This is a genomic window from Pradoshia sp. Z5_111 (assembly GCF_058267535.1).
The window spans coordinates 173015-288357 of sequence record NZ_JBZCPQ010000002.1; the positions used below are offsets into that span (position 1 = coordinate 173015).

At 37.5% G+C, this 115343-nt stretch carries 93 protein-coding genes, 2 pseudogenes and 2 riboswitches (1 of these 97 cut by a window edge); of the genes and pseudogenes, 19 read left to right on the forward strand and 76 right to left on the reverse strand.

Going from position 1 to position 115343, the window contains the following annotated elements; translation table 11 throughout:
• The 3 genes from uvrA to AC4D4A_RS05195 form a co-directional block, all read right to left on the reverse strand.
• Nucleotides 1–2060, reverse strand: partial view of an excinuclease ABC subunit UvrA gene (uvrA, locus tag AC4D4A_RS05185; RefSeq protein WP_490994908.1) — the 5' portion only. The gene continues 811 nt to the left of window position 1, outside the view; the window shows 2060 of its 2871 coding nt (coding positions 1–2060); it begins with the start codon at nt 2058–2060; the stop codon falls past the left edge of the window.
• A gap of 7 nt (nt 2061–2067) precedes the next feature.
• Nucleotides 2068–4047 (reverse strand): excinuclease ABC subunit UvrB, encoded by a 1980-nt coding sequence (gene uvrB, locus AC4D4A_RS05190; protein WP_490994909.1) that lies wholly within the window; start codon nt 4045–4047, stop codon nt 2068–2070.
• Between the two features lie 195 nt (nt 4048–4242).
• Nucleotides 4243–4470 (reverse strand): CsbA family protein, encoded by a 228-nt coding sequence (locus tag AC4D4A_RS05195; RefSeq protein WP_066106119.1) that lies wholly within the window; start codon nt 4468–4470, stop codon nt 4243–4245.
• Nucleotides 4471–4735: 265 nt separating this feature from the next.
• Here AC4D4A_RS05195 and AC4D4A_RS05200 point away from each other — a divergent pair, with 265 nt between their 5' ends.
• From AC4D4A_RS05200 to AC4D4A_RS05225, 6 genes are all read left to right on the forward strand, one after another.
• Nucleotides 4736–6022: an ABC transporter substrate-binding protein gene (locus AC4D4A_RS05200; RefSeq protein WP_490994910.1), complete on the forward strand. Its 1287-nt coding sequence runs from the start codon at nt 4736–4738 to the stop codon at nt 6020–6022.
• A 100-nt stretch (nt 6023–6122) separates the two neighbouring features.
• Nucleotides 6123–7418, forward strand: a complete 1296-nt coding sequence (locus AC4D4A_RS05205; protein WP_490994911.1) for a carbohydrate ABC transporter permease — start codon at nt 6123–6125, stop codon at nt 7416–7418.
• Nucleotides 7419–8243: a carbohydrate ABC transporter permease gene (locus AC4D4A_RS05210; RefSeq protein ID WP_066106115.1), complete on the forward strand. Its 825-nt coding sequence runs from the start codon at nt 7419–7421 to the stop codon at nt 8241–8243.
• 36 nt (nt 8244–8279) lie between these two features.
• A complete protein-coding gene (locus AC4D4A_RS05215) occupies nt 8280–10220 on the forward strand; it encodes a glycoside hydrolase family 15 protein (RefSeq protein ID WP_490994912.1) in 1941 nt (646 codons plus the stop codon).
• Nucleotides 10221–11007: 787 nt separating this feature from the next.
• Nucleotides 11008–11955, forward strand: coding sequence for a cation diffusion facilitator family transporter (locus AC4D4A_RS05220; protein WP_490994913.1), 948 nt, complete (start codon nt 11008–11010; stop codon nt 11953–11955).
• A gap of 167 nt (nt 11956–12122) precedes the next feature.
• Nucleotides 12123–12449, forward strand: coding sequence for a helix-turn-helix domain-containing protein (locus AC4D4A_RS05225; RefSeq protein ID WP_490994914.1), 327 nt, complete (start codon nt 12123–12125; stop codon nt 12447–12449).
• A 127-nt stretch (nt 12450–12576) separates the two neighbouring features.
• Here AC4D4A_RS05225 and AC4D4A_RS05230 read toward each other — a convergent pair whose 3' ends face one another.
• The 3 genes from AC4D4A_RS05230 to AC4D4A_RS05240 all read right to left on the reverse strand — a co-directional run bounded on the left by AC4D4A_RS05230 (nt 12577) and on the right by AC4D4A_RS05240 (nt 14607).
• Nucleotides 12577–12702 carry an anti-repressor SinI family protein gene (locus AC4D4A_RS05230; RefSeq protein WP_490995201.1) on the reverse strand — a complete coding sequence of 42 codons (126 nt, stop codon included), beginning with the start codon at nt 12700–12702 and terminating at the stop codon, nt 12577–12579.
• A gap of 36 nt (nt 12703–12738) precedes the next feature.
• Nucleotides 12739–12826: riboswitch (cyclic di-GMP riboswitch) on the reverse strand.
• 139 nt (nt 12827–12965) lie between these two features.
• Nucleotides 12966–13163 carry a hypothetical protein gene (locus tag AC4D4A_RS05235; protein ID WP_490994915.1) on the reverse strand — a complete coding sequence of 66 codons (198 nt, stop codon included), beginning with the start codon at nt 13161–13163 and terminating at the stop codon, nt 12966–12968.
• A gap of 289 nt (nt 13164–13452) precedes the next feature.
• Nucleotides 13453–14607 carry an FtsW/RodA/SpoVE family cell cycle protein gene (locus AC4D4A_RS05240; RefSeq protein WP_490994916.1) on the reverse strand — a complete coding sequence of 385 codons (1155 nt, stop codon included), beginning with the start codon at nt 14605–14607 and terminating at the stop codon, nt 13453–13455.
• A gap of 267 nt (nt 14608–14874) precedes the next feature.
• Between AC4D4A_RS05240 and AC4D4A_RS05245 the strand changes: the two genes are divergently transcribed.
• Nucleotides 14875–15486 carry a PH domain-containing protein gene (locus AC4D4A_RS05245; protein ID WP_490994917.1) on the forward strand — a complete coding sequence of 204 codons (612 nt, stop codon included), beginning with the start codon at nt 14875–14877 and terminating at the stop codon, nt 15484–15486.
• A 91-nt stretch (nt 15487–15577) separates the two neighbouring features.
• On the opposite strand, the gene AC4D4A_RS05250 is transcribed toward AC4D4A_RS05245, so the two are convergent.
• The 20 genes from AC4D4A_RS05250 to AC4D4A_RS05345 form a co-directional block, all read right to left on the reverse strand.
• The gene (locus AC4D4A_RS05250; protein ID WP_490994918.1) at nt 15578–16753 is read right to left on the reverse strand and encodes a PDZ domain-containing protein; all 1176 of its coding nucleotides are present in this window, start codon (nt 16751–16753) and stop codon (nt 15578–15580) included.
• Nucleotides 16754–17129: 376 nt separating this feature from the next.
• The gene (locus AC4D4A_RS05255) at nt 17130–18566 is read right to left on the reverse strand and encodes a S41 family peptidase (RefSeq protein ID WP_490994919.1); all 1437 of its coding nucleotides are present in this window, start codon (nt 18564–18566) and stop codon (nt 17130–17132) included.
• 106 nt (nt 18567–18672) lie between these two features.
• Nucleotides 18673–18798 (reverse strand): hypothetical protein, encoded by a 126-nt coding sequence (locus AC4D4A_RS05260; protein WP_257469103.1) that lies wholly within the window; start codon nt 18796–18798, stop codon nt 18673–18675.
• Between the two features lie 4 nt (nt 18799–18802).
• Nucleotides 18803–19909, reverse strand: coding sequence for an AimR family lysis-lysogeny pheromone receptor (locus tag AC4D4A_RS05265; protein ID WP_490994920.1), 1107 nt, complete (start codon nt 19907–19909; stop codon nt 18803–18805).
• 213 nt (nt 19910–20122) lie between these two features.
• Complete coding sequence (locus tag AC4D4A_RS05270; RefSeq protein ID WP_490994921.1) at nt 20123–21379, reverse strand: murein hydrolase activator EnvC family protein; 1257 nt, start codon at nt 21377–21379, stop codon at nt 20123–20125.
• Between the two features lie 99 nt (nt 21380–21478).
• Nucleotides 21479–22372, reverse strand: coding sequence for a permease-like cell division protein FtsX (gene ftsX, locus AC4D4A_RS05275; protein ID WP_490994922.1), 894 nt, complete (start codon nt 22370–22372; stop codon nt 21479–21481).
• Complete coding sequence (ftsE, locus tag AC4D4A_RS05280; protein ID WP_066106856.1) at nt 22362–23048, reverse strand: cell division ATP-binding protein FtsE; 687 nt, start codon at nt 23046–23048, stop codon at nt 22362–22364. Before ftsE ends, ftsX begins: the two co-directional genes overlap by 11 nt.
• 337 nt (nt 23049–23385) lie before the next feature.
• Entirely contained in the window at nt 23386–23727 is a 342-nt protein-coding gene (locus AC4D4A_RS05285) for a c-type cytochrome (RefSeq protein ID WP_490994923.1), read from the reverse strand.
• Between the two features lie 55 nt (nt 23728–23782).
• Nucleotides 23783–24652 (reverse strand): YitT family protein, encoded by an 870-nt coding sequence (locus AC4D4A_RS05290; RefSeq protein ID WP_490994924.1) that lies wholly within the window; start codon nt 24650–24652, stop codon nt 23783–23785.
• Between the two features lie 161 nt (nt 24653–24813).
• On the reverse strand, nt 24814–25764 hold the full coding sequence (locus AC4D4A_RS05295; RefSeq protein WP_490994925.1) for an ABC transporter permease: 951 nt from the start codon (nt 25762–25764) through the stop codon (nt 24814–24816).
• Nucleotides 25761–26690, reverse strand: a complete 930-nt coding sequence (locus AC4D4A_RS05300; protein ID WP_490994926.1) for an ABC transporter ATP-binding protein — start codon at nt 26688–26690, stop codon at nt 25761–25763. The genes AC4D4A_RS05295 and AC4D4A_RS05300 overlap by 4 nt, the downstream gene beginning before the upstream one ends.
• Before the next feature lie 148 nt (nt 26691–26838).
• A protein-coding gene (prfB, locus tag AC4D4A_RS05305) for a peptide chain release factor 2 (protein ID WP_455660673.1) occupies nt 26839–27940 on the reverse strand; the annotation gives its coding sequence in 2 pieces (ribosomal slippage) (nt 26839–27867 and nt 27869–27940; 1101 coding nt in all).
• 157 nt (nt 27941–28097) lie between these two features.
• The gene (secA, locus tag AC4D4A_RS05310; protein WP_490994927.1) at nt 28098–30602 is read right to left on the reverse strand and encodes a preprotein translocase subunit SecA; all 2505 of its coding nucleotides are present in this window, start codon (nt 30600–30602) and stop codon (nt 28098–28100) included.
• Between the two features lie 680 nt (nt 30603–31282).
• Nucleotides 31283–31831 (reverse strand): ribosome hibernation-promoting factor, HPF/YfiA family, encoded by a 549-nt coding sequence (gene hpf, locus AC4D4A_RS05315; protein ID WP_066106072.1) that lies wholly within the window; start codon nt 31829–31831, stop codon nt 31283–31285.
• Nucleotides 31832–32010: 179 nt separating this feature from the next.
• Nucleotides 32011–32364 (reverse strand): flagellar protein FliT, encoded by a 354-nt coding sequence (gene fliT / locus AC4D4A_RS05320; protein ID WP_490994928.1) that lies wholly within the window; start codon nt 32362–32364, stop codon nt 32011–32013.
• 68 nt (nt 32365–32432) lie between these two features.
• Entirely contained in the window at nt 32433–32870 is a 438-nt protein-coding gene (locus AC4D4A_RS05325) for a YaaR family protein (protein ID WP_490994929.1), read from the reverse strand.
• An 18-nt stretch (nt 32871–32888) separates the two neighbouring features.
• On the reverse strand, nt 32889–33713 hold the full coding sequence (locus tag AC4D4A_RS05330) for a flagellin N-terminal helical domain-containing protein (protein ID WP_490994930.1): 825 nt from the start codon (nt 33711–33713) through the stop codon (nt 32889–32891).
• A 20-nt stretch (nt 33714–33733) separates the two neighbouring features.
• Entirely contained in the window at nt 33734–34159 is a 426-nt protein-coding gene (gene fliS, locus AC4D4A_RS05335) for a flagellar export chaperone FliS (protein WP_490994931.1), read from the reverse strand.
• Nucleotides 34160–34201: 42 nt separating this feature from the next.
• Nucleotides 34202–34501 (reverse strand): EscU/YscU/HrcU family type III secretion system export apparatus switch protein, encoded by a 300-nt coding sequence (locus tag AC4D4A_RS05340; RefSeq protein ID WP_139892178.1) that lies wholly within the window; start codon nt 34499–34501, stop codon nt 34202–34204.
• Entirely contained in the window at nt 34498–36714 is a 2217-nt protein-coding gene (locus AC4D4A_RS05345; RefSeq protein WP_490994932.1) for a hypothetical protein, read from the reverse strand. Before AC4D4A_RS05345 ends, AC4D4A_RS05340 begins: the two co-directional genes overlap by 4 nt.
• 236 nt (nt 36715–36950) lie before the next feature.
• Between AC4D4A_RS05345 and AC4D4A_RS05350 the strand changes: the two genes are divergently transcribed.
• Nucleotides 36951–37154, forward strand: a complete 204-nt coding sequence (locus AC4D4A_RS05350) for a hypothetical protein (protein WP_139892176.1) — start codon at nt 36951–36953, stop codon at nt 37152–37154.
• 68 nt (nt 37155–37222) lie between these two features.
• Here AC4D4A_RS05350 and fliS (AC4D4A_RS05355) read toward each other — a convergent pair whose 3' ends face one another.
• The 21 genes from fliS (AC4D4A_RS05355) to AC4D4A_RS05455 all read right to left on the reverse strand — a co-directional run bounded on the left by fliS (AC4D4A_RS05355) (nt 37223) and on the right by AC4D4A_RS05455 (nt 55430).
• Entirely contained in the window at nt 37223–37624 is a 402-nt protein-coding gene (gene fliS, locus AC4D4A_RS05355; RefSeq protein WP_490994933.1) for a flagellar export chaperone FliS, read from the reverse strand.
• A 22-nt stretch (nt 37625–37646) separates the two neighbouring features.
• Nucleotides 37647–39611, reverse strand: a complete 1965-nt coding sequence (gene fliD, locus AC4D4A_RS05360; RefSeq protein WP_490994934.1) for a flagellar filament capping protein FliD — start codon at nt 39609–39611, stop codon at nt 37647–37649.
• A gap of 12 nt (nt 39612–39623) precedes the next feature.
• Nucleotides 39624–39983: a flagellar protein FlaG gene (flaG, locus tag AC4D4A_RS05365; protein ID WP_490994935.1), complete on the reverse strand. Its 360-nt coding sequence runs from the start codon at nt 39981–39983 to the stop codon at nt 39624–39626.
• A 135-nt stretch (nt 39984–40118) separates the two neighbouring features.
• Nucleotides 40119–41012 (reverse strand): flagellin Hag, encoded by an 894-nt coding sequence (gene hag, locus AC4D4A_RS05370; protein WP_490994936.1) that lies wholly within the window; start codon nt 41010–41012, stop codon nt 40119–40121.
• A gap of 201 nt (nt 41013–41213) precedes the next feature.
• Nucleotides 41214–41378 carry a carbon storage regulator gene (locus AC4D4A_RS05375; protein WP_490994937.1) on the reverse strand — a complete coding sequence of 55 codons (165 nt, stop codon included), beginning with the start codon at nt 41376–41378 and terminating at the stop codon, nt 41214–41216.
• A gap of 306 nt (nt 41379–41684) precedes the next feature.
• Entirely contained in the window at nt 41685–42458 is a 774-nt protein-coding gene (locus AC4D4A_RS05380) for a flagellin N-terminal helical domain-containing protein (protein ID WP_490994938.1), read from the reverse strand.
• Nucleotides 42459–42582: 124 nt separating this feature from the next.
• Nucleotides 42583–42822: a carbon storage regulator CsrA gene (gene csrA / locus AC4D4A_RS05385; protein WP_139892170.1), complete on the reverse strand. Its 240-nt coding sequence runs from the start codon at nt 42820–42822 to the stop codon at nt 42583–42585.
• Nucleotides 42823–42825: 3 nt separating this feature from the next.
• A complete protein-coding gene (gene fliW, locus AC4D4A_RS05390) occupies nt 42826–43266 on the reverse strand; it encodes a flagellar assembly protein FliW (protein ID WP_490994939.1) in 441 nt (146 codons plus the stop codon).
• 13 nt (nt 43267–43279) lie between these two features.
• Nucleotides 43280–43858 (reverse strand): DUF6470 family protein, encoded by a 579-nt coding sequence (locus tag AC4D4A_RS05395; RefSeq protein ID WP_490994940.1) that lies wholly within the window; start codon nt 43856–43858, stop codon nt 43280–43282.
• Nucleotides 43859–43938: 80 nt separating this feature from the next.
• Nucleotides 43939–44814, reverse strand: a complete 876-nt coding sequence (gene flgL / locus AC4D4A_RS05400; RefSeq protein WP_490994941.1) for a flagellar hook-associated protein FlgL — start codon at nt 44812–44814, stop codon at nt 43939–43941.
• A gap of 10 nt (nt 44815–44824) precedes the next feature.
• Nucleotides 44825–46429: a flagellar hook-associated protein FlgK gene (flgK, locus tag AC4D4A_RS05405; protein ID WP_490994942.1), complete on the reverse strand. Its 1605-nt coding sequence runs from the start codon at nt 46427–46429 to the stop codon at nt 44825–44827.
• Between the two features lie 21 nt (nt 46430–46450).
• Nucleotides 46451–46945, reverse strand: coding sequence for a flagellar protein FlgN (locus AC4D4A_RS05410; RefSeq protein WP_490994943.1), 495 nt, complete (start codon nt 46943–46945; stop codon nt 46451–46453).
• Between the two features lie 60 nt (nt 46946–47005).
• Entirely contained in the window at nt 47006–47269 is a 264-nt protein-coding gene (flgM, locus tag AC4D4A_RS05415) for a flagellar biosynthesis anti-sigma factor FlgM (RefSeq protein WP_490994944.1), read from the reverse strand.
• Nucleotides 47270–47495: 226 nt separating this feature from the next.
• Nucleotides 47496–47909 (reverse strand): TIGR03826 family flagellar region protein, encoded by a 414-nt coding sequence (locus AC4D4A_RS05420; protein WP_490994945.1) that lies wholly within the window; start codon nt 47907–47909, stop codon nt 47496–47498.
• A 64-nt stretch (nt 47910–47973) separates the two neighbouring features.
• The gene (locus AC4D4A_RS05425) at nt 47974–48666 is read right to left on the reverse strand and encodes a ComFC family protein (RefSeq protein WP_490994946.1); all 693 of its coding nucleotides are present in this window, start codon (nt 48664–48666) and stop codon (nt 47974–47976) included.
• Between the two features lie 720 nt (nt 48667–49386).
• Nucleotides 49387–50175: a DUF6270 domain-containing protein gene (locus AC4D4A_RS05430; RefSeq protein WP_490994947.1), complete on the reverse strand. Its 789-nt coding sequence runs from the start codon at nt 50173–50175 to the stop codon at nt 49387–49389.
• Nucleotides 50176–50398: 223 nt separating this feature from the next.
• The gene (locus tag AC4D4A_RS05435; protein ID WP_490995202.1) at nt 50399–51781 is read right to left on the reverse strand and encodes an ATP-dependent helicase ComFA; all 1383 of its coding nucleotides are present in this window, start codon (nt 51779–51781) and stop codon (nt 50399–50401) included.
• A 66-nt stretch (nt 51782–51847) separates the two neighbouring features.
• On the reverse strand, nt 51848–52696 hold the full coding sequence (locus AC4D4A_RS05440) for a DegV family protein (RefSeq protein ID WP_490994948.1): 849 nt from the start codon (nt 52694–52696) through the stop codon (nt 51848–51850).
• 113 nt (nt 52697–52809) lie between these two features.
• The gene (locus AC4D4A_RS05445; RefSeq protein ID WP_490994949.1) at nt 52810–53310 is read right to left on the reverse strand and encodes a GNAT family N-acetyltransferase; all 501 of its coding nucleotides are present in this window, start codon (nt 53308–53310) and stop codon (nt 52810–52812) included.
• Nucleotides 53311–53469: 159 nt separating this feature from the next.
• Complete coding sequence (locus tag AC4D4A_RS05450; protein ID WP_490994950.1) at nt 53470–54156, reverse strand: response regulator; 687 nt, start codon at nt 54154–54156, stop codon at nt 53470–53472.
• Nucleotides 54157–54275: 119 nt separating this feature from the next.
• A complete protein-coding gene (locus AC4D4A_RS05455) occupies nt 54276–55430 on the reverse strand; it encodes a sensor histidine kinase (RefSeq protein WP_490994951.1) in 1155 nt (384 codons plus the stop codon).
• Nucleotides 55431–55730: 300 nt separating this feature from the next.
• On the opposite strand from AC4D4A_RS05455, the gene AC4D4A_RS05460 reads away from it, so the two are divergent.
• From AC4D4A_RS05460 to AC4D4A_RS05470, 3 genes are all read left to right on the forward strand, one after another.
• On the forward strand, nt 55731–56363 hold the full coding sequence (locus AC4D4A_RS05460; RefSeq protein ID WP_490994952.1) for a YigZ family protein: 633 nt from the start codon (nt 55731–55733) through the stop codon (nt 56361–56363).
• Nucleotides 56364–56504: 141 nt separating this feature from the next.
• The gene (locus tag AC4D4A_RS05465; protein WP_490994953.1) at nt 56505–56645 is read left to right on the forward strand and encodes a hypothetical protein; all 141 of its coding nucleotides are present in this window, start codon (nt 56505–56507) and stop codon (nt 56643–56645) included.
• 340 nt (nt 56646–56985) lie between these two features.
• The gene (locus AC4D4A_RS05470; protein ID WP_490994954.1) at nt 56986–60060 is read left to right on the forward strand and encodes a S8 family serine peptidase; all 3075 of its coding nucleotides are present in this window, start codon (nt 56986–56988) and stop codon (nt 60058–60060) included.
• Nucleotides 60061–60325: 265 nt separating this feature from the next.
• Here AC4D4A_RS05470 and tagH read toward each other — a convergent pair.
• The 13 genes and pseudogenes from tagH to rfbA form a co-directional block, all read right to left on the reverse strand.
• Nucleotides 60326–61108 (reverse strand): annotated as a pseudogene (tagH, locus tag AC4D4A_RS05475) (teichoic acids export ABC transporter ATP-binding subunit TagH); the annotation flags it as partial.
• A 15-nt stretch (nt 61109–61123) separates the two neighbouring features.
• On the reverse strand, nt 61124–61930 hold the full coding sequence (locus AC4D4A_RS05480) for an ABC transporter permease (protein ID WP_490994955.1): 807 nt from the start codon (nt 61928–61930) through the stop codon (nt 61124–61126).
• Between the two features lie 72 nt (nt 61931–62002).
• Complete coding sequence (locus AC4D4A_RS05485; RefSeq protein ID WP_490994956.1) at nt 62003–63202, reverse strand: CDP-glycerol glycerophosphotransferase family protein; 1200 nt, start codon at nt 63200–63202, stop codon at nt 62003–62005.
• Between the two features lie 813 nt (nt 63203–64015).
• Nucleotides 64016–66664, reverse strand: coding sequence for an SH3 domain-containing protein (locus tag AC4D4A_RS05490; protein WP_490994957.1), 2649 nt, complete (start codon nt 66662–66664; stop codon nt 64016–64018).
• A gap of 306 nt (nt 66665–66970) precedes the next feature.
• Nucleotides 66971–69649: an SH3 domain-containing protein gene (locus AC4D4A_RS05495; protein ID WP_490994958.1), complete on the reverse strand. Its 2679-nt coding sequence runs from the start codon at nt 69647–69649 to the stop codon at nt 66971–66973.
• Nucleotides 69650–69919: 270 nt separating this feature from the next.
• Nucleotides 69920–73246 carry an SH3 domain-containing protein gene (locus tag AC4D4A_RS05500; RefSeq protein WP_490994959.1) on the reverse strand — a complete coding sequence of 1109 codons (3327 nt, stop codon included), beginning with the start codon at nt 73244–73246 and terminating at the stop codon, nt 69920–69922.
• A gap of 220 nt (nt 73247–73466) precedes the next feature.
• Nucleotides 73467–75809: an SH3 domain-containing protein gene (locus AC4D4A_RS05505; RefSeq protein ID WP_490994960.1), complete on the reverse strand. Its 2343-nt coding sequence runs from the start codon at nt 75807–75809 to the stop codon at nt 73467–73469.
• A 361-nt stretch (nt 75810–76170) separates the two neighbouring features.
• A complete protein-coding gene (locus tag AC4D4A_RS05510) occupies nt 76171–78018 on the reverse strand; it encodes a glycosyltransferase family 2 protein (protein ID WP_490994961.1) in 1848 nt (615 codons plus the stop codon).
• Nucleotides 78018–79139, reverse strand: coding sequence for a DegT/DnrJ/EryC1/StrS family aminotransferase (locus AC4D4A_RS05515; protein ID WP_490994962.1), 1122 nt, complete (start codon nt 79137–79139; stop codon nt 78018–78020). The genes AC4D4A_RS05510 and AC4D4A_RS05515 overlap by 1 nt, the downstream gene beginning before the upstream one ends.
• Nucleotides 79140–80426 carry an ATP-grasp domain-containing protein gene (locus tag AC4D4A_RS05520; RefSeq protein WP_490994963.1) on the reverse strand — a complete coding sequence of 429 codons (1287 nt, stop codon included), beginning with the start codon at nt 80424–80426 and terminating at the stop codon, nt 79140–79142.
• Between the two features lie 29 nt (nt 80427–80455).
• Nucleotides 80456–82459 (reverse strand): CDP-glycerol glycerophosphotransferase family protein, encoded by a 2004-nt coding sequence (locus AC4D4A_RS05525; RefSeq protein WP_490994964.1) that lies wholly within the window; start codon nt 82457–82459, stop codon nt 80456–80458.
• A gap of 52 nt (nt 82460–82511) precedes the next feature.
• A complete protein-coding gene (gene rfbB / locus AC4D4A_RS05530; protein ID WP_490994965.1) occupies nt 82512–83564 on the reverse strand; it encodes a dTDP-glucose 4,6-dehydratase in 1053 nt (350 codons plus the stop codon).
• Between the two features lie 19 nt (nt 83565–83583).
• Complete coding sequence (gene rfbA / locus AC4D4A_RS05535) at nt 83584–84483, reverse strand: glucose-1-phosphate thymidylyltransferase RfbA (protein WP_490994966.1); 900 nt, start codon at nt 84481–84483, stop codon at nt 83584–83586.
• Between the two features lie 1009 nt (nt 84484–85492).
• On the opposite strand from rfbA, the gene AC4D4A_RS05540 reads away from it, so the two are divergent.
• Complete coding sequence (locus AC4D4A_RS05540; protein WP_490995203.1) at nt 85493–86548, forward strand: MraY family glycosyltransferase; 1056 nt, start codon at nt 85493–85495, stop codon at nt 86546–86548.
• Nucleotides 86549–86842: 294 nt separating this feature from the next.
• Here AC4D4A_RS05540 and AC4D4A_RS05545 read toward each other — a convergent pair whose 3' ends face one another.
• The 4 genes from AC4D4A_RS05545 to AC4D4A_RS05560 all read right to left on the reverse strand — a co-directional run bounded on the left by AC4D4A_RS05545 (nt 86843) and on the right by AC4D4A_RS05560 (nt 91786).
• Nucleotides 86843–87880 carry an LCP family protein gene (locus AC4D4A_RS05545; protein WP_490994967.1) on the reverse strand — a complete coding sequence of 346 codons (1038 nt, stop codon included), beginning with the start codon at nt 87878–87880 and terminating at the stop codon, nt 86843–86845.
• Between the two features lie 177 nt (nt 87881–88057).
• Nucleotides 88058–88660, reverse strand: coding sequence for a class D sortase (locus AC4D4A_RS05550; RefSeq protein ID WP_490994968.1), 603 nt, complete (start codon nt 88658–88660; stop codon nt 88058–88060).
• Nucleotides 88660–89835, reverse strand: a complete 1176-nt coding sequence (locus AC4D4A_RS05555) for a processed acidic surface protein (RefSeq protein WP_490994969.1) — start codon at nt 89833–89835, stop codon at nt 88660–88662. The genes AC4D4A_RS05550 and AC4D4A_RS05555 overlap by 1 nt, the downstream gene beginning before the upstream one ends.
• Nucleotides 89836–89890: 55 nt before the next feature.
• Nucleotides 89891–91786, reverse strand: coding sequence for a S8 family peptidase (locus AC4D4A_RS05560; RefSeq protein ID WP_490994970.1), 1896 nt, complete (start codon nt 91784–91786; stop codon nt 89891–89893).
• Nucleotides 91787–91945: 159 nt separating this feature from the next.
• Between AC4D4A_RS05560 and AC4D4A_RS05565 the strand changes: the two genes are divergently transcribed.
• Entirely contained in the window at nt 91946–93019 is a 1074-nt protein-coding gene (locus AC4D4A_RS05565; RefSeq protein ID WP_490994971.1) for a C40 family peptidase, read from the forward strand.
• Nucleotides 93020–93264: 245 nt separating this feature from the next.
• On the forward strand, nt 93265–93660 hold the full coding sequence (tagD, locus tag AC4D4A_RS05570) for a glycerol-3-phosphate cytidylyltransferase (protein WP_490994972.1): 396 nt from the start codon (nt 93265–93267) through the stop codon (nt 93658–93660).
• Nucleotides 93661–93967: 307 nt separating this feature from the next.
• Here the strand turns inward: tagD and AC4D4A_RS05575 are convergent, their stop codons facing one another.
• Nucleotides 93968–95173, reverse strand: a complete 1206-nt coding sequence (locus tag AC4D4A_RS05575; protein ID WP_490994973.1) for a right-handed parallel beta-helix repeat-containing protein — start codon at nt 95171–95173, stop codon at nt 93968–93970.
• A gap of 249 nt (nt 95174–95422) precedes the next feature.
• Between AC4D4A_RS05575 and tagU the strand changes: the two genes are divergently transcribed.
• Nucleotides 95423–96361 carry a polyisoprenyl-teichoic acid--peptidoglycan teichoic acid transferase TagU gene (tagU, locus tag AC4D4A_RS05580; RefSeq protein ID WP_490994974.1) on the forward strand — a complete coding sequence of 313 codons (939 nt, stop codon included), beginning with the start codon at nt 95423–95425 and terminating at the stop codon, nt 96359–96361.
• A gap of 59 nt (nt 96362–96420) precedes the next feature.
• On the opposite strand, the gene AC4D4A_RS05585 is transcribed toward tagU, so the two are convergent.
• The 6 genes and pseudogenes from AC4D4A_RS05585 to AC4D4A_RS05610 all read right to left on the reverse strand — a co-directional run bounded on the left by AC4D4A_RS05585 (nt 96421) and on the right by AC4D4A_RS05610 (nt 105868).
• Nucleotides 96421–96894, reverse strand: coding sequence for a DUF6270 domain-containing protein (locus AC4D4A_RS05585; protein WP_490994975.1), 474 nt, complete (start codon nt 96892–96894; stop codon nt 96421–96423).
• The gene (locus tag AC4D4A_RS05590; protein WP_490994976.1) at nt 96878–100243 is read right to left on the reverse strand and encodes a CDP-glycerol glycerophosphotransferase family protein; all 3366 of its coding nucleotides are present in this window, start codon (nt 100241–100243) and stop codon (nt 96878–96880) included. The genes AC4D4A_RS05585 and AC4D4A_RS05590 overlap by 17 nt, the downstream gene beginning before the upstream one ends.
• A 96-nt stretch (nt 100244–100339) precedes the next feature.
• Nucleotides 100340–102781: a CDP-glycerol glycerophosphotransferase family protein gene (locus AC4D4A_RS05595; RefSeq protein WP_490994977.1), complete on the reverse strand. Its 2442-nt coding sequence runs from the start codon at nt 102779–102781 to the stop codon at nt 100340–100342.
• A gap of 139 nt (nt 102782–102920) precedes the next feature.
• The gene (gene galU, locus AC4D4A_RS05600; RefSeq protein ID WP_490994978.1) at nt 102921–103805 is read right to left on the reverse strand and encodes a UTP--glucose-1-phosphate uridylyltransferase GalU; all 885 of its coding nucleotides are present in this window, start codon (nt 103803–103805) and stop codon (nt 102921–102923) included.
• 184 nt (nt 103806–103989) lie between these two features.
• Nucleotides 103990–104956, reverse strand: a pseudogene (galE, locus tag AC4D4A_RS05605) (UDP-glucose 4-epimerase GalE).
• Nucleotides 104957–105703: 747 nt separating this feature from the next.
• Nucleotides 105704–105868 (reverse strand): YwzD family small protein, encoded by a 165-nt coding sequence (locus tag AC4D4A_RS05610; protein WP_490994979.1) that lies wholly within the window; start codon nt 105866–105868, stop codon nt 105704–105706.
• Nucleotides 105869–106455: 587 nt separating this feature from the next.
• Here AC4D4A_RS05610 and AC4D4A_RS05615 point away from each other — a divergent pair.
• Nucleotides 106456–106776 (forward strand): hypothetical protein, encoded by a 321-nt coding sequence (locus tag AC4D4A_RS05615; RefSeq protein ID WP_490994980.1) that lies wholly within the window; start codon nt 106456–106458, stop codon nt 106774–106776.
• A gap of 139 nt (nt 106777–106915) precedes the next feature.
• On the forward strand, nt 106916–107095 hold the full coding sequence (locus AC4D4A_RS05620; protein ID WP_490994981.1) for a hypothetical protein: 180 nt from the start codon (nt 106916–106918) through the stop codon (nt 107093–107095).
• 63 nt (nt 107096–107158) lie between these two features.
• On the opposite strand, the gene galU (AC4D4A_RS05625) is transcribed toward AC4D4A_RS05620, so the two are convergent.
• The gene (gene galU / locus AC4D4A_RS05625) at nt 107159–108037 is read right to left on the reverse strand and encodes a UTP--glucose-1-phosphate uridylyltransferase GalU (protein ID WP_490994982.1); all 879 of its coding nucleotides are present in this window, start codon (nt 108035–108037) and stop codon (nt 107159–107161) included.
• A gap of 511 nt (nt 108038–108548) precedes the next feature.
• Nucleotides 108549–108636: riboswitch (cyclic di-GMP riboswitch) on the forward strand.
• Between the two features lie 16 nt (nt 108637–108652).
• Here galU (AC4D4A_RS05625) and AC4D4A_RS05630 point away from each other — a divergent pair.
• On the forward strand, nt 108653–108784 hold the full coding sequence (locus AC4D4A_RS05630) for a hypothetical protein (RefSeq protein WP_258188215.1): 132 nt from the start codon (nt 108653–108655) through the stop codon (nt 108782–108784).
• Nucleotides 108785–108943: 159 nt separating this feature from the next.
• Here the strand turns inward: AC4D4A_RS05630 and AC4D4A_RS05635 are convergent, their stop codons facing one another.
• The 3 genes from AC4D4A_RS05635 to galE (AC4D4A_RS05645) form a co-directional block, all read right to left on the reverse strand.
• Entirely contained in the window at nt 108944–110260 is a 1317-nt protein-coding gene (locus tag AC4D4A_RS05635; protein WP_490994983.1) for an Ig-like domain-containing protein, read from the reverse strand.
• Between the two features lie 162 nt (nt 110261–110422).
• A complete protein-coding gene (locus AC4D4A_RS05640; protein WP_490994984.1) occupies nt 110423–111475 on the reverse strand; it encodes a hypothetical protein in 1053 nt (350 codons plus the stop codon).
• A 132-nt stretch (nt 111476–111607) separates the two neighbouring features.
• Entirely contained in the window at nt 111608–112642 is a 1035-nt protein-coding gene (gene galE, locus AC4D4A_RS05645; RefSeq protein WP_490994985.1) for a UDP-glucose 4-epimerase GalE, read from the reverse strand.
• Between the two features lie 972 nt (nt 112643–113614).
• Between galE (AC4D4A_RS05645) and AC4D4A_RS05650 the strand changes: the two genes are divergently transcribed.
• A complete protein-coding gene (locus AC4D4A_RS05650) occupies nt 113615–113791 on the forward strand; it encodes a competence protein ComK (RefSeq protein WP_490994986.1) in 177 nt (58 codons plus the stop codon).
• 245 nt (nt 113792–114036) lie between these two features.
• On the opposite strand, the gene AC4D4A_RS05655 is transcribed toward AC4D4A_RS05650, so the two are convergent.
• Nucleotides 114037–115032, reverse strand: coding sequence for a glycosyltransferase (locus tag AC4D4A_RS05655; protein ID WP_490994987.1), 996 nt, complete (start codon nt 115030–115032; stop codon nt 114037–114039).
• Between the last annotated feature and the right edge of the window lie 311 nt (nt 115033–115343).

The window sequence follows — 115343 nt, forward strand, 5'->3', positions numbered from 1 at the left end:
TCAATATCAATCACTTTCTCCAGTTCCTCCACACCTTTTATCTCGCGGTGGTTTCCCGGTCTCGCTTTCGCCCTGTGCAGCTTTTGAGCTAAAGATTTATGGAGAATTTCATTCACTAATGTACTTTTACCTGATCCGGATACTCCTGTAACGGCTACAAATGTTCCAAGCGGAAAAGATACATTTACATTTTTGAGATTATTCTCTTTAGCACCTTTAATCTGGATTAATCGTCCATCGCCCTTTCTGCGTTCCTGTGGCAAAGGAATAAATTTTTTCCCCGATAAATATTGGCCCGTTAAAGAATTAGAATCTGCCATCACTTCCTCAGGCGTACCTGCTGAGACAATCTCACCGCCGTGCGCTCCTGCTCCAGGACCGACATCAATTAAATAATCTGCAGCCAGCATCGTATCCTCATCGTGCTCTACCACAATAAGCGTATTCCCGATGTCACGCATACTTTTCAGCGTCGCAATCAATCGATCATTATCACGTTGATGAAGACCAATTGAAGGTTCATCCAAAATGTATAAAACACCTGTTAAGCGCGAGCCGATTTGAGTAGCCAATCTGATTCGCTGTGCTTCTCCTCCTGAAAGTGTTCCGGCTGCTCGGTTTAATGTCAGATACTCCAAGCCAACATTATTCAAAAAGCCCAGTCTTTCTTTGATTTCCCTAAATATCAGACGGCCGATACTCATATCTTTCTCGGATAGATTCAAATTTTCAAAGAAATCGTTAGCATCTTTAATAGAGAGGGCCGTAATCTCGCCAATATGCTGTCCTGCTATTAATACCGCCATCGTTTCCTTCTTCAGGCGATAGCCTTTACAGGTTGGACATGCCTGCTCGGCCATATATTTTTCCATTTGATCACGTGTATAATCTGAACTTGTTTCTTTAAACCGGCGTTCTACATTAGCCAATACGCCTTCAAATTCCACTCTGTTTTCCCGTATTTGCCCGAAATCATTCTCGTAACGGAAATAGATTTTCTCCCCATCCGAGCCATAAAGAATTTTATCAAGCTGGCTTTCCGGTAGTTGAGAGACTGGAACATCCATATCTATACCATAATGATTGCACACACACTCAAGCAATTTAGGATAATACTGAGAACTGGTAGGTTCCCATGGAGCGATTGCATGCTCCCTTAATGTTAATTCCGGGTCAGGAATGACGGCAGCCCGGTCAACTTTTACTTTAAAGCCCAGTCCATCACATGTTGGGCAGGCTCCAAACGGACTGTTGAACGAGAACATCCGAGGTTCCAATTCCCCAATTGAAAATCCACAATACGGACAGGCATGATGCTCACTGAAAAGCAACTCTTCCTCGCCTATTACATCAATGATAACTTTACCATCACCCAGACGAAGTGCAGACTCAAGGGAATCAGCTAGACGAGCGTTAATTCCTTCTTTCACGACAACCCGGTCGATGACCACTTCAATCGTATGCTTTTTATTTTTATCCAGATTAATATCATCATCCAAATCATACATTTCTCCGTTTACACGGACACGGACATACCCTTGCTTTTTAATATCTTCAAGCATTTTGACGTGGGTACCTTTTCTGCCTGTTACGACAGGAGACAGAATCTGCATTTTTGTGCGTTCTGGATAGGACATGATTCTGTCTACCATTTGCTCAATCGTTTGAGATGTAATTTCAATCCCATGCACAGGACAGACCGGTTTACCGACTCTGGCATACAATAAACGCATATAATCATAAATCTCTGTCACTGTCGCAACGGTTGAACGAGGATTGCGGCTTGTCGTCTTTTGGTCAATTGATATCGCTGGAGACAGCCCTTCAATCAAATCAACATCCGGTTTATCCATTTGGCCGAGGAACTGCCGGGCATATGCGGAAAGAGATTCCACATAGCGGCGCTGTCCCTCCGCATATATTGTGTCAAAAGCCAGGGAGGACTTTCCGGAACCGGATAAACCCGTTAGTACAACCAGCTTATCCCGGGGGATTGTCACATCAATATCCTTAAGATTATTGGTCCTGGCCCCTTTAATTACAATTTTATCAAGTGCCATCCTATGTTCATCCTTCCACTTTTAACTCTAAAATTAAATCTCTAAGTTCGGCAGCACGTTCAAAATCAAGCGCTTTGGCTGCTTCCTTCATTTCTTTTTCCATATTTGCAATTACTTTTTGACGCTCTTTCTTGGAAAGCTTCTCGTATTTATTTGCTGCTTTTTCTTCTTCATTATCTTCCGTTATATGAGTGGCTCGAATAATATCACGGATATCCTTCTGGATCGTCTTAGGAACGATTCCGTGTTTCCTGTTATATTCTTCCTGGATCGCACGGCGCCGTTTAGTCTCAGAAATCGCTATTTCCATTGAATTCGTTATTTTATCTGCATACATAATAACGTGACCGTTCGAATTACGGGCAGCACGGCCGACCGTTTGAATAAGAGACCGTTCTGAACGAAGGAATCCTTCTTTATCCGCATCAAGAATGGCTACGAGTGAGACCTCCGGAATATCAATTCCTTCACGCAGTAAATTTATTCCAATCAACACATCATATTTTCCAAGACGCAGATCTCTGATAATTTCGATTCGTTCAAGTGTTTTAATCTCAGAGTGCAAATACTGAACCTTGATGCCCAGTTCTTTTAGATAATCCGTTAAATCCTCAGACATTTTCTTGGTCAGTGTAGTGATCAGGACACGCTCATCCCTTGAGATTCTCTCGTTGATTTCCCCTAACAAGTCATCAATTTGACCTTCAATCGGACGAACATCAATAGTTGGGTCCAGCAGTCCCGTTGGACGGATAATCTGTTCAACCATTTCCGGTGAATGCTCCTGTTCATAAGGCCCCGGTGTAGCAGACACATAAACAATCTGGTTGACATGTTCTTCAAACTCCTGAAATTGCAAAGGCCTATTATCCATTGCAGACGGCAAACGGAAACCATGATTGACAAGTACCTCTTTCCGGGCGCGGTCTCCATTATACATACCGCGAACCTGCGGGACTGTAACATGGGATTCATCTATCACCATTAAAAAGTCTTTAGGGAAATAATCGATAAGGGTATAGGGGGTAGAGCCCGGCGGTCTTAAGGTCAGGTGTCGGGAATAGTTCTCGATCCCTGAACAAAAGCCCATTTCTCTCATCATTTCAAGATCGTAACGGGTTCTTTGCTCCAACCGCTGTGCTTCGAGAAGCTTTCCTTCACCTCTTAAAAAGGTGAGCTGCTCTTCCAATTCCGTTTCAATATTTTGAATGGCAATCTTCATCTTTTCTTCTCTTGTAACGAAGTGGGATGCAGGGAAGATAGCTACATGATCTCTTTCGCCGATAATTTCCCCAGTCAGCGCATCCACCTCTCTGATCCGTTCCACTTCATCGCCGAAAAATTCAACACGTACACAGTGTTCATCCTTTGAGACTGGAAAAATCTCAACTACATCTCCTCGAACTCGAAATGCTCCGCGTTGAAAGTTAATATCATTTCGTTCATATTGAATGTCGACCAATTTACGTAATAGCTGGTTCCGCTCCATTTCCATGCCAACTCGAATGGATAAAACCATTTCCCCGTATTCTTCTGGAGAACCCAAGCCATAAATACAGGATACACTGGCAATAATAATGACATCCTTCCGCTCAAATAATGCAGATGTCGCAGAGTGGCGCAGTTTATCTATCTCATCATTAATACTGGCGTCCTTCTCTATAAAGGTATCAGTCTGAGGTACATATGCTTCAGGCTGATAGTAGTCATAGTAACTGACAAAATACTCGACTGCATTATTCGGGAAGAACTCTTTAAATTCACTGTACAGCTGTCCAGCAAGCGTTTTATTATGAGCAATGATAAGGGTGGGCTTATTAATCTCTTTTATCACGTTTGAAATCGTGAATGTTTTTCCGGTTCCAGTAGCGCCAAGAAGCGTTTGATGCTTAACGCCATTATTAATTCCATTCACTAGCTCTTTAATTGCAGTTGGCTGGTCTCCTTGAGGAGTATACTTGGAAACCAATTCAAATTGTTTACTCACACAAAAGCCCCTTTCATCATTTTCATCTCAAATCTCGTTTTATTTGATAACAATATTTTACCACAATCATCTATAAACAAACCAATAAAAAGCGAACAAACATTCCCTTTTTTAACTTTAATAATATCATTTATGCCCATCCTGCCAAAAAATAAAAGAGTCTTCCTCAATAATATGGAAGACTCAGTCTGTTGTTTATGCACTTTTAGGTGTTCTTTTGATCATCCGCTGAGAATACCAATACCCGGCCGTTAATGAAAATGCGTCAATTATAATCAGAGGCCAGGATGATGTATAGCCTTTATACGCTGATGCGGCGATTAGGGCAACTGTTAAACATAAACCGACTATGCAGCTATATGTCACTCTTGAAAAGAGCACAACTAATAAACCTGGAGCTAAAAGAGCTATTAAAATCTTCATCTGAGGTCTCACCTGCTTCCTCTGGAATCACGCAGCTATTTTCCAGCAATTCTATTCAGCTACAAATATATTACATTTCATGTGATTAATCCAGCAGGATACTAAGTTAATCGCTGACTGGCCTTCCATTTGACACCCCTCTGACTCAAATGTGTCCATAGGCCTTTAGGATCATGTATGAAATTTTATCCAAAATTAGGTTTCGTTAACCAAATCTAAAGGAATTTATAAAGAAGCAAGTATTCATTAATATAGGAGGGAAAATATGAAACTTAAAAAATGGTTATCCATCTCTTCTGCTGCTTTCTTAGGGATTGCCTTAACAGCATGTTCGGATGCCGAAGAAACCTCTAATGATGAGAACGATTCAAAAGAAAAAACAGTTGAAATTACATATGCCAGAGGAGTCGATACGACAGGCAGTACAGAAAAACTGATAGAAGCATTCGAGAAAAAACATCCGAATATTAAGGTAAACTATCAGGAAATGCCGAATAGTTCTACTCAACAGCACGATCAATATGTAACCGCATTCAGTAGTAAAAGTGCTGAAATCGATGTATTTGATGCAGATGTTGTTTGGCCGGCAGAGTTCGCCCAAGCTAACTACGCGATGGAATTAGACCGCTTCATCGATCAGGATAAAATAAATCTCGAAGACTACTTCCCCGGTCCAGTTGAAGCCGGGAAATTTGAAGGCAAGCAATGGGCTCTGCCAAAATACTCAGATGCCGGTATTCTTTATTATCGAACAGATTTGGTTAGCGAACCCCCAAAAACATGGGATGAGTTGATAGAAATGGCTAAAGAAGGAAACGGGAAAGAAGGCACAAGCTCAGGCTTTGTCTTCCAAGCAAAGCAATATGAAGGTATTGTTGTGAACGCCATGGAATTCATTGCCTCCTACGGCGGCAAAATCATCGATGAAAACAATGAAGTCGTCATTAACAGTCCAGAAGCCAAAAAAGGACTTAGTAAAATGGTTGAAATTGCAAACGCAGATTTCATGCCAAATAACATTTTAACTTTTACCGAAACGGAAACTGAATCTGCCTTTAAGGAAGGCCAAACTGTATTCGCACGCAACTGGCCCTATATGGAAAAAACAGCTGCTGATAAAAGTACCTCAAAGGTAGCTGGCAACTTTGCCTTTACCTCCTTACCTGCTGGTGATTCAGGCTCAGCTTCGACACTCGGAGGCTATATGGCCATGATTAACCGCTATACTGATCATCCAAAAGAATCATGGGAATTTGTGAAATTCATGACTGGGGAAGAAGGACAAAAAATCTCTGCAACCGAAGGCGGACGTGCTCCAACCATAAAAGCTTTATATGAGGATAAGGAAGTACAGGATGCGGCTCCTGTTTTCAAAGAACAGTCTTTTGTTGAAACACTAGAAAACGCTGTACCTAGGCCGGTTACTCCAAATTACCAGGAAATATCGGATATTTTGCAAATCGAAATTTCTAAAGCATTAACAAAGGATATTACAGTTGATGAAGCCATTGAAAATATGGAATCGAAAATGAAGGCTGCATTGAAGGAATAGATAACTTAGCCTAATAGGAACGGCTATGGGAGGGAGATGGGCACAAAAGCTTGTCTCCTATTTTTTAGCTTTTGAAGTCCATCCTGAAAGGAGTAATGATATGAAAAAGAAATTTTCGCTATCCGAACGACAATTAGGATATGCCATGATTATCCCTTCTCTTATACTAATTGGAATTGTTGTTCTCTATCCAATTGCCATGTCTTTTTGGAACAGTATGTTTGATTATCGATTGAATACTCCAGAGAAATCCATACGAATGCTATCTTCTCAAGTTGACCTTGAACGGTATGCCACTGATTATTATTACCTACAAAAAAATCTAGAAGAATTGAATAGCGATAAATCCAGCCAATGGGCAGAACTCATTGAAAAAAATCATCAAAAACTTTTAAATGAATCCGATATCGAAAAGCAATATGAATATGTAGAGAAAAAGGTTGCCAACTTTGAACCTATTAAGGAGAAAGATGAAAAATATGCCTCCATTAATGAGGATACAGCAGAAGCCTATAAAGCTGATTTAAAATCCATCAGTGGTGAATTGAAAGCGATCGAGGGAGAGCAGTCAGAACTTGCAAAGGATACAGCTGCTTTATCTGCTTCTGTCTCTGATTCTATTTTGAAGGAAAACTTTGTTGGGTTAGGTAACTACAGTAAATACCTATCTGATGCACGCATGTGGAAATCGTTATCCAATACGATGATTTTCACAGTTATTACAGTCTTTTTTGAATTGGTGATTGGATTAGCCATTGCCTTATTAATTAATCGAGCGTTCTTTGGCAGAGGTGCGGTTAGAGCAGTTGTATTAATTCCCTGGGCGATCCCTACCGCTGTATCAGCGATGATGTGGATGTTCCTCTATGATGGGCAATCAGGCATTATCGCCCACTTGTTCGAAGAGCTTCATATTATTTCAAACGCCGGGGATTTATTAAGCACAGGTGCCGGAGCGATGGCGTCTGTTATTCTAACGGATATATGGAAAACAACACCCTATATGGCTTTGTTATTGTTAGCGGGCTTGCAGACCATCCCCAAGGATGTTTATGAAGCTGCTTCAGTCGATGGAGCAAGCAAGTGGTACCAATTCCGCAGAATAACACTACCTTTATTAAAATCCAGCATTCTTGTTGCCCTGCTCTTCCGTACACTTGATGCGTTCAGAGTATTTGACCTCATTTTCGTCTTAACAGGCGGCGGACCTGCAAATTCAACAGAAGTGATTACCATATATGCATATAAAACCTTATTCGCTCAACAAAATTTCGGCGAAGGCTCCGTCCTCTCGATGATTGTGTTTGTTTCAGTGGCGATTATCAGCCTGATTTACATTAAATTCATAGGTTCTGACCTATTTGGAGACCGCATAAACGGAAAGGGGGAAAATTAAATGAAGAAGCCTGTAAAAACCATACTTTTCTATGTGTCGATTGCTCTTTTTATCTTTGTTATCATGTTCCCATTTCTCTGGGTCTTTCTTACATCCTTAAAAGAACCGGGTGAAATTTTTGCCTCGTATAAATGGTGGTCCAAGAATCCATCTCTAGATTCATATAAATCTGCTTTAACTTCAAGGCCCCTGCTCAGTTACATGAAAAATAGTTTAATCGTTTCTACCGTTACGACCGTAATCGCCATCACGTTTGCATCATTTGCAGCTTATGCGTTAACACGTTTACCGATTAAAGGAAAGGGTATTATATTTGCTGTAATACTCGCATCATCTATGTTTCCGCATATCGCTATTATTTCACCAATCTATAACTTTGTAACCGACTTCAATTTACGTAATACGTATACAGGGTTGGTGATTCCCTATATTACATTCAGCTTACCTTTGGCTATTTGGCTATTATCCACGTTCTTTCAGAAAATACCAAAGGATCTTGAGGAATCAGCGAAGATGGATGGTGCTACACCATTTCAAACCTTTAGAAGAATCATTTTCCCATTGGCTGCACCCGGCGTATTTACGACGGCCATCCTTGTATTTATCGCAGCTTGGAATGAATATTTATTTGCTTTAACCATTAATTCAAAAGAAGCAGCACGAACTGTACCAGTAGGTATATCCCTTTACCAAAGTGATTACACCATTCCTTGGGGTGATATAACGGCAGCAACTGTCATCGTCACCATTCCAATTGTTATATTGGTGTTGATTTTCCAAAGAAAAATAGTATCCGGTTTGACATCAGGATCAGTGAAGGGATAAAACAAATGTACTGTTTCAACGTTGAGGGGGATTTTGTTGGAAAAAAAACCGTATATTACAGAAGCAATCATTGGTAATTCAAGCATGCTGGTATCTTTAACAAAAGATGGGCAGGCGCAAAGAATCACATGGCCAAATATCGATTTTCCCCAGCATCTAAATCTATTTTATACAGGTATTCGCGGCATTGAAGGTTCGGTAAAGACCTTCTTCCTTCATGAGAATGTATGGAATCACAAACAAGCCTATATGAACCGCACGAATATTTTAGAAACGATTTCCACACTCGGCGGTTCTGGCTTGTCTATTAGACAGCTCGATTTTGTGTTACCCAAAAAAGATGTCTTTGTTCGGCACTTTACCTTTAAAAATCTATCAGATCGTCCGCAAAATATAAGTTTCGTAGTTTACAGTGATTTTATGATTGATGAAAAAAGGCGCTACCAAACTGTTAGGTTTGAGGAAGATATCGATAGCTTTACCCATTATCATAGGGAGTATGGATTTGCAGTTGGCTCCACTCATAACGTTAAGAAATTTCAATGTGGAGCTACATTTAAGGAGCTAAATGACGGTATTCTTAGGGGGAAAAGAATTGCCAATAAATCATCATGTGGAATTGAATATGATCCGCTTTCTCTCGATCCCAACGAGGAAAAATCCATTACGCTTTATATTGCAGCAGGCAACGGCTCTCAAGGAGCAATTGATATCTTAAAGGATGTAAAAGAGATTCCCTTTGACGAGCATTTCAAGGAGACCTTGCACTATTGGTATGAATATTTGGATCAAGCGAAGCCAGTTGAAATTATAGATGAACGAACAAAGAAAATTTATGAGCGTTCTTTACTTATGTTCCATTTAATGAACAATAAAAATGGCGGTTTCATTGCTGCTCCTGAGGTAGATGAGGAATATGCCTTTTCAGGTGGATATTCCTATTGTTGGGGCCGTGATGCAGCCTATACCGCAACTGCATACGCTCGTGCAGGCTATCACAGACAGGTTAAAGAGTTTTACCGATTTGCCAGAACTCTTCAGGATGAGGAAGGAAAATGGGATCAGCGCCACTATTTAGACGGTCATTTAGCTCCTGCCTGGGGGTTGCAAATTGATGAAACGGGCTCCATTCTGTGGGGACTCCATCAATTCTATGAAATTACCGGTGACGAGGATTTTGTAGTTGAAATGTGGCCAGTCATGGAGAAAGGGGCGGACTTCCTTACGAAGTTTATCGACCCCATCACCCATCTTCCTCTTCCTAGCATGGATATATGGGAAAAAAGAGAAGCTGAACACTTTTATTCAGCCGCCGCAGTATATGGAGGCCTGTTAGGTTCTGCTGAATGGGCTGAAAAATTAGGTCATCCCGAAAAAGCTATTCTTTATAGAAATACTGCAGCAGCTATAAAAAAGACCATCATGCAGATTGGCTACAATGAGACAAACGAAGCTTTTTTCCGTGCATTTCATTTAAGACTGGATGAACCAGCCTACTTAAATAAGAAAGCTCAGGGCAAGGATGTTTCAAAGGAATATGATGCCAAGGGGTATCCAATCTATCGTCAGGTCAGGGATGATGTCATCGATATCTGTTTACTTGGCCTTCAGGTACCCTTCAATATGATTGATGCCAATGATCCAAAAATGAAACAAACTGCAGCTACCATTGACCGCCTGTGCCGCTCCAAAATTATTGGCGGTATCGAGCGCTTCCCGGGGGATATCTATATTAGTGGTGACCCATGGATCATATCGACACTCTGGCTCGCGATTTATTATATTCGTATTAATAAACAGCTTGAAGCAAAGAAATTATTTAAATGGGTTGTCGATCATGCCACTGATTTAGATCTGTTAGCAGAGCAAATTGACAAAATTACAGGCCGACCTGCCTGGGTATTACCGCTTACTTGGTCACACGCCATGTTCATTTTGACTGTTTTAGAAATGAAAGAGAATGGAATAGAACTTTAACAGCCTGTGGATAAGCCAAGTTGTCCACACACTTATACACGGTAATCACATTTTATTCTTAATATTTAATAAAGAAAGCAAATTTCCCCCTGTGGATAAACTATTCAAAAAGGATCTTCAGGTCTATATCGACCAGAGGATCCTTTCACTTTATATGAGTAGATCTATAAACTTTTGAACAGCTTTAGCCATATCTCCGTCCGTTTAGTTATATTTTAGATGAGGCAACGATTTCACCAGTATCCTGAGTATAGTCACTTAATCTGTGGATAATCTCCAATGTTTGGTTTGATTCAATGTCCATATCTTTTTCATCGATTCATAAATAATCATTTCCATTTCCGGCTATTTCAGAGGCAGCTTCCGAACTCTTCGTAACACTTGTGACAAAATTGATAATCAACTGCATACCTTCCGAAACATTCATAACCCCTTTGTTTCATTTGAAAGATGATAGATTCAATCGCTATCTTCAGGATTAATTGAGACCCCTTAAATCTGCCATTTAGGAAAAAAAGCTAAAGAACATAGCAATCATTATGATTTATACTTAGGTAGTATTTTAAAATAAAATATTTAAATAATTTTTTTCGACTAAAAAATACTCCAAATAAACCGAAAATAAAATGAAACCATTTGCTGAAAATAAATCAGGTATTTATTTCATGATAGATATTCAATAAAGAGGGGGCATAACATATAGTATAGATTTAATACGTTTAAATAATAAACAGAAAGAAACAGGCTTATAAACATAGTATAAATCCTGGGATTGGAGGAGTTTACAATGACTGATCATCATAAACATCACCATGGGCATAATCATAGTCACGGAAGCGAAGGCCATCATCACCATCATCATCATAATGCGAATAAAAAAGCTCTGGCAATTAGCTTTAGTTTAATATTCGCCTTCATGATTGTGGAAGTAATTGGAGGAATTTGGACCAACAGTCTTGCTCTTCTTTCCGATGCTGGACATATGCTCAGTGACGCTGCTGCTTTGGGATTAAGCTTATTTGCCTTTAAAATTTCAGAAAGAGCTGCTGATTACTCCAAAACCTATGGCTATAAGCGCTTCGAAATATTAGCTGCATTTATAAACGGCATGACTTTAATCATTATTTCCTTATTTATCTATTGGGAAGCAATTGAGCGTTTTAGAGTGCCGCCAGAGGTTAGCTCCAATATGCTTTGGATTGCTTTAATTGGATTGATCGTCAATTTAGCAGTTGCCTGGATCTTGATGAGAGGTGATACAGAGGAAAATCTGAATATGCGAGGTGCCTTCCTTCATGTATTAGGGGATTTACTTGGATCAGTCGGCGCAATCATTGCCGGAATCTTAATCATTCTGTTCGGCTGGAAGTTGGCAGATCCGATTGCCAGCATGATCGTAGCTACTCTTGTCTTAATTAGTGGATGGCGTGTATTGAAGGACTCTTATCATATCCTAATGGAGGGGACTCCGACCGGGATCCAAATCGAGCAGGTTAGAAAAAGTTTAATGAGTATAGAGGGCGTTCTGGATGTGCATGATTTACATATTTGGACGATCACATCAGGTTTTCCTGCCCTGAGCTGCCATGTTGTCGTGGAGAAAAAAGTGGACCGTGATGAAATTCTTATTCAATTACAGAATTGGTTAAAGAACAATCATCAGATTGAACATTGTACATTTCAAATCGAAGGACAAATCATTCTGGAAAATAATTCACATGATACATGTAATTAATTTATTCTGCAACGAAAATCTAGCATCTGCAAGGTATTTGGCAACCTGTTTTCAAATTCATTTAGAAAAAGCAATTGAATGTGAAGGTTCTAACTATTATAATAATTTTATCAGCTAAGGTAATGTTTACATAATTTGTAATCTTTTATCCGGAAAGGGAATCAAATATGATTGGTGATCGTGTTAAAAGAATTAGAAAAGAGAAAAAGATGTCTATGACGGAGCTAGCGGAGAAGGCGGGAGTAGCAAAGTCCTATTTAAGTTCACTCGAGAGAAATATACAGGTAAATCCCTCCATTCAATTCCTTGAAAAATTAGCAGCTGTACTAAATATCCCGCTTGATGCTCTCTTACACGATGAACCGGACATGACCAACCTTGATGAGGACTGGGCAGAAATAATAAAAGAAGCAATGAATTCAGGGGTATCCAAAGATCAGTTTAGAGAGTTTATTGAATTTAATAAATGGCGTATTAAAAAAGATGATGAATAGGAATTTAAAATGAATATTTGTTTCCCAAAAACACTTATATAGCAGTAAGTGTTTTTTCTTGTTATTGAAAACAAAATAAATACCCCGACCATCAACTGAAACCGAGGTATTTTTTATATATTCTTCCTCATTCCTCTGCTTTTCCTTCTCTCTCTATAAAGTTCCTAATTTCCTCTTTGGTAAATCCCATTTGTCGGGCGATCAATATAAGATTTACCCACTCTTGATCCAATTCAGCTTTAACGGTACACATCAATTATATTTCCCCCCTAAAATACTCCTCTGTATTTCAGGCAGTCCAGCCATCATAGTAATATGAATACCTTAGATCTGTGACTTTGCGTCCTTATTTTTCAATAAGTTTGCCCTTTACTGACAGCTCTTCACAATTATAATTGCTTACCAACTATTTTATTGCCACTATTTGTAATTTTCAACATTTTATTAGGTATATTTTCCTTCATTTTTCTACAAATATAGGTAAAAAGACTGATATATCCAAGTTGTAAGACATATTCATGTCGAAAACAAATGAAATTTGTCCTTTTCCCTCTGATATTTTTCATAATAGATTTGTTTATTTTGTGAATACTCTACGGCCCTTAACACCTGTTGTTTGGTTAAATCATTCCCACAGGAAGGACATAGCCATTCACCCATTTCACAGCTGCTATAAGAAGCTCGATGGCAGATATAGCAATTTTTACGATACATAAAGTCCTCCTTAAACGTTCGTTTTTAAGAACAATGACATTAAAAAAAATTTGCATATAATTGATGTAATTAAGTCTCGAATAAGGATTAATGGTCTGAATACTTAATATTATTTATTAATTATAATATCGTTCTTTTTTAAGAACATTTTACTATCCATTTATTTAACAGTCAAATAATTCCAGGACGAACTCTTATACTATTTATTTTTATAAATGAATCAATCTATATGGCACCCAGATGTCTGATTACGAAAAAATCCTCTCACAACAGAGAGGATTGACAATTATTATTTAGAAAACATATAGGTCTTTGTCTTTGCAGATATATTTAGCACAATACTTAAAGCAAGAAGAGTTCCCAATACAGAACTCCCTCCATAGCTTAGCAATGGCAAAGGGATGCCAGTAATCGGAACAAGTCCCATGACCATACCTATATTCTCAAAGATATGGAAGGTGAGCATAGAAACGATGCCTATGCAGATATACCGTTCATATTGTCCCTTATTTAATGTGGCAATTGCAATTATTTTATAAATCATCATGAAGTAAAGGGCAATGACCATACTGGCAACGATAAAGCCCCCCTCTTCTCCAATTACGGTAAAAATAAAATCCGAGTGAGCTTCCGGAACATACATAACGCCATTGTTAAAACCTCTACCCGAATCCATTCCTGATCCAATGGCAAGTATGGAATTTTTAAGCTGATAGCCTTCACTAAAATTAAATGGATCAACCCAGGCGTGTATCCGATTTATTTGATATTCTCCTAAAAAGCTTAGTAATAGTTTTGTATGATAAAGATAGATGTAAGCCAGCGTACCCACGGCAGAAATCCCTGTTAAAATCAAGGTGAAAATGATTCTCCAATTCACTCCGGACACAAAAATCATACCTATTAAAATAGCTGCGATTACCATAGCCGTACCTGCATCAGGCTGCAAAAGAATCAATCCAAGAGGCGGAATTGCAGCCAATCCTAATTTCAGCAATAAGATGAAATCAGATTTAAGAGATTTATTTCTTATAAATTTATCATTATGGGAGACTATGATTTTCGCCAAAAAAAGAATGAGAAATACCTTCATAAACTCTGAAGGCTGCACAGAGAAACCAGGTAGTTGAAACCAGGATTTTGCCCCCTTCGTTTCCTCCGCAATACTTTCAGGAGCGACTAAAAGGAAAGCTAATATACTGACCCCGAAAAGATATAGATAGGTAGACATTCTCTTAATCTGGCTTGAATCAAAATAGTAAACAACCGATGTCAGGATTAGTCCTATACAAAAATAAATGGCCTGCTTTATTGCAAATGGATTTCCATACGGAAGATACTTCTGTGCACTATAAATATAGAAACAGCTGATGCCCATAAAAACAAAAATAATTAACAATAAGTCCAGATCAAAATAACTCTTACGAACCTTGTTTAAATTCATCAAATGACCCCTACTATTTTTCCATATTATAACATTCGCTCGATGTGTATTACAAATATTACAAAAATCAATACTACTATTACAAAGAGAATTTATGATTAAACAAATGAACTTGGCAAAAAATATGAATACTGATACTTCTCCCTAATCACATAAATTCTCAGGTTATCTTTGAAAATCTTTTAGAAATAGTTATAATGAGTCACAGATAGAGACAATAAGTTGGTCGGCAGAAGGATACAAAAAAGAATAGGTAAGAGGGCTGAAATGAATATTTATCAAACCATTTTTTATAAAATAGAAGATATGCTAATTAATTTATTTACAAAAAAAGAAAAATACGCCGAGGTTAAAGCTGAGGTTGAACAAAAGAGAATCGAAAAGAAACATGCTCGCCTTCAAAGGCAACAGGAAAAAGAGAGGCTAAAACGTGAACGAGAAGAACAGGAAAGAAGAGAAATTGAAGCCATCATCTCTAATTTAATGGAAAATAACGTCCAAACATGTTCCCCTTATGAATATAATGAAATTAAGAGAAATAAAGTATTCTTTAAAACCCTTATCCAACGTGTTTTTGAACCTAATGAGAAGGCTTTGGCCTTCATTTTCTGTGAATATGATAAAAGCAGCAAGAAGGAAATCTTCGGATACTTAATTCCTACCAATAAAAGAATAATCTTTGTTAACAAGAGGTTCAGTGTAGTACAAAGATTCAGGTATCAGACCGTTAGAAACGTCAATTGGTTCAAGGATGGATTATTAGAAAGAGGATTAAAAATCCAATATGGTAAGCGTAGATTGGAATTTGATGAGATGTTTGATCAGGAACAGTTGATAAGAGTAGGAAATATGATTTTGAATAAGTCCAGGAATAGTTAAATAATATCATCACAATAAAACAGTGGTCACAATATAAGCCTGTGACCACCGTTTTATTCATTCTATTAAAATACCATTTAACTCGAAGCTTTTACCTCTTCAGTTCACTATCGACTGTCAAAATACCTAATTCATGATGGTCTCCCTCGTATAAGGCATTTTGAACAAGCCTGATTTGCTCATTCGTATCATAGACTTCCAGCTTACAATGGGCACGATTGATTTGTAAGGCTTCATAAAGTTGCTCAGAGTTGTAAACCTGTTGGCCATTCACACGGGTCAAACGCTCCCCTGCTTTTAACCCCATTCGCTCTGCCGGCGATTCCGGAAGGACACCCAGGATCATTAAGCCTTTTTTTCCTGAAGTGAAGAAAGCATTTGATTGATTTTCATTATTTTTATACACAAACTGTATGACTTCCCTGCCAATGATAGCAATAATGACAGCTGCCAAACTGACGATTGGGTACCACTTTCCAGCCATAGCCAGGGCTAATACCATAATTCCCAGGATCGTTACATGTTTTCCAAGCCTTCCAGCCACATTTCCCATCAAATTGCTTTTCGCTTTAAAGGAGAACCCTATAAAAAATGGCACCAGAATAGGACTCCAATCCGTTCCTCCAAAAGTAAAGACAGGCCAAAAATCGCCGCTTACATTCAACATACCATTAGGAATAAATAATAAAACCGGCACCAGCCAAACTCTTTTTGTTGTTTGCGTTCCAATATAGAGACCGCGTTTTCCTTTTTCAACTGAAGGAGAAACTTGAATAGCTCCCCTTTTCCGAATTAATACACCCTCTGTAATAATCAATAAACCTATTAAAACAGCTATTGAGGGATAAATCGCCTGCTCAAATACAAAATAACTATTATTCAGGATGCCCTCAAATCCAGTTCCATATAAAATATAGATGATAAGAAAGGCCAATCCAACTGTATAGGCCGGGGAAAGAAATCTAATTTGCATGCTTACACTAATCAGTAATGTGAAGATTCCTAAGATTACAATGAAATCAAACGGTACAGCTAAGCCGAGTAGCCCAGTGATGACCGAGAGTATGAGTCCCCATACTAAACTAGGAACAATATATTCCTTCATTTCAATCATAGAATCCTCTACACGGACATGAAACAGTTTTCTTTCCTGTTTGACCCTCATTGAGCCAAGTATATATGTAAGTATAAAACCCACATAGAAAAGCGGGTGTAAAAACAATTCACCTATTCCTTTAGCTATCTCAATTATCCACGTTTCCCACAAATTAATCACCAACCTCGCATACACTTACTTAATATTCTATCAAATCCCCCCCTCCTTTCCTATTAATTCTTTTCAAATTGTCACTATACTACAAAACTCACCAAGAACTTCTCTGATATCCTCCCAGTAGAAGAAACAAAAGAGTCGGTAACGAATTACGATAATATAGCAGTGTAAGCCTGTCGAAAATGATCCCGACCATTACATAGTGAAAGTTGGTTTTATCAGATTTTCTTTATATCGATTGGACAATGAACTTAGTGTATGGAATCAGCCATATAAAAAAGCGAAGACCCATAGCCCTCACTTTTTTATGCTATTCAATTAAAAACCAAGCCACTCCATATTTTCGGGAGGTATCCATAACAACCGAATACTATTGCTGGGCCAACCAACTTAATCCTGTTTGCAGCTGACGGTCATTTTTTTCATCCTTAATCTTATCCACAACTGCCTGCTGGAGCTTAGCTGCAACATCCTGATCAACACTCCCTGTAACCGGCAATTTATGCATCCGCTGAAAGGCTAGGACAGCCTTCTCTGTCTTACCGCTAAAATACCCATCTGTACGCCCTGGTGCATACCCCAATCCCTCTAACATCTGCTGCAGCGTCTTCACCTGTTTATTATTCATATCCTTCCGCAGGTCTTCCGTAACAACAAGGGGCTGTAAAGTATAGTAGCTATCTTGTTGGACAGACATCGTCGGATTAATACCCTTTTTATGAATCCATGTACCATCTGGTGTCAGCCATTTATAGAAAGTTAACTTAATGGTACTTCCATCTCCCATTGAAACCGGCTGCTGGACGGTCCCTTTTCCAAATGTTTTCTCACCAATCAATGGATAACCTTCTGCTTCCTGCATGGCACCGGCAAATATTTCTGAGGCTGAGGCGCTTCCCTTATTAATAAGCACAGCAATCGGGTACTCCTTCTCGCTTTTTAACGTAGAGAAAAATTTATTCTTTTTGCCATTCCTCTCTTGAATTTGAATATAAGGATGTTCATTCGTCACAAACACCTCCAGGATTTCCTGAACACTTGTTAACAGTCCCCCAGGATTTCCCCTTACATCAATCAAAAGTCCATCCACCTTATCCTCTTCCAGACCTTTTAGGTCATCCAGAAAATCCTCTGCAGTTTGTTCACTGAATGAGGTGATTTGGATATACCCAATTTTTTTATCCCTTACTTTTTTGACAGCCGTGTGAATCGTTTCAACCGGAATCTCATCCCGTTCCACTAAAAACGTGATTGGTTGTTCATTGCCGTTTCTTTTAATGTCTATCGTCACTTTAGTTCCAATCTTCCCACGAATCAAGGAAACCACATCATATAGCTCCAATCCCTTAACATCCTTACTATCAATACGGATAATCTCATCACCAGGTTTTATGCCGGATCGTTCAGCCGGGGAATTTTTAAATGGTGACACAATGATAAACTTACCGTCCATAAAACTAATCTCAGCCCCAATCCCCTGAAACTTGGAATCCAATGTTTGTTGGAACTGAGAGGAGGTCTCTTCATCCATATATACCGAGTATGGATCATTGAGTTCCCCAAGCATTCCTTTAATAGCTCCTTCAGTCAGTTTCCCTTCATCTATACGCTCTACGTAATTAGACGTAATAATATCATATGCCTGTCGTACTTTTTCAAGCTGGGGCCAGGAATCAGCCTGATTCTCTTTTTGACTCTTCGATTCAAGCGTATTCTCCAACGTCTCATACTTCCACCACAAGCCAGCGATTGTAACAACTAATAGAAAGATGGCCACAGAAAATAACCAGTACCATTTATTTTTCATAGATTGCTCCTTTCATAGTTTTTACCAATTAAAAAAGCACTGCACGTATAAATGTGCAATGCTTAGTCCTACTATATACAGTATGAAAGGCTTGTACATAGTATGATTACTTATCTAATTTTTGACTGGCACCCGGAGCAATCGGTCCTGGATCTTTAGCAAATACTGCAGCACTGCCAAAAGCGCAAGTCAGTATGCATAACGTGATGACAAACCCAGCTATTCGCTTCATAAACCTATTCACCTCCCAATCTTGCTTTGTATCTATGTACATTCTCGGAGTTCAATAGTTGAAGATAAAGAAAGTTTGAGTTCGATGTAAAAACATCTCTGGCAACCTGCATTAACTTTTCATTATCAGTTGCGATGCTATAAAAAAATAGCTGATAGGATGTTAAATATCCATTCTCTTTTTTTAAATTATCTAATATATGCAAAGCCTCTTCTAATCGTCCTGTTACAAGATAGCGATGGGCTTTTTCTGCTTCATCCTTTGGTATTGAGTCTGTATCGACTCCCCAAAAAGAATTCAAAAACTCCATGGTATTTATTAAAAAATTCATCCTTTTGGATTGTATTTCGGCTGGCAGGGAACTCAAAGTCGCCATTGATTTTTTTAACCAGTATTTTGCCACCTGATAATTTTCAAACATAAAGGATTGACCCAATGTATGATAGAAAACGGAATAGATAACAGGAAAATACACTTCCAATTCGCGCCTTTCAATCACTTTCATGCATTTTTCTCTGCAGAGATCAATTTTATTCATATACAGGTAGGTGAGAACTTCCATCTCAGCCAAACGGATTGAATATGATTCACGCAGGAAATCATTATCCATTAATTCAACCATTGGGACGATTACACGCCTGACCTTATGAAAAGGCTCATAAAGGCCTGTCTCACTGATTCCATATAAATGAATAATTAACGATAGTATAAGCGTTTCATTATTCGTATTCTTCACCTTAAAAATGGCATCAATTAAATCCGTACCGGTTAAAAGACCATCTCTTCGCTTACTTAGGATGGAATAGATAGAGATCCATGTTCTCATCTCGGGACTGTCGAATTCTTTCTCAGATTGAAGGAGGGATTCTACTTCTTTCGTATCTCCTTGCATCGTAAAGTATTCCATTAATATGTGAGGTTTTATAGCATCTCTGCAATTGATATAATATTCCTTCAGAAAATATTTCTGTTTTTCATAGTTATTAGGAAATAAATCATTCAGTGAAAATATAATACTATGTAAATCAATTTGTGCAGGATCATAGAGTTCTTTTTGTTTACTGATAAAATCTGTAAACTGTTGATCGTCCTTGATCAGAAAATCCTTCAAAATAACACCCTCCATGCCACACCTCACTATTTGTAAATTTTTATACTATAATACAAATTTTAGCAGGAGGTGTCTAAATAGTATACTTAAATTGTCCATCAAAATAGTGGGTAACCCGACATATTTCGGGTTTCTTTGCTAGCATATTCGCATTTATCTCACGAACATAAAAACGCAGTTCAATATAGAACTGCGTTACGTGCATCTTTGATCTTACATACCAGTCAAATATTTCAATGGATCTACAGCATTCTTTTTAGAAGCAGTCCATTCACCTACGTATAATTCAAAATGTAAATGCTGTCCAAATGAACGACCCGTATTCCCCATGATACCAATTTGTTGGCCCTTGCTTACTGTTTGACCCTCAGAAACGTTTCTTGATCTCAAATGGGCATAGACTGTTGTATAAACTTGTCCATCTATATAGTGCGACAGGTAAATAACATTTCCATAGGAGCTTGAATAATTTGACCTTGTTACGACACCAGCTGCCGAAGCTACGACTGGAACTGTGCCTGACTTGGCAATATCAATCCCGTTATGATTTCTTCCCCATCTTCCGCCAAATCCGGAGGATACATATCCTGCAGCAGGACGCATAAATTTACCGGACGTAATGGCCGGAGCCGGTGCAGATACTGTATTACCATTTCCCCCGCCTGTGCTTGCAGAAACTTTTTTAGCTTCTTCTGCCTGACGGTCCTTTTCTTGTTGAATGGCTTTTTTCACAGCTTCTGCCTGACTCGCCAATAATTGCTTTTCCTCTTCCAGGCTTAGTTTTTCTTCCTCAATTTCAGCCTGTTCGGATTTCAGAATAGCCATTAATTTATTTTTTTCGACCTTCTGGCCATCGAGCTTTTCATTTATCGTTACAAGCTCTTGTTTCATTGCATTTAATTTACTGAGCTTATCTTCAACTTCTTCTTTTTTTGCAACCAAGTCAGCTTTATCATTTTCTTGTTCCGTTAAGATATCCTTATCCGCTTGCATAATAGTGGATACAGCTCCTACACGTTCAACAAATTCACCAAAACTGCTGGCTCCAAAAACAACCTCTAAATAATTTACTCCTCCGCCATTTTGCTGGTAGGAGCGAGCCCGTTCTTTCAAAATCTCATTACGAGTTTCAATTCTGGCCTCAATTTCTTTGATGCTTTCTTTTAAACTAGTAATTTTATCTTGTGTCGAAGTGATTTGGCTATTTTTCTCTTTAATTTTCTCTTGTGTTTCAGTTATCGATTTTTGTAATTTATTAAGTTCTGCTTTTACTTCAGCTTTTTGAGATTCGATCTGGTTGATCTTACCGTTTGCTTCTGAGATATCTGATTCAACCGCTGATTTCTTTTCTTGGATGTTATTCTTCTTTTGTTGTAAAGAATCAATGGATGCTGCTTGAACACTGCCTCCAAAAAGGCCAGCAAAACCCAGCACTAATGCCGTGTTTAATGCAACAATAGTCTTCTTCACGTGACTTTCCCCTTTCATACTAGGTAACACATTCTGTCTATTCTATGTAGGCCCCCTTATTCGGAGGGGGCATGATTGATACTATTAAACTTTGGATAGTTATATTTTCAAAAACTTACGAACTGACATTAAGCTTCCCCAAATACCAATCAAAGCTCCAAACAGGACAATCAATAGGGACACTTGATAAATAAATGGATTGTACGGAAGCAGGTTCATATAATCAATAGTTAAACCTGTTGCAAAATTATCGTAAAGGAACTTATAGCCTATAGCAATAATACCTATCGGGATAATAGATCCCATAATGCCGAGCCATAATCCTTCAAGGAAAAACGGCCAACGGATAAATCCGTTTGTGGCACCTACTAATCTCATAATCTCGATTTCACGTCTTCTTGCGAAGATGGTAATTTTAATCGTATTGGATATCAAGAACATAGCCGTAAACAGCAAGGCTGCGATTAAAACAATCCCTACATTCCGTGATGTATCGACTATTTTAAACATTTTTTCAACGAAGCCCTGTCCGTATTTGACAGTTTCAACATAATCCATTTTCCCTGCTTCTACCGCAACCTTTGCGACATCGCCAGGGCGATATGTTTTGATAATATATACATCGTTCAGAGGATTATCCTGCTCAAAGAGTTCAAAGGCACTTCCCTGATCACCCATATTTTCAATCAGGTTGTTTAATTCATCTTCTTTCGGGGAAAAAATAATAGAATCTACTTCCCCTAATTTTTCTAGATTACTCTCAAGTTGAATCCTTTGTTCTTCAGTAGCAGTGCGATCCACATGGACACGTACTTCAACATCACTCTCAATGCTGCTGGCAAAGTTATTTAAGTTCATCATAATAACAACAAATACACCAACTAAAGATAGTGTAACTGTTACGGCGCTGACAGAAGCAAATGTCATCCAGCCGTTTCTGCCAATGTTTTTGAAACTTTCTTTTATATGTCGGAGGAAGGTTCTAAAGTTCATAGCCATATTCCCCCTTCTGTTCATCACGCACGATGTATCCATTCTCTATCGCAATAACTCTATGTTGCAGTGTATTAACAATCTCTTTATTATGGGTTGCCATCACAACCGTTGTACCGAGACTGTTGATTTCTTCAAAAATCTTCATGATCTCCCATGATGTTTCTGGATCCAGGTTACCAGTCGGCTCATCTGCAATTACCAGCTTAGGCGAACGAACGATGGATCGGGCAATAGCTACCCTTTGTTGTTCTCCCCCGGACAATTCAGTCGGAATCATACGAACCTTATGCTTTAAACCAACCAAATCAAGTACGTCCATAACTTTTTGCTTAATGACCTGTGGTCTTTCCTCTGTTACTTCCAGAGCAAAAGCTACATTTTCATAGACTGTAAGATTATTTAACAGTTTATAATCCTGGAAGATTACCCCGATATCTCTTCTTAAAAGAGGTACCTTCGAGTTTTTGATATTGGCAATATTCCTGCCATTGATCATGATTGTACCACTTGTCGGTTTTTCTTCGCGGTACATCATCTTAATAAATGTAGACTTCCCTGCGCCACTTGGCCCAACAACGTAAACAAATTCTCCTGATTTGATTTTTACATTAAGGCCCTTGACTGCTGAAACGCCATTAGGATATGTCTTTTGAACATTAATCATTTCTATCATGTCGTTTTCACCTTTTCTACCTTCATGTTGTGTATAGTACCTCTATGCTTTATCGACAGGTGTCGTTATTTCTTGTTTTATGATGGAAAAATCCATCTTTTGTCACGATTTTATTATAACATCATAAAATGTCAGAAAAACCACGTTTATATTACATTTATATTTCAACTATATTACCTTTTTTGTCAGATACCGTTAATATAGTTTTAACAACCCTGTGGTTCATCGTACTCATGTTCCATTCTTAAAGAAAAGGTCATTTAACCTATTCAATTAAAGGACAAAGAGAAACCGGTAAGATGATCTCCTCCGGTTTGGTAAATTCTATTAAAATACTTCACTGCTTATTGCTAAGCCATTCAGCCACTTTTGTAGCATCATCCTCTGAAATCAAATCACCTGGCATGGCAGGTGCTCCATCATTGATGATCGCTTCAATTTGCTGCACGGATAATTTTTCACCTACAGAAACCAACCCAGGACCAATCCGGCCTTCAAGTGTGTCTCCATGGCAATTTGAACATTTTTGTTCATAAATCTTTGCCGCTTCACTTCCATCATTTGCAATCGAAATGGGAGTCGATGAGGCTGTTTCATTTTTCTCTGTACCCGAATGAGTTGTACAACCAACAAGGGCAATGATAACAACTGCTATGCCAAAATGCAAATAGTTCTTCAAGGAAGTCCCCTCCCAATATTAGGAAAACATTTGTATGCCCTTATTTTAGCTGTATCTAGGCTTTTTTAAAACCCTCTCCAAGTACCTCAGCAGCATCCATAACGACGACAAATGCCTGATCATCAATACGTTGAACTACTTGTTTCAGTTTTGTGAAATCAGTTTGGTCAATTACACACATTAATACCGGACGTTCACTCTCTGTATAACCGCCATGGGCAGATATTCTTGTGACCCCGCGGTCCACTTCTTCCAATATAGCTCTTCTTACTTCCGTTTCATGATTGGTAATGATCATAACTGTTTTAGAGCGATTAATGCCAACTTGGACTAAATCAATAGTTTTACTCGTTACATATAGCCCAATTAAAGCATAAAGGCCTTGCTCGATATCAAATACAAGACAAGCAGCCAATACGATCAAACCATCAATGGCAGCAACACAGGTTCCTAACGATAGCCCGGTGTATTTATTGACAATTTGTGCCGCTAAATCGGTACCACCTGTTGATGCTTTTCCAAGGAATACAATCCCAAGTCCCAATCCAACACCAATCCCGCCAAATAAAGCTCCCAATAAAGGATCCTGAGTCCATGGAGACCAGTCACTCGTTAGGAAAACTACGAACGGGAAAAAGATTGTCCCAACAGCCGTTTTGATTCCAAAATGTGTGCCGAGCAGTATAACCCCTGCTACAAAAAGCGGAATATTAAAGGCCCATTGTACAAAGGCCGGCTCCCATCCGAATACATTATACGTAATCGTACTGATTCCGCTGACCCCACCGGATGCAACTTTTGTCGGCAGTAAAAACATATTAAAGGAGATGGCCACAATGGCAGAGCCGATCAGAACATATAAATAATCCTTAATTAAATTGAAGTAAGGATGCGATTCCTTCTGTGCGTTTCTTTTTTTCTTCACGATTGCAAAAGCCTCCGTCTAAACATTTAATAAAGTATATTCATTCTATACGAAATTTCGACATGAAACAATGAAAGGCAACAGAAGATGAAAAAGTCAGACAATAAGCACACCTAAAAGGCAAAGAAATAGGCACTCTTCTAAAGAGTACCTTTCACCAATCAGATGGATATATCTTTCTTTTGGAAAACAATAAACGTGATAGCCATAAACAGCAAGTAATAGACAGCCAGTACACCCAGTGAGAAGCCTACCGTTGCTCCTTCAAACATAGGTGTCATTTCCATAATATATCGCCTCATGTCCAAATGCGGGAACAAAACAAATTTTAACCATCCATATTTTTCAACAAGGGACGTGATTAAAAAATTTAACGTTGAAGAAGCAAACAGGATGAAAACAGACACCCCAACTGCGATTGCCTGGCTTTTAAACAAGGTACTCAGCATAAAAGCAATCGTCGTGATAATGAGGAAACCAGGTAACCAATAAACCACCATATCGATAAAATAGGAACCGACAAGGACTGTATTGTTTTCAAAACTCGTAGGATCAGCTACTTTCTCCGAAAAAGAACCATGATCAAAGAATAATAAACCTACCAGGTACCCTGCGACAAGTAAGGTGATAAGCATTAATCCTGCAAATAACAGGGAGGAAATATACTTCGATAAAAGGATTTTCCAACGGCGGTGCGGGCGGATTAATAATTGTTTAATCGTCCCATCAGAGAATTCAGCAGATACGGATGCACTGCATACAATCACCGCAAACAGCGTCACAAATGATGCAATCGAGGTCACCCACTCAGCCATAAATGTCCAGGTAGTCACCTTGTTTGGATCTACTCCGGCATCCAGTGTAGCTTGTGCTATTTCAATATCTTCAGCCGCATAGATTTTCGACTCTTCATCGCTATCCGGATCAGCAAGTATTTCCTTATTTGACTCAATGATTAATTCTTGCTCTTCCTGCCAATCTTCCTCGCTGGTAAAGAGTGTCTTGACAAGAGTAGCCGAACCAATCACGGCTATAATCAAAAAGCCTATAAAAATATACGAAGATACTTTAGAGAATATCTTCATCCATTCATTCCTGATTAATGAAATCATACACGCACCTCCTCTTGCTTCGTAATCTCAAAGAATCGATCTTCAAGCGTTTTCTTTACGACACTAATTTCATAAACATCTACTCCTGCTTCATTTAACTCGCGATTTACTTTGGCAACATCCTCGCGAGTTGCTTGGATGGTAATCACCTTTTCATCCTGTTTCACAATATCCAGAAGTGCAAAATGCTCTCTGATTATTTTGGCAGCTAACAGTACATTGCTTATGGAGAAGACTACTTCTCTTAAATCCTCTTCTTTTTCTTCAATACTATTATTCTCAATATGTATGAGCTTGCCTTTTTCAATAACTGCAAAACGATCGCACATTAATTGCATCTCTGATAATAAATGAGAGGAAATTAACACGCCTATTCCCTCATTTGCTAATTGGCGTAAATAATCACGGAATTCTCGTATACCTTGTGGATCTAATCCGTTGGTCGGTTCATCGAGGATCAATAACCTAGGACGATGTAAGACAGCCTGTGCAACACCCAGGCGCTGACGCATACCCAATGAATATGTCTTTACTTTCTTATCCATCGCATGGTCAAGTTTTACTAAGCGAGCAACTTCATTTATGCGCTCTGCCGTAATCTTTTCTTTAGCCATTCGTGCATAGTGAATCATATTCTTTCGACCGGTCATATACTTGTAAAACTCTGGATTCTCTACAATCGCGCCTAAATCATGCATGGCACCTTCAAAATCCTTATCCAGATCATGGCCGTTAATCATAACCTGGCCATTCGAACGATTAATCAGACTGGCAATCATTCTAATAATCGTTGTCTTACCAGCACCGTTCGGACCAAGCAGCCCAAAAATTTCACCCTTTTTAACGCTAAAACTCACATCATTTACAATAACGGTGCTGCCAATCTTTTTCGTTAATGACTTTACTTCAAGAGCCGTATCATTCATGCCATCACTTCCTTTCAAAAATTCCACCTTTTAATAATATCGTATAAAATAGATAAAAGTTACAGAAATTACAAAATAATTAAATAATTTTAAAACAAAAAAGGACCAGCTAACTTTTTAGCTGATCCTTAAAAAAATTCTATATAAATTAGGATAATTTTGAACGTAAATAAGCATCGATGAACATATCTAAATCTCCATCCATGACAGCCTGAATATTCCCAGTTTCTGCATTTGTACGATGGTCCTTAACCATGGAATATGGATGGAATACATAGGAACGGATTTGACTTCCCCATCCAATTTCCTTTTGCTCTCCGCGAATTTCTGCCAATTCAGCTTCCTGTTGCTCAATTTCCAGCTGATAAAGCTTGGATTTCAGCATTTTCATAGCTGTTTCACGGTTCTTGATTTGGGAGCGCTCCGTTTGGCAGCTGACCACTGTATTGGTTGGTAAGTGCGTAATCCGAACAGCAGAATCTGTTGTATTGATATGCTGACCGCCGGCACCGCTCGCACGATACGTGTCAATTTTCAAATCCTCAGTGCGAATTTCGATATTAATCTCATCATTGAATTCAGGCATAACCTCACAGGATACGAAAGAGGTATGGCGACGGCCTGAGGAGTCAAACGGCGAGATACGTACTAGGCGGTGTACACCTTTTTCGGCTTTCAAATAACCATACGCATTGTGACCTCGAATGCCAAGAGTTACACTTTTAACGCCAGCTTCATCTCCAGGAAGATAATCAAGTGTTTCTACCTTGAAGCCTTTCTTTTCTGCCCATCTTGTATACATACGCAGCAGTAAGGAAGCCCAATCCTGAGATTCCGTTCCGCCTGCACCCGGATGAAGCTCTAAAATGGCATTATTCTTGTCATATTCTTCACTCAATAACAATTGAAGCTCAAATGCATTCAATCTCTCGGATAATTCCGTAAGCTCGCTCTCCAATTCTTCCTGGAGGTCTGCATCCGGCTCTTCCTTAATTAATTCAAAGGTTAAATCCAAATTCTCGTATGACTCATTTAATGCATTGAATTCGCCAACTTGATCCTTCAAGCCATTTGCTTCGTTAATAATTCCCTGTGCTTTCGCTTGGTCATTCCAAAATGATGGTTCGGACATGATTTCGTCCAATTCCATAATACGGGCTTCTTTTTCTTCTAAGTCAAAGAGACCCCCTAAAGTCCGCCAAACGCGTGGCTGTTTTTTCTAACTCATTACGAATTTCTGCTATTTCCATTTACGTTCACCTCATCTATTTTTACAAAGCTTGTTACTTACAATTAAAATCTCCTTTTCAGGAAAAAAGAGAGCCGGCCTATCTGAAGCCGTCCCTCTTTATTTAACATATCTTATTATACGCGTCAACGTCGTTTAAAGATACTGACATGTCTTATTTATCTTCCATGGCAATTCTTATATTTCTTGCCGCTTCCGCATGGACAAGGTGCATTACGCCCAACGGATTCTTCATTACGTTTTGGCTTTTTCTTAACTGTCTCTCCTTCATCACCCTTCGGATTAACAGCTTGTCCTTTCACAACCTCTTCACGCTCGAGATTATTGCGGATCTCAGCTTTCATGATGTATTTAGCCACATCATCCTCAATCGCAGAAACCATGGCTTCGAACATCGCAAAGCCTTCTTGCTGATATTCATTGAGCGGATTGATTTGAGCATAGGCACGTAAATGAATACCCTGTCTCAATTGTTCCATTGTATCAATGTGATCCATCCACTTGCTATCGACCGCACGCAGGACAATGACCTTTTCAAACTCACGCATTTGCTCAGAAGAAAGCTCTTCTTCCTTCTCATTATATTTTTCAATGATTTTGCCATAAATTAATTCAATTAATTCTTCCCCGTCAAGCTCTTTTAATTCCTCAGCATTAAAAGTACCTTCAGGCAGAAGATTGGCATAGACATAATCAAGCAAGCCTTCAATATTCCACTCTTCACTTTCCACATCAGGCGCAAAGGCATAGACATTGCGCTGCAGAGAGGAACGAATCATAGTCTCTACGATTTCACGCAGGTTCTCACTTGATAGTACATCAAAACGCTGCTTATAAATAATCTCACGTTGTTGACGAAGTACATCATCATATTCAAGCAATTGTTTACGGGCATCATAGTTATTACCTTCAACTCGTTTTTGCGCAGATTCAACTGCTTTGGATACCATTTTACTTTGAATCGGCTGGTCATCCTCCATACCGAGACGGGACATCATGCTCTTAATATTGTCAGATCCAAAACGGCGCATCAACTCATCTTCTAATGAAAGATAGAATTGTGTAACCCCAGGATCTCCCTGACGACCGGAACGTCCACGCAGCTGATTATCAATACGGCGGCTTTCATGACGCTCCGTACCGATGACCGCAAGACCCCCGACTTCCTTCACACCTTCACCAAGCTTGATATCTGTACCACGGCCCGCCATATTCGTAGCAATTGTTACGGCACCTGGCTGACCGGCATCAAGGATGATATTTCCTTCTCGTTCATGCTGCTTCGCATTCAGGACACTATGCGGAATTCCTTTTTTCTTCAATAATTCAGATACATATTCACTCGTTTCAATCGCTACTGTACCAACCAGGACTGGCTGACCCTTCGCATGGCGTTCAGCGATATCCTCAACGACCGCTTTGAATTTACCTTCCATAGAGCCAAAAATCAAATCTGCACGGTCATCACGCACGATGTCGCGGTTCGTTGGAATCGCAATAACATTCATATTATAAATATTACGGAATTCCTCTTCCTCAGTCTTCGCTGTACCAGTCATACCAGCAAGCTTTTCATACATACGGAAGTAGTTTTGGAACGTAATCGTCGCAAGTGTCATGCTTTCATTCTGGATATCGAGGTTTTCTTTCGCTTCGATCGCCTGATGCAAGCCATCGCTATAACGGCGACCTTTCATTAGACGTCCGGTAAATTGGTCAACGATGACAATCTCGCCATCCTGAACCACATAATCCACATCTAAATGCATGGAAACGTGCGCTTTTAACGCCTGGTTAATATGATGGTTCAAGGCAACATGGCTAATATCGAATAAGTTATCAATGCCGAATGCTTTCTCAGCACGGCTCATTCCTTCTTCAGTCAGCTGAACACCTTTTGTCTTTTCGTCATATGTGTAATCTCTTTCTTTTGATAACGTACGAACAAAAGCATTCGCCTGTATATATAGCTGAGTCGATTTTTGAGCGGAACCAGAGATAATCAATGGCGTACGTGCTTCATCAATCAGGATGGAGTCAACCTCATCTATTACAGCATAATGAAGCGGACGCTGTACCATCTGTTCCTTATACAGCACCATATTGTCACGTAAATAATCGAACCCAAACTCGTTATTTGTACCATAGGTAATATCGGCATTATACGCTTCCTGTTTCTCTTCACGACTCATACCAGTAAGGTTTAAACCGACTGAAAGTCCAAGGAAGTTAAATAATTGCCCCATCTCAGTGGCGTCACGGCTTGCTAAGTATTCATTGACTGTAATGACATGAACACCTTTACCAGTAATCGCATTTAGGTAAACAGGCATAGTGGAAGTCAATGTTTTACCTTCCCCTGTTTTCATCTCAGAAATATTACCTTCATGAAGGGCAATACCCCCCATTAATTGAACATGGAAAGGATATAAGCCAAGTACACGGCGTGATGCTTCTCTGACTACCGCAAATGCTTCAGGCAGTAGATCATCGAGTTTTTCTCCATTAGCATAACGTTCTTGAAATTCCACTGTTTTAGCAGACAGCTCTTCATCAGACAAAGCTTCCATGGCAGATGCCAAATCTTCTATTTTATTTGCAGCCTTATTCAGGCGTTTAAGCTCAGATTTATTAGGGTCAAACAATTTACTCAAAATCCCCATTAAGCAGTCTCTCCTCTTATTTGTACAGGGTTCATTAGCCCTAGAATGATATAGATTAATAATCGTTCATATTTTTAAATTTCACATTAATAGTAACACTTACAAATGGACAAAACAACAGAAGGAGTAAGTACACACATGATATTTTTGGGTTATTTTACCTCAAAATATACTTTATGCCATGTTCACACTCTTAAAATCTTAGAAGAGGAATCTAAATTGAACTTTTAAGAAATCAGGCATGGGAAATGTATTCGAATACGAGGGTGGAGTGGTAATGAAAGGAAAGATTGATCAAAAGCGGTTATTCTTTGTATAAAACAGCTTAATAACTCCAAACTATGAATTAAATAGGACTCTCTGAAAGAGATTGAGTACATTATTGTGCAAATTTGGCTGTAATTGAGCGAAAAACGGGAACAATTGAGCGAAAATGAAATTATATGCGCGAATTACGAATTATTTGAGCGAATCAATAAATAATCGAGCGAAAGTCCACTTGATTGAGCGATATATTCGATGATTGAGCGAATATATGCATGATTGAGCGAGTTTCCTAGATTATAAGCAGAAAATACTTATAGAAGAACGATAGCAGCTGAACCATTTGCACACGCCATCCTCCAACTCTACGTAAAAAGCAGCCCCCTTACAGGAGCTGCCCATTATCAAGTATAAAATTAGCTTTGTGCTTCAATTAAACCATATTTGCCATCTTTACGTTTGTAAACGATGTGAGTGCCGTCAGTTTCTGCATCAGTATAGATGAAGAAATTGTGTCCTAGCATGTCCATTTGAAGAATTGCTTCTTCGCTGTCCATTGGTTTAAGGTCAAAGCGTTTCACACGCACAACTTCTAATTTATCATCCTCTTCTTGCTCAACCCCGACTTCTCCAGCTGGGAATGTGAATAGCTCTTTACCGCTTTCGCGAGAACGACGGTTAACTTTTGTTTTATATTTACGAATTTGTCTTTCCAATTTATCGTTAATTAAATCGATACCTGCATACATATCTGTATTTGTTTCCTCTGCACGTAGCACTAGGTTAGGTAGCGGAATAGTGATTTCAACTTTTGTTGTTTTATCATTGTACACCTTCAGATTGACATGTACGTTTGCATCAGGTGTTTCTGTAAAGTATCTTTCCAATTTTCCGATTTTTTTCTCTACATATTCTCTGATTGCTGGAGTTACCTCAATGTTTTCACCACGAATGTTATAATTCATAAGTGAGTCCTCCTTTTCTACTCTATAACTATAATATTCTCTAATCCCTTTAAAAAATCCTGCCTATATCGACAATTTATTCAAGTTTAAATATTCAGGATTTTCAAGGAATTCATATATAGTATACCCTATTCAACAGAAAAAAAGCACTACTTCTCATGATAATTCATTTGAGGTAATCATTTCCTCTTATCGTAATAAACTCCATCTGTCAAAATCGCCTCATAGGGATTGGCATATTTTTGATTATGCTGCTTTTGCTTCCGTACCATTTTAAGGTTCCGAGCCACTTCCATTCTCCGTTTGGCCATTGCTTTCGCCAGTTCTTCATTCAGCTTCACGCATAACTCGCCAAGCTTTTTTTCCTCGTCAGTAAAAGGAGGCTGTATGTCTTTTTGCAGACTTTCCCGAATGCGAATGATTTCATCCAGCCTGGAAATAGCGATCTCGCGATCTCTTTCCCAGCTCAAATCACTTAATACCTCTATCGCTTCCTTTGTTACCTGAAAATATTCCCGCAGTGCACTCATCATAAACCGAGCTCCTCTGTCTCCCATTTAAAAAAGCCCTGACTTCTGTAAAAGCCAAGGCCAAACCCCCATTACGTATAAATATTAATGAGCATTCCTTGGATTTCGCCAATCATGCTTAATAAATGTATACGTTTATCTTCCTTATCAAGGACTGCATTTGTGAGGTCAACCAGCTTTTTATCTACTTCTTTGACAAGCTTATACACCTTTGCGGATCCACGATGATTAAAACCGCGATGCTCCTCTAACTGCAGCCCATTTTTTACGGCATCATCTAAAAACTCTTTTACAAGCTTCTTATATTTTCGTAAATGATCAATCGATTGAGTTTCACCGAGCCTTTTCCCCTGCTCCTCAATCTCCTGCAGTTTCCGTGTCAATCGATCAAGAGTCAGATCATTGCGCCGTGTTCCCATAACCTCTTTAAAGGCAATGGAATCCTTCGCTATCTCTTCCTTAGAACTGATCTTTTGCAAACCAGTCCTGCCTACTCGTTGTACCTCCATGAGATCACCTCAACTTTGTTACTTCAATAATTGTAGCACACCCTGTGGAAGCTGGTTGGCTTGTGCTAACATGGCCTGCGCTGCCTGATTTAAAATGGTATTCTTTGTGAACTCAGTCATCTCAAGAGCCATGTCTACATCGCGAATCCGTGATTCTGCAGAGGTTACGTTTTCACTCATTGTTTGTAAATTCGTAATCGTATGCTCCAAACGATTCTGCATCGCACCTAAGTTGGAACGCTCTGCAGAAACGGCCGCGATTGCAGCATCAACTTTTGAAAGAGCAACATTGGCAGCATTTGCTGTTTTCACATTTAATGGTACATCGGCGGTTCCTAATCCAAGTTCTTCAGCATTCATTTTATTTATCGTTAACTCAATCGTTTGGCCTGCATTGGCTCCTATTTGAAAACTAAATTCTGATTGGCTTCCATCTAATAGCTTCGCACTATTAAACTCAGTCGTCTCACTCACACGATCAATTTCTGCTGTTAGCTGACTAAATTCCTCCTGGATTGCATCACGATCTTCATTCGTATACGTTCCATTCGCGCTTTGAACGGTTAATTCTCTCATACGCTGCAGCATTTCATGGACAGATGACAAGGATCCTTCTGCTGTTTGAATGAGAGAAACCCCATCAAGGGTATTTCGTTCCGCCATATTTAGACCGCGGATTTGTGAACGCATTTTCTCTGAAATAGCTAGTCCCGCTGCATCATCCGAAGCTTTATTAATACGAAGTCCGGATGATAGCTTTTCTAAGCTTTTATTTGTATTGGTTGTATTAGTTGATAGATTACGATAGGCATTCAAGGCAGATATATTATGATTAATTTTCATGGAAATGCTCCCTCATTCTATTAGAATTTTTTCCTCATCACGTTATTTTCATAGGCTGATACCATCTTAATTAACGAATCAGTCTTTGCATTATTTTTTAGTTGCATGGCATCATTCCAGGCTGTGGATAGAGTCTCAACGATTTTAATCAGGAATGAAATGCTATCCGTATTTTTCGTTAGATTTACCCGGATCAGCTCATCAGCCAGGAAATTATAAAGGGTGTCCAAATTCTCCGTAATTGGGCCTGCTTCATACCGAAGTCCCACACCAAGTCTATGAACGATATCACCGGCTCTCTGCAGGCTTTTATTAGCCTGAAACAAATCAGACTCATCTATTTGATCAATAGCTTCATATAAATTGGTTAATAATCCTTCATACAGCAATGCCGTTAATTCCTGAGATGATTTTTGCACAATAAGTTCCTCTGTTAAAAATTCCATTCACAAAAACCTCCATATCCTCTTATTTTATATATCGACGGGCTAGTTATATTGTTTATCGAGCTCTTCTAATAAAAGGAGGATTTCAGCAATCACTGCATAAAGCTGTGGAGGAATTGAATCTCCAAGGTCAATGTCCAAAAGATGGCTGACCAATGACTCATCCTCCTGCAGATGAATATCATTTTTCTTAGCCGTTTCAATAATTCTTCTGGCTACTTCCCCAGTTCCCTGAGCGACCAGCTGTGGTGCCTCTCCATTTTGTTCATCGTATCTGATAACGGCAGCTGTCGGTCCATTCATTTTTTTACGGTTCATTTGATTGAAATATTGCTGTCTCATATCGTTATGTCATACCCCTTTTTCGTAGAGGCTGTTTGGGCTATTGGACTTGCCTCTCGTTCTGAGTTCTTCGTTTCCACGGTCATTGGTTTAAATTGAACCGAGCCAATCGAATAACCAATTTCCTTGAACCGATCAAGCGCTGAATCCGATATCCGAGTCATAGATTGCTGCAAATCATCCTTATCACTTTTAAAGGTTAGAAACAAATTTCGATTGGTCGCCGTCAGCGAAATTCCAATCTCACCAAGACGCTTGGTCTCCATTACAAAATAAAGACTGCAGTTCTCCCAATCAATTTGATCCTTATCAGATTGAGAGTTTACAAAAACTTTCACATTCTCAACTTCCTTATGCAGTAAAAGCGGAAGCTGCATGGCCAGATTCTGCATTCCGGATGAATCAGGCTTAGCTAGAAGCTGCTGACCGGTTAAATTTTGAACAGCCTGTTCCACCTGCTGAGCCAGCTTCGGATTAAGCTGGTCAGATTGCAAGAGCGAAAGCAGAGAGGACTTTAAAGTTTGCGGTATTTCCGGCTGTTTTCCATTCAAAACAGATTTCGCCACCTCATGTTCATTCATCATCCCAAGTTTTCGAATCAACTCCAACACATTCCGTCCAGACTGCTCAGGCTTTGCCGTTTGGGTAAATACATCTTCACCGGTGTCACTCGTCATACCTGCCACAAAATGCTTCACTTTCACATCAGACGGTTTAAACAAAAGCCCCTCAACCGATGCTTTAACATCCTTCACAATCTGGTTCGCTTCAGGTAACTTTCCACTCATAAGTAAAGCCTTTGCTTCCTGCAATCTGCTGCTAGCCTGCAGGAGCTTCTTCTCCGTCGACATATCGGTATAAAGCATGAATTCACCCTTTAAAATAACTTGATCCAGCTGCTTAATGGTAGATTCCAAAACCTGCTTAACCTGAGGCTGTTTTTGCTCCAGCATTCTGATAGACTGATCCAAATTTCTCGTAATCTCTCTTTTTATATATTTAAAATCGATCGTAAGCTGGGAAAGCTTTTTACTAATTTCAGTAACGATTACATCTTTTGATGAGAGATTCAGCCCCTGAATAGTCTGATTGATTGCATTCTGCTCAGATTCGGATATTGAATTGGCCGGTTTTACATCCATTAATTGTGGGTTTTTCTCCTGCAGGGTGGATAATGCCGTCATCAACTCTTTGCGCGCTGACAATTCTCTTCCCTTGGACACAAGCTCTGTTGCCTTTTCAACTACTCCTGTCAGACGTTCAATACCTTCAAATAGTTTGGCAGATTCACCACTCAGAAATTCCGTTGCTTTTGCCAATACCACCGCCATGGAAGAATCCTTTTGAACACTTTTCATCAAATCCATTACTTCCTTGCCATGAACCGAAACCTCCATGTTCACAGAAGAGACTGCCCCCTTGCTTTGTTCAATAATGGAAAGAGTTTGAATTAAAGCTTCTTTACCAGTCTGCAGAGATTTTAAGATGGCACTTTTTTCAGCTTGAGAAAGATCCGGTGAATCCTTTATAAATTTCATCACCTGTTCAGTGATTTTGGCAGAATCCTGTTGGTGTAAAATGGCTGATTTTAAATCGCGGATTGTAGTTATCGGCACATGAATAGAAGGTGTAGAAACCCTCGAAATCCCTGGAAGCTCTTTGCCAATCTCACTAACCATCTTCCCAATCGATTCACCATGCAAGGCAGAGTGAATTGCTCTCAGCTCATGATTGCGTACCTCTAATTGACGCTCCGCTAAAGCCGTAATGGTAGCTAATTTTTGCTCCACTGTCCCCGCCTCTGTATTCATAAAGCGCTGAATCGTTTGAATGCTATCTTTAGATAGCGGATACCCTTTTTCCTGTAAAATTTGCACAGCCTGACGTACGTCTTTATTAGATGGATCTACACCAGCCGCTTTCAGAATCTCTTCAACCTTGGTAGGCGCTTGCCCTTCTACTGCAGGCTGACTTGTTGAAAGAGTTTTAACCGTTAATTGATCATTTTCAATGGCCGTAATCTCAACTTGAGCCTTGTTCTGTGCCGGCACTCCGTTTTCAAACGTCATGCTCATCTCTTTCCCTTTTAAAGAAACAACAGCTGTATTGGCGGAAACCCGTTCTTTAATGGTTACGGACTGGATCTGTCCAACTGAATATTGATTACTTTTTCCGTTTAAGCTATGCCCCGACTGGATTGCTTGAATCTGCATTGCGTTCACTCTCCGTCCAAATTCCTTATTCTTTTTATCGGTAAATTGCCTACAAACATTAGTTTTTGATAAAGAAATAGACATAATTTCCTAGATTATTCAAATACCAACATTCGTTAAAAAGAACAAAAAATTCCTAATATGTAACAAAACGCTTGCTTCTGCAGAAATAATCGGCAATAATGGGTATAAATAACACATAAGGATTTTTAATCAAAATGGAAGAAGGATGAGAAATGAAAAGGGGTAAAAGTATCCATATACTAAATGGCTTACTAGTTGTATTAATCATATTTAACATCTATTCTTTCATAACTGGAAGATTGCAAGGATTGAACTTAGCCATTCTTGGATCTGTGCAAATTCTCATGATTGGTATTATTAATAGTGTGCATCACATGTGGATCACTCATATAGAAGATCAGGATATAGTCGAATAAATAATAATAGAAGAAAAGGGCCGAAAGATGAACAATTCTCTTCATCTTTCAGCCCTTCTTTATTAGAATCAGGCATGTCCGCCTGAGGTATATTGCTTTTGTCGATTAAGTTGAATAGCCTGCTTCCATGTATCACGGAACTCCAAAACCAATTCCTCGGCCTCGTCCAACATAGCTGGATCATTTTTAGTATTCGCCTCTATCAACCGACTATTAATATAATCATACATCGCCATCATATTTTGAGAGATTGGCATATCCATATTTAAGGTGATTCGTAATTCACTAATGATATTTTGCGCCTTCAAAAGATTCTCATGTCTGGCTTGGATTTGTTTCGATTCCATCGCAACTCGTGCGGCTTTAATAAATTTCAGGCAGCCATTATACAGCATTAGCGTTAACTCTCCCGGAGAAGCGGTGGTTACAGTATTCGTTTGATAAGCCTGATACGGATTTTGTATTGCCATTTATACGTACACTCCTTTTTTATTAACCAGTCGCAAACATGGATGATAAATAGCCTGATTGGCTGTTTGCCTGTTGAATTGCTTTTTCCATCGCAGTGAATTGTTTATAGTAGCGATTCTCTACCTGGACTAGCCTGTCCTCAAATCGACTGATACGATCATCAATATTCGTTAAATCTCTGCCCATCGTAAACGTAGCATTGGTCGATAATGATGTTCCTGCTCTTGTCTTCAGCTGGTCAGTAGCAGCAGATATATTGTTTTGCAGCTTTGATAAAATCCCATCCTCCGAAGCAAATAAAGCTTCTACACTTTCAGGGTCATCCTCTAAAGCCTGTTTTAGTTTTGTTTCATTGATTTCGAGTTTACCACCTGCCATGTAATCTGAGGTGGTTGTGATTCCGATGCTGCTTAAAGAGGAATACATACCTGTTGATGTGTTAACTGAACTATAAAAGCTCCCCCGCATGGAGTTTAAAGCTCCATTCAAAATAGAATCATTGCGCAGCATTCCTGTCTTCGCAATATTTTCCCATTTCTCAACCTCTTTTTCACTCAAACTATCACGTTCATCATCAGTTAAAGGTAAATAATTTCGATTGCGTTCCTCACTGACTTTGCTTTGGATTGTTGCAATCAATTCGTTGTATTTATCTACAAAGCCCTTTATGTTGTCGTACACTTTAGTCGTATCATTATTAATTCCAACCGTTACCGCTTCAGTAAATTCACTCTTAAGTGTGAATGTGACACCATTCATGGTGAAGGTGTTGCTTGTCCGCTGAGTCTCTAGGCCATTAATTTTTAATAACGCATTGGCACCTGCTTTGTAATCAGCTGAAGTCAATTGAAGGGCTTGAGCTAATGATGAATTATCTATTTGAATATCCTTCAAATCTGCGGAAAAGGTACCTGTTTCTTTTCTTGTCATAGATATTTTGTCTGTAAATGAATCATAGAACATGTTTAATCCAAGCTTTGATGAATTCACTTTACTGATAACATTATCAAGTGATTGATCAGAAGTAATAAAAAATGTTTCACTCATCTCTCCACTTGAGGTTGTAGTCTTCATGTTCATGGCAGTATATTTTTTCGTATACTCAGCCTCTATTTCTATATCCTCACTTGCAGCAGTTTTAAAATCAACCTTACCTGTTTTGAAATTTACCGTACCAGATATAGTACCAACACTAAACTCTCCATTTTCGTCAGGCGTAACAGAAATTCCCCCAACTTTCAGGGTCATAGACCCTTCATTAATGGCTGCTTTAGAAAGTTGAAAGCTTGAGGCATCTTTAGCTATAGAGATTTTTTCTACCTTTTTATCTGTCACATAGTTTACTTCGATGGCTAACCCTGATGCAGGAATATTATTTTCGAATGTAACAGTTCCTTTATCAATCGTATAATTTGTAACGTCATTACCATCGGCATCCTTCGAATATTGCTGCAACACTTTTCCTGCCACTTTAATTTGAACTTGATCATTTTGAATAGTTACAGTGTCCGGTAATTTAAGATCAATGGGTGACCCGTTGGTTGTAAACTTTTGTGTTTCGACCACACCTGTTTTCCATTCGATAGCTGAAGAAAAGCTGCCCGACATAGACTCCAGAGATTTACTGGAATCTAACTTTGGATTTGTACCGGACAATGCTTTAGTTGTAAGAGAAGCAGCTTTCGCCAGCTTAACATCGGATAATTGATAACTAGTTGCGCTAGCTCCAGATGTTGCGGTGGCTGTAACCGCTGCATCATTCGTACTACTTGTCGTCCTGGAACGATAGGAAGAACTCATCTTCATATTCAATACATCTTGGCGAAAATTTGTTAACAGTGTATTGATAGAACGGTAATCATCACGTTTCCACTCAAGTGTCTGTTTATTTTGCTTTAATTTATCTAAAGGGATTCTTTCAGCCTGCATCAGCTGTTTCACCATCGTGTCTGTATCTATGCCACTAGCTAAACCGGAAATACGCATTCTTTCACATCCTTAAACTTTTCTGTCTACAAACAAAGCCATGTTTTCTACCATAGCTGCATACATATCAAGCATCTTCTTTGGAGGAATTTCCCGCAGCACATTGCCTGTTGTATCATCAATCACGGTTACATAATATTCATTTAGATCCTCGTGAAACTCGAATTTTAAAGACGCATGCATCGGTCCTATAAATTTATTCATAGCTTCCGTCGTTTCTGTAAGCTTCTCTTTCATTTGTACATCTGTCATAGGTGACTGCTCTTGTTGAGGAATAACGTTTTGAATCAAAGCCTGCTCTTTTATAGGACCAGAACTTTTAGCAAAAGACTGTGGAGCCAAATGACCAACATCAGCCGAAATACCATTCACCATCTCGCACCTCCAACTATTCAGTTCACTGTTATAAGGTATATCGGTAGGATGAGAGAGATATTAAGAGGAAAAGTAAGAATAATGGGGGAATAAAAAGAAGAGGAACCCGAAAAGGTTCCTCTCATTTATTGATTAACGTAACAATTGAAGCACGTTTTGTGGTTGTTGGTTAGCTTGAGCAAGCATTGCTTGAGCTGCTTGAGAAAGGATAGAGTTTTTAGTTTGTTCCATCATTTCTTTCGCCATATCAACGTCACGAATACGAGATTCCGCAGCAGTTAAGTTTTCAGATGAAGTGTTCAAATTGTTTATAGTGTGTTCTAGGCGGTTTTGTGAAGCACCTAATTTAGAACGTTCTGAAGAAACCATTTCGATAGCATCATTGATAGTAGTAATAGCTGCATCCGCTGTTGCCTGAGTTGTAAGTGCACCAGCTTTAGCAGGATCGGTGGAATCAGATTTTAGTGAGCTTATTTTATCACCATCACCACTTGTTCCAATTCTTCCTGAATCCATGGAATTAATAGAAATCTTAATACTTTGACCTTTGTTAGCACCAATGTGGAACGTGAACTCTTTTGCAGCTCCTGTAAATGTTCCATCTTCATTTTTTTCACCTAAAAGATTCTGAGTATTAAATTCTGTATTACCAGCAATACGATCAATCTCTTCCACTAATTGGTCTAGTTCTTTTTGAAGTTCTCCACGGTCTATTTCAGTATTCGTATCATTGGAAGATTGAACAGCAAGCTCACGCATACGTTGTAGAATATCATGAGTTTCATTTAATGCACCTTCTGCAGTTGAAATCAAAGAGATTCCATCTTGTGCATTTTTTGACGCCATATCCAACCCACGTACTTGTGCACGCATTTTTTCAGAGATTGCTAAACCTGCTGCATCATCGCCTGCTTTATTGATACGTTGCCCAGAAGATAATTTCTCCATTGAATTAGATTGTGCATTTGTAGCCGCACCCAACTGACGGTGTGTGTTTAAAGCTGTGATATTGTGATTGATAATCATTTCATTTTCCTCCTTGGAATGTGTAGGTGGACTTCCTTTTCCACCTGTTAGATTTTTAAATTTATATATTAATGGAAACTGGCCCGTTGCCTAGGATGGGGGTTTCCAGTAATAACGAGATGAAAAAAGACGAGCGGTTCTGAAACTGGGATGCTTCCTGCATCGTAGTTTAGTACCGCTCGTCCATGAGCAAATAGGAATCTATTTGTTTTGTTTGTTATCTAATAGTTCCCCACGCGTAATTTTTACGTGTTTGGGGGCATCAATAGCTAAGCGAAGGTGTCCATCTTCACTTTTAACGACCTTAACGATGATGTCATCGCCAATTTTTATAAATTCACCAGGTCTTCTACCAAGTACTAGCATAGTTGTGGTCCTCCTCCTTGAGAAAAGTGATCAGTTTGTAAGACCCCCATAGAGAACATTACCCTCCTTATGCTTTAGTACACATAAAAAAAGTAAACATCCCCTATCTCACATTCGCGTCCTGCGAAGATTCAATAAGAAATATTTACTCGTCCTGAGTATTCAGTATGAAATTTTTTCGGGTTGTTTCTCTTACATAATCTATATCGGAAACTTATTTTAACATTTAATAGTTTTAATATAAAATTTTAACATTTTTTATAATAAAAAAATCGGAACCCATAGAGGATTCCGATTTCTATAAAATTAACGCAGCAATTGAAGCACGTTTTGCGGTGTTTGATTAGCTTGTGCAAGCATTGCTTGAGAAGCTTGAGAAAGAATGGAGTTTTTCGTTTGCTCCATGATTTCCTTTGCCATGTCCACATCACGAATACGAGATTCAGAAGCAGTTAAGTTTTCATTTGTTGTATTCAAATTATTAATCGTATGCTCTAGACGGTTTTGCTGAGAACCGTATGTAGCACGTTGTAAATTGATCTCAGCAATAGCTGTATCAATATCTGCTACTGTACTAGTAGAAGTTAAGCCTTTTGTTGAATCTAATGTCGCAGCTGCAATTGTCAATTTAACCGCGGCATCTTCTGTTACCGTAATGTCAACCTCAGTTGCGAAAACATTTTTACCATTGAATTCTGTCGTACCAATAATATTATTGATTTCTGTACCTAAAGCTGCCATCTCTAAATCAATATTTTCCACGTCATCCGTATTGTAAGTTCCATTTTCCTTTTGAACAGCCAATTCTTTTAAACGAAGAGCCATTGCAGATACTTCAGTTAAAGCACCTTCAGCTGTTTGCAGGTAAGAGATACCATCCTGGCTATTACGTGATGCTTGATCTAAACCACGTAATTGACTGCGCATTTTTTCGGAAACGGATAGACCAGCAGCATCATCTCCGGCACGGTTAATACGTAGGCCTGAAGATAATTTCTCCATGTTTTTAGCTTGTGCATTGTTAGCGACACTCAATTGGCGGTGCGTGTTTAAAGCTGCAATATTGTGATTAATAATCATAATAAAAAATCCTCCCTGATTTAACGGATCACGTCCATGTGGTCCTTTTTATGTACATAAGTAGAAAAGCGGCCGTCTTTCCTTCTCTTGTACACTATTTGTATCGGGTGATTTTAATTGCTCTCTATGAGTCTTTGGTCCTATTTTTAGAGTTATTAATCAAATCCCCAATATTAACCGTAATCTCGGCTGCTTCTACATTTTCATGCTGGATTTCCTCAAATAGTTCCTTCCGATAGACGTCGACTTGCTTTGGGGCTTTAATGCCAAGCTTAACCTGATCGCCCTGTACAGAAACAACGGTAATTTCAATATCGGAACCTACTAATATAGATTCATCCTTTTTCCTCGATAGAATAAGCATACTTTACTCCCCCTTGCTTTCTACTTTTGGAAATAAAGGTGTTCTCGTTTGGTAGTTTGTTTGATTCAGAATGATTTGTTTCCCTTTACCCTTTTTCGTATCAATAATAAGCGGAGCCTGAAGATTAATCGTCGACTCCTCGAAAGGATCCCTTGCCGTCACAATTGAAAACACCGTCATATGTTCCTCTGTTACTCCTAATGTTTCTACAATTTCATCATCTAATTTAAATTCATAATCGGGGTAGGTTAAGAACGGACTTGTAACCACAAACGCTAGATTCGGTGTCTTCATAGACTGAAGCACAAAGAAGGACTGATCATCTGTTAAAAGAAGAAGCACAAATTTCTGTTCGTTCGCAAAACCGGGAATACCTTCATCAAAGGTAATGATATCTTTTTCTTCAATTACTTGCTCACCATGATATTTTGTTGTCAGCTTCACGTTAGCTTCACCCCTATAGTTTCATTTCGAATGGATTTTGATTGGCTATAAAAAACTCAAGAGATTGATATTGTTTCATATAATAGCTTATACTACCTGGAATATAATTGATCGTTGGCTGGTGAGTCTGTATCTGAATATTCACTTTCTGAGGCTGTATATCTACCTCCACCGAGCCAGGGTCATAATGAATCCGCACACTCCCATGTGATGGCAGAAATGCGAGCCTTGAATTATAGGAGGGGCGAGTTGTATTTTGTTTAGCGATCATCGCTAATGGGTCACTGCCATTCCCAATTTGCAGCATTTGCTTACCCTCCTCAGCATTGGCAGCCAATGATTGAAGCCAAGCCTGGTGTCCTTCCTGGGCAAATTTCTCATTAAGACGGAGGGCACTAAAGAGATTGACATCCTCCCTTGCTTTTGTTTGATCGATTGTCAGTCTGGCAGGTCGATGTTGAATGTTCATGACCGCTCTGGGCTGTTCTATGGATACTTCTGCAGGCGGCTGTTCAATGGTTTGTTTAATGCTCGTGATTTGATAGCCAAGCTGCGCTGACGTTGAGTTCATTTGCAATTGGGCAATAGGCATGGATTATCTTACCTCCTCTTTACATACAAAAAGAGTTGACCCAATTGGCCAATGGGCAACCAGAGTCAACTCATCTATATTTAGCGTAAGAAATCAACCAAACTTGGCTGAATGATGCTTGCTCCCATTTGCAAAGCAGCTCTGTGCACACTTTCCTGCGTAATAAAATCCGTATAGACCTTTTCCATGTCTACATCTTCATTTTCGCTCAGTACTTTTTTCGCCAATACCTCCTGGTTATCTATTCTCGATTCCAATAGCTCAAGGCGATTATAGCGGGCGCCAAGGTCGGAGCGTTCCGCTGAAAAAGTAGTGACCAAACCATCAAATTTCTGGAGTAAAGAATCAAGATCCATATCATCCGCTGATAACTCGCTCTCAATATCTCCGATTGTATTAAATAATTCCTGACTGAATAGCTGAGAAGGATCTGCATTTGCCTTCAATTGAATTCCTCTTGATACTTCCACCAAATAAGGATCATTCTCTGAATTGACCACGACTCCATTTGCATCGGAGGTAACAGGCGCTGTATTCACACTCGTTCCATTAAAAATATAACGGCCGGCAACCTGTGTATTCGCTACTGATACTAAATCCTCTTTCAGCTGAGCGATTTCCTTTGCGATGGCTTCCCGGTCGGTGGTTTCGTTTGTATCATTTTTTGCCTGGATCATCAATTCCCGGATACGCTGAAAGCTCTTGTTTCCCTGATCCATCGAAGCCTCTGAGTTGTCCATCCAAAGATAAACTTCCGATAAATTGCGCTTATATTGCTCTACTTCATTCAGGCTTGTCCGATAATACATCCCCTTTTGGGCAATCACCGGATCATCGGAGGCCTTTGTAATCTTTTTACCTGTTGATAGTTGCTCAAGATACTGCGCCATCGATCCATAGCTCTTATTGATATTCCGTAAAGAATTGGCTGCAACCATACTTTGCGTGACTCTCATACATATTCACCTACCTGCCACCGACACCAAGGCCGTTGATTATTTTATCGAGACATTCATCAATCATCGTGATCATTCGTGCGGATGCATTATATGCCTGCTGAAATTGAACCATATTGGTCATTTCTTCATCCAATGAAACTGCACTGACGGAAGAACGTCGGTCGCTGACATTCTGCAGCAGGGTCGCACTGTTCATAGATAATCGATCCGCCTGTTCCGTTTTAACCGCCAATGTTCCGATAACACTTTGCAGATAAGCCCCTAAACTTTCTTTTTCAGCAGCTGGAGAAGTGTCAGCTAATGCATCCTTATAATTGAACTTTTCATAAAAGACATCCGCAAGCTTCAATAGATTGCTTGCATCACCGTCATTAGGAGTAGCAACGGACGCATTAGCGATATAATCGTAGCTTTCTTTTATTTCATCAGATATTCGAATGCGGCTGGCAAAGCCCTTGACGTTCTGAGGCTCAGCATTATTCTCATCAGCAAAGAACAGAATATCTTCATTAAAATCTTCTATCTTCGCAGCTGGATCATTCTCGAGAGCTGTTTTCCAGGCTGCAAGCTCCTTCGCACTTAAGCCGTCCTTATGAACCTTATTAAACTCTGTCGCAAAAGTATAGGCCATATGATCAAGCTCTTTGATCATATCCGGCAAATCCCCAGCCAGATTTCCTTCTGCATTTGTATATCCAAATGTTTGCAAAAGGGACAGCAGCTTGCCCTCAGAGATAAAAGTAGCAGAAGGTACCGCATTCCCGCCAATTGAAATGGTATCCACCGCACCATCTTCCCCATTAAACGTTAGAGTAATAGGATTAACTGCAGTAGAATCAACCAAAGTCAATGGTTCAGCAGTACCATTGTTCAGCTTTATGACCGCCGAACCCATTGCCTGCGCCTCTGAATTGCCGCCGTTTTTCACATAATCGACCTTGATATTCATCATGGAGGAAAGCTCATCAATCAACAGATCACGGGAATCGTATAAATCATTCGGCAAATAGCCATGTGGTTCAATCGCTGCAATTTGTTTATTAAGCTGATCGATGCTTCCCAGTATGCTATTGGCCTTTTCAATTGTCACATTCAATTCATTCTTCAAATCGGTGCGGACCATTTTTAGGGAGCTATTCAGATAGGTAAATGTATCTGCCAGCGCGATTCCCCGCTCACGTACAACAGCTTTACCACCTGAGTTGACAGAATTGGTGGCCAAGTCCTGTATGGATTGCCAAAATGAATCAATGGAATCACTAAGTCCTGTTCCCTTAAGCTCGTCCATGACATCCTCTATTTTGCTTAACCCTTCCGCTCTCCCTGTCCAATATCCTAGCTTCGTACTTTCGCTTCTATATTGAACATCCAAAAAGCTTTCACGAACCCGCTGAATGGAGCCCGCTTTTACACCGGTACCCATTTGACCAGGAATTTGTTCGCGGTTCATACCCGGGTTTGGGTAAGCCGTTTCCGCCGCCATATTAACTCGTTGGCGTGAATACCCGAGTGTATTGGCATTGGCAACGTTTTGGCCCACTACATATAAAGCAGCCTGCTGAGTCGTCAGTCCGCGCCTGGCTGTTTCTAACCCATGAAAGGTTGATGTCATAAATGCTCCCCCTGTTTCTTTTTAGGCCTTTGAATCAAATAGCGATTGACTTTGTTTTCCCGCGCCCTCTGAATCCTGCGGCCTGTCGTATGTATAGCTCTCAGTCTCTGGTAACATAAGGTTTAAGTTCAGATTCACGAATTGCAAAGATTGATAGATTAACTGCTGATTTAATTCATTCCGTTCTTTTAAACTCATAATCTCTTCTCGCAATTCAGCGCCCAGCCTGATAAGCTCTGTTCGCTCATTTCCCGAAGCATATTGAATACATTCTGATAAGAGTGCGGTTCCATCCTGCACGCCCTTTTCTTTAAGAAAGGCATGTACATCACTCTGCCGCACATCCTCAAGCTGTTCAATCGCAACGACTAGCTTCCTCTCCTGAACAAGCAGGCTGCTTAACGACTTTAACTCTTCTGCTTTAATAGCCACTGTTTTTTCCTGAGCCATTTGGTTCAATTCTTTGTGCAGATCGACCAGCTGCTGAAGAGTTTGAATGATAGATTGAGCTGACATTAATTAGTTCACCCCATATAAAAAAAGAAAGCCAGTACAAGCCTCATACTGGCTTCAGGTTTAGTTTTTTGAGTAAAAATCCAATACGCCTTTTGCTGTTTCATTGACATTTACTTGATAGGTGCCGTTCTCTACCTGCTTTTTAATTGCGTCTATTTTAGCCTGACGCTCAACCTCTACACTCGATAGCTGCTGCAGTTCTTTCGCTTCACTGGAAATTTCTACTTTATCGGCAAGCTGAGAAGGCTTCATGGAGGTATCGGCTTTATTAACTGCCTTTTGGTACGGATTTACGCCATATTGATTAAGTTGATTAATTTTCATTTCGCGTTCCTCACTTTCCCTTCCGTCACACTAGCTTCCAAGGTCTATGGTGATCTTTTAATCTGAGTCAGATTACAAATGACTCAGGCAGATCAGCAAAAGACCTTCATGCTTATCTACTATTAGTATCGACAACAAGGGTGATTTGTTTACTGTCTATGATGAAAATTATGACATACAAAAAAGCAATATTCAAAAAGGACTTAACAGGCCTAAATACTTATTTTTAATGCGTTTTTCGGTAATAGGTCATTTGACGCTCACGTTCCTCTATCTCTTTTTGGAGCTCCTCGTCCCGTTCATGTCTCATAAGGTCGGCCTGTAGATTGTCGCTGCAATCTTCACAAAAGCGTCCCTCTCGAATGAGGGAACCGCAATGCCCACAGGCATAGCCCAAATTAGGGTTAGAGGTAATACGCAGCTTTCCGCTCTTGATAAATTTCATTAGCAAAGACTCATCCACACCAGTTGCCTTTACCACCTGAACAATCGTAGCCGTGCGATTTTCTCGCTTACGGATATAATGGTATACCTCATTATAAATGGCCTCTTCTTTTTTATAACAGCTCTCACATACATCTCTAAATTGATTTTTCACGAATAGAGCCTGGCAAGTCGGACAGTTGGTCAATTCATTCATATTCTTTACCTCCTCGGGAAATGCTCTTAGATTACTTATCGGATATTCTCTTCGAAGATAAAGGCTATCGTGCAATCGTCAAAGAAATGATACTTTTTGCCCCTGCCTCCTTTAAAAGCGCACCAGCATGCCTTAAGGTAGAGCCTGTCGTATAAATATCATCCAGTATAAGAATCGTTTTACCCTGAAAATCCAGGGCTTTAGGATGGATACGAAAGACCTGCTCCGTATGGATACGCTCATACCGATTCTTCTTAGACTGTTTTTCACCATGTACACGAACTAACCCATTTTCTAATACCATTCCAGCCATCATACCGATTGCTTCAGCTTGGTTATACCCACGCTCGTTCAAGCGCTCGTCACTCAGCGGAATCGGAATGATAAGATTAACCTTCGGTGCTTTTTTACGCAGTTCGGCAGCAAATATACGTGCCAATTCATAATCACCCCGATATTTAAAACGGGCAATCAAATCCTTCATAAACGAATTATAGGCATATAAGGAGACATTATAATCAAGGGCTTGGCCAAACATTGAATCCATCAGCCATCTCTCACAATCCAAGCATCTCCCCGTTTTCTGGAGTGGTTTACAGCAAGTCAAGCACGTATTCCCCTGAATTGGTATAAGCCTGGCGCGACAGGACGGACATAGTAAATCAGCCTCCTCCAAAAAGAAGATATTCGCCCAGCCTGCACTCTCACGAATTGGGCTGTGACAATATAGACAAAGTGATGATTGGAAAATCTTCAATCCAGCAGCCCCCTTTTGACGGCTTCCCTAATCATTTGCTGAATTAACCGGTATAGAGGAAGCGTTCTTTCAATTGATACAATACTTGGGAAGAAAATAATAAATGTCTTTTGCACTCAATGGCGTATTTCAGCCAATCTACAAGAGTCACTGAGGAGTTTATATTTTGAAATGAGACTACCCATTTCCAACCCATTTTATAATAGAGAATGGGATAGAGTGTCTGGGAAAACAAGTAGGGAGAAGAAGTCTGTTCCTTTCGCATATTGGACTAAGTGTTGCGAACGTTTCGAAGGAGTTACGGTTAGATAAATAACAGCGGCACCTTTCTTATATGCTTTCTACATGGAGTACAGGATTTTGAATAGCGCATCTGCTGGTGAGTAGTGGATAAAACAACTGGGGCAAAAAACTCCATAAAGGATTGTGAGTGGAATGTTTGAAAATACAACGCGAAGCCTAGGAGCCAGATCCATGATGACATCTGTATGGAGAATGGGCAGACAAATATCTTTCAAAAGGCTTCATTCAAAAAGAAAAACCAATCTTACTAAGCAAACAAGTGCTATCCATATGCATATTTTTAACTAGCCGATGAGTTATAGAAGATAGTTTTAACTCATCGGCAATGTTATTTTGCATATGTGACTAACTGTAATTTCCTTAGAGCTACGACGTTTGAATAACTCTGTGTATTATTGGTCGGAAAAGGATTAGGCTCTAATCCTTTTCATTCTCTACGAAATCAGTTAGAACAATTTTGTTTATTTCTTTCATAAAATTCTCTTGATAAGATTTTTCCAAATGCCACGGAGTTACACCATAAGGATGCTGCCCATCTCCAATATAATCAACATTAAGATTGTTGATTATTCTTAAATCATAATTTTCTTCAAGGAATGTCTCAATAACTTCGAAATTACTATTCTCCTTGTCTAGATAAGGATACTTGCTAAGGTCAAATTCGTATAACTTATTGCCTTTGGCATACTCTTTTGTAAATCTAAATTTATTAAGAACTAATTTAGTATTTGGTATGTTTTCTTTTTTCCATTCAATAAACTCTGCAAATTTCTCTTTAAATATCGGGAAGAACTCATTGAATTTATTATTTGAATGTATGTGATAATCGTGTTTTTTTTCTTTGTAAAATGATGTTTTGCGTAATGTTGAAGGATTATTTGTAATAAATGTTTCGCCTGTTTTCACTATACCATATCGCACATCTGCATAAAGGTCCAAAATTAGATAATCCGGTTGATAGTCCACTATTTCAGTTCTAGTCTTTTTGTATATATCAGTAGAAAGTACACCCTTTTTATATTCAGAGAGTTCGTTCGGAAAATCTATAGTCCCTTCTTTAACCTGAGTGCTTATAAAGCTTATAATAGATGTCTGAAATGAAACAGGACCTATTTCATATATTTTTTTATAATCAGGATTATTAATAGTAGTAAATGCTTCTCTTGAAACACAAGAGCCGATAATTGATACTTTGATTTTACCCATCTACATCCTCCTTTTATATGCAAGAATATAATAACATAAAAATCCTTTGACATATTAATATTTGACCCATCACTTTACTCCAATAATTACCTTTTAACCCATTTTAAATATATTTGTGATATCATCATAGCAAGTCGTCCTCCTCCAAAAAGAAGATATTCGCCCAGCCTGCACACACGAATTGGGCTGTGACAATATAGACAAAGTGATGATTGGAAAATCTTCAATCCAGCAGCCCCCTTTTGACAGCTTCCCTATTCATTTGGTTGATTTGCTGAATCGCATCAAGCATGGCATTCGTTTTTCCATAATGAAAAAATACACAATCACCAGTCGAATGATCCTTACTTCTGCCAACCCGTCCTGCAATTTGAACGAGTGCTGACTCCGTAAAGATGTCATCCTCAGCCCCAATCACCGCTACATTCAATTTAGGAATCGTAACGCCTCTTTCCAATATCGTGGTTGTCAGTAAGCCCTGAATCTCACCTTTGCGCAGCTTCATTATTTTATCTTTACGTTCCGAATCCTCTGCATGGACAGAAAGAATTTCAGGTGCATAGCCTTGAAAGAGAGGCAGGGATTTTTCCATTAAGGCGATATTCGGGATAAAAATAAGAAAGGGCTTCTTGCATTCAATAGCTGCTTTGAGCCAATGCTCAAAAGGATGTGGGAGTTTATTTTTTTGAATGGAGGATTGCCAATTACCAACCCATTTCATAGTGGGGACAGGGATGGGATGTCTGTGGAAGCGGGCAGGAAGGAGAATTCCGTTCCTTCTACCCTGTTGAAATTCGAGCTGCCACTGTTTTGAAGGCGTTGCCGTCAAATAAATAACAGCAGCATCCTTCTTACACGCCTTTTGAACCGCATATTGGAGATGAGGGTCTAAGGAATATGGGAATGCATCTACTTCATCAATAATCATCACATCGAAGGCATCGGCATAACGCATTAGCTGGTGAGTGGTCGATAGGACAAATGGAGCAAAAAGCTGTTTTTCTTGACTGTCTCCATAGAGGGCGACGATTGGAATATCTGGAAATACACTGCGAAGCCTTGGAGCAAGCTCAAGAATAACATCAGTACGAGGAGTCGCCAGGCAAACCCGTTTGCCTGAGAAAAGAGCTTCTTCTACACCAGCAAAGATCATCTCTGTCTTCCCAGCTCCGCATACTGCCCAAATGAGTAAATTCATTTGATTTCGGACAGCTTCCATGATTTTTTCTGAAGCCTCCTTTTGGGAGGCGGAAAGTGAACCATCCCAACGAAGCCGGGCTAACTCAGGACGCCAGCGTGGCATTTCCCCCTTCCACCCATAAAGAGTAGAGCAGGAGCTGATTCGGCCCATCATAATACAATGACGGCAATACAGACAGTTTTCACCACAGGCACTGTGTGGGAATGTTGCAAACAAGCGAGAATCCGTATTGCCACAGCGTCTGCATATCCCATTCTCAATCCCTCTCACAGAATAAATTTGTTCAGTTGAATTCATTTGATCCTTTAATTCATTTGGAATTTCAGTTATGAGGAGTTCTTTACCAATGAGGAGCTGTTGCAGAGATATAGATGAGGATCCTGTTGAGGGTCTGGATGCTTTCATGTTCAAATTGAAAACCTCCTTTTAAGTAAAAAGGGCCGGCCAAACAGCCAAGCCCCATATTACTAGTTAATTATATCGTTTTGTCCAGCCAAGTCCCATAGCTCCCTGGCCTAAGTGAGTACCAATAACTGCGCCAAAATAGCTTAGTCTAAATTCCGCTTCAGGGAATTTTTCTTTCAGCTCATTTAACACTTCAGTCGCTTCCTCTTCAATATTTCCATGAATTAAAACAGCCTGAAGAGGCTCACCTTTTTGATATTCCTGTTCAAAAAGATCGATTATACGCTTTAATGCCTTTTTCTTTGTACGGATTTTTTCAAAAGGGACAATCACTTTGTTTTCAAAATGTAGGATTGGCTTTACTTGAAGCAAGCTGCCAATTAAAGCTGCAGCGCCATTTAAACGGCCGCCCCTTTGCAGATTGGAAAGATCGTCCACCATGAAGTAAGCATTAGTGGATTCGCGGAGTTCATGCAAGCGTGCGATGATTTCCTCAGGGTGTTTGCCTTCCTTCGCCATTTTGGCTGCTTCAAGTACAAATAATCCCTGAATCATACAAGTGATCTCGGAGTCGAAAGCATATACCTTAAGGTTATCTACCATCTCTCCAGCTGTAATTGCACCTTGATAGGTACCGCTAATTCCACTCGATAAATGGATACTGATCACAGCATCATAGTCCTTCGCAAGTTCTTCATATTTTTCAACGAATTTACCGGTTGATGGCTGGGAGGTCGTTGGCAGCATATCCAAACGCTCAACCATTTCATAAAAATCAGAAGCAGTTATTTCATTCTCCTCCTGATACACTTCATCTCCAAACACTACACTTAGCGGAATCATATGTATATCATATTGCGTTCGCAGGTCTTTTGGTATATAAGCAGTACTATCTGTAATTATTGCAGTTCTCATTATTGAAAACCATCCTTATTATTGAGATTTTCCTTATTATCTTCTCCATTTTAAATCATAATCAGTCTGTTTGCATTATAATGGTCAAAATGATAATTTTTAAACTTTTCAATCTATAGTTTTTTACCCAAAATCAGCAAATCTCTTTTCACTCCATCTAATTCTGCTACACCAGGCAAATGAGCCCATTGTTCAAATCCAAATTGCTTAAATAGGCGTATGCTTGGCTCATTCTGGGCAAAAATAAATCCTAGCAACGTATCAATCCTGAGGGTCGGAGCATTCTTAATCGCATAGTCTAAAAATTTTGCTCCTATCCCTTTTTTTCGATAAGCCGGGTCAATATAGATACTGATTTCAGCAGTAGCTTGATAAGCAGGTCGTCCATAGAAATCCTGGAAACTGAGCCACCCTACAATCATACCATCATCTTCCATAACCCATAAAGGCCTTTTCTCAGAGGTATGATTCAAAAACCAATCCAAGCGACTTCCTACATCCACCATTTCCGTATCAGCCGTCACCATTCTGCTTTGAATCGTAGAATTATAGATTTCAACGATGCGTGCTAAATCCTTCTCATTAGCATCTCTAATTGTATACGGATGATTCATAATTTCTCCTCTCCTACCCTAATCTTTATTAAAAACTTTTACAAAATATGAAAAATCTATATACACTATTGTAAAAAATATACAAACTGACAGTTTGACAGAATCCATTCAGATTAAAAAAGCACCAACCAATCGGTCGGCGCTTAACTCTATCATCTATTATAATCTAACTTCAACCCAGCCGTTTTTAATCGCATATACAACCGCCTGAGTACGATCATTTACGTTCATTTTTTGAAGGATATTACTTACATGGTTTTTAACAGTCTTTTCGCTGATAAATAAAGTCTCACCGATTCCTCTGTTACTCTTGCCATCAGCCAATAATTGAAGGACCTCGCACTCACGTCGGGTCAGCAAATGCAATGGACGGCGAATCTCGACATTCATAACATTATCGCCATTTGCTGCTTCATCCGTTGCCAATCTTCTGTAATCACGCACTAAATTATGAGTAACCTTCGGATGCAGGTAGGAGCCCCCATCTGCAACGACTTTAACAGCGTCAATTAGGGCATCCGCATCCATTTCCTTTAATAAATAGCCGCGGGCACCAGTTTTTAAAGCATGGGTTACGTAGTTTTCATCGTCATGGATTGAAAGCATAATTACTCTGGAATCCGGAAATTTCTCAATCAACTGGCCTGTTGCCTCAACCCCGTTTACGTTTGGCATATTGATATCCATGATGATAACATCCGGATGATATGTATCAACAATCGTGATCGCCTCGCTGCCATCGTCCCCCTCAGCGATTACCGAGAAAGAAGATTCGAAATCGAGAATCCGTTTAACCCCTTCGCGAAATAACTGATGATCATCTATGATTGCAATTGTAGTTGTCATTTATTTCTCATCCCCCATCTTTTTACAGTAAGTAGTCATTATCTTAATTATATTCTTGACTACCAGTAAACTCCAAACATTTACAATAAATATAACTAAAAAACTATTTTATAAAAAATTTACACAATTATTGATGCCTTTAATGGAATTTGAATATAGACAAGCGTACCTCCACCCACACTTGATTGAATAGTCATTTCTCCTTCAAGTGTCTCAACACGCTCATTCATTCCCATGATTCCAAAGGAACCTTCCTTCTGTTTATGCGGCTCAAATCCACGGCCATTATCCCGTACAGTCAATGTCCCTTTATCGTTCAAAAGTTCCAATTTAACCTGAATCAGGCTGGCATTCGCATGTTTGATTGCATTTTGGACCGCTTCCTGAGCAAGCCTGAATAACGCAACTTCATAATTTGGCTCAAGTCTTTTTTCCTGCCCATAAATCTGAAATTTAAAATCAATCTCTGAATTGTATTCACCAATGGTTTGCAAATATTTACGCAGAGTCGGGATAAGCCCGAGGTCATCTAAAGCCATAGGCCGCAGGTCATAGATAATTCGCCTAACCTCAGCCAGCGCACTTCGAACCATCTGCTTCAAGGATTTTATTTCCAGTAACGCTTCCTCCGGACCGCGTTCCCTGAATATCCGCTCCGTTAAATCCGAACGGACCATCACATTGGCAAGCATTTGTGCAGGACCATCATGGATTTCACGAGAAAGCTTTTTGCGCTCGGCTTCCTGGGCCTCAATGATTTTAAAGCCAAAGTCCTGTTTCTGTTTATACATATCGAGAACCTCAGACATGTCCCGCAGGTCACTTGTTAAATAATGCAGAACAACCGTGATCTGCGAAACGAGATTCTCAGCTCTATCAATAGTTTCCTTTAGATTAATGAGCCTTCTTTCAAGGTCATCTCGACGTTTACGGAGCTGTTTTTCCAGCTCTCTGTTCATGGTCAGGTCGACCTGATACGTATGTGCCTGTTCATAGGCTGCCCTCACTTGTTCCTCCGTAAATTCCTTGAAACGGGAAGAAACATCTGATAAGCGTTTACGGGATTCACGCGCCTTTCGATCAAGCTCATCCCCATCACTAATTACCTTCAGCACCATTGATTTAACAGATTCCAATTCAGAAGAAAGTTGAGCAAATTCATGCTGACAGTGTTCCCCTATTTCATATATTTCTCCCTTACTATTGTCCACGGTACTGATCATATGATTAAGGATGTTATCGAGTGCCTTTCCATCCAGCTTAGGTACCCGCATAGTCTTACCTCCTGTTTGACGCAAAAGAATCCTACGCTTCTTCTGTACCAATTCATATAAAATAGTTCGTACTTTACGAACGTCCTTTGTGGGTGTTTTTAGAAATTATTGGGTAAATAAATTAGATATCAGTGAAATACTACATAATAGTTAAATTATAGCACGATTACCAGTATTTTTTTACTTTTTTACTATTTTACATCTCCATCACAACATAATATTCTTCTGTAATAAAGATGTCGTACGAACCAAATAATAAAGTATACTAAAAGGGATATAGAGAGAAAGGCGGCAGTCTAAATGCTGAATTCATATAAAACAGTAAAGGGATATGGCGAAACTGAACAAATCATCCAAAAGTCACGCTTTATTGCCTATGTGAACCGCGTGGAATCAGAGGAAGAAGCCATACAATTTATTCAATCAATCAAGAAAAAGCACTGGGATGCAACCCATAATTGTTCAGCCTACATGATTGGTGAAAACGACCTCATCCAAAAAGCCAATGATGATGGTGAACCAAGCGGAACAGCCGGCGTCCCCATACTCGAAGTAATTAGGAAAAAAGGCTTGAAGGACACCGCGGTGGTTGTGACACGCTATTTCGGAGGAATTAAACTCGGGGCTGGCGGATTAATTCGCGCGTACGGCGGAGCCGCTTCGGAAGGAATTAACGCAACCGGTGTGGTGGAAAGAAGATTAATGCGCATCATGAAATCCACGTTCGACTATACCCTTCTCGGGAAAATTGAAAATGAACTTCGAAATTCGCACTATTCCATTAAAGAAATTCATTATCTGGATCGAGTCATGATTGAATCCTACGCAGAGGAAGACGCAAAGGAAGCCTTCATAGACTGGATGACGGATTTATCCAATGGACAGGCATCCATAGAAGAAGGCGAAATGCTATACATCGAGCATGACCTCTAATTCTAAAGGAACTCCATCCTCTCCTTCTTTGTCTAAAATCTCTAGGAAAAAAGTTGAATTTATCGACAAAATACAGCAGGAATTATAGTTCCAATTAGGTAAAATGAATCAATACGATATTGGACAAAGAAGGGGTCATTTATGAAAAAAGTATACCATGTTCTATTTAGACTCACGGCACTCATTGCCTGTCTATGGGCAACCTCCTTATCTGCAGAGGCACATGTGAAAAAATATCCAATCCTGTTCAACTCAGGGGATCCACCAGCATCTTCAGCGTAGATTCTTCAATCTGTATAGACTACGAAATGATTTTCAAGTCTAATAATCAAATAGCTTCCCCACTCAAAATCCTAACCATGGTACTACTTCCTTATTTCAGCGGAAAGATCCAACAACCCTTACCTTCTTTACAAAAGATTTAGCATAAGATCAGTTGAACTCATCAAAATCAACTATAAAATGGCAAACACTATTCTGAAGAATATATAGTGTTTTAAGCAGTGTATTAACCTCATATCAGCTTAACATTTATTATACAGTTAAAAATTACCATATTTATGACCGATATATTAATTATGGGATTATTGTAATCAATCCGTTTTAATTGGGAGGATTTTGAATGAGGACTTCATTAACCAAAAACATTAGTGTCTTTATTATATTTTTGCTATGTTATATGGTTTCCACTGCCAATGTAAACGCTGCGGAAACATTACAAAAACAGAGCAATGCTCAAAAAGGTGGTATAAAATTATTCAGTACAGCGGATGAGAAAGAATACGCTGAGCAAGAGTTGATTGTTAAGTTTAAATCTGTCCTTTCTAAGGGTCAACGAAAGCAAATCATCAACAGCATTAAAGGTAGTGAGCTATCCTTTTCTGATACTGGGAATTATTCTTTAGTCTCTGTATCAAAAAACACTGACCTCACCTCTATTGCCAAAAGGCTCTCTAAGCACAAATCTGTTCAATTGGTCGAGCCAAACATAATATACAAAGCGACCTATACACCAAAAGACAAACATTATAAGAAACAATGGCATTTACCAAAAATCAATATGCCAAAAGCATGGGATAAATCAAAAGGATCTTCTTCTATCATAGTAGCTGTTATTGATAATGGAATGCAGACAAATCATCCTGATCTAAAAGGGAAGATTACTAAACCAAAGAATATTGTACGCAACAACTCGACGGTAGTCTCAGCAGCTCATGGTACCCACGTAGCTGGTATCATTGCAGCTACTCAGAATACAATCGGTATATCAGGTGTAGCTCCTAAGGTTAAAATCATGCCTGTTCAAGTTTTTAATGGACAATATGCGGACGCTTATAGTATTGGAGAGGGCATTATTTATGCAGTCAATAATAGCGCAAAAGTATTAAATTTAAGCCTTGTCAGTTATTCTTACAGTTCATATATAGACAATGCAGTTGCTTATGCGCACTCAAAGGGCGCTATTATTATTGCAGCTGCAGGTAATGACAGCACCTCCTACACTTCTTATCCAGCTGCTTTAAATCATGTGTTGGCAGTTAGCTCCACTAATAAGAAAGATAGCGATTCATACTTTTCTAATTTTGGTAGCTACATAAATTATTCCGCTCCTGGTGAAGATATCTATTCTACCGTCAACGGCAGTTCTTATGCATATATGGATGGAACATCAATGGCGGCTCCTGTAGTAAGCGGAGTAGCTGCTCTAATGCTTTCTAAAAACCCTTGGTTATCACCAAATCATATAGAAAGTATTATAAATAAATCTGTCAAAGACCTCGGGAAGAAAGGCTGGGATTCTTTATATGGATATGGTCGAATTGATGCGAGTAAAGCAGTGTCAAATACACCTGGACAGTTATCAGCGATAACTGCCGGTACAAAGTTCACAGCTACCGGGAAAAATAAACACAACATCTCTGTAAGCGCATATGGCTCGTCAAAACTATCAATCTATGTAAAGGATTCAAAAGGAAAATTGGTTAGAAGCTTAGTCTCTAATAAACCGTGGAATTGGGGTAAATTATCCACATCATGGGACGGAAAGACAGGAACATACAGCTATGCCAAATCAGGAAAATATACAATCGTTGCAAGAGTGACTAGAGGCAGCAAAAACATATATAAAACCAAAACTGTGACAGTTAAGGATAATATAGCCCCAACAGTCACCAGTAAAGCTGTCAATTTTTCACACAAGGTTACTACGTCGATAAAAGTCCCATATGTACTTAACAAGGATTCAAAAGTGACTGTAAAAGTTTTGGATAGTACCGGGATAACAGTTAGAACAATTATGCAGAGCAAGACCATCAAAGGCGGCAAACAATCAATTACCTGGAATGGGAAAAACTCCAGTAACAAGCTAGTAAAGGATGGTAGCTATAAACTGTCATTCGAAACCGTCTCTCTTACGAAGGTCAAAGGAAAAACAGTAAAATCCAGTATTATAGTAGATACGACTATAAATGGTACTCTAAACAATATAGATTCCCCATTTAAAGCAACAGAGAACAATAAACAGAGTTCAACCTTTAAATCCAAAGAAAAACTATATATGACTGTTTCAGTTTTAAATAGTAAAGGATTAAAAGTAAAAACATTGGTTACTAACAAATTGTATAATCCTTCATCCATCCAACATAGTTGGGATGGAAAAGACGGTAAGAATCAATTGGTAGAAGGAAATTATGTATTTCAGTATGAAATAAAAGATCTCATCGGAAATAAAAAAACGATTAAAAGTAAAACGTTCAAACTTGAGGATCATCGCGCTAATTTTGTGGGTGGTAAAGGAACAAAGAATATCACTGGTAATGCCAATGTTGCTATTCCATATACACTCAATAAAGCTTCCAGTGTATCTATCAATATCTATAAAGGCTCAGCACTTGTCAAAACAATTTTAACAAATGAGAACCACAAGGCTGGCAGCTATGAATTCTCGTGGAATGGAACCAATTCCAGTGGTGAGTATATTGGAGATGGGGTTTATACCTACAAAATCAACGCAGTTGATAGTTATAAGAATAGCGCAACATACAGTGCAAATCTTAATGTAGATCGCCAGGTTATTAAAGTTGAGTATCCGAAGCAAGTGCAAAACAAATCTACAGACGGAACAGATATTGAAGTCTTCTATAAACTCTCTAATCCCGCTACCGTCACGGTTGAAATTTATGACGTATATGATTCTCTAGTTAAGACCATTAGAAAAAATGTAAAACAAGAGGCAGGAATTCAGAATTTCACGTGGGATGGAGTAAGTGATGATGGCAACTCTTATTGGTATTACGAACCTTTTACTTACGTTATCAAAGCTAAAACAGAGATAGGCAGAGAAACAATTGCCAGCGGCACTATTTTAAGTAACTATTATGAAGAATATCCAGAGTGGATTCAAAACAATAACGTAAATACTCATAGTAAAGGCATCGAAATAGGAACAAACTTATCAAAAGATACAGAGATGCAATTAACTGTCTATGATTATAATGAGTATAACTCCGGCAATCGGAGTAATTATTATGATCGGCAAACGTATTCATTCAAAACAGGGGAAAACACCTTGAATTATCTTATACCCGACAATCTCTTTGATGATTATACTTATGACTTAATATATTTATTGTCCTTTAAAGATGAACTGGGTAATATTTACGAATACGATTATAATGCTTGGTACTATAACTATTAATTTATAGAATCTTTATTAAACTATCTAAGATAACGGAATAATATCACGATTTTCTGGCTGCTCATGTAATCAGCACTCTCTTTTTATAGGTGATAAAAAACAGACATAAACGCCCTGGAAGGTGGTTTATGTCTGTTTTGTTTAATTAGGGATAGCTGTTTTTTCTTCCTACTAAAAAGGCATTAGATTCTGAATGAAAATGAGGTTATCCCCAAAATCTCAGATTACTAATGCCTTACTTTTATTTCACTGCTTCGATTAGCTTGCTTTGCTTTTCAATCGCTTGCTGTTTAAATTTCTTTCGCTCTTCATTGGACATAGCTTTATATTCTTTAAGGAACTTTTCATACTTTGGAACAACCTCTTCAATCGTTCCATAGTCTTTTAATTCTCCATATTCAAGCCATAGCGCTTTATTGCAAAAATCTTTAATTTGCTTAATGGAATGACTGACAAAGAAAATGGTTTTCCCACTATCCCTGAAGCTGTACATCTTATTTTTAGATTTCTCAGCGAATGCTTGGTCACCAACTGATAAAGCTTCATCGATAATTAAAATATCCGGATCCACTGTAACAGAAATCGCAAATCCCAGCCTGGATTTCATCCCACTTGAGTATTTTTTAACAGGTTGATCAATAAATTTTCCGATTTCGGCAAACTCAATAATATCTGGCTCAAGTTCTTTGATCTCTTTCTTGCTAAAACCTAGCATCAAACATTTCAGTTCAATATTCTCACGGCCTGTCAATTGATTATTCAATCCCGAAGCAATGGCAATTAAAGAAGTTTGCCCTATTGTTTCTACCGTGCCAGTTGTTGGCGGAATAATACCTGCAATAATATTGGACAATGTAGATTTACCTGATCCGTTGACACCAATTAAGCCAATGACATCACCTTTTTTTGCGGTGAAACTAATATTCTGTAGGGCATAGAAGTCTTCTCCACGGCCGCCCGGCAAAATAATATCTAGTAATTTATCAGTGGTTTTATTATGCATCCGGTATTTCTTATATACGTTCTTTACAATTACGGTTTCTTCCATTACATTCACTCCATTTTACAAATAATCTACAAAATGATTCCGGAATTTTAAATGAAGCGATGAACCAATCATTAATAAGACAATGGTCAGTCCCCAAAAATATAATGTGTAGTCAATATTCTCAATAAAATGCCAGGACTGGCCGAGTATAGACGCCCGATATCCTTCTACCAAATACGTTAATGGATTTGCTTTTATTAAATTTAATAATGGGCCGGGCAAATCAGGACTGTACCATATTAATGGCGTAATATAAAAAACCATCCTCATTATAGCTTGTACAAACATTTGTACGTCTCTGATGATCATAGCCAAGGTAGATGTAATTAGTGTTAATGCAACCATAAATACAACAGCACTTGCTATATAGTATGGCAGTTGCAAATAATATATCGATATCGGATACCCGTTAAATTGCATAATAACTAATACTGCAGCAAGGATCAACAAATGTTGATACAATTTCGAAAATATAACATACGTTGGTATGGTGCTCATTGGAAAGCTCATTTTTGCAATCATATTAATTCGCTTATGAATGGATTTGGTACCATCTAAAATGGCTGGATTGGCAAAAAACCAAAGACTGATACCAGAAATCATCCATAGAATAAATGGTACATCATCAATATCCTGCCCTCCACGAATCCCAATACCAAAAATAATCCAATACGTTGCTATTTGTATCATGGGATTAATAAATTCCCATGCAATTCCAAGGTAATTATTATTGTTATTGCTCTTCATTTCGAAAGCAGACAATCGGCGAATCAAATAGAAAGAGCTAATTTGTTCCTTTATAACAGTAAACATTGACTTCATAAATAGAATATCCTTCCCCATAATTTACAATCAACTTATATAGTATAGCGTATTTACTTGTGTCTTTCTATTTTATAGAGCCCTATGCTTAGATGAATAAACAGGGGGGTTATCAAATAAATAAGATATCAAATTTTCACTCGAATTTCCTTTAGAATACTTATTCCATTTTTGGGCAAATTCATCAATCTTATTCATATCAAACTGATCTTCTAAAATCAGATTTATAATCTCTTCGGTATCTTTCGCTATCGGCCCTGGCACTGTCTCTTCATAAGAAGCCCATAAACCTCTGTCTACCTTATAAGTTTCCAAATCATAAGGGAAGAATATCATTGGTTTTTTTAGCAATGCATATTCATAGATAACCGATGAATAATCCGTAATAAGATAGTCCGATATTAGCATAAGCTCTTTAATATCATGAATCCCAGAGGAATAGTCCACTACAAATCCAGGATACAACTTACTATATTCAGTATTTATTTCAATAGATGGGTGAAGACGCAATACAACAATATAGTCATCCCCAAGCTTTTCTTTCATTTTTTCCAATTCTAATTGTAAAGTTAACGCGTTAATGTCATGGTCTCTGTAGGTCGGTGCATATAATATAACCTTTTTATTCCACAGAAGCTCATTTCCCTGCTCAACCTGATTAAACACACGTTCTTTAAGGGCTGTATCATAAAAAAAGTCTGTTCTGGGAATACCCGTCCTAAGGATACTTTCTCCCTTCACATTAAAAGCATTGGTAAAAAACTTGGCCATGCTATCAGAACCAACCACTACTTTATTAAAACGGCTGCATCCTGTAAGAAAATTTGTCTTGGCTCTGCTTGTACAGCCTTTTATAGAGATCTCTTCTAGGCCGAATCGCTTAATTGATCCGGACGCATGCCATAATTGGATACACATTACCTCTTCTTTAAATTTAGTAGATGCTAAAAACTCATAATAATCATCAAACATGATGTATTTAGATGTCGCCAAATGGTAGAAGGAACGAATAAAATAAATTGGATTCCAGCTTTCTATAGGCAATGTGAAAGTATCCTCATATTTTAAAAACTGATTTATACTTTGACCTTTACATAAAAAAACAGCTTCGCACTTCACGTTATTTTTCCGCATTTCTTCATATACATACTGAGCATTATCGCCATAGGAAACTACGAAGGTTACTTTATCTTTAAGGGGTAACATTCCGCAAACAGAAAAAACAACCTTTACTATGAGCAAATAGAGCTCTATTAACCATTCTCTAACCATTATTCACCTGTCATGCACTAATTAATATTTTTGCCGTAAAAATCGGAGTGGGAGTAAATTTTAAACAAACTACTCTTTAGTTATCAAGCAACACTCTCCACCCACACGTATGACAAATATAGGCATATCACTATTACGGATCTTTATTCGATATGAAACAATGGATTACTTATTTATTAGTAAATAACTTTATATCCAATCTTCACTATATCGATCACACTGGGTGGCTGCTTTTTGTTCATCCATTCTTAACACGCTATTTTAAACGGACAGTCCCGGATACCGAACCACTATATTGTGCGCAAAATCTCCTATTTATTATATATCTCTGCTTAATAACTTTCAAATAACCTTTTTATTGTACTACATATCTAATCAGATTTCGTTAGTGAATACAAGGAAACATGGATTCACGCATATATAAAAGAGTGAATCCGATAAGCTTCAACAATGTCTCGTCATAGAATAGAATCTTCCATAATACACTTCCAGACTTGAATAAGGTTCATCTCTAAGATCTTTCTTAGAAACAATTGATTCTTATTGAGCGATTTAAACCCCGATTGAGCCAATTATGCAGGACTAGGCTAGCAACTTCTTTATTTATAAAATTCAATTAAGATCTTTCATAAAAAATTATCATTAACCAAATATAATTAATAGATTCCCATTCTACTTTAAATCATTTCACCTATAGCATTCCATATACTTCATTAAACTTCCAAACCCCTTTCTCTCACTACAAACTCCTCTAAAAAAGACTGTCCGAAAAAGCCACTAAGTGACTTATCGGACAGCCCATTTATCATAATTTCATTTATTTAATTCTCTTATTAGATAAGAACCTGACACCCAGCCAACCGTGCCATTTGATAGTTTAACCTTATACCAACCACCACTAGTAACCGGATTATTGCTTGAGTCTACCACAAGCTCGACATATTGATGATTTGACAGTGATCCCAATATAGCGCCCGCAGTACTCGCTGTTGCCCGTACATTCAGGGTACTCGAACCACTGACACTCACACGAGCTAAGTTTTTAACAGTCATATACTGATTATATTTACTTAGACTAACTGTATTTGTATAATATTTTTTTCCCTTATAGCTGACTGTCAACCAGTAATCATTCCATTTTTCCACTAGGTTAAATGTTTCACCTTCCTGAATCGTGGCTGCCACAGCCGCAGAGCTGATTGTCTCATTTTTTAGACTAATAGTTGAATTGGCAACAGCAATTGTACCTGCCGGGAATACATCCTTGCCAATTGGATAGCTCGGTTTATTTGGTACTATTGTATTTGGACTTTGGCTGACTGCCCCTTCCTGACTATAAGCTAAAATCTCGGACATATGGCTGGCAATCTTACTTCCCCAATTGGAATCACTGGCATAGTAAAAGTTCATTCCTTTACTTAAATCCTCAACCCGATTTCCATTAGTATTTTTAATGGTGTAACCAAGTGTTGCACCCTTGTACTTCCAGTTAGACGGATTTAAATAGGTGGCTTTCATTTCCTGTGCAATAAAGAAAATATTCTCATCAATAGTAGTAAATTTTACAGAACCTACAAATGGAGCAAGATCATAGGATCCAAAACCAAACAAATTATTTTTTGCCATAGAAATAGTTGATTTACCAAAATCACTTTCATGAATAGCATGTGCTGCTAAATACAGGGCATTTACACCATATTTATTGGCTGCAGTGATAAACACCGATCCTTTATTATAGAGGACACTGTTACTGGACGTTGCATTCTTCGCAATATAAGCATTGATTTGGGCAGCCGTAACAGAGGATTTCGTGCGTAAATCCAAATGTATATAGGAATTCTTATTGTTTTCATAAGAGTTCATTTTATCGTAGTTCGCTTTTGTAATTAAGTAATCGCCTGATACATAGCCTGTTACCCCACTATATGTTACCCGATACCAGCTATTACTGGTTCTATAGGTAGATTTCAATTGTGTATATTTAGGAATTAAACCAATCTTGGTAGATGATGTCGTATCAGAAGCACGGATATTCAAATCAGCAACCGGAAAATAGATTGTTTCAGTAATAGTAGAACCGCTCGGAGTGTTGCTTGAGGTACTACTATATACAACTAAATAAGTGCCGCTAACCCAACCATTTTGACCATCATAGCTCACTTTATACCAATCTCCTGATTTTGCTGTGGCCGTCACGATTGTATTTACAGGAATAGTGTCCAATTTTTCTCCGGAAGTGGACGCTGTCTTTCGTAAATTCAGATTGGCCGTCGTCTTATACTTTTTAGCTGTAATTGACGTGTCTGTTGATGATACCGTTTTCGAGAATTTAGCTATGTTGATATAACCCGTTTTTCCTCTATACGTTGTTTTATACCAATCCCCAATTCTATAAGTGGTTGTTATTTTAACTCCCTTAGGAATAGCAACCAATGTTCCATGTTTCTCCCCAGCAAAGGAATATAAATACGTCGCTTCTTTTGCCGTATAGGAAGTACTAGTAACCTTAGCTGCAGACACCTTACTTACAGACCCAGATTTAATGAAATAATTCTTCCCTTTATAGGAAACTCGATACCAGGTTTCTCCTATACTATTAACTACCTTTTGAGTAGATGTAAATATATTATTCTTTGGTATAGAATAGACCGCAGCTTTTTTTGTATTGGCAGCGCTATACAAGGAGCTTGTCGCATTCGTCTTATAGTAAGTGGTACTTGTAGTCGTAGTTTGATTGTATTCTTTTATATACGAACTGCTTACCCAGCCTGTTTTACCACTATAAGAGACCTTATACCATGAGCCTGATTTTGCCGTAGCCGTGATAATTTTATTCTTTGGTATAGTAAGGAGTCGAGTACCACTTGTTGATGCTTTTGACCTCATGTTTAAATTTGCTGTCGTTTTAAATTTAGTCGACTTAATCGAAACAGAGGCAGAGGAACTCGTTTTTTTAGTGACCTTGATATATTTTGAGCTTACATATCCTGTTTTCGTTCCATATTTTACTTTATACCAGCTGCCGCTCTTTGATAGATACGAGACCGTTTTCCCTTTTGGGATGGTCGTTAAGATGGCTGCACTGGTTGAAGCTGTTTTGCGTAAATTCAAATTAGCTTTCGTTGTGTATACTGATGTACTTGTTTGAGAAGCTGCTTTTAAATAACTAGAACTGACATATCCCGTTTTTGTTCCATATTTAACTTTAAACCAGCTGCCACTTTTCGATATGTATGTAACTTGTTTCCCTTTTGGAATCGTTGTAATAATTGATGCAGTTTTACTTGCGGACTTTCGCAAGTTTAAATTAGCTGTTGTCTTATAATATGTCTCCGCAGCTGCTTCTACTTTTACCTCCCAAAAACGATCCTTCAATCCAATTTCAGGTCCAAAAATCAGGCCAGAAGATAGAAGAACGGATGTTGCCATAACTCTAATTGGTTGTTTATACCTTTTATTCATTGAACTCTCCCTTTTTAGTAATTGAGACGCACCGTACTAAACTATTATTTAGATATGCATTTTTATTCTAATTCTCGTATAAGCATGCACCCCAATAATAGAATTACGAATAAGAGAGCGGTTTTCTATGGGTAAACACTGAATTAATTCATTCATTCATCAATTTTCTTGTAAAAATGCACACTTTCTTCATTAACATTTCATTCTTTTTCCATAAAATTTTTACATATTCGTACCTTTCATGTTTTTATCTGATGACCAACAAAAAGAGGCGGTTGATCATGCAACCGCCTCTTTTTCTTAAGCCTATTTATTTAACTCTCTGATTAAATAATCATCTGATGCCCAGCCAACTGTGCCATTTGATAGTTTAACCTTATACCAACCGCCACTAGTAACCAGATTATTACTTGAGTCTACCACAAGCTCGACATATTGATTGTTGGATAAAGATCCCACCTTAGCCGCTGCCGTACTAGCGGATGCGCGGACATTCAAGGTACTCGTACCACCAACACTTACACGGGCTAAATTTTTAACAGTTATATACTTATTATATGTGCTTAAGCTAACCGTATTTGTATAATATGTCCTGCCTTTATAACTAACTTTCAACCAGTAATCATTCCATTTTTCGAGTAGATTAAAGGTCTCACCCTTCTTAATTGTAGCGGCAACAGTCGCTGAGCTGCTTTTTGAGTTTCGTAGACTAATGGATGAATTGGCAACAGCAATCGTACCTGTCGGGAATACATCTTTCCCGCTTGGATAACTTGGTTTGGCTGGTATCGTCGTATTTGGACGTTGACTAACTGCCCCTTCCTTGCTATAAGCCAATATATTCGACATATGGGTGGCAATCCTTTTTCCCCAATCGGAGTCACTGGCATAGTAAAAGTTCATTCCTTTACTTAAATCAGTGATTCCATTTCCATTCGCATCCTTAATCGTATAGCCAAGCGTTGCGCCCTTGTACTTCCAGTTGGATGGATTTAAAAAGGAAGATTTCATTTCCTGTGCAATAAAGGCAATGTTCTCATCAATAGAAGCAAATTTGACGGAACCGACAAATGGCGTACTGTCATAGGATCCAAAACCAAACAAATTATTTTTCGCTAATGCGATTGTAGCTTTTCCATAGTTACTTTCATGAATAGCATGCGCTGCTAAATATAGGGCATTCACGCCATATTTATTGGCCGCTGTAATAAATGCCGAGCCTTTATTATAGAGGACACTATTAGTCGATGTTGCATGCTTTGCAATATAAGCATTAATTTGCGCTGCCGTCACAGAGGATTTTGTACGTAAATCCATATGTATATAGGAATTCTTATTATTTTCATAAGCCATCATTTTATCGTAATTCGCTTTTGTAATTAGGTAGTCTCCTGAGACATATCCTGTCACTCCGGCATATGTAATCCGATACCAGCCCTTGCTTGTTTTATAGGTAGATTTCACTTGAGTATATTTAGGGATTGAACCAACTTTAGCCGTTGTTGTCGAATCTGAGGCACGAATATTTAACTTAGCAATTGGAACGTATATGTTTTCCGTAACACTAGAACCGCTCGGGCTGCTGCTAGTATTGTTGCTTGAACTACTATACGCAGCCAAATACGTACCGCTGACCCAGCCTGTTTTACCATTGTAGCTCACTTTATACCAATCTCCCGATTTCGCAGTAGCTGTGACAATTGTATTTTTGGGTATTGTGTCTAATTTCTCTCCAGAAGTAGAAGCTGTCTTCCGTAAATTCAGATTGGCCGTCGTCTTAAACGTTGTAGCCGTAATAGACGTGCTAGATGATGTTACCGTTTTTGAAAATTTATCCATATTGATATACCCTGTTTTTCCACCATACGTTGTTTTATACCAATCTCCAATGCGATAACTGGTTACTATTTTAGCTCCCTTTGGAATAGAAACCAAAGTTCCGTGTTTTTCCCCAGCAAATGAATATAAGTAAGTATTTTGGTTTGCCGTATAGGAGGTACTTGTAACATTTGCTGCAGATACCTGACTTACTGATCCAGCTTTAATATAATAATTTTTCCCTTTAAAAGAAACTCGATACCAGGTTTCTCCTATACTATTGACTACTTTTTGGGTAGAAGAAAATATATTATTCTTAGGAATTGAATAAACAGCTGCTTTATTTGTATTGGCAGCACTATACAGGGAGCTTGTCGCATTCGTCTTATAGTAAGCAGTACTTGTCGTTGTAGTTTGATTGTACTCCTTTATATACGAGCCGCTGACCCAACCGGTCTGACCACTATAAGAGACCTTATACCACGAGCCGGATTTTGCTGTAGCTGTAATAACTTTATTCTCTGGTATAGTTAAGAGCCGACTGCTGCTCGTTGTGGCTTTAGACCTCATGTTTAAATAGGATGTAGTTTTATATTTAGTCGACTTAATCGTTGTTGACGCAGAAGTAGATGTACTTGTTTTGTTCGTAACCTTTATATAGCTGGAACTGACATAACCGGCTTTTGTTCCGTATTTCACCTTATACCAACTGCCGCTCTTCGATAGATACGAGACTGTTTTCCCCTTTGGGATGGTCGTTAAGATTACCGAACGGGTTGAAGCTGTTTTGCGTAAATTCAAATTGGCTGTCGTTGTATATACGGATGTACTTGTTGCCTGAGCGGTCGAACTCGATACAATATTCAGATAGCTGGGGCTGACATAGCCTGTCTTCGATCCATATTTCACCTTGTACCAGCTCCCACTTTTAGATATATATGTGACTTGTTTTCCTTTAGGAATGGTTATAATTATTTTTGCGGTTTTACTCGCTGTCTTTCTCAAATTCAGATTGGCTGTCGTCTTATAATATGTTCCAGCAGTTGCTTCAACTTTAGTTCCTGTAAAACTCTCATTGGGTTCAAGAGCAGGTCCAAAGATCAAACCAGTAGATAGAAGAACGGATGTTGCCATAACCTTAAGCGGTTGATTATACCTAATATTCATTGCATTGAAATCTCCCTCTTTAGTAAATAAGACACCGAACTAAATTACTATTTTTATATATCTTAATTTTCTTATATAGCTTTGAAATTATCAAATAATTTGCTAGATATAGAGATATCACAGAATCCAACTTCCGAGTTAATATTATGTTTAAATAATATTAAGACCAATCTCTCATTATTTATCACATTTATAGTTAAATACTTTCTATCCAATAGAGTCTTTAATAAAAAAAGGTTGTTGACCATGTCAACAACCTCTTTCTAAATCCTATTTATTTAATTCTCTTGCTAGATAAGAACCTGATACCCAGCCAACTGTGCCATTAGATAACTTAACCTTATACCATCCGCTACTAGTGATTGGATTATTGCTTGAATTAACCACAAGCTCGACATATTGATGGTTTTTTAAAGTTCCCACTGCAGTGGCCGTTGTGCTAGCTGATGCGCGGACATTCAACGTGCTGGCACCATTTACACGCGCTAAATTTTTAACAGTCATATACTTATTGTATGTGCTTAAGTTCACCGTATTTGTATAATACGTTTTGCCCTTATAACTAATTGTTAACCAATAATCATTCCATTTTTCCAATAGATTAAAGGTCTCACCTTTCTTAATTGTGGCAGCCACAGTCGCTGAACTGCTTTTCGTATTTCTTAGACTAATAGATGAATTGGCAACAGCGATCGTACCTGTCGGAAATACATCCTTCCCGGTTGGATAGCTTGGTTTAGCAGGTACCGCTGTATTTGGACTTTGGCTGACTGCCCCTTCATTGCCATAAGCAAGGATATTGGACATATGCTTGGCAATCTTATTTCCCCAATCAGAATCACTGGCATAGTAAAAATTCATTCCTTTACTTAAATCAGTAATTCGATTTCCATTCGCGTCTTTAATTGTATAGCCAAGTGTTGCACCCTTATACTTCCAGTTAGATGGATTTAAATAGGTTGATTTAATTTCCTGTGCGATAAAGGAAATATTGTCTTCAATAGAAGCAAATTTTACGGAACCCACAAATGGCGTAATGTCATAGGATCCAAAACCAAACAAATTATATTTAGCTTGAGCAATTGTAGATTTTCCATAGTTACTTTCATGAATGGCATGCGCTGCTAAATAAAGAGCATTCACACCGTATTTGTTAGCAGCTGTAATAAATGCCGATCCCTTATTGTATAGGACACTATTAGCCGATGTTGCATATTTTGCAATATAAGCATTAATTTGTTCAGCTGTTACGGAGGATTTTGTACGTAAATCCATATGCATATAGGAATTCTTATTAGCTTCATAAGAGTTCATTTTATCGTAATTCGCTTTTGTAATTAGGTAATCTCCTGATACAAAGCCTGTTACTCCACCGTATGTCACTCGGTACCAACCCTTACTTGTTTTGTAGGTAGATTTCACCTGTGTATATTTAGGGATTGAACCGATTTTAGCTGATGAAGTCGAATCGGAGGCACGGATATTCAATTCACTGATTGGCACATACGTTGCTTCAGTTATAGCAGAACCGCTTGGTAAATTTGTTTGATCACCGGTGTTATTATTACCAGTGTTACTTGTGTACTTTGTCAAATAAGCACCACTTACCCAGCCCTCATGGCCATTGTAGGTAACTTGATACCAATCGCCTGATTGTGCTGTAGCTGTGACAACCGTATTAACAGGTACTGTGTCCAGTATTCCACCAGTTGTAGAAGGTGTCTCACGTAAATTCACATTAGCCGTTGCTTTAAACTCCGTAGCCGTAAAAGATGGTGCTGTTGAAGTGACTGTTTTTGTGAATTTAGTCACATCAATATAACCTGTTTTTCCGCTATAGGATGTTTTATACCAATCACCAATTCGATAATTAGTGGTTATTTTAGCTCCCTCTGGAATAGTAATCAAAGTTCCGTGCGATGCTCCCGCAAAGGAATATAAGTAAGTCTTTTCTTTTGCCGTATAAGAAGTGCTCGTGACCTTAGCTGCTGTCACCTTACTTACTGAACCAGATTGAATATAATAGTCATTTCCTTTATAGGAAACTCGATACCAGGTTTCTCCTATACTATTCACGACCTGTTGCGTAGAAGTGAACACATTATTCTTTGGTATAGAATATATAGCTGCCTTATTTGTATTAGGAGCACTATACAAGGAACTTGCAGCCTTTGTATTATAGTAAGTTGTACTTGTCGTCGTTGTTTGATTATATTCTTGTAAATATGAACCGCTTACCCAACCGGTCTGACCACTGTAAGAGACCTTGTACCATGAGCCAGATTTTGCAGTAGCTGTGACAATTGTATTCGCCGGGATTGTAGTTAATTTCGCACCGGAAGTAGAAGCTGTCTTACGTAAAATCAAATTAGCCGTAACCTTAAATTTTGTAGCCTTAATCGAAGTTTCCGATGAAGTAACAGTCTTTGAGAATTTAGCTAAATTAATGTATCCTGTTTTTCCGCCATAGGATGTTTTATACCAATCACCAATTCGATAATCAGTGGTTATTTTAGCTCCCTCTGGGATAGTAACCAAAGCTTCGTGCGATGCTCCAGCAAAGGAATACAAGTAAGTCTTTTCTTTTGCCGTATAAGAAGTGCTCGTGATTTTAGCTTCCGTCACCTTACTTACTGACCCGGATTGAATATAATAGTTTTTCCCTTTATAAGAAACTCGATACCAGGTTTCTCCTATACTGTTCACGACCTGTTGTGTGGAAGTGAATACATTATTCTTCGGAATGGAATAAACAGCTTTTTTATTTGTATTAGGAGCACTATATAAGGAGCTTGCAGCCTTCGTATTATAGTAAGTTGTGCTTGTCGTTGAATACTGATTGTATTCTTTTAAATACGATCCGCTTACCCAACCGGTCTTACCACCGTAGGAAACCTTGTACCAAGAACCTGATTTTGCAGTAGCTGTGACAACTTTATTCTTTGGTATAGTCAGCAATAGCTCACCGCTCGTTGATGCTTGGGACCTCAAGCTTAGTTTGTCGGTCGTTTTAAATTTAGTAGACTTGATCGTTGTGGAAGCAGTAGCTGAGGACGTTGTCTTTTTTGTGACTTTTATATATTTAGAGCTAACATATCCCGTTTTTGATGCATATTTTACCTTAAACCAGCTGCCGCTTTTAGATATATACGTGACTGTTTTCCCTTTTGGGATGGTCAATAACGTGGCTGAACTGGTTGATGCCTGTTTACGCAAACGTAAATTGTCTGTTGTTGTGTATACAGAAGTACTTGTTGTGGATGCAGAAGATGATACGGTTGTACTCGTCACTTTTTTCAAATACTTAGAGCTGACATATCCCGTTTTTGTTCCATATTTCACCTTATACCAACTGCCGCTTTTTGATATGTACGTGACCTGTTTTCCTTTTGGGATTGTTGTGATTTTTTGCGCCTTTGCACTAGCCGACTTTCTCATATTCAGATTGTCGGTCGTTTTATAATATATTTCAGCCGCTTCGACTACTTGTATACCCGTAATACTAGCTGCTGGTCCAATACCGCTTCCCAAAACCAAGCTAGTAGATAAAAGAACGGATGTTGCCATGACCTTGAATGGCTTGTTGCTTTTACTCATTAAGATTCTCCTTTTGAAATTAAATATCGAACAAAATATTATTCTAAAAAAATAATAATTTTGTTTATATCTCCATATATAAACAAAATTATATTTCGAATCACATAGTTTATTATTATATTAAACTAATTTTTACATTTACGAAATTGTAACTTAATGGTAACTAAAAGAATTAAAAAAAATGATTACTGAACATACCAGCAATCATCTTTTAAAAAAATTATTTACTTTTTTTATTTAAATCGATTTCAATATAAGATTTGGAAGCCCAATATTCCTTACCTTCAAACTTTACCTTATAAAAATTGTTTTCCAGAATCGGCTTTTTTGTTTTGTCTAAAACCAATTCGATATATTGATAATCTTTAAAACTACCAATTCTAGTAGAGCCAACTTCAGCCTTTTTCCTTACATTCAGATCATCTGTTTTAATATGGGCTAGATTTAAAACCGTCATATACTCATTATATTTGCTTAAACTGACCGCATTTGTATAGTAAGTATTTTCGCCGTATTTCACTTCCAGCCAATAGTCATTCCATTTTCTCAAGAGGTTAAATTCAGCACCTTTTTTGATGGTTGCTGCTACTTTTTTGGTGTCTCCCTTTTCGCTATATAGCTTAATATTGGTATTCGCTACTGCTTTTGTACCTGCAGGAAAACTGTCATATGTGTTTGGCCTAGCTGGTTTCGTTGGAACAGATTCATCAGCCTTTCCGTTCCTCGCTCCTTCCTTGTTGTAGGCAAGGATTCCGGACATATGTCTGGCAATTCCCTCTCCCCACTTGGGGTCACTGGCATAGTAAAAGTTCATGCCCTTACTCATACTGTCTACTCTGGCACCATTGATATTTTTTACGGTATATCCGAGATAGGCGCCATTATATCTCCATTCACCTGGATTTAAGTAGGTAGCCTTTAATTCTTTGGCGATATAGTCGATATTAGCTTCAATCGATGAAAACTTAACAGCTCCTACATAAGGGGCCAGATCATAGGCCCCGAAGCCAAATAAATTCTTTTTACCCATTGAAATAACAGAGGTACCATAGGCGCTTTCATGGATGGCATGGGCTGCCAGATACAAGGCATTCACACCATTTCTTTCAGCTGCATCTATAATGGCTTCGCCCTTACCCTTTAGAGCACTACTTTTACCAATGTTTTTGGCTCCTTTATCTATATAGTTATTAATTTGCGTATCTTTTACCGAGGACTTAGTACGCAAATCCATAAATAGATAGGAACTTTTATTTTCCTCTTGCTTCACTAGATCATTAAACCTTTTCATCTCTGCTTCCGTAATTAAGTACGTCCCCGGCACATAGCCTTTTTTGCCGCCATAAGTTACTTCATACCAGCCGTTATTTGTTCGATACACACTGGAAATGGCTGTCCCGCCAGAAATCTTTCCAATCTTTTTAGAACTCGTGTCATTTGACATATAGTAGTCAGCACCTGTTGTGAACAATACATAAGTACTCTTATCAATCACCTTTCCTGCCGGCCGATTAGGAACAGATTCCGGAATTGGAACTGGCTTTGTCACTGGTATTGGCGCCGGTTTTGGTGCTGGTGCTGGAGTTGGCATCGTTACCGTTGCCGTATATTTAGCAAATTTACTGATATCGATATAGCCTGTCTTCCCTTTATAGGTGACCTTATACCAGTTGCCCACGCGATAATTCGTTTTCACGACTGTATTTTTATTTACAGTCAGCAGGCTGCCATGCGTAGCTCCTGTTGATTTATATAAGAAAGTGTTCGACTTTGCTTGATAGCTTGTCTCAGTCAGCTTAGCAGGAGTTACCTTACTAACCAAGCTGGAAATGACATAATAATTCTTGCCTTTGTAAGATACTCGATACCAGGTTTCTCCTTTGCTATTTACGATTCTTTGGGTAGATGTAAATACATTATTAGTAGGAATTGAGTATACCTTTGCTTTTTTGGTATCTGGTGTGGAATGTAACGAACTTGTTTTTTTAGTAGATAAATAGGCTGTCTGCGTTGTTGTATATTGATAGTATTCTTTCATATAGGAGCCGCTGACCCATCCGGACTTTGATCCATACTTCACCTTATACCAGCCGCCATACTTTTCGGTTGAAGATAGGATTTTGTTCTTTGGAATCGTAACTAGGACTTTCCCTTTTGATGAATAGGTGGAGCGCATATTCAATTTGGCTGTTGTTTTAAATTTGGTTGCTGCTATTTTTGTTGTTTTGACCGTTTTTGTGGTTTTTGTAGTTGTCTTTTTAATATATTTTGAACTTACATAACCGGTCTTGGATTTATAGCTTACTTTATACCAGCTGCCTGACTTCGACTTATAGGCAACCGTTTTGCCTTTCGGTATAGTGAGCAGAACATTTCCTTTAGTAGATGCACTCTTCCTCAAATTCACGTTGGCAGTTGTTTTATAATTGGTTGCTGCAGCTGCCTCTACTCGAGTGCTGCCTATACCTGTAGCTTCTTTAACCGATTCCCCCGCTGTAAATCCTGCAGATATAAGAAGCATCGTACTAACAACAATGGTCGAAAATCTATTTCGCTTATCCAATAGGACATCCCCCTTTACTCATATATTTATCCAATTCAAACATTATCGATATTCTTCTATTTCGCTTCCTATAGCTAAGTTAATAAAAGTCTGAAATCCTAATACTCTATGTATCGGTCAACCTTCATATTTTTTTAGTAATCAACTTAAATTTGATACTCCTAACGACCTAAAAAACTTTAAAATTATGTCATTTTATGTGCCTTAGAGAGGGCATGGTCTTAAGCAGGCTTAACTTGACAGTGACTACCCCGACTAAAGAAAACTCAACTAATAACTAAAAAAAAACGTAATTGTAGCAGCCTAATTTACACAACATTGTTGTTAGGCCTCTACAATTACGTTTACGTTCATAGCAGGTTTATTTTTTTATGAAAGAAAGTAGTCTTTTCCTCAATTTTGAAGTCGTTTTAAAAGAAATATTACTCTTGTCCGTTTTATATAAATCCATATAGAGTCCATATGAATAAAGGGAAGTAGATTTAAAATCCGGAATCATTGTCTCTCCAATACGTACACTTTGCTTTTGAACCTCTTCGTAAAAATCATATATTTGGTTGACTTCCACAAAATGCTTCCACGGTAAAGTTAATGTGGTTTCATCCTCACTCTTATGAAAATAAATTTTTTCTTTAGTTGCTCTATTTTCAAGATATACATTAGAGGAAGATTTTCTTTCGTCCCCTTTTTGTATAGAAAGACTAATACCGTCTTGATTCACATCTATATGATTGATCGTAAGATTCGTAGTTAAGTAAGACAAATTATGAAATTTAGTAAAAAATAATTTTCTTCTACCCTTATTCTCCTGATTCGAATGCTGTTCATTCAGCATCTTCTTATTAATCCGGAATCTTTCCTCTTTACCATCATAGTTAAAAACAAGATAAACATCGTACAGCGCCGTTTCTGAACCACTATTTATTTTCACATCCGCACTGAATGAATTACCCTCTTCCCCAATTAAATCGAAATAGAGCTGATCATCCACATCAATCCGGGATATAAATGCCAACTGAGCAGAATCAATGTTAAATAATTCAGGAACCTTAATATTTGAAAAAACAATCCGATCATCTTTAGACGCAATAGAATCCATCTTAATGAATTGAGTCAATAATACTTTAATAAGAAATAACTCATCAGGTATCCGGTAGTTTTCATCTCTGAATAACGGGAGACTCCAATAATACTTTCCGTCTTCTTCAATGATTGGCCCTTCTTTTTCAGACTCTAAAAATTGAATTAATGCATCTGTTAAATCATTTAATATCAAATAGATGTACAGGTTTTTGATGATGCCTAAATCATTCTTAAATACACCCGGAATTTCTAATAATAAATGTTTTATTTCTTTTAAATAGGCTGATTTAAATTCTTCATCCACCAAAATGCCACTGATTGGGAAAAATAATCGGTCTATATTTCGCTTTAAGAACTTATTTTTCAAATCCTGATCATTAAATTTATTAAAATAGTCGATTTGGTAATTTAGAGAAGTAATCCGATCCTGGAAGTTATGAATATCATTTTTTAACTGTGTAATAGACTTTGCTTCAGCATCTTCTTCTCTTTTCCTCCATAGATAAACAACATCCTTAATAATGGCAATCTTTTTAGCATATAAATAAGCTTTATGAACCATCGGACGATCCGCATACAACATTCCCGGCGGCATCAGGCAATCATGATCGAACAATAATGCACGTTTATAGATCTTATTCCAATAGAATCCATCATAAAAGATATCCGGAAATTCACGGACATTATCTATGATTCTTTCTTCTAACCAAACATCGCGCTCTTTCTTATAGATGATTTCCTTTTGGGCACCGCCAACCAGAACATTGGCTTTACCAATCACAATATCGGCATCTGTTTCAATCGCTTTTTTATACAATTTCTCATAGGCATCGAGTGGGACAATATCATCTGAATCCATAATGGTGACGTATTTTGAGGCTGTTAATTTCAGTCCATTATTCCCGGCAATAGCGCCCCCCGTATTCTTTTGATTTAAGACCCGGATATTCGGGTAATTACGTTCATATTCCTCAAGAATCAGTAAACTATTATCCGGGCTCTCATCATTTACCAAAATAATTTCAATATCTTTCAAGGTTTGATTGACCAATGAATCAATACAATCTCTTAAATATTGTTCCGTATTATAAACAAGCACTACTACACTTAACTTATAATCTCCCATTATGCCATTTCACCCACTTCATATTGAATAATAGTACAAATCTGCTCTACATCACTTAGATGCAAATCTGTATACATAGGCAGACACAATACCCGGCTGCTAATATCTCTTGCGACTGGGGTATCAATGGATGAACCTTCATAGCAAGCAAAATCATTGCATAGTGGATAAAAATATTTACGCGTCATTACTCGATACTCTTGAAGAACTTGATGCAATTGATCACGTTGTTTATTTGATTTTAGGAGAATTGGAAGATAAGGAAAATTCGCCTTAGTATTTTGTAAAGTTGGCAATACAGTAATCGAATCGTTACCTTCAAATCTCTTAATATAGGCTTCATGAATACTTTGTCTTTTGGCAATCGCCTCTTCGATCAGTTCCAGATTACAAAGTCCCATAGCTGCCTGAAATTCATTCATTTTAGCATTGGTTCCAATATAATCTACATCCTCAACAGAAGTAATTCCAAAGTTTTTTAATGAACGGAACTTCGCTTCAAGTTTGCTATCTGAAAAAGTCAGGATTCCGCCTTCAATGGAATGGAAGACCTTTGTTGCATGCATACTGAACATGGAAATATCACCATATTCTCCGATACCTTTCCCGTTCAGCTCGACGCCAAATGCATGGGCAGCATCATAAATGACCTTTAAATCATGTTTTTTGGCAATTGCCTCGATAGCTTCTACATCACAAGGTGTCCCAAACACATGTACAGCGATGATAGCAGATGTCTTTTCGTTAATGTGTTTTTCAATCTCGGATGGATTAATGTTATAAGTCATCGGATCCACATCGCAAAATACAGGTTTCAGCCCGCAATTGGAAATAGCATGAACGGTTGATGCAAAGGTAAAAGGAGTCGTAATCACTTCTCCTTTTAAATCCATTGCCTTAATCGCAACCTCGAGAGCAAGATGTCCATTCGTAAATAATTGGAGGTGATCAACCATTAAAAATTCCCTTAATTGCTCTCGGAATTTTTCATGTAATGGTCCATCATTCGTAAGCCATTTAGAATCCCATATTGGTTTAATAGCATTTACATAATCAGTGAAATCGGGCAAAATAGGCTGAGTGACTGTCACTGGATTTGGAAATATCCATTCGTTCTTCATTTAATTTCTCCAATCTATTAGACTTTCAAGAGCATCAACATCAAAAACAGGAATACCGTGTTTTTCTTTGATTTCCTTCCTTTCAGCATAGGAATCGTCTATAAAGATTGCAGTTTTCTCCATCTGTATGTAAGTATGCTTCTCTTCATCCTTCTTGATATGAATGATTTCCTTAAATATAGATGGATCAATTTTTAATGCTGTCAAAGTCTCCATTATTTGATGAATATGTTTTGTAATCAATATCAGCTCAATATCTTTTGAAACACATTGATAAATAAACATCATAATATACGGGTTGATTTTTTCGTTTAACGTTATCGTGTCATCAAAATCGATATACACACAGTCATAGGATATATTCAGTTTAAATCGATTAATAAGCGCTCGGTCCACTTCAATTTCGAAATCATTTTCGATAATATCTACATCGAAATTCATACGGTCAAACAAGCTTAATAAAGGAAAATTAACGCCTTTATTACGATAAAGACTCATAGTACCTGCTACACGTGGAGCAATCTCCAATAATTTAAACGATCCATCCTTAGCTTCTTTCACCTGGAAGAACCACATTCCGCGCAAGTTCATTTTCGCATTAATTCTGCGGGCAATTTCTTCGACTTGTTTTTTTATTTTCAGGGACATGGAGTTCACGCTGATTCCACTTTTAATACGATGGCGTTCTCTCATACCCGTAAAACGCAATTCACCATGGCGGTCTGTGAAACAATCAACGGTGTATTCTTTTCCAGGCAAGTATTCAAGAGTTAATAACCCTTCATTTTTGCTCAAATGAAACTCAAGCTCTTCAGAATTCTTTGCCATAGCAATCCCTTGAGAGCCTTGACCAACATCAGGTTTCAGGAATACAGGAAACTCCTTAACCTCCGATGGATTTTGAAACATTTCAGGGATAAAATCATCTCCCTGGAAATGAAGATACGTTTTCTCCTTCGAACGGCAGAGTTCACATGTTTCCTGTACAGATGTAATCACATCTGCACCAAGCTTCTCGCTTACCTGAGCAAGCTTAAGCACAGCGCTGTCATGCGCAGGGAAGATATAATCAATCTCGTATTCTTCAATGACTTCGTTGATGGCCTTCAAGAAAGACTCGCTATCAATATGCGGAAGGCCTTCAATATAGTTGCGATATACATATTTTCCGTGATCGGCGACACTCGAAGCACCATACAGAGTAAACCCTTTTACATATTTCAAAGCATTATGAATTTCAAGCCCAATTTCTGATCCACATGGAAATACTAATATATTCTTTTTCAATACGTTCACACCTTCGATAGGGTATTATTTTAAGAAAAAACTTTGCGAATAATATTTTTTGCTGCTTTCCCATCTTCCAACTGGCAATATTCCTCATAAAACTTGTCATACTTAGATTTATACTCTTTTTGCACTTTGTCGATATGGACGATTGACTCCAGCAATTTCTGTTCAGTCTGCAGGACAGGTCCCGGCAAGTCTTTCTTCATATCCAAATAGAACCCTCTGATATTCTCTTTATAGAGTTCATAATCATAGGCATAGAAGAGAATAGGTTTTTTAGAATTTGCGTAATCGAAAAATACAGATGAATAGTCAGTAATCAATAAATCTGCCAATGTATATAACTCTTGAATATCATCATATTTAGAGAAATCATATACAAATGAACGATGCCTTTCATTGATTTGTAAGGAGTCAGAAACCAAATGGTGCATTCTTAAAATCAGAACATATTCCTGACCTAAAGTTTGATAGAATTTCTCCAAATCAAATTGAAGCTGGAAGGAATGTTCCCAGGAATTGACCATTTCATTGTCTCTCCAAGTAGGCGCATAAAGAATAATCTTCTTATCTTCAGGCAGATTCAATTTTTTCTTCAGTTGCTTCACCTGCTCCTCTAAATCAGGACGATAAAAAAGATCATTTGCCGGGTACCCAAACTCGAGCATTTCTTTATTAAATTTAAATGCACGTTTAAAAATCTCGCTTGAATAATGGTTCGCCGCAACCAAATAGTCCCAGTTCCTGGATTCAATATAGAAGTTTTCTCTTGCCAATGTTTCCGGCCCTTCAATATCTATATCAAAGCCCAACTTTTTCAACGGAGTTCCATGCCAAGTTTGAATATAGACATTTCCTGCTCGTTTTCGATGAACAGGTAATATAATATTGCTTACCCAGTATTTAGAGCGCGCCAAATATTTATAATAATCTTCCGAATCCCTATTAACCAAAATTGGCTTTCCAGGAATCACCTCTGGGTTATCACCTGAATAACTCCAAACAAAAGTAAATCCCTTGAATCTTGGATCCTTTAACATTTCTTCATATAAGTATTTGGGATTACCTGAATAGTTTTTGCCAAGGAAACTCTCGAAAAATACCATTTTTCCGTTCATAGACTCCAACTCGCAGGTTTCATTATAGACACTTTTTCCTTTAGCAATCGTGTAGGTTCTCTCAAACTGATTTTGATCCGTGTACCAAAGCGCCATGCTATTGCTTCCCATAGTTGCGTAAAAAGTAGCCACATGATTATTGAAGTCCTTCACTTGAATGATGTACCGTTCTTCTTCCCTTGGAAATTCGCGATAGCTCTGCAAATTTACCAGCTCTTTATAAATGACATTTGAATTCTCATCTCTTAATTGCAGCGATACATCCCATCTTGAATTCGTAATTAAATCCTCTTTTAATTTTTCAAGGAATATAATGCCCTTGAATGTATAAGTATTATCCCGCTTTGATGACGGCAGGATATCGCTTTTATAGCCATATGTTTGATTTGTATCTCTCCTAGTTAAAAGGAGTTCAGCTACTCGGATAGATTGATTCTTAAAGCTTTCAATCCTACCCTCCACAAAGAAATTCTGTCCTACACTTTTCAAATCATCTACCTTAACATCAAATGCCACTTGTTTGATTTGCATGGATAGGTTATGTTGAATTGTCTTTTGAATCATGAACTTTTCTTGCTTCTCTTCATCCACATACTGAATTTGCTTCAGCTTATTATTAAACCTCGTTCGCTTCATGAATCGTTTGGATAGTATGAAACAGGATAGATAGAAATCGAACTTACCATTTGCATTCAATTCCAACAATTCTTCCAGTGGAATTGAAATCTCTTTATTAGTAAGCTTTTTATAAATCCGTCTACCGGATTCGCGATCCTTAATCATCACGTAACGCGTCAACGAACTAGGTCCAATTTTATATTGGAGCAATAGTCGTTTATCTGATATTTGTAAATCCTGAATACGATGATTTAAATTTATTAAACTTATCAGTTTATTAGCCACTTTTCGCATTAATTAAATCTCCTCGCAGCTTCCCCAAAAATTTTGTTAGGTTATTCCCGAATCATTTGTATATATCTGTATAATAAGATTGATACTCACCGCTCGTAACGTGATCCATCCACTCTTTATTATTCAAATACCAGTCAATGGTCTTCTCAATACCAACTTCAAATGTTGTTTCAGGTGTCCAACCTAATTCTTTCTCTATTTTTTGAGGATCTATACCATATCTTCGATCATGACCTTTGCGATCCTCTACAAAAGAAATAAGATGTTCTCCAATCTCTTGGTCTACGTTTTTGTTTAAATAATTTATTATGGTTTCGACTAATTGGATGTTTGTACGTTCATTATGACCGCCAACATTGTATACCTCGCCTATTCTTCCATCTTGCAATACCATGTCGATTGCCTTGCAATGATCACCTACAAATAACCAATCTCGGATATTTTGTCCATCTCCATAAACAGGGATATCGTGATGATTTAAACAATTGTGAATAACCAACGGAATTAATTTCTCAGGGAACTGGAATGGTCCATAATTATTGGAACATCTTGTAATGCAAACAGGCATTTTATATGTATCGAAATAGGCTTTTACCATCAAGTCTGCAGATGCCTTACTTGAGGAATAAGGACTATGCGGATCAAGCGGTGTAGTCTCCATAAAATAGCCTGTTTCTCCTAATGAACCATATACCTCATCGGTTGAAACCTGTAAATATTTCTTACCGTTCATATACTGATCATCACCAATTAACCAAGCTTCTTTCGCAGCATTCAACAAGTTCACCGTTCCTAAAACATTTGTCTGCACAAATACTTCCGGATTTCTAATGCTGCGGTCCACATGAGACTCAGCTGCAAAGTTAACAACATAATCAATATCATGTTCAGCAAAAATTTCTTGAATCGCTTTTTTATCACATATATCTACTTGCTTAAACTGATAATTAGGTAAATGTTCTACTTCTCTAAGATTTTCTAGATTTCCTGCATAGGTAAGGCTGTCTATATTAATCAGTTGGATATCCTGATATTTTTTCATCATAGATAAGATAAAGTTGGATCCAATAAAGCCTGCCCCTCCGGTAACTAAATATGTTTTCATATAGATTTACATCCTCCAATTAATAGGTACTTACGTGATTGCTTTTTTCCGATACCGTCTCTGCCAAATGATAAAGATACTGCCCGTAATCCGTCTTTGCCTGAGCTTCCGCAAGCTTGAGCAATTTTTCCTTATTGATATATCCCTGTCTGTATGCAATTTCCTCAATACAGGAAATATACAAACCCTGCCTGTTTTGCACGGCCTCCACATAATTACCTGCCTGCAGCAGACTACTATGGGTACCTGTATCCAACCAGGCCATTCCACGTCCGAGAATTTCAGTCTTCAGTTCACCTTTTTTGAGATACACTTCATTAATCGAAGTAATCTCAATTTCTCCTCGATCGGAAGGCAACACATTTTTTGCAATCTTTACCACTTCATTATCATAAAAATAGAGGCCTGGAATCGCATAATTAGATTTAGGATTCTCCGGCTTCTCTTCCAGGCTGAGAACTTTGCCGTTTTCGTCAAATTCAACAACGCCATAGGCACGCGGATTACTTACATAATATCCAAAAATGACAGCACCTTTTTCTACAGCCACAGCCCTCGATAATGCCTCAGTTAATCCTTGCCCATAAAAAATATTGTCGCCCAGAACGAGACAAACACGGTCGTCCCCTATAAATTCTTCACCGACAATAAACGCATCAGCCAAACCTCTGGGTTCTGTCTGTTCTATATAAGTAAATTTCATCCCGAGGCTGCTGCCATCCCCTAATAACCGCATAAATTGTGGTTTATCATCCGGAGTGGAGATAATTAAGACTTCTCTGATGCCTGCAAGCATCAGGACAGATAACGGATAATAAATCATTGGCTTATCATAAATAGGCGTTAATTGTTTTGATATTGCTTTTGTAATAGGATAAAGTCTTGTTCCAGATCCTCCAGCCAAGATAATTCCTTTCATTCGTCAATTCACCCTTTTTCATTTTTTTTGCTAACTAAGATACTGAATGATATTTATAATCTTCATATGAAAATAGGTATCTAATTTTTGAATTTCACCTAATAAATAGGCAATCTCTCATGATGTTAAATAGCACGAAGAAGCGGAATGTTTACTAGTCTAGTTGTCTTTTCTTGATGGAGATTCGATTAATTAGCAGTTCTGTGATGGGACATACGACATTTTAAATGGATAAACAACAAATTCCAACATATTATAATGTTGGTTATTTTTTCCCTCATAACCTAAATAGTAATACGAAACCTGCAGAATTACAAAGCAAAAATAATTCTCGTATCATTCTGGCTAAAGATACTCATTGTGTATTCATGAGTTTGCTCGCCATATATACAGGAGGTCACACATTTCACAGGATATTTTCGCTCACCACTATTTTTAGCTCAATTATCGTAGATTTCGCTCATTCTAGTCGAAAAACAGATAAATTACATTTAAATAATCAAAAACAGGTATTTTGGACATCCCATCTCTTCTCCAAAACCACCCACCATCACTAATCAGCAATTTAGGAATTTTACTCATCTCATATCTTAATTTTTAGCTAATCAAATTTTCAATTCTATGTCATCGCAGCAAACTTGATTTACTAAAGGACTTGTCTATCATATAAAACCATAAGTGAAATACTTCTCATATTTCACAAAAGTTCCGCATAGATATGATGAGTATGCATATACGTGTTAACAATTTAGCTGAAATTTTCTCTAACAATTTATGAGTATTATTGATTCAATACTATTATCTTGGGGGATTTTGTAAGATTATATTGCTGTTTTTATTTTTTAGTAGAGGTTTTATCGCAAACCGTATATAATTGTTAAATGAGATAAGAACGAGTTCTGCATGAATGTAATAATCAAAATTATTTCTTTATCTCGTTTTAACATTAAACATCGTGGGTAAGTATTACTCAGATGTATATAGATAGAGGGTGGCTATTTTGTTATTGATCGCAGCTTTTTTAGTTGCCATATGCTTGACCATACTCATCACCCCTTATGTTATTAAATTAGCATTTAAAATCGGTGCAACCGATAAACCTAATAATAGAAAAGTACATTCTAAAATTATGCCAAGCATGGGTGGACTAGCTATCTTTTTAAGCTTTGCGATTACCATGCCTATCTTTACTCCGAACCTTGCAAGCTCTAAAACATTTACAGCTATATTGCTCGGGGCTTTTGTAATCATTATTCTTGGCATTTTTGATGATATATATGAGTTAAATCCAAAAACGAAGCTTATAGGTCAGATTATTGCTGCTCTTATTATTGTACTTGGCGGCAAAATCCAACTGAACTTCATCAATACTCCATTTGGTGAGCAGATTCACTTTGGATACTTAGCTATACCGTTGACTGTACTTTGGATTGTTGGGATAACAAATGCCATTAATTTAATAGATGGGTTGGACGGTTTAGCTGGCGGAGTTTCCACCATTGCGCTGCTCACCATTTCCGGTATGGCAGTCTTTAAAATTGGTGATATGTTTGTAGCATTGATTGCCTTGGTATTGGCGGGCAGTACACTTGGATTTTTAAAATACAACTTCTTCCCTGCCAAGATTTTTATGGGTGACACCGGTGCCATGTTCCTTGGCTTTATGATTTCAGTTATTTCCCTAATGGGATTCAAAAATGTAACAGTAATCTCTTTAATTATCCCAATTGTCATTTTGGGTGTTCCGATTTCTGATACATTTTATGCGATTGTCAGAAGGGCACTTCATAAGAAACCACTTTCTGCGCCAGATAAATCGCATTTGCATCACTGCTTATTGCGGTTAGGCTATTCACACCGAACTACGGTTCTATTAATTTATGTAATGGCAACTTCTTTCGGAGTAGCAGCGTTCCTATTCAGTATGGCCACTTTATGGGGTGCAATATTCCTCATTGCCGCATTACTGATTTGCCTTGAATTACTCGTTGAACGAATTGGCCTCTTAGGAGAGGACTATCGACCGCTCCATAAGCTTTTCGTAAATGTAAAAAATCGTTCATAATACTAGACTGATAGAAATAGTCGTCGTACATGTAGACTAACCTAAATAATTGAGATAATATAGAACACCTTCGAAATGGTACACTTATAAAAAGTGTTGATTCGGAGGTGTTTTTGCGTGGGCAAAAACGTTGTGTCTCAACTAATCGATTCTTTAAAAGGATTATGTTTACTCCGCTAAGCCAAAAATTCAGCCACATATTGCATAAAACAATTATGCTAATAGCTTGCTTCATTACAAACAAAATTACACATGAAAAAGACCCCCAGTTCAATTTGGGGGTCTTGTCCGTTATTATTCAACCGTTGTTGTATTGTCCAGTTCTTCTGTTTCATTAGTTACTGGTGTCGTGCTACTCGGCTGAACGTCTTCCTTTAGACCGAGGTGTACTTGAAGTTCATTCTTCACGGACAGAACAGACTCATCATCTAACTGGTAATAATAAGTACCGTTAATATACGAGTCAGCTCCTTCAAGATTTACATTCTCAATTGTTAAGCCTTTACCGCCTAAAACATAGCTTGTAAAACTCTTCATTTCTTTAAACGTCATATTCGTTGTCATATTATTACCGATACCCTCTATAACATCCGCATATTTTGTAAGAGATGAAACTGATGCTGCTTTCGCTGCGATTGCTTTCAGTATTTCCTGCTGTCGTTTACCACGTTCGATATCGTTATCAAGCTTTCTCGTTCGAGCAAGAGCTAATGCTTCTTCTCCATCGAGAGTTTGCAAACCTTTCTCGAGCTTAATGGCATTTTTCTGATCCTTGGAATTTTGCTCAGAGAATGTGTATGGCACCTCTACTTCAATTCCATCCAATGCATCAATAACGTCGACAAAAGCGTTAAAATTCATTTTTACATAATAATCTACTGGTATGTCCAGCAATTCTTCAACAGTATCAATTGTATATTTTACACCGCCATATGCATGGGCATGTGTGATTTTTGAATTTTTATCTTTTCCCGGAATATAGACATATGAATCCCGAGGAATACTTAAAAGTTTCACCGTTTTATCTTTATCATTAAACGTTGCCAGCATTAGCGCATCCGTTCTGGATCCTTTAGCGTTGTTCCTTACATCACTATCATCAACGCCCATAAATAATACGGAAACATTATCTTTTGCCGGGTTTACACCACGTTCACTGGAAGTACCGTCATAAGAATCAGACAGAACATTTGAAGCTTTATAGTATAAATATGCTGCATAGCCTCCTCCAGCTAAAACAACCAAAAGAACAGGAATTAATATCAGTGCCAGAATACGACGTTTTTTTAATTTTTTACGTCTTTTACGACGTACTGTATGCCTATTTTGCATCATCCTTCTCCTTCATCTATAGTAAAAAAGTGTTATCCAGTTTTTTATCAATTACAATTGTACCCTTTTTATCATATACAGTAAATTTATTTTTTTGTTACCTCTACAAATCTATACATTATTAACCAAATAATACTAAAAAACCACTTGAAACTAAGTTTACAAGTGGTTAAAAAGTCATTCATCTACCAGATTAGCTACCAATATATACCTATCAGGTGCGTCACCTATATAATCAAACGGATAACAAGTCGTTACAGTTAATGTCGGACGCGGTTTAGGAACAATCACTGTACGATCGTCAGCATCAACGATTCGTACTTTATGGACCTTATAGATAAATTCCCCTGCCGATGTTTTGACAATCAGTTTATCTCCAACTCCAACTTCACCAAGCTTACGAAAAACCGTATCACGATGCCCCGAAAGGACTGAATTATCTTTTTCTCCCGGGAGGACGCTGTCATCATAATGACCTACACCTTTTTCAAGCTCATCCTCATCCGTTCCCTCCACTATAGGCAAGGTGGCAGAGATTTTTGGGATAACCAGTTCTCCAAAGGTTTCACCGTCCTCCGGATAGTCCTTATAAAGCTCTTGTTCAGGCTCTTTTTCATTCTTGTTTTCGACAACAGTCGGCTCAGTTACCACAGTCTCTTTTACTTCTTCTTTTGGTGAATCTGCCGTTCTAAAAAAAGGGAGACTATACTTACTAACCAGCCCAATACCAGATATGATGAGCAAAAGCGCCAGAGAGAAGGATAATCTTTTTCTTTTCATTAAGCTGCATTCCTTTTTCTTTTAATTAATAGGGCAGAGCCAATACCAATTAATAGCATACCCGCGAGAATTCCTCCGGCATAATTTCCTGCTGTATTTGGCAATTTACCACCTTTGATGGTCCTGTCCACTTTTTTTGAAGGGTTTTTTACAGGATTTGCAATTGGCTTTGTAATCGGCTTTGCAATCTCTTTCACTTCATCTTTAATCAGATCAGAACCAAACATATCTGCTGTAATTATGATGTCTGCCAGAAAATTTCCGCTAGTGCTGTATAATTCAACCAATAAATCAGCACCATTTGTTGTTTCCAATACAAGCAATTCTTTTAAAGAAAGTGTTATTGTTTTCTCCCCATCTTTCACTAGATAGTACTTTGCTTTTAATTGAAGAATATCCAAAAGCTCTGTGAAAACAGAAGCTATTTCTTCTATTTGAGCTTGAGTTAAATCAGATGCACTTTCAAAATCAGGAAGTGAGTCTAATCTTTCTAAAAGTGCCATCATTCGCTTTTCTAAAGCAGGATCCTCAAAATCAATTGAGAGGACATGCTTGAGCAATTTTTCGATCTCTTCCTCTGTCAGCCCAAGTTCCTCCAGACCACCAGCAACTTCATCATAACTGCTATATTTAATGTATGCTGACTCTAAATCTTCAATGTACTCGTAGTTATCCAGGCTATCCCCATTTTTAGCCAGAAGTTGTTTTAACTCATCAAGAGTCAACCCGAAGTTATCCAAAAATTCATTTAAGCTTTCTTCCGTAATGGGAGTCTGTCTTTCCTCGAAGAAATACAAAATACCATTAAGTGCATTCAAATAAATAAAGGTTTCCTCAATTGTTTTGCCTTTTTCCAGTTCATCATATCCGATCAACATCTCAGTCAGTTCTTCACGATCATTAAATCCATACTCAAATATAAGCTTTTCTACACTTGCTTCGGTAAGCCTTGGACCTAAGATTCGTTTTAACTCGTCAACCGAAGTGATTTCTTCTAATTCATATTCATAGAAATAATGCAGATAATAGTTTTTGAATTCTTCAGCATTCTTGAAGCCTTCTGCTTTACTAAATGCCTCTAGATCTGCTTCTTTAATGGCCGCTAAACTGACATTTGGCTTTATAAAAGCCATTAACACTGTAAACATTACTAAAATCGCCAGGACACGTTTCATGTTCTTCCCCCTATAGTTCAACATTTAAAATTTGGGTAATACATCTACTCTATATCTATTTTTTCTTTACCTTTAATTTAATGGCCTTGCTTGTATTACCAGCCGAATCCTTCAAATAAACATGTAAAGTCGTGTTGGCCTTTTGTTTTTTTACTTTAATGGAAAACACCCCTGATTTAGCTGCCTTGCCTGAGCCAATCACCTTTTTCCCAACCTTAACGGTGACCTTAGTATTTGGTTCCGATGTGCCTTTTACTGAGGTTGATTGAATCGTAAATTTATTCACTTGCTTAAGCTTTGGAGCTGTCTTATCTTTAACCGTTACGGTTACTGCCGGACTTTTATTACCAGCGCTGTCTGTTACTTGAATGGTTAGCTTGGTGCCAGCCTTTAGCAGGGATTTCATTGAAGTCTTAAACAAGCCCTTTTTATCAGCTTTACCCTTAGCGACAATGGCACTCCCTTTTTTAACCGTGATAGTTGCTCCCACTTCAGCTTTACCTGTGATGGTTTTGCTATTGTCCTTTACCATGTTTACGGTTGGTTTACCTGGCGCAGTTATATCCTTTACCTTCCTATTTACCGGCCAGCTTTCATTTCCCTTTTCATCCACCAATTTGACTGAAACAGCCTGATTGGCTTTTTGCTTAGGAATAGTTAGCTTGACTGTGAATGGCCCTGTATAATCAACTGTTTTTAACTTTTTGCCGGAAACCAGGATGTTTCCTTTAAATGATGATTTATAAGATACGGTGACCGTTGTATCCTTATCCGTAATCTGGCTTACTTGTGGAGAAGCTAGTAAACGATACTTCAGTGCATTTTGGGCGTTTACTCTCTTATAGTGATAATATTTGTTCGTTTTTGGATGTTTCATGGCAGTGCCTGTCTGTTTTAACCGGTAAGCCACCTGTTCATTCGTCAAATGAGGCTCTTTAGCCAAAATTAATGCAGCTACGCTAGCGACCACCGGTGAAGCCATTGATGTTCCTGACATTTTTCCATATTTACCTTTAGGCAAAGTAGAGACAATCTCGCTTCCCGGTGCTGCAATATCAATCGTTGCTCCATAATTTGAATAATATGCTTTTGTATCATTTTTTGTTGTTGCCGCAACAGAGAGCACATTCTTGAAAGCAGCTGGATAACTCGACTCTGCTAATGATTCATTTCCTGAAGCAGCTACTATGAGGACTCCTTTTTTATAGGCAGCCTGTACACTTTCATCAAAAGCTTTTGAATACTGACTAGTCCCCAGGCTCATATTAATAATGTCAGCACCAGAATTCACTGCATATTGAATACCTTTAATAATGTCTGACGTAAATGCCATTGATTTAAAGAATACGTTAACCGGAATGATTTTTGTCTCTGGTGCTACACCTGTACCGCCAATTCCATTATCTATGGATGCTGCGATAATTCCAGATACATGCGTACCATGTTGATTAACAGGCATGGATGTTTTAGAACCAGTCAAAACATCATACGGTTTAATAAAGCGACCCTTCAGATCAGGGTGCTGTAAGTCAAACCCATCATCCAATACAGCTATAGTGGTTTTTGACCCTTTTGAGGAATCCCATGCCTGGCTTGCTCCAATTTTAGTTAAATGCCACTGCTTCGGAAATTCAGGATCTGTAGGATTCGCAAGCAATTGAACCTTATAATCAGGTTCAGCATAGAGCACACCTGGATTTTTCTTTATTTCCTTTAAAAATGATTGCATAGATTTATTCTTTGGTTTATCCAGTGTAATTAAATTAGATTTCTTCTCCAGATATTGAGCACCAAACTTCAAAAATTGATTGAGAATCTTAGAGTCTACCATTCTCACAATTACACGTTCATCAGCTCCCGCAGACTGTTGACCCTTTCCTGATGCATGTACCTGCGCTAGCGGGCTAATAAGGAGTGACAAAAATAGGACAAAAGCGATTATTTTTTTCATTTCTACTTCCCTTCCACATTTTCCGTAGTTACCTTCATTTTACCACATATTTATTTCTAAATTCTTACTAATTTACCATATTTCTGTCGAAATGTCTGTCTTACTACTTTTTCCTGTGTTACTATAAAATAGGAGATTAGTAGAAAGGGAGAGGTCATATTGAAGAAAAAAAAAGTAGTTGCTTTTGCAGCAGCAGCGATTATAGCGGCTTCTTACGCCGATTCTGCTTCCGCTGATTCCCATACCTATACAATCAAAAAGGGAGACACTTTGTCTGCCATTGCTAATAAAAGTGGGACAACAGTCGCAGCATTGAAGCAGCTAAATAACCTGAAGTCAGATCTGATATATCCTAATCAGGTTCTAAATGTAAAGAAAACCAGCACGACTCCAACTGTGAAACCAAAGGCAAAAACTTCGCCTGTAAATACATCCACAGCCAAAACATACAAAGTCGTTGCCGGTGATAATCTATCCAAAATTGCATCGAAGCACCAAATTACCGTAACCAATCTTATGCGCTGGAATAATCTAAAAAGCACTGTCATCTATCCAAACCAAGTGCTTAAGGTATCCAATTCAACTAATAATAATGGACCTGTTGCAGCACCGGCACCTAAACCTGCACCAAATACCAACGTTCAGCCTGCTAAACCACCAACCTCTAATACGAGCTATATTGTCAAAAAAGGGGATACATTAGGCCGAATTAGCAAAGCATATGGTACAACTGTTGCCCAACTCAAACAGTTGAACAACCTTAAATCTGATATGATTTATATCGGACAAAAATTGGTTCTTTCAGGTAAAGCTTCCACAAAGCCTGCTACTCCAGTGACAAAGGAAAAGGATGAGTTAAGCGGATCATCTGCCTTTGCAAAGAAATTAATTGAAGAGAGCAAAAAGGTTTTAGGTGTTAAATACGTATTTGGTGGAACTACAGTTAAGGGATTCGATTGCAGCGGGTTCATTTATTATGTGTTTAACAAAGCAGGACATAATATCAATCGCTATTCTGCTGCAGGTTATTATGACCGTTCTTATTATGTAGACACTCCCCAGCCAGGTGATCTTGTCTTTTTCGAAAACACCTATAAAAAGGGAATTTCTCATTTAGGCATTTATATCGGGAACAATCAATTCATTAATGCTGATAACAGCGGAGTTAGAATCGTCAGTTTAAGTAATTCCTATTATAAGAAGCATTTCTCAAGCTTTAAGAGATTTTACTAATAGAATTGAAAAAACGCCATGTAGCAGGCGTTTTTTTCATTACCATATACATACATAGACAATAGTTTTAAAACCATTTAATATATAATTATTGTGTGTATGACTTTTAATTACATGATGCTACTTGCAGAATTTAGCAAAGTTTGATATAAGTTAATATAATTGTATTAGTTGGTTTCGTCTCTTGGTATTTGGTTAAATATGTAATGAAGACTTTAAAACTACTACATGGGAGGAGACCCTTCATGAAGAAAGTAATCACTTATGGCACGTTTGACTTGCTGCATTGGGGACATATCAATTTATTAAGAAGAGCAAAAGAAATGGGTGACTACCTTGTTGTGGCCATCTCATCTGATGAATTCAATAAATTAAAAAATAAGAAATCCTATCATAGCTTTGAAAATCGCAAAATGATTCTTGAAGCGATTCGTTATGTAGACGAAGTAATTCCTGAGCATACATGGGAACAAAAAATTCAGGATGTTATTGATCACGACATCGATATTTTTGTTATGGGTGATGATTGGGAAGGTAAATTTGATTTCTTGAAGGAATACTGTGAAGTGGTCTATTTACCACGTACAATTGGTATTTCAACATCTCAAATTAAAGAAGATTTATTTGCAGTTAATAAATAAGCAAAAAACTATCCAGTGTGGTTGGGTAGTTTTTTTTTCGTCCACTCCATCAAAAACGAAGAGAAAGGCTCCCCGTTCTCCTCAGTCTTCCGTAAGCTTTAAATTATACGCCTACCTTCTCTTAAAATTATTTTCCTTACGCCTGAACATTCCCATTGCTGAATATACCACAGTCAGCGCAAAGATTTATAACCCGTTCTATATTTCCCTATAACTCAATCACTGGGTAATCAGACTTCCCCTCTTAGCTTCTAAATGAATAGCTGAACAAACAAAAAGCCCTGACAATAGCCCGAGCAAAATTCAATCATTTCAATACTATTTTTTGAGTCCCTTTTGAAAACTCTTTATAGATACTGTTTACGCGAACAAAGTTCTCTGAAGTGTTCGTTGCCTTATTATTAGCCAAATCTTTCAAGTTTTGTTTACTTAAACGATTATAGATTACCCCATATTGTGAACCCGGACCATCATTTTTCCACGGCATAAATTGCATCGCTCTTGATACTTTTTCAAATTTATTATTTTTAATCGTAGGATTGGAGGCACCGCTGACTAAAATACCTCTTTGCCCATTCTTTTTAGCATCCACATCAATAATCGTATTTCCAGTGATAATGGTGTTAGACCAGTTCATCACACGAATTGCATCTTTACGCATTTTTTTGATTGTATTGTTCTTTATAGCAACGCGATCGTGATATTTGCTGCCAGAATATTTATGTGTTCCAATAGCCCGATCTAAATTCTGAAATGTATTTTTTTCAATGGTAATATTTTTATTGGGAGTCTTATCATACTTACTCCATTTTTGATTCCAGCCATTTGTCGATTTATCAGGAGTATCGAGATTAATCGCTTCTTTATTTTTGTTAGCAGATGCTTTTGAATTAATAAATGTGTTGCCAGAAATAATGGCTTTTTCGGTTGCATCCATCTCAATAAAATGGCCGGAATACATATTTCGGAATGTAATTCCTTTAATGTTTACATTCTTATTATGTCCGGCGATAATAGCAAGGCTATCTTTTATATAGTTTAAATTTATGGTGGCATTGCCTTCACCGATAAAGGAGATATTCTTTTCTCCTTTGTATCCACCATAAACATCACTCTTACTTGCTTTAGCAGGACTGATAAATTGAAACATCGATTTTGACGCCTTAAATTTGGAAGTCCCGCTTTTGCTTCCTTTCACAAGTGTGGCTCCATTTTTCAAGCGAATGGTCACATTAGATGGAACATATAAAGTGTTAGAGATTGTATAGGTACCCTTCGAAAGCACCAATGTCCCTCCACCATTCTTTTCGAATAATTCCAAGTACGACCTAATCAAATAATAGTGTTTGGTTGAACTATTGTACGTAGAGTATCCTTTATATGATTTATCCTTCGGACTGCTTGATGGTGATATTGTGTATACCTTGCCTGCAGCGGATGCTGGTTCTGCCTGGAGACTAATTGGTATAGTCAGCAACAGAAGAAAAATCAGCATACATCTAGTAATACGCAAAGAATTCCCCCCTTTGATTGATCCTGATGGTTTTTAACTCGTTTTTATTTTACCATAATTTTCATGAAAACTAACTAGCAGCCTTCATCCCAAAGGTAAAAAAATTAAAAGATCACCATAAAAAGAAGACCTTTTGTATATACATTCCAACAATTTTCTACATTAAAACTTATTTTTATACATATATGCAGTCTATAAATGTATTATAATAGAATTTGTATTAAAAATATTTCAAAATGGGGTTACTTTATGCGGGCAGAAAAAAGAAAAGGAAAGAAAAAAAGGACTTGGGTTAAAGTCTTATTAATTGTGATAGGTCTTTTATTGCTAGCTGGCGGGGTTTATGCTTATATGGTCTATAATTCACTGAATAATGCTGTTGAAAGTATGCATAATCCAACCGAACGTGACGGTTCCAGCAAAAGAACTGAAAAAGTAAGTTTAAAAGATAAAACACCATTTTCTGTACTTCTACTTGGAGTGGATGAAAGAGAAGGGGATAGGGGTCGTTCAGACACGATGATTGTCCTTACTGTTAACCCAATCCTTGAATCTGTGAAGATGGTAAGTATTCCAAGGGATACAAGAACAGAGATTATTGGGAGAGGTACACAAGATAAAATCAATCACGCCTATGCTTTTGGCGGTGTTGAAATGTCAATGGATACTGTCGAAAACTTCCTTGATATCCCGATTGATTACTATGTAAAGGTCAATATGGAAGGCTTTAAAGAAATCGTCGATGCTGTGGGCGGAGTAACGGTTGTAAACGATTTAGACTTCACTTCTGAGGGACATCATTTTGCTGAAGGTACAATTGATCTTAACGGTGAAGAAGCATTGGCATATTCACGTATGCGTAAACAGGATCCACGTGGTGATTTTGGCAGACAATTGCGTCAGCGCCAGGTTATCCAGGCCGTCATTAATGAAGGAGCAAGCCTCACTTCACTAACCCGTTTCGATTCTATTTTTGATGCCTTAGGTGATAATGTTAAAACAGATATTAGTTTTTCTCAAATGGTCAGCATTCAACAAAACTACAAAGAAGCTGCCAAATCACTGGAGCAAATTCAGATAGAGGGTAAAGGAACAACCATTGATGGAATCTATTACTACCAAGTGTCCGATGAAGATAAAACTGAACTTCAAAATACTTTAAATAAACATTTGCAGGTAAATAAATAATAAAGATGAAAGCCAAGGGGTAAGCACTGTATCACTTACTCCTTGGCTTTTATTAATTGTTAATTTTTATCACTCAAAACTAATTTAGAAAGTTCCCCAAGGAAGCTTCTGTAGTAATTTCTCTCGTAGTGATGGGGCCCACTGCCACCATATGGATATTCAAGACTAGCTTTATAATTATATTTACGGAGATCAATTACTCTAGTAGAAGGTACCTTTGTAATAAAATAGTTATTCATTTTATTATCTTTACTAAAGCTCGAAACCTGATGTTTATCATTCAAATAAGCGTCTGATAAGCGGCCCCAATTAAGAATGATTTTATCTTGATCGACAATTTCTAGAAGTCTCGCGATAAACTCATCACATGCAGACTTCCATACATTCCAGAATTCCGGATTCCTATTATCGAATTGGCTAGTTTCTTTTAATAGATGATGTTTATAATAGGAGGACTTATGCATCTCCCCATTTTGGCCTATATATTGACCATCAGGTAACTTCCTGGAAATATTCCTATTTTTGTTCCTCATTGTCAACCAAGGTAGAATTCATAATCGCTTCGAAGGTTCTCTCACAGTTATTCTTATCTACATATTTAAAATACTTGTCTCTCATAGCCCCAAACTCTTCTTTTTCCTTGAATTCCATTGCTACATATTCCTTGATCTGATCAATCAATTGGGTAACAGTAAACACTTGATCACCAACTAATTCTTTATTCATATCAAGATAACTTCCCTGAAAAGCATTATATTTTTCTAAATCAAATTGGAAGAATATGATTGGTTTCTTTTGATAGAACATTTCCCATGCCACACTGGAATAGTCAGTAACCAGCATAGAAGATTTCATTAATAAAGAATTCACCTGTTCTTCTCCATATTGATAAACCTTAATATTTTGATGATCAAGATTAAAGTTAGCAATATAGTCCTTAAATTTTGGATGTAAATAGAAATTCACCTTTATATTATTTTGAGCCAATAAGTGACTTAATTCTTCCGATTGGAAGAGTCTTACATAATTCTTGTAGTAGTCACTTTCTATAAACTGATCTTCAGGAAGATCATCCATCCAGGTTCTCCAAGTCGGCATAACTAGTATCTCTTTAATTTCACCAGACTTATCCTCCAGTACATCCCAACGACACAACCCAGTGGTAATAATTTCGTCATCTTTATATCCGAAATATTTCTTAATGATATCATGTTCAAAATCAGAACTAACAACGAATAGATTTACAGCATTTTCTTTCGTTTTCTTAAATACATAGTCGACTCGTTTTAGAGCTATAACACCATGTTGCAGGAAGACATGTTTCTTTTTCTTTAAAATGTTCCTTAGTCTGCCCTTTTGAATCCTGATATCGTAAGCGTGTCCTTTCGATTCAGAAGATATTAGAAGCTGAGCAGCATACATATAAAGCATGTATTTAAAACTCATAAATTCTAATACTTTTTCCTTCATTGGGGCGACATTTTCATAATCAACAGAGTCTTTTTTAATAATATAATAGAAATTTGATTTCTTATTGTTCTCATAACAATACTTGAAGAAATAATAACCATTATCTTGGGCGCCATCTGAGAACTTTTCGAAACCCAGCCAAATATCCTTTTGGTCAAAATAATTTTTAAAGAGCCTATAGATGATATAAGCGGCTATTTCCTTAATCTTATATGGCACTGATTCATATTTTGGTTTTTCACGATACGTAAAGGCTAGTGTTTTGACTGTGGAAATATATGGATAAACAAAATATCCATTCTTATAGGTATATGAATAACTTACAATTTTTTTATTAATGGCTTTTTTTACTTTTTTAGTAGGATTTTTAATTTTAACCGGATAATTATTTCCATCCATTTTTATAACGACAAAAATATCCCAATAAAATGGTTGTAACTCAACCTTAGCTAAATCGATTTCAAATTTAATGACCAATACATTCCCTTTTCTTTCTGTTTGGAGAACAGGGAATACATATTCTATTTCTTCATCAGCTTTCCCTCTATATTTCAACATGACTTGATCAACAGAATATTCTTCTGCATCCTTAATTTCCACTTCTGTCGTACCTTTAATAACAGATCTTCTCATGCTGAAATCAGTTAAAGAAATAGAAGAAGAAACCATTTCATTGGAGATTGCAACTTTATCATTAACGGCCAAAGAAAGTTCATTGTAAAGCGACAAATAAGGAACAAATAATCTATTTCCTTTAATAGCAATTGGGTTATAGTACCGTTGATGTTTAGGCAATGTCTGTTCATCATAACAACCAACTTTACCGGTAACCACCATATGATTGTATGTCAACTCCATGTAAACATCCCATCTGGATGCATCATATTGATAGAGTTCGATAAAATCATTTAGATTTAAGGTTAGGGTGTCGTTTTGTATAGGAAGACCTATTTCCAGCTCAGATTCCCAGACATCGATATTGCCACGTTCTTTTAAGATTACACGCGCTGTCTTTAAGTCTTGAGCATCTATATCAACTAACTGAAACTGGATCGTTCCATCTTCTCCACAATTGAGATTATTGATATTAATTAAACTATTCACTTTATTGTAGGCCAATTGTGGAATTTTATATTTATCTCCAAAAGTGAGACCAATTGTGTTTTTCGAAGTAATATATACAATACCACTCATACCATCAGCCGCTTCGAAAGCTTGAAAGTATCTGTTAATTGGACTTTCAATCCAATCAGTTGGTCTAATAAAGTTATAAATATTAACAGTGTTCTGCTCCAGGCAATTAGCAAGGATATGAAAACTCCAATTTACACTCATGTCAATTGAAACGGCTGTGTACATACTCTTTAGGTCAATATCGATTGAATTTCTATTTACAGTATAATATTTCTTTTCAACGACAAACTTTTCTGTACTTGTCGTATTTTTCAAGATCAAATTCCAATCTTGTAATTCACTTATTGTATGACGGGATATTTCAGATAAACGAATGCTCAATCTGCCATCTTGCATTGAAATAGTGTCAAAATGGAGATTTTTAATCTCGCTATAATTAGTCGGCCATTTATCTATGCTAAATAACGAAAGCTCCCCTACCCCATTAATATAAGGAACGAAACTTAAAACCTCATTAATCATAATCTTATTCATTGATTGATGGACTTCATTTGTTCCAACTTGGTATGCATGGACAATCCGGTCTGACTTTACATACATATAGATAGCATATTGAGAATCTGTATCCCAATTAACATGATTTTTAACATCATCAAATTCTAATTGAACCTGATTGCTCTCATTTAGATAATGGTTAACAATTGCACGATCTTTTTCATAACCTCTGTTTTTAATGGCAAAATATAAATCATCTGCTTGTTCTAAATCAATATGGCTAATAGAAAAGCTTAATTTATTATTAATTACCTGCACATCATTCACTGTGACCAGATCATTTATAACCGTACAATAGCTACCGTAGATTTCCTCTTTATTCCCATAAAGGATAGACAATGCATTTTGTAAGGACAAATAAGGTACAGCAGCATCTTTGGAGTTAATTTGATACGAACTTTTAAGGTACCTAATTGAACGATCTTTCGTCTTAGCAACTGGCTGAATGAACTTAACCGCATTCATATCATCAACAATTAAGTTAACATCGATGATAGATTTGATTTCAGAGGAAGGAAAGTCTACTTGGTCAAGATCTAATTGAATAACATAGGTATCAGACTCTTTAATGACCGTCACATCGTATTCCATATTAATTTGCGTTTCTCGATCTGTTAATGCTATTTTTAATTCTTTATATTCACTCAATAAACTCTCTGTAGTAGAAATAGAAAGTATATTTTTATCAATACTAAAAGAACTCATAATTAAATCTTTAGTCATTGAAAATTAGGCTCCTTAACTATATGGTGCTTTAATAAAGATAAAGGGGAGTTTAATTGCTCCCCCTATACCCAAACTACCCATAAAAAGTAATGTCTATACGATATTTCTTTTTTCGATTTCTTGTATAATTCTTTTCGAATTTTCATGATCGGTATATGCAAGATACTCTTTTCTAAGCGCAGCATACTCTTCTTTTTCTTTAAAATCATGACGCGCATACTCTTCTATCAACTCAATTAATTGATTAAATCTAAACGCTCGATCTCCAAAAAGCTGAGTTTCCATATCTATATAACTACCCTGGTATTTCATGTAATCCTCAAAATCGAATTGATAAAAAAGAATCGGTTTATGCTGATAATACATATCCCAAGCTACACTGGAATAATCTGTGATTAGCATACTCGACTTCATTAATAATTCATTAAGTTTTAACTCACCAAATTCATAAATCGTAACTCGTTCATGTTCGGTTTTAAATTGATTAATGTATGCCTTAAACTTTGGATGAATGAAAAAGTTAAGCTTCACATCATACTCTTCCAAAATGTCAAAAAGAGGCGTAGAGTTTAATAAGGATTTATACTGCTGATAATATTCAGTTTGAACAAACTTTTCTTCAGGCAGATCATCCATCCACGATCTCCATGTTGGCATAATCAAGATGGTCGATTGACCATTAGATTGATCCTCCAGCACATCCCAACGGCTGAGTCCAGTTACGATGATTTCATCCTCATTATAGCCAAAATTATTTTTGACTATGCTTTTCTCATAATCAGAGGAAACGACAAACAAATCAACTGCATTCTTACTTGTCTTTTTATAAATATAATCTACCTTTTTTAAGCCTAAAACTCCATGCTGTAAAAAGACATGTTTTTTGTTACTAATAGCCTTTTTTAAGAGCCCTTTTTGTGCTCTTATGTCATAGGCATGAGCCTTGGATTCTGATGACACTAAAACCTTGGCCGCGTATAAATAAACCATATATTTGAAACTCATATGATGCAGTACTTGGCTTTGCATCGGCCGGATATTTTCGTAATCAGGTGAATCCTCTTTTATAATAAAATAGAGCTGCCTATTAACTTGATGATTATAGCAATATTCAAAGAAGTAGAAAGCATTATCCTGAGCACTGTTAGCGAACTTTTCAAAGGACAGCCAAATATTTTTCCGATCAAAATACCATTTCAATAACCAATAGGTCATTAACGCTGCTCTCTCTTTTAACCGATAGGATAAGGATTCGTATCTTTCTTCTTCTTTATATAAAAGAGCTAACGTATTCACCCCAGTGATATAGGGGTATACCCAATAGCCATTTGAATAGTGGTATTCTTGTTTGCTGAACTGTTTATTAACACGCCACTTCACTCGTCTTGAAGGGTTTCTCAAGCGTACCAAGTATTCCATACCCATGAATTCAACAGCAATGTAGAAGTCCCAATAGTAATTTTCTAATTCAAGCTGAGCGATATCAATATTGAAATAGACAATACGGTCGGATCCTCTCTCTTTAATACGCTCTAACGGAAATTCATATTTGATTGAATCAACATTACTTCTATACTGAAGGACTAGACTCTTAACAGAAGCTAAACTGCTGACTTCCTTAAAATCAAGCACCACTTTTCCTTTAATGGTGCTTTCATGCATATGAAACTTTTTAACTTTAGCTTTAATATTTAGTTTTTCACTTCTAATCGTTGTGGGGTCTCCTATAACGATTGAAAGGCCATTATAATCCGTGATATAGGGAACTAAGACATTTACACCAAGAGTAGGTAACTCCGCCAAGTATTGTTCATATTTGGGACCACGTTTCACATCATACGTTCCAATTCTGTATCTCTCGGAACATTCATCTTCAATATATAAATCCCATCTTGAGAACTGATTATAATGTTGTGTGACAAACTCGGATAAATTAATTTGGACGTCTATATCCGTACTCTCAGCAATCACCTGGATTTTCTCAATCCATTCGAGTTTTGATTTTCTTTCCACTAATACGATTTTTAATACATCTTGATTACATGTACAATTTATCAATTTAAATGATATGGTCTTCTTCTCTATATCAATCGATAAGTCCCGAATTACTTTTTTTGATAGATTATTTTTCGATTCTGATAAGAGCCTTGTGTCACCGATTGTTAAACACAATCGGTTACGCTTAACAGAGGCTAGAATCTCCTGACTTCCATGAAGCAATTGTGGAGAGCATGCATATTTCAGCTTCTCTTTTAAATGTTTCATGCTAACAGTAAGTCTATAATACGCTTTATCAGTTCTAACTAATACATCATAATGAGCAGTGGTCTTAATCTCCATTTCTTTGACCTCTTTGAGATTAAAATTGAAATGGACCATACGTTCTTTAACCATTATTTCAAGCGGATAACTAGCCTGCGTGTTTTTATTCTTCAATATAAGTGAGTAAGACTTTGCAGATTGGTCAATTGTTTCAAAGGCCCCTGTTAGACAGCCATCTTTCATATCGATATCTACTAGTTCAAGTTCCTTCAATTCATATACACCCTTTATACATATTGTGTAATTTTAAAATGTCTTTACATAACGAAACAACTTCACGATAACCAAAAAGTCCAGATATAAAGAACTACCCCATAAAAATTAAGGGATAGTCTAAAACTTTATGAATATTTTATTTGGCCAGTTCTTGATTATGAACAATGTCACTCATAATCTTAAGGACATCTTCACGTAAATCTTCATGCTGTAAAGCAAACTCTATTGTTGTTTTAACAAAGCCTAATTTTTCACCTACATCATACCGCTTACCTTCAAAATCATAGGCAAAGACACTTTGCGATTGGTTTAAGGTCTGAATAGCGTCTGTTAATTGTATTTCGCCGCCTGCACCTGTTTCCTGATTTTCTAAAATCTCAAAGATTTCAGGAGTTAGCACATAACGTCCCATGATTGCCAGGTTAGACGGTGCATTACCCTTAGCAGGTTTTTCTACAAAGTTAGAAACTTGATAAAGTCTGCCGTCCTTACTGCTAGGATCAATAATTCCATATCGGTGAGTCTCATTTTCCGGTACTTGTTGAACACCAATTACTGATGAACCAGTTTCGTTAAATTGCTGAATCAACTGTTGAGTACATGGAGTGTCATTTTGAACAATGTCATCTCCCAATAATACAGCAAATGGTTCATCACCGATGAAATGTCTCGCACACCATACGGCATGTCCCAAACCTCTTGGCTCTTTTTGTCTAACATAGTGTATATTAGCAAGATTAGATGAATATTGAACTTTCTCGAGAATATCCAACTTTCCTTTTTCTAAAAGGTTCTGTTCAAGCTCCATTGCACGGTCAAAATGATCTTCTATCGCTCTTTTTCCTTTTCCAGTAATAATCATGATTTCTTCTATTCCAGAAGCAACAGCTTCCTCAATGATATATTGAATAGTTGGTTTATCTATAATTGGAAGCATTTCCTTTGGAACTGATTTAGTAGCAGGTAAGAATCTTGTTCCTAATCCTGCAGCAGGTATAATTGCTTTTCTTACTTTTTTCAAAACTAATTTCTCCCTTCAATCTATAAGTCTCTATAAGTCTAGTAAACTTTAATATCCCAAGTTCATTGGATTATCGTACTATATCATAGGATATATAACAAACGAATGCATTAAGAGTCATTATAACCTTTCCAACAGAAAGGACGTTTTGTGAATGTTCAATCTCCCTTTTTAATATAGGAAGTTATTTTGATTTCTGATGCCATTTCCAGGCACTTGCAATAATATCTTCTAAATTAATCTTTGCCTGCCATCCTAATTCATCATATATTTTACTTGCAGAGGCAACGAGTCTGGCAGGATCACCGGAACGACGGTCTGCATAATCAATATTTGCTTTTATTCCAGTAATTTTTTCACATGTTTCAATCACTTCTTTGACTGAGTATCCTTTTCCATTCCCCAGATTATAGGTGGCTGTAGACTTTTTACCATCAAGTAAGGCATTTAACGCCAGGATATGTGCGTTCGCCAGATCAGTCACATGAATATAGTCTCTTATACATGTTCCATCAGGCGTATCATAATCTGTACCAAAGACAGATATTTTTTCACGTTGTCCTAATAAATGTTGAAGTATGATTGGAATTAAATGAGTTTCAGGATCATGACTTTCTCCAATTTCCGCTGATTCATGAGCGCCTGCTGCATTAAAATAGCGTAATACAATATAATTTAACCCGTATGCTTTCGAAAAGTCTTCTAATACTTGCTCAATCATTAGTTTAGAGCGGCCGTATGGATTAATTGGATTCGTTGGTTTGTTCCTCATTAATTAAATCCACATTAGGTATACCGTACGTAGCCGCAGTGGAGGAAAAGATAAAATTCATCACATTGTGTTTCTTCATGCTATTTAATAATGTCAAAGTAGCCGCGACATTGTTTTGATAGTATTTATATGGTTCCTATACAGATTCACCAACCAAGCTATTTGCAGCAAAGTGCTGACAGCTTTAATTGGATAAGTAGTAAAAATCTGATCTAAACTGATTCATCTCCAAGATTTCCCTCGACAAAACAGTTTTATGATCCACTAAAGAACGAAAACCAGTTGAGATAGATTATCTAAAAAAGATAACCTCTTCCGTTTTTATCACTAAATGACTTCCTATATAGCCAGCCCCACCAAATATTAAATCATGCTGTATGCTCCCTGTTCGGTGGTTCAATAATTTAATTTCATTAATATAATACAATATAATATAATAAGATACTAACACAAATAGAGTGACTATGAAACTGACATATATTTCACTACAAAGAGTCTAATTACCCATACTTCCAAATTTATTTAGGTGAACACTCATTTTCTAAATACTTATATATATCAACGGATTATCCATATTTTACAAATAAAAAGCCATTAAAAATATCGGCAGCCTCATATTACTATTCGGGAAATCTTACCTTTTCAATTTTTTATTCAGTTTAGTAACAACTTTCCTACTATAGTTTCCATAGCCGATAAATTTATCCCCTTAACACTGCCATACTTGTTGTCAGGCACCAATCTGCGTTGCTCTCTAAAAGAATCCAATCTATTTCCGCTAATTTAACTTGCCATATCCAATTTCTAATACGTTTCTAACCACAGTTACATTAGCAGGTATAACCGTTCAATAATAATCACGGTCTCAAGTAACACTATATAAACGCCTTCATAATCAGTAAATAGTCACATTGCTGGAACTAATGGAAATGGATGTTCAAAATGCCAACTATAAATACTTGTTCTGATACGTTTAACACTTTAAACACAATCGAAGGTCTATTATTTAGTGGACCCTCACCAATCGAAAAAAAAGGAGCCAAAATATTGGTCTCCTTCAAGGCTATTATGATTTATCTAAATCCATTATTTTTCAAATTAGCATATGTTGATTCACTAATTTAATTTACGTATAAATACTCATTAGCTTCACTTTTATTTCTTCGACAAATTCCTGTGTTGTTAAAGAGGAATCATTCATACCTCTTTCATAGGCAGATTTGATTACATCCATAAACGCTTGTGATTGCTGATCATTCATTATATCCTTGGACTTCATTTCGTTCCTCATATCACTTTCCCCTTATTTTCTATCCTAATCATACTAAATCTACTATATTATGTAAATTTAAATTTCATCATTTTACATTAATATTTAATGACATATGTAACAGCACGCTAATATACGATTTATTTGTAAATGTTTTTAGTATTTTGATAATTCAATATCAATTATAAACTAATCCTCATAATAAGACTATTGACTTATTATGTTAATTTCAATTCCGCATATTTTTTAATTGTAAGCAGATATTAAGTGGAGATAAGAAGATTAGAATCTACACATGAACTGTTCTAAATATACCAAATAGAATATTAATACCCGTATATTCCTGCCAATCTTTCAACAAATGAATAAAGGATTAAAAACACAATAAGTTTAGAGAGGGTTAAAGAAATCCGCCATGAGACAAAGTTCATAGTCCCACTTTAGTAAAGTCAGGCTTTTATATCCTTAATATACTACTGAAAAAGCTTTCCGCTCCTTAGCTGATTACTATATAGAACAGATTCATTCAAGCATTAAAAAACGTATAGAAATATCCTATTCAGGACATCTCTTTTGTGCTAAAATTTGGAAAACAAGAGAGGTGAGCTATGAAGCGATTTTGGGTTACGGGTGTAACTGCTCTTCTTTGTATCGGATTTTTAGTCTTTGGAAATCACCATTACCATGCGGAAATTGAGAAGACTCGTGCAGAAGCGTACAAGCAATACACGGAGGACCAGACAAACCAGAGCTTCAATGAAGCACAACTCGAAAAGGAACGAAAATCAATTAATGACCAGCAGCAAAAAAAGCTAAAAGAAGCCCAAAAGGTGATCAAAAAAGTGTACGATGATTCGAAGCATCAAAGCACTGAATTAAAAGGGGTTCTACAGAACCTTACGCCTCTAATTGAACAAAAAGAAAAGTGAACTGTCCACGACTGAGAATATTCAGTCTTTTTTTCTGCAAAAAAGGATCCGTCCTTTTACCTATTTTCGGGACAAAAGGATTATTTTAGAATCAGATGGGAATATACATTTTATATACTAAACAAAATGAGGTGCTAAAATGATACTCTTAAAACATCTTTGTTATGAATATAGACTAAAACGCCTTATCAATAAAGCAGATTTCTGTACTAATCCTGAAATGAAAAAGGACTTAAATAAAAAAATCTATGATTTACATTTAAAGCTTAACGAAATCGAGAAATATTACATCCCCTCAGGTGAACAATCCAATGGATGATCTATTTATAAAGATGGAGTAGAATTGGAGCACGCTCTAACCTTTCTACCCCATCAAACAAATTCATTTTCTCTCCATTTCGATCAACCTGGCAAGATATTGTAATACATCTTCTCGTAACTCTTCATTTTTCAAGGCAAAATCAATTGTTGTTTTGATAAAACCAAGCTTCTCTCCCACATCATATCTTTCCCCTTCAAATTCATAGGCATAGACACGCTGTACTTGATTGAGCTTTTGAATAGCATCTGTTAACTGAATTTCACCGCCTGCTCCTATTTCCATCTCACCGAGAAAATCAAATATCTCTGGCTTAAAAATATAACGCCCAATAATAGCAAGGTTAGAAGGTGCTGTTCCTCCCACTGGTTTTTCTACAAATCTGCCTACCAGATGGCAACGCCCATTCAATTGAATAGGATCGATAATCCCATACCGATCGGTTTCATTTTCAGGAACAGCTTTAATGCCAATAACTGATGAATCAAGATCCTCATACTGTTCAATCAATTGCTGTAAGCACGGCTTATCATGGACGACAATATCATCTCCGAGTAATACAGCAAATGGCTCATCTCCGATAAAATTACGAGCACACCAGATGGCATGGCCAAGACCTTTTGGTTCCTTTTGGCGGATATAATGGATATTCGCAAGCTCAGAGGGTCTTTGAACCTCCTCCAATAAATCAAATTTGCGCTTTTCCTTCAGATTATGTTCCAATTCAACAGCATAATCAAAATGGTCCTCAATGGCTCTTTTGCCCTTACCTGTCACGATGATAATATCTTCAATCCCAGATGCAACGGCTTCTTCAACTATGTATTGAATGGTCGGTTTATTCAATATTGGCAGCATTTCCTTCGGCATTGCTTTTGTTGCCGGTAAAAATCTAGTTCCAAGACCTGCTGCAGGTATGATTGCTTTCTTAATTTTTTTCATATGAATCCCCTTTATCAACAGTTTAATCATTCATTCTATATGATTAATACCCCAATTCCCATTATATTCCCATTAAAATAAATAAACATTCTGCTCAGATTAGTTTGTTTCGAAGAAAACAGGGGGTTAACGGTATTTATTAGTAACGATCCCTCCTGATCCAGTTTGGCATGATTGAATCTAGTCCTTCACTTAGATTGTTTGCGACTCGCTTTTATTTTCATATTATATTGGGATGCCATATTTTACAGGTTTGATTCCTTCTATTTATTATAGAAGCTTATTGGGTAATTAGAAGGATAAGGTCATGCAAAAAGAATACTGAAATCCGACATGTACATAATATGAAAAATGTAATAATAACCATCTCAAAAACTACATTGACAGTAACTTATACAAATTGATATCGTTAATATTGAAATAATAAAAAAAAATATATTTTTCTATTTATTGACAAAATGCGACTTTGGTCCCTGTTTTATATTTAATACATTTTGTACCATTATATTAAACGTCGAAAAAGCAAAGCTATTGAAAACTAGTGACGCAAAACTAAAGGGACTAAGGCTTGTCTCACGCTAAGTCAGCCAGTTACCAAAACAAGGAGGCGCCAAATTGAATTACTATCAAACTCCTGAGGAAATGTACAGAAAAAGAAAACTTAAAAAGACTGCAACTTATGCAGGCCTAATTGTAGTAGCTGTCGGCATTATTTTAGGATTACAAGTGCTGCTATACAATATGTAAGAAGAATGGAGCATAAATTCCATTCTTTTTTCATTTACCTTACCATTTAATAGCAAACATTCTTCCAATATAACTTGCTTAGTAATTATCTAGTAAAAAGCGAAGAAATCATAATCAATTTCTCCGCTGTTTTTTTAATATATATGAACTTTATCCGCTTCACTTTACTACTATTTTCGTACTCTTACTTACATTCCCTGCCTTATCTTTTGCTGATACATACAAGGCTTTATTTTTCTTTTGTTTTGAAATTTTTACTTTATATTTACCATATTTGTTGGTAGTTGCTGTTCCAATTACCTTTTTTCCGGCTTTAACCGTAACAGTTGAATGCTTTTCTGCAGTACCGGTCACAGTTGTGTGCGTCCTCTTGACTGTATTTACCTTCGGTTTAGCTGGTGCTGTTTTGTCAATCGTAAATTTGACCTTGGTTTTATTTCCAGCTGAGTCTGTAACGATCAATGTATATGACTTTGCATTTTTAACTGTAGACCCACTTTTAAATGCCACCTTGTTCAAGGTTGCTTTGCCTTCATTGAAAGTAATTTTGACATTTTTTCTATAATGAGTATTAATTTTAACCCCTGATATCTTCGGGGCTGTTTTATCAATTGTGAACTTCACCGTTGATTTGTTTCCGGCTATATCTGTCACTATTAAAGTGTATCTTCCAGCAGCTTTAATAAATGTTCCACTCTTAAACGCTTTTCCATTCATACTTGCATTTCCTTCATTAAAAACGACTTTAACATTTTTATTATAGAAAGCATTGTTCGTAACACCTGTTATCTTTGGAGCCGTTTTACCTATCGTAAATTTCACGGTTGATTTGTTTCCGGCTGTATCAGTAACAGTGAGTGTATACACACCTGCCGCTTTGACAACAGTCCCGCTCTTAAATGCTTTTCCATTCAGCGTTGCGGTACCATCATTAAAAGTAATTGTCACATCTTTATTATAGTAGCGATTATTTGACACACCTTTTACCTGGGGAGGGGTTATATCCGCTTGTTTTACCGTAACAGTAAAGTCGATTGAATAATTTCCGTATGAAACGGATAAAGTTTGTTCTCCCAGCTGGTAAGGGAAAAATTTTCTTGTCAGCATTTCAGGAGTTACCTGTACCTCATATTTCCTTAGGAAATTTGAATCAACCTCAAGTACAGCACCCGTTAAGTCAAGCTGTTCACCTTCCACATAAACTTGCTTCAATGGAAAACTTTTAAACTTAATGTTTTCTGTTTTTTCAAGAGCTGCAAACTCTGGTTCTACCAGAACTGGGAATGGATAATGATCATTCTCTCCCATTTTCCATACCCCATTAAAATCGAAGCCTTCGAAAGTGGAAGGATCTTTTAACTTTTGGAAATATGGATCTTCTGTTACTTTGTTTTGTAAACTGTTGAAATAATAACTGGATGATAGATCTGTATCAGATACACTGTCTATTAATCCACCATCCCTGGAACCACTCAATGAGCTTTTCTCTACCTTACCAATAACTATAGGCTCTTAAAATCTCAGAGGATGTTGCTGTACTTGATAAAGCACCGGCACTCGGTGTACCGCTCCAACTACCAGCATATATGTTTCCTAAATTGTAGGCATCAATAAGCTGACTCCTTATTAGTAATCCACTTACTCCTCCAGAGCACGCCTCATAATGATTAGAACTGGCTTTAACTTTTCCACTGTTATAGACTTTTTTAATATACTTGAATCTATAGCAGTACCGAGTAATCCTCCAGTATAACTCTCATAGTCTAGTGATTCGGCGTATATGTCACCTATATTTCCACTATTTGATAGGTCACTATTAGAAATTTGTCCAGCTATTCCACCAGTATAAATGATATATCTCGATCTCAAAGAAATGTTATTGTTAACAGTGATTCCTGATATTTTTGAATCGGTAATAACTCCGGCTAATCCACCGGCATAGACCATCTTCTTAACATTGCTTCTGCTAATCTTAATCGTACTATCAAGTACCTTAACATCCTTTATATTTGAAAAGGCAACAAATCCAAATAATCCAACTGTTATTTCCTTATCAGCAATCATATCAATATTCATACCGGATATGGTGTACCCATTACCATTCAGTGAACCTGCAAATGGAACAGCGGCTGTTCCGATTGGCTCATATGCCGAGATAGCCGATAGATTAATATCATTCACAAGCTCAAAAAAGGAATTTTCCTTTCCTCTAATCGCTTGTAAATGTTCCGGCTTTGAAATTTTATAAGGACTAAACGCAGTTCCCATCCCACTGGCAAAATCTGTGGTGTTCTCACTAAGTTGTAATTGAGTTGATCTGAGTTTTGGAAAGGGATATATAGACTCCTTATCCATTATCCAAACATTTTCAAAATCAAATCCTTGATAGGTTGATTGTTCTTTCAATTGTTCAACAGATCTGGCAAGTTCATCACTGGTTGACTTGGAGAGATAATCCTTATGATAATAACTATTTACTACCTTTGGATTTCCCTTTGAAAGAACACTCGTCGTACTGTCATACGCTTTACCAAAAACGGCCAATCTACCAATACTATAGCTGTTCATAATTGAGGAAGAACTATTCGCGATACCAGCTAGAGTCCCTGCTGTTACGTGTCCATTAATTTTAGGTTTGTTCGCTGTAATATTTCCATAGCTAAAACTATTTTTGATTGTAGAGTTTGTCATATGCCCTGTAAGGCCGCCAATAAAGATTTCACTTCTCTTGGTTGTTATAGTTACTCCGTTTTATACTTTGTAGTGTTGTCTTATCCCCCCATAAAAAAATTATGGAAAGGCTAAACAAAAGCCTTTCCATAATTATTGTTTAACATTCAAAACTTTACTATCATAACCATTCGGATTCTTTTCTTGCCATCTCCAAGAATCCCTACACATTTCTTGAATTCCTCTTTCTGCTACCCAACCCAGTTCCTTTTTAGCTTTGGAAGGATCTGCGTAACAGATGGCTACATCTCCGGGCCTTCTATCTACGATTCGATAAGGAACTTGTCTACCTGATGCTTCCTCAAAAGCTTTAATCATTTCAAGTACACTGTAACCCTTACCTGTTCCTAGATTATAAGCTTCTACTCCATTGCTTGACATTACCTTTTCTAATGCTTTTAAATGTCCCATAGCCAAATCAACGACATGGATATAGTCTCTTACACCTGTCCCATCTACAGTTGGATAATCATTTCCATATACCTGTAATTCTTTTAGTTTTCCAACTGCCACTTGAGTGATATATGGCATAAGATTGTTAGGAATACCGTTTGGATCCTCTCCAATTAAACCACTCTCATGCGCCCCTATTGGATTGAAATAACGCAATAAAGCAATACTCCATGAAGGATCTGATACATATAAATCTCTCAAAATCTCTTCAATCATTAATTTTGTGCGACCATAAGGATTTGTTGCGCTTAATGAAAAATCCTCTGAAATAGGTACTTGATTTGGAACCCCATAAACAGTTGCAGAGGAACTAAATACAAGGTTTTTGACACCATGTTTCATCATTACATCACAGAGAATTAGAGTTCCTATAAGATTATTGTGATAGTAATAAAGGGGAATAGAAACTGATTCTCCTACGGCCTTTAGCCCTGCAAAGTGAATAACAGCATCAATTTGATTATCCAAAAATACCTTCTCTATACTCTTACTATCCAGTAAGTCATTTTCGTAGAAAGGAAAGTTCTTACCTGTTATCTCTTTTATTCTATGCAACGACTCTGGCTTACTATTAGAAAAGTTATCAAGGACAACAATCTCATAACCAGCATTTAATAATTCTATACATGTATGACTACCAATATACCCAGATCCACCGGTCACTAATATTGCCATTTTTACCACTCCGCCAATGTCTTTTTATTTTTATAAGCATTTTGTATATTTATTATCAAAGGAGAGTCTAGTGTATCTAAAAAATTTTAATCTCCTCTTCTTATACCTTTTTATTTTACATCATATTTCTCACAATACCAATCCGTAAACTTTAAATGAAATCTCATGCGACCTTGGGTTAGAATCAACTACAAATTTAACAACTTTAGAAATTAAACAACAGGCCTTCGAATTTTTGTAACGTTTAGTAATGATAAAATAAAAAAAGAAGAAAAAGCTTCTCTCTTGAAAACGAGTAGCCTTTGTGAAATCTGAAGAGGGATTGACCCGAAGTTCTGACTTCATTCAGCCATGAAAATAGTAATAGACGCATACTTTTTTCCTCTTAGTACAGCTCCTATGGTGCTATAGCGCAACTAAGTCTAACTGGTAAAACTCCTCATGATTTTATATTTGAAAACTTGAGCATGATGCTGTAAATCGTCAGATTAAACTGCTTTGGTACACTTCATCAAATGTTTTCACAAAGATTCTCTTGTAGAAACGGTGTTTACTGTTTTCATTTACCTAGATATCTTCTGCATTCTGGATCAATTTTCCTAGATTTATTTTGAAGTTTAAGGAAGAATTCTTCGAGTAGTTTTTTGCGGTTTTCTGAGAAAATTTCAGGTATAAAGGGGGCAATCATGCCAAGGAGGAACGCTGGCCCTACCAGAGGTAAAAAAGGAATCGATGTAATTCCCTCCACGCTTAAGCTGTGAGAGCTTTTCATATTAGCACCCGCGTCTGGCATTCATCTTTCCGGGCGCACATTCCATTCGCTGTGTAAAAGACACCGACCACCAATCTGTATGATCTGCCCAACCCATTATCCAGCAGAACTGCTGTCGAAGGAGCCAAGTATTGTGACGATCCAATCCTATTACATTATCAACCCGCAGTTTATGTATATGTCAGGCCAGCGCGACCGCAATGGAAAGCTGTGCCCTCATCACCGAAACCAACCGAATTTTTATCGTGGACCAGTCTCCAAACGACATTATCCATTACAGCATCTTGTATGTAGGCCACACCTTTAAAGGCGCCAGAGAGGCTGCCAGACATCTGCTGGTGCGGTCCAGATGTGCCCGATCATCGTCAATCCACTGAAAAGGATTGTGATCTTCCCGACCAGTTCTTCCACCTTTCAAAGCAATGTCTCGTCAATCCCTTTTTTGAACGACCCCTTTCCATGGAAAAACAGCCTGTTTCATTTTTATACCCAATCATTGATTAGACTAGGCAGTTTTCACTGCACGGTATAGTCGAAAGCGACAATATTGAAACCCATATTGGACTGCTCTCTTTTGACCCTTTTCTAACTGACTTACTGTAAAATTTTATCCGATTGCTCATTAATTGTTTGCCATTACAACTTTCATTGTCTCGGCAAGCTCTTTCTCATCAAATGGGTCAAAGAACTTTACATGTGGGTATTCATCTAATATTTCGTGTGAAAATGCCATATCGGATGCAATTATTGGTGATTCGCAGACTTTAGCTTCTAGTAATGGCAAACCAAAAGTCTCGACATATGAAGGGAAAATTAAAACTGATTTTGTATATTGTTGCAGTACATCCTTGTATGGCATTCTCCCTACAAACGATATTGGTAACTCCATTGAATCATTCAACATTTTTTTAGTATGAGGTGATTCTTCACCCGATAAGGTAAAAATCACTTGAAAGTTATCAATTCCACTTTCTTTAAGAATATTCAAAGCTTTAATTATTACTGCGTGATTCTTATATTCAAATCCATCAGCAGGATAAAAAAAGGTTCTGTAATTTTTGTTAGTATCAATAAATTTGTGTTCAATATGTACATCGAATTTAGGAGGGTCTAAAATAATTTTCGTTGCATTTATTTTAGCCTTCTTAATACATGCCTCTTTCATCCACTTAGTCTGTACTATCACTTTGTCCGCCTGAGAGATTGATTTAAATATCATTTTGCCAATAATATTTTGATACACCCAGAATTTCTTGTTCTCTATCCATGAAAATCGTTTATCTATAAAGGGAAGAGATTGATGTACATAAACTGTCTGCGGCACATTAACCCTTGGTATTATTACATTTTGCAAAGATAATACTTCATCTGCCTTATACTTTTTAACTAACCCCGGGGCAATCACCTTATCAAAAAAAAGCCTATGAAACCAACTTTTTTTAATCCATGGAAATCTAATATTTTTAATATTTTCATTTTCACTAAGCTTTGGAGAACTAGTAACAAAAATCCAATTTTTGTTTTGATCATTAATTGCCTTTTCATGAAATTGATTAAGTACGGTAAGTGCTCCACCATGCTCTGCAGGTACATCGAATACTAAAACTGTTTTTTTCATGATTACCCTCTTTTTTCAATATTATTATATATGAATCTATGACCACACTTGTTTCATTTCAAAACAATCCTTACAGGAAACTTTAGCTCTTTATTATGCAAGTTTTAAGGGCCGTAACACTATTGTTACAGATATATGGTTGTGAAGTTTGTTAGCTATTAACATGCGTCTGCGTCAACTGTAAACAAATATGCTAATGGCTCTCCCCTTGCTATCCCGTACTGGAAACTTAAATTTGCACAATCTTTATTTTTATAGGGTATTACACATTGTAGCAGTAAAAAATTCAATTAAGAACAGTGCAACAAATG

Excerpts from the sequence above, each read along its gene's own strand:
- AC4D4A_RS05195 (WP_066106119.1), bottom strand. The coding sequence starts at position 4,470 with ATGAAGATTTTAATAGCTCTTTTAGCTCCAGGTTTATTAGTTGTGCTC.
- AC4D4A_RS05200 (WP_490994910.1), top strand. The coding sequence starts at position 4,736 with ATGAAACTTAAAAAATGGTTATCCATCTCTTCTGCTGCTTTCTTAGGG.
- AC4D4A_RS05205 (WP_490994911.1), top strand. The coding sequence starts at position 6,123 with ATGAAAAAGAAATTTTCGCTATCCGAACGACAATTAGGATATGCCATG.
- AC4D4A_RS05210 (WP_066106115.1), top strand. The coding sequence starts at position 7,419 with ATGAAGAAGCCTGTAAAAACCATACTTTTCTATGTGTCGATTGCTCTT.
- AC4D4A_RS05220 (WP_490994913.1), top strand. The coding sequence starts at position 11,008 with ATGACTGATCATCATAAACATCACCATGGGCATAATCATAGTCACGGA.
- AC4D4A_RS05225 (WP_490994914.1), top strand. The coding sequence starts at position 12,123 with ATGATTGGTGATCGTGTTAAAAGAATTAGAAAAGAGAAAAAGATGTCT.
- AC4D4A_RS05230 (WP_490995201.1), bottom strand. The coding sequence starts at position 12,702 with ATGTGTACCGTTAAAGCTGAATTGGATCAAGAGTGGGTAAATCTTATA.
- AC4D4A_RS05235 (WP_490994915.1), bottom strand. The coding sequence starts at position 13,163 with ATGTATCGTAAAAATTGCTATATCTGCCATCGAGCTTCTTATAGCAGC.
- AC4D4A_RS05240 (WP_490994916.1), bottom strand. The coding sequence starts at position 14,607 with ATGAATTTAAACAAGGTTCGTAAGAGTTATTTTGATCTGGACTTATTG.
- AC4D4A_RS05245 (WP_490994917.1), top strand. The coding sequence starts at position 14,875 with ATGAATATTTATCAAACCATTTTTTATAAAATAGAAGATATGCTAATT.
- AC4D4A_RS05255 (WP_490994919.1), bottom strand. The coding sequence starts at position 18,566 with ATGAAAAATAAATGGTACTGGTTATTTTCTGTGGCCATCTTTCTATTA.
- AC4D4A_RS05260 (WP_257469103.1), bottom strand. The coding sequence starts at position 18,798 with ATGAAGCGAATAGCTGGGTTTGTCATCACGTTATGCATACTGACTTGC.
- ftsX (WP_490994922.1), bottom strand. The coding sequence starts at position 22,372 with ATGAACTTTAGAACCTTCCTCCGACATATAAAAGAAAGTTTCAAAAAC.
- ftsE (WP_066106856.1), bottom strand. The coding sequence starts at position 23,048 with ATGATAGAAATGATTAATGTTCAAAAGACATATCCTAATGGCGTTTCA.
- AC4D4A_RS05295 (WP_490994925.1), bottom strand. The coding sequence starts at position 25,764 with ATGATTTCATTAATCAGGAATGAATGGATGAAGATATTCTCTAAAGTA.
- AC4D4A_RS05300 (WP_490994926.1), bottom strand. The coding sequence starts at position 26,690 with ATGAATGATACGGCTCTTGAAGTAAAGTCATTAACGAAAAAGATTGGC.
- secA (WP_490994927.1), bottom strand. The coding sequence starts at position 30,602 with ATGGGGATTTTGAGTAAATTGTTTGACCCTAATAAATCTGAGCTTAAA.
- hpf (WP_066106072.1), bottom strand. The coding sequence starts at position 31,831 with ATGAATTATAACATTCGTGGTGAAAACATTGAGGTAACTCCAGCAATC.
- fliT (WP_490994928.1), bottom strand. The coding sequence starts at position 32,364 with ATGATGAGTGCACTGCGGGAATATTTTCAGGTAACAAAGGAAGCGATA.
- AC4D4A_RS05325 (WP_490994929.1), bottom strand. The coding sequence starts at position 32,870 with ATGGAGGTACAACGAGTAGGCAGGACTGGTTTGCAAAAGATCAGTTCT.
- AC4D4A_RS05330 (WP_490994930.1), bottom strand. The coding sequence starts at position 33,713 with ATGAAAATTAATCATAATATATCTGCCTTGAATGCCTATCGTAATCTA.
- fliS (WP_490994931.1), bottom strand. The coding sequence starts at position 34,159 with ATGGAATTTTTAACAGAGGAACTTATTGTGCAAAAATCATCTCAGGAA.
- AC4D4A_RS05340 (WP_139892178.1), bottom strand. The coding sequence starts at position 34,501 with ATGAGACAGCAATATTTCAATCAAATGAACCGTAAAAAAATGAATGGA.
- AC4D4A_RS05345 (WP_490994932.1), bottom strand. The coding sequence starts at position 36,714 with ATGCAGATTCAAGCAATCCAGTCGGGGCATAGCTTAAACGGAAAAAGT.
- AC4D4A_RS05350 (WP_139892176.1), top strand. The coding sequence starts at position 36,951 with ATGAAAAGGGGTAAAAGTATCCATATACTAAATGGCTTACTAGTTGTA.
- fliS (WP_490994933.1), bottom strand. The coding sequence starts at position 37,624 with ATGGCAATACAAAATCCGTATCAGGCTTATCAAACGAATACTGTAACC.
- fliD (WP_490994934.1), bottom strand. The coding sequence starts at position 39,611 with ATGCGTATTTCCGGTTTAGCTAGTGGCATAGATACAGACACGATGGTG.
- hag (WP_490994936.1), bottom strand. The coding sequence starts at position 41,012 with ATGATTATCAATCACAATATCACAGCTTTAAACACACACCGTCAGTTG.
- AC4D4A_RS05375 (WP_490994937.1), bottom strand. The coding sequence starts at position 41,378 with ATGCTAGTACTTGGTAGAAGACCTGGTGAATTTATAAAAATTGGCGAT.
- AC4D4A_RS05380 (WP_490994938.1), bottom strand. The coding sequence starts at position 42,458 with ATGATTATTAATCACAATATTGCAGCTTTAAACACGCACCGCCAATTG.
- csrA (WP_139892170.1), bottom strand. The coding sequence starts at position 42,822 with ATGCTTATTCTATCGAGGAAAAAGGATGAATCTATATTAGTAGGTTCC.
- AC4D4A_RS05395 (WP_490994940.1), bottom strand. The coding sequence starts at position 43,858 with ATGCCTATTGCCCAATTGCAAATGAACTCAACGTCAGCGCAGCTTGGC.
- flgL (WP_490994941.1), bottom strand. The coding sequence starts at position 44,814 with ATGAGAGTCACGCAAAGTATGGTTGCAGCCAATTCTTTACGGAATATC.
- flgK (WP_490994942.1), bottom strand. The coding sequence starts at position 46,429 with ATGACATCAACCTTTCATGGGTTAGAAACAGCCAGGCGCGGACTGACG.
- AC4D4A_RS05410 (WP_490994943.1), bottom strand. The coding sequence starts at position 46,945 with ATGTCAGCTCAATCTATCATTCAAACTCTTCAGCAGCTGGTCGATCTG.
- flgM (WP_490994944.1), bottom strand. The coding sequence starts at position 47,269 with ATGAAAATTAATCAACTTAATCAATATGGCGTAAATCCGTACCAAAAG.
- AC4D4A_RS05420 (WP_490994945.1), bottom strand. The coding sequence starts at position 47,909 with ATGAATGAATTGACCAACTGTCCGACTTGCCAGGCTCTATTCGTGAAA.
- AC4D4A_RS05430 (WP_490994947.1), bottom strand. The coding sequence starts at position 50,175 with ATGGGTAAAATCAAAGTATCAATTATCGGCTCTTGTGTTTCAAGAGAA.
- AC4D4A_RS05435 (WP_490995202.1), bottom strand. The coding sequence starts at position 51,781 with ATGAAAGCATCCAGACCCTCAACAGGATCCTCATCTATATCTCTGCAA.
- AC4D4A_RS05440 (WP_490994948.1), bottom strand. The coding sequence starts at position 52,696 with ATGAGAACTGCAATAATTACAGATAGTACTGCTTATATACCAAAAGAC.
- AC4D4A_RS05445 (WP_490994949.1), bottom strand. The coding sequence starts at position 53,310 with ATGAATCATCCGTATACAATTAGAGATGCTAATGAGAAGGATTTAGCA.
- AC4D4A_RS05450 (WP_490994950.1), bottom strand. The coding sequence starts at position 54,156 with ATGACAACTACAATTGCAATCATAGATGATCATCAGTTATTTCGCGAA.
- AC4D4A_RS05455 (WP_490994951.1), bottom strand. The coding sequence starts at position 55,430 with ATGCGGGTACCTAAGCTGGATGGAAAGGCACTCGATAACATCCTTAAT.
- AC4D4A_RS05460 (WP_490994952.1), top strand. The coding sequence starts at position 55,731 with ATGCTGAATTCATATAAAACAGTAAAGGGATATGGCGAAACTGAACAA.
- AC4D4A_RS05465 (WP_490994953.1), top strand. The coding sequence starts at position 56,505 with ATGAAAAAAGTATACCATGTTCTATTTAGACTCACGGCACTCATTGCC.
- AC4D4A_RS05470 (WP_490994954.1), top strand. The coding sequence starts at position 56,986 with ATGAGGACTTCATTAACCAAAAACATTAGTGTCTTTATTATATTTTTG.
- AC4D4A_RS05480 (WP_490994955.1), bottom strand. The coding sequence starts at position 61,930 with ATGAAGTCAATGTTTACTGTTATAAAGGAACAAATTAGCTCTTTCTAT.
- AC4D4A_RS05485 (WP_490994956.1), bottom strand. The coding sequence starts at position 63,202 with ATGGTTAGAGAATGGTTAATAGAGCTCTATTTGCTCATAGTAAAGGTT.
- AC4D4A_RS05490 (WP_490994957.1), bottom strand. The coding sequence starts at position 66,664 with ATGAATAAAAGGTATAAACAACCAATTAGAGTTATGGCAACATCCGTT.
- AC4D4A_RS05495 (WP_490994958.1), bottom strand. The coding sequence starts at position 69,649 with ATGAATATTAGGTATAATCAACCGCTTAAGGTTATGGCAACATCCGTT.
- AC4D4A_RS05500 (WP_490994959.1), bottom strand. The coding sequence starts at position 73,246 with ATGAGTAAAAGCAACAAGCCATTCAAGGTCATGGCAACATCCGTTCTT.
- AC4D4A_RS05510 (WP_490994961.1), bottom strand. The coding sequence starts at position 78,018 with ATGGGAGATTATAAGTTAAGTGTAGTAGTGCTTGTTTATAATACGGAA.
- AC4D4A_RS05515 (WP_490994962.1), bottom strand. The coding sequence starts at position 79,139 with ATGAAGAACGAATGGATATTTCCAAATCCAGTGACAGTCACTCAGCCT.
- AC4D4A_RS05525 (WP_490994964.1), bottom strand. The coding sequence starts at position 82,459 with ATGCGAAAAGTGGCTAATAAACTGATAAGTTTAATAAATTTAAATCAT.
- rfbB (WP_490994965.1), bottom strand. The coding sequence starts at position 83,564 with ATGAAAACATATTTAGTTACCGGAGGGGCAGGCTTTATTGGATCCAAC.
- rfbA (WP_490994966.1), bottom strand. The coding sequence starts at position 84,483 with ATGAAAGGAATTATCTTGGCTGGAGGATCTGGAACAAGACTTTATCCT.
- AC4D4A_RS05545 (WP_490994967.1), bottom strand. The coding sequence starts at position 87,880 with ATGCAAAATAGGCATACAGTACGTCGTAAAAGACGTAAAAAATTAAAA.
- AC4D4A_RS05550 (WP_490994968.1), bottom strand. The coding sequence starts at position 88,660 with ATGAAAAGAAAAAGATTATCCTTCTCTCTGGCGCTTTTGCTCATCATA.
- AC4D4A_RS05555 (WP_490994969.1), bottom strand. The coding sequence starts at position 89,835 with ATGAAACGTGTCCTGGCGATTTTAGTAATGTTTACAGTGTTAATGGCT.
- AC4D4A_RS05560 (WP_490994970.1), bottom strand. The coding sequence starts at position 91,786 with ATGAAAAAAATAATCGCTTTTGTCCTATTTTTGTCACTCCTTATTAGC.
- tagD (WP_490994972.1), top strand. The coding sequence starts at position 93,265 with ATGAAGAAAGTAATCACTTATGGCACGTTTGACTTGCTGCATTGGGGA.
- tagU (WP_490994974.1), top strand. The coding sequence starts at position 95,423 with ATGCGGGCAGAAAAAAGAAAAGGAAAGAAAAAAAGGACTTGGGTTAAA.
- AC4D4A_RS05585 (WP_490994975.1), bottom strand. The coding sequence starts at position 96,894 with ATGAGGAACAAAAATAGGAATATTTCCAGGAAGTTACCTGATGGTCAA.
- AC4D4A_RS05590 (WP_490994976.1), bottom strand. The coding sequence starts at position 100,243 with ATGACTAAAGATTTAATTATGAGTTCTTTTAGTATTGATAAAAATATA.
- AC4D4A_RS05610 (WP_490994979.1), bottom strand. The coding sequence starts at position 105,868 with ATGAGGAACGAAATGAAGTCCAAGGATATAATGAATGATCAGCAATCA.
- AC4D4A_RS05615 (WP_490994980.1), top strand. The coding sequence starts at position 106,456 with ATGAAGCGATTTTGGGTTACGGGTGTAACTGCTCTTCTTTGTATCGGA.
- AC4D4A_RS05620 (WP_490994981.1), top strand. The coding sequence starts at position 106,916 with ATGATACTCTTAAAACATCTTTGTTATGAATATAGACTAAAACGCCTT.
- galU (WP_490994982.1), bottom strand. The coding sequence starts at position 108,037 with ATGAAAAAAATTAAGAAAGCAATCATACCTGCAGCAGGTCTTGGAACT.
- AC4D4A_RS05640 (WP_490994984.1), bottom strand. The coding sequence starts at position 111,475 with ATGACAAACTCTACAATCAAAAATAGTTTTAGCTATGGAAATATTACA.
- galE (WP_490994985.1), bottom strand. The coding sequence starts at position 112,642 with ATGGCAATATTAGTGACCGGTGGATCTGGGTATATTGGTAGTCATACA.
- AC4D4A_RS05650 (WP_490994986.1), top strand. The coding sequence starts at position 113,615 with ATGGAAAGCTGTGCCCTCATCACCGAAACCAACCGAATTTTTATCGTG.
- AC4D4A_RS05655 (WP_490994987.1), bottom strand. The coding sequence starts at position 115,032 with ATGAAAAAAACAGTTTTAGTATTCGATGTACCTGCAGAGCATGGTGGA.